76 protein-coding genes and 2 tRNA genes are annotated in these 86,909 nt (G+C 63.0%); 48 read left to right on the forward strand and 30 right to left on the reverse strand.

The genetic code is table 11. The annotated features are described in order from the left end of the window. Nucleotides 1-6 precede the first annotated feature (6 nt). Nucleotides 7-789 carry a 3'(2'),5'-bisphosphate nucleotidase CysQ gene (locus tag GRI32_RS07915; RefSeq protein WP_160590905.1) on the forward strand — a complete coding sequence of 261 codons (783 nt, stop codon included), beginning with the start codon at nt 7-9 and terminating at the stop codon, nt 787-789. A 53-nt stretch (nt 790-842) separates the two neighbouring features. On the opposite strand, the gene GRI32_RS07920 is transcribed toward GRI32_RS07915, so the two are convergent. Further along, nucleotides 843-1,523 (reverse strand): YiaD family glycine zipper/OmpA-like lipoprotein, encoded by a 681-nt coding sequence (locus tag GRI32_RS07920; RefSeq protein WP_160590907.1) that lies wholly within the window; start codon nt 1,521-1,523, stop codon nt 843-845. Nucleotides 1,524-1,670: 147 nt separating this feature from the next. Between GRI32_RS07920 and GRI32_RS07925 the strand changes: the two genes are divergently transcribed. After that, the gene (locus tag GRI32_RS07925) at nt 1,671-2,963 is read left to right on the forward strand and encodes a hemolysin family protein (protein WP_160590908.1); all 1,293 of its coding nucleotides are present in this window, start codon (nt 1,671-1,673) and stop codon (nt 2,961-2,963) included. 344 nt (nt 2,964-3,307) lie between these two features. On the opposite strand, the gene GRI32_RS07930 is transcribed toward GRI32_RS07925, so the two are convergent. The 9 genes from GRI32_RS07930 to GRI32_RS10715 all read right to left on the reverse strand — a co-directional run bounded on the left by GRI32_RS07930 (nt 3,308) and on the right by GRI32_RS10715 (nt 11,314). Then, nucleotides 3,308-3,715, reverse strand: a complete 408-nt coding sequence (locus GRI32_RS07930) for a DUF3035 domain-containing protein (protein ID WP_160591135.1) — start codon at nt 3,713-3,715, stop codon at nt 3,308-3,310. 29 nt (nt 3,716-3,744) lie between these two features. Further along, a complete protein-coding gene (gene lspA / locus GRI32_RS07935; protein ID WP_160590910.1) occupies nt 3,745-4,257 on the reverse strand; it encodes a signal peptidase II in 513 nt (170 codons plus the stop codon). Further along, on the reverse strand, nt 4,254-7,229 hold the full coding sequence (ileS, locus tag GRI32_RS07940; protein ID WP_160590912.1) for an isoleucine--tRNA ligase: 2,976 nt from the start codon (nt 7,227-7,229) through the stop codon (nt 4,254-4,256). The genes lspA and ileS overlap by 4 nt, the downstream gene beginning before the upstream one ends. Before the next feature lie 91 nt (nt 7,230-7,320). After that, nucleotides 7,321-8,244: a bifunctional riboflavin kinase/FAD synthetase gene (locus GRI32_RS07945; protein ID WP_160590914.1), complete on the reverse strand. Its 924-nt coding sequence runs from the start codon at nt 8,242-8,244 to the stop codon at nt 7,321-7,323. Then, nucleotides 8,235-8,774 carry a dihydrofolate reductase gene (locus GRI32_RS07950; RefSeq protein WP_237437443.1) on the reverse strand — a complete coding sequence of 180 codons (540 nt, stop codon included), beginning with the start codon at nt 8,772-8,774 and terminating at the stop codon, nt 8,235-8,237. The genes GRI32_RS07945 and GRI32_RS07950 overlap by 10 nt, the downstream gene beginning before the upstream one ends. A gap of 9 nt (nt 8,775-8,783) precedes the next feature. Then, nucleotides 8,784-9,848, reverse strand: coding sequence for a 5-(carboxyamino)imidazole ribonucleotide synthase (locus tag GRI32_RS07955; RefSeq protein WP_160590918.1), 1,065 nt, complete (start codon nt 9,846-9,848; stop codon nt 8,784-8,786). A gap of 12 nt (nt 9,849-9,860) precedes the next feature. Beyond that, the gene (gene purE / locus GRI32_RS07960) at nt 9,861-10,346 is read right to left on the reverse strand and encodes a 5-(carboxyamino)imidazole ribonucleotide mutase (RefSeq protein ID WP_237437444.1); all 486 of its coding nucleotides are present in this window, start codon (nt 10,344-10,346) and stop codon (nt 9,861-9,863) included. A gap of 6 nt (nt 10,347-10,352) precedes the next feature. Then, nucleotides 10,353-11,039, reverse strand: coding sequence for a 2,3-diphosphoglycerate-dependent phosphoglycerate mutase (gpmA, locus tag GRI32_RS07965; RefSeq protein WP_160590920.1), 687 nt, complete (start codon nt 11,037-11,039; stop codon nt 10,353-10,355). A gap of 98 nt (nt 11,040-11,137) precedes the next feature. Next, nucleotides 11,138-11,314, reverse strand: a complete 177-nt coding sequence (locus GRI32_RS10715) for a hypothetical protein (RefSeq protein WP_202385980.1) — start codon at nt 11,312-11,314, stop codon at nt 11,138-11,140. A gap of 183 nt (nt 11,315-11,497) precedes the next feature. Here GRI32_RS10715 and GRI32_RS07970 point away from each other — a divergent pair. From GRI32_RS07970 to GRI32_RS07990, 5 genes are all read left to right on the forward strand, one after another. After that, nucleotides 11,498-11,572: transfer RNA gene (locus GRI32_RS07970), tRNA-Thr, on the forward strand. A 91-nt stretch (nt 11,573-11,663) separates the two neighbouring features. Then, entirely contained in the window at nt 11,664-12,128 is a 465-nt protein-coding gene (locus tag GRI32_RS07975) for a PH domain-containing protein (protein ID WP_237437445.1), read from the forward strand. Further along, complete coding sequence (locus tag GRI32_RS07980) at nt 12,125-13,708, forward strand: PH domain-containing protein (protein ID WP_160590922.1); 1,584 nt, start codon at nt 12,125-12,127, stop codon at nt 13,706-13,708. Before GRI32_RS07975 ends, GRI32_RS07980 begins: the two co-directional genes overlap by 4 nt. A gap of 73 nt (nt 13,709-13,781) precedes the next feature. Then, on the forward strand, nt 13,782-14,777 hold the full coding sequence (locus GRI32_RS07985; RefSeq protein WP_160590924.1) for a threonine aldolase family protein: 996 nt from the start codon (nt 13,782-13,784) through the stop codon (nt 14,775-14,777). Continuing rightward, nucleotides 14,774-15,703 (forward strand): DMT family transporter, encoded by a 930-nt coding sequence (locus GRI32_RS07990; RefSeq protein ID WP_160590926.1) that lies wholly within the window; start codon nt 14,774-14,776, stop codon nt 15,701-15,703. Before GRI32_RS07985 ends, GRI32_RS07990 begins: the two co-directional genes overlap by 4 nt. Here the strand turns inward: GRI32_RS07990 and GRI32_RS07995 are convergent. Then, the gene (locus GRI32_RS07995; protein ID WP_160590928.1) at nt 15,681-16,496 is read right to left on the reverse strand and encodes a Rossmann-fold NAD(P)-binding domain-containing protein; all 816 of its coding nucleotides are present in this window, start codon (nt 16,494-16,496) and stop codon (nt 15,681-15,683) included. The two genes, GRI32_RS07990 and GRI32_RS07995, sit on opposite strands and share 23 nt — an antisense overlap. Before the next feature lie 53 nt (nt 16,497-16,549). Between GRI32_RS07995 and pepN the strand changes: the two genes are divergently transcribed. From pepN to GRI32_RS08040, 9 genes are all read left to right on the forward strand, one after another. Then, entirely contained in the window at nt 16,550-19,204 is a 2,655-nt protein-coding gene (gene pepN, locus GRI32_RS08000) for an aminopeptidase N (RefSeq protein WP_160590930.1), read from the forward strand. After that, nucleotides 19,176-19,970, forward strand: coding sequence for a peptidoglycan editing factor PgeF (gene pgeF / locus GRI32_RS08005; protein ID WP_160590932.1), 795 nt, complete (start codon nt 19,176-19,178; stop codon nt 19,968-19,970). The genes pepN and pgeF overlap by 29 nt, the downstream gene beginning before the upstream one ends. A 180-nt stretch (nt 19,971-20,150) precedes the next feature. Beyond that, nucleotides 20,151-20,717: a ubiquinol-cytochrome c reductase iron-sulfur subunit gene (gene petA / locus GRI32_RS08010; RefSeq protein ID WP_160590934.1), complete on the forward strand. Its 567-nt coding sequence runs from the start codon at nt 20,151-20,153 to the stop codon at nt 20,715-20,717. A gap of 16 nt (nt 20,718-20,733) precedes the next feature. Beyond that, nucleotides 20,734-22,023: a cytochrome b gene (locus GRI32_RS08015; protein WP_160590936.1), complete on the forward strand. Its 1,290-nt coding sequence runs from the start codon at nt 20,734-20,736 to the stop codon at nt 22,021-22,023. A gap of 28 nt (nt 22,024-22,051) precedes the next feature. Then, complete coding sequence (locus GRI32_RS08020) at nt 22,052-22,903, forward strand: cytochrome c1 (protein ID WP_160590938.1); 852 nt, start codon at nt 22,052-22,054, stop codon at nt 22,901-22,903. A 10-nt stretch (nt 22,904-22,913) separates the two neighbouring features. Further along, the gene (locus tag GRI32_RS08025; RefSeq protein WP_160590940.1) at nt 22,914-23,447 is read left to right on the forward strand and encodes an adenine phosphoribosyltransferase; all 534 of its coding nucleotides are present in this window, start codon (nt 22,914-22,916) and stop codon (nt 23,445-23,447) included. Nucleotides 23,448-23,526: 79 nt separating this feature from the next. Then, complete coding sequence (locus GRI32_RS08030; RefSeq protein ID WP_160590942.1) at nt 23,527-25,383, forward strand: cation:proton antiporter; 1,857 nt, start codon at nt 23,527-23,529, stop codon at nt 25,381-25,383. 23 nt (nt 25,384-25,406) lie between these two features. After that, on the forward strand, nt 25,407-26,012 hold the full coding sequence (locus GRI32_RS08035) for an OmpA family protein (RefSeq protein WP_160590944.1): 606 nt from the start codon (nt 25,407-25,409) through the stop codon (nt 26,010-26,012). Nucleotides 26,013-26,069: 57 nt separating this feature from the next. Next, nucleotides 26,070-26,143 (forward strand) — tRNA-Gly (locus tag GRI32_RS08040). A 32-nt stretch (nt 26,144-26,175) separates the two neighbouring features. On the opposite strand, the gene GRI32_RS08045 is transcribed toward GRI32_RS08040, so the two are convergent. From GRI32_RS08045 to GRI32_RS08060, 4 genes are all read right to left on the reverse strand, one after another. Beyond that, on the reverse strand, nt 26,176-27,126 hold the full coding sequence (locus tag GRI32_RS08045; RefSeq protein WP_160590946.1) for a CPBP family intramembrane glutamic endopeptidase: 951 nt from the start codon (nt 27,124-27,126) through the stop codon (nt 26,176-26,178). A 262-nt stretch (nt 27,127-27,388) separates the two neighbouring features. Next, entirely contained in the window at nt 27,389-27,853 is a 465-nt protein-coding gene (locus GRI32_RS08050; RefSeq protein ID WP_160590948.1) for a nuclear transport factor 2 family protein, read from the reverse strand. After that, nucleotides 27,853-28,470, reverse strand: a complete 618-nt coding sequence (locus GRI32_RS08055) for a pyridoxamine 5'-phosphate oxidase family protein (protein WP_160590950.1) — start codon at nt 28,468-28,470, stop codon at nt 27,853-27,855. Before GRI32_RS08055 ends, GRI32_RS08050 begins: the two co-directional genes overlap by 1 nt. Before the next feature lie 75 nt (nt 28,471-28,545). Then, entirely contained in the window at nt 28,546-28,998 is a 453-nt protein-coding gene (locus tag GRI32_RS08060) for a carboxymuconolactone decarboxylase family protein (protein ID WP_425543024.1), read from the reverse strand. A 237-nt stretch (nt 28,999-29,235) separates the two neighbouring features. Between GRI32_RS08060 and GRI32_RS08065 the strand changes: the two genes are divergently transcribed. Together GRI32_RS08065 and GRI32_RS08070 are read left to right on the forward strand one after the other, a co-directional pair. Then, nucleotides 29,236-30,147 (forward strand): LysR family transcriptional regulator, encoded by a 912-nt coding sequence (locus GRI32_RS08065; RefSeq protein ID WP_237437446.1) that lies wholly within the window; start codon nt 29,236-29,238, stop codon nt 30,145-30,147. A 101-nt stretch (nt 30,148-30,248) separates the two neighbouring features. After that, the gene (locus tag GRI32_RS08070) at nt 30,249-30,992 is read left to right on the forward strand and encodes an energy transducer TonB family protein (RefSeq protein ID WP_160590955.1); all 744 of its coding nucleotides are present in this window, start codon (nt 30,249-30,251) and stop codon (nt 30,990-30,992) included. A gap of 13 nt (nt 30,993-31,005) precedes the next feature. Here the strand turns inward: GRI32_RS08070 and GRI32_RS08075 are convergent, their stop codons facing one another. The 6 genes from GRI32_RS08075 to GRI32_RS08100 form a co-directional block, all read right to left on the reverse strand. Further along, nucleotides 31,006-32,058, reverse strand: coding sequence for a cytochrome-c peroxidase (locus tag GRI32_RS08075; protein WP_237437447.1), 1,053 nt, complete (start codon nt 32,056-32,058; stop codon nt 31,006-31,008). Between the two features lie 65 nt (nt 32,059-32,123). After that, complete coding sequence (locus GRI32_RS08080) at nt 32,124-34,670, reverse strand: TonB-dependent receptor plug domain-containing protein (RefSeq protein WP_160590957.1); 2,547 nt, start codon at nt 34,668-34,670, stop codon at nt 32,124-32,126. A gap of 297 nt (nt 34,671-34,967) precedes the next feature. Then, nucleotides 34,968-35,867 carry a transglutaminase family protein gene (locus GRI32_RS08085; protein WP_160590959.1) on the reverse strand — a complete coding sequence of 300 codons (900 nt, stop codon included), beginning with the start codon at nt 35,865-35,867 and terminating at the stop codon, nt 34,968-34,970. Next, on the reverse strand, nt 35,864-38,356 hold the full coding sequence (locus GRI32_RS08090; RefSeq protein WP_160590961.1) for a circularly permuted type 2 ATP-grasp protein: 2,493 nt from the start codon (nt 38,354-38,356) through the stop codon (nt 35,864-35,866). Before GRI32_RS08090 ends, GRI32_RS08085 begins: the two co-directional genes overlap by 4 nt. A gap of 5 nt (nt 38,357-38,361) precedes the next feature. Continuing rightward, complete coding sequence (locus GRI32_RS08095; protein WP_160590963.1) at nt 38,362-41,736, reverse strand: transglutaminase family protein; 3,375 nt, start codon at nt 41,734-41,736, stop codon at nt 38,362-38,364. Nucleotides 41,737-41,843: 107 nt separating this feature from the next. After that, nucleotides 41,844-43,364 (reverse strand): tryptophan halogenase family protein, encoded by a 1,521-nt coding sequence (locus GRI32_RS08100; RefSeq protein WP_160590965.1) that lies wholly within the window; start codon nt 43,362-43,364, stop codon nt 41,844-41,846. A gap of 270 nt (nt 43,365-43,634) precedes the next feature. Between GRI32_RS08100 and GRI32_RS08105 the strand changes: the two genes are divergently transcribed. The 6 genes from GRI32_RS08105 to GRI32_RS08130 all read left to right on the forward strand — a co-directional run bounded on the left by GRI32_RS08105 (nt 43,635) and on the right by GRI32_RS08130 (nt 54,127). After that, entirely contained in the window at nt 43,635-46,958 is a 3,324-nt protein-coding gene (locus GRI32_RS08105; protein ID WP_337190187.1) for a TonB-dependent receptor, read from the forward strand. Between the two features lie 128 nt (nt 46,959-47,086). Beyond that, a complete protein-coding gene (locus GRI32_RS08110; protein ID WP_160590967.1) occupies nt 47,087-48,055 on the forward strand; it encodes a glycoside hydrolase family 16 protein in 969 nt (322 codons plus the stop codon). 4 nt (nt 48,056-48,059) lie between these two features. Continuing rightward, nucleotides 48,060-49,127 carry a substrate-binding domain-containing protein gene (locus GRI32_RS08115; RefSeq protein ID WP_160590969.1) on the forward strand — a complete coding sequence of 356 codons (1,068 nt, stop codon included), beginning with the start codon at nt 48,060-48,062 and terminating at the stop codon, nt 49,125-49,127. Further along, nucleotides 49,120-50,322: an MFS transporter gene (locus GRI32_RS08120; RefSeq protein WP_160590971.1), complete on the forward strand. Its 1,203-nt coding sequence runs from the start codon at nt 49,120-49,122 to the stop codon at nt 50,320-50,322. The genes GRI32_RS08115 and GRI32_RS08120 overlap by 8 nt, the downstream gene beginning before the upstream one ends. 79 nt (nt 50,323-50,401) lie before the next feature. Further along, on the forward strand, nt 50,402-52,801 hold the full coding sequence (locus GRI32_RS08125; RefSeq protein WP_237437448.1) for a glycoside hydrolase family 3 protein: 2,400 nt from the start codon (nt 50,402-50,404) through the stop codon (nt 52,799-52,801). A 33-nt stretch (nt 52,802-52,834) separates the two neighbouring features. Further along, nucleotides 52,835-54,127 carry a sugar MFS transporter gene (locus tag GRI32_RS08130; RefSeq protein ID WP_160590973.1) on the forward strand — a complete coding sequence of 431 codons (1,293 nt, stop codon included), beginning with the start codon at nt 52,835-52,837 and terminating at the stop codon, nt 54,125-54,127. 16 nt (nt 54,128-54,143) lie between these two features. On the opposite strand, the gene GRI32_RS08135 is transcribed toward GRI32_RS08130, so the two are convergent. The 3 genes from GRI32_RS08135 to panC are packed head-to-tail and all read right to left on the reverse strand — an operon-like array spanning nt 54,144 to nt 56,884. Continuing rightward, the gene (locus GRI32_RS08135; protein WP_160590976.1) at nt 54,144-54,524 is read right to left on the reverse strand and encodes a nuclear transport factor 2 family protein; all 381 of its coding nucleotides are present in this window, start codon (nt 54,522-54,524) and stop codon (nt 54,144-54,146) included. Between the two features lie 9 nt (nt 54,525-54,533). Beyond that, entirely contained in the window at nt 54,534-56,024 is a 1,491-nt protein-coding gene (locus GRI32_RS08140) for a DUF4403 family protein (protein ID WP_160590978.1), read from the reverse strand. Further along, nucleotides 56,024-56,884, reverse strand: a complete 861-nt coding sequence (gene panC, locus GRI32_RS08145; protein ID WP_160590980.1) for a pantoate--beta-alanine ligase — start codon at nt 56,882-56,884, stop codon at nt 56,024-56,026. The genes GRI32_RS08140 and panC overlap by 1 nt, the downstream gene beginning before the upstream one ends. A gap of 92 nt (nt 56,885-56,976) precedes the next feature. Between panC and GRI32_RS08150 the strand changes: the two genes are divergently transcribed. Genes GRI32_RS08150 through GRI32_RS08175 form a run of 6 tightly spaced genes read left to right on the forward strand, consistent with a single transcriptional unit; the run spans nt 56,977 to nt 64,298 of the window. Further along, a complete protein-coding gene (locus GRI32_RS08150; protein WP_337190188.1) occupies nt 56,977-57,813 on the forward strand; it encodes a division plane positioning ATPase MipZ in 837 nt (278 codons plus the stop codon). A 3-nt stretch (nt 57,814-57,816) separates the two neighbouring features. Further along, complete coding sequence (locus GRI32_RS08155) at nt 57,817-58,104, forward strand: J domain-containing protein (protein WP_160590982.1); 288 nt, start codon at nt 57,817-57,819, stop codon at nt 58,102-58,104. Nucleotides 58,105-58,143: 39 nt separating this feature from the next. Next, nucleotides 58,144-59,550: a phosphoglucomutase/phosphomannomutase PgmG gene (gene pgmG / locus GRI32_RS08160; protein ID WP_160590984.1), complete on the forward strand. Its 1,407-nt coding sequence runs from the start codon at nt 58,144-58,146 to the stop codon at nt 59,548-59,550. Nucleotides 59,551-59,558: 8 nt separating this feature from the next. Beyond that, nucleotides 59,559-60,401 (forward strand): arylamine N-acetyltransferase family protein, encoded by an 843-nt coding sequence (locus GRI32_RS08165; protein ID WP_160590986.1) that lies wholly within the window; start codon nt 59,559-59,561, stop codon nt 60,399-60,401. A gap of 51 nt (nt 60,402-60,452) precedes the next feature. After that, a complete protein-coding gene (locus GRI32_RS08170; protein WP_160590988.1) occupies nt 60,453-61,808 on the forward strand; it encodes an MFS transporter in 1,356 nt (451 codons plus the stop codon). A 39-nt stretch (nt 61,809-61,847) separates the two neighbouring features. Continuing rightward, nucleotides 61,848-64,298, forward strand: coding sequence for a ligase-associated DNA damage response DEXH box helicase (locus GRI32_RS08175; protein WP_160590991.1), 2,451 nt, complete (start codon nt 61,848-61,850; stop codon nt 64,296-64,298). A 213-nt stretch (nt 64,299-64,511) separates the two neighbouring features. Here GRI32_RS08175 and GRI32_RS08180 read toward each other — a convergent pair whose 3' ends face one another. The 4 genes from GRI32_RS08180 to GRI32_RS08195 form a co-directional block, all read right to left on the reverse strand. Further along, complete coding sequence (locus GRI32_RS08180) at nt 64,512-64,946, reverse strand: ExbD/TolR family protein (RefSeq protein WP_160590993.1); 435 nt, start codon at nt 64,944-64,946, stop codon at nt 64,512-64,514. Nucleotides 64,947-64,991: 45 nt separating this feature from the next. Beyond that, nucleotides 64,992-65,531, reverse strand: coding sequence for an ExbD/TolR family protein (locus GRI32_RS08185; protein ID WP_202385982.1), 540 nt, complete (start codon nt 65,529-65,531; stop codon nt 64,992-64,994). 79 nt (nt 65,532-65,610) lie between these two features. Continuing rightward, nucleotides 65,611-66,381 carry a MotA/TolQ/ExbB proton channel family protein gene (locus GRI32_RS08190; protein WP_160590995.1) on the reverse strand — a complete coding sequence of 257 codons (771 nt, stop codon included), beginning with the start codon at nt 66,379-66,381 and terminating at the stop codon, nt 65,611-65,613. Nucleotides 66,382-66,420: 39 nt separating this feature from the next. Further along, entirely contained in the window at nt 66,421-67,086 is a 666-nt protein-coding gene (locus GRI32_RS08195; RefSeq protein WP_160590997.1) for an energy transducer TonB, read from the reverse strand. A 397-nt stretch (nt 67,087-67,483) separates the two neighbouring features. Between GRI32_RS08195 and GRI32_RS08200 the strand changes: the two genes are divergently transcribed. Both GRI32_RS08200 and GRI32_RS08205 read left to right on the forward strand, forming a co-directional pair. Continuing rightward, nucleotides 67,484-68,281, forward strand: a complete 798-nt coding sequence (locus GRI32_RS08200) for a hypothetical protein (RefSeq protein ID WP_237437449.1) — start codon at nt 67,484-67,486, stop codon at nt 68,279-68,281. 102 nt (nt 68,282-68,383) lie between these two features. Next, nucleotides 68,384-69,688: a homoserine dehydrogenase gene (locus GRI32_RS08205; protein WP_160591001.1), complete on the forward strand. Its 1,305-nt coding sequence runs from the start codon at nt 68,384-68,386 to the stop codon at nt 69,686-69,688. A gap of 37 nt (nt 69,689-69,725) precedes the next feature. Here the strand turns inward: GRI32_RS08205 and GRI32_RS08210 are convergent, their stop codons facing one another. Beyond that, complete coding sequence (locus tag GRI32_RS08210) at nt 69,726-70,229, reverse strand: hypothetical protein (RefSeq protein ID WP_160591002.1); 504 nt, start codon at nt 70,227-70,229, stop codon at nt 69,726-69,728. Nucleotides 70,230-70,332: 103 nt separating this feature from the next. On the opposite strand from GRI32_RS08210, the gene glpX reads away from it, so the two are divergent. The 6 genes from glpX to rplT all read left to right on the forward strand — a co-directional run bounded on the left by glpX (nt 70,333) and on the right by rplT (nt 74,390). Continuing rightward, complete coding sequence (gene glpX / locus GRI32_RS08215; protein ID WP_160591150.1) at nt 70,333-71,343, forward strand: class II fructose-bisphosphatase; 1,011 nt, start codon at nt 70,333-70,335, stop codon at nt 71,341-71,343. Nucleotides 71,344-71,493: 150 nt separating this feature from the next. After that, on the forward strand, nt 71,494-72,429 hold the full coding sequence (locus GRI32_RS08220) for a ribose-phosphate pyrophosphokinase (protein ID WP_160591004.1): 936 nt from the start codon (nt 71,494-71,496) through the stop codon (nt 72,427-72,429). A gap of 2 nt (nt 72,430-72,431) precedes the next feature. After that, nucleotides 72,432-72,845 carry a cupin domain-containing protein gene (locus GRI32_RS08225; RefSeq protein ID WP_160591006.1) on the forward strand — a complete coding sequence of 138 codons (414 nt, stop codon included), beginning with the start codon at nt 72,432-72,434 and terminating at the stop codon, nt 72,843-72,845. Between the two features lie 10 nt (nt 72,846-72,855). Further along, nucleotides 72,856-73,638 carry an inositol monophosphatase family protein gene (locus tag GRI32_RS08230; protein ID WP_160591008.1) on the forward strand — a complete coding sequence of 261 codons (783 nt, stop codon included), beginning with the start codon at nt 72,856-72,858 and terminating at the stop codon, nt 73,636-73,638. Between the two features lie 159 nt (nt 73,639-73,797). After that, nucleotides 73,798-74,001 (forward strand): 50S ribosomal protein L35, encoded by a 204-nt coding sequence (gene rpmI, locus GRI32_RS08235; protein ID WP_160591010.1) that lies wholly within the window; start codon nt 73,798-73,800, stop codon nt 73,999-74,001. A 29-nt stretch (nt 74,002-74,030) separates the two neighbouring features. Next, complete coding sequence (gene rplT, locus GRI32_RS08240) at nt 74,031-74,390, forward strand: 50S ribosomal protein L20 (RefSeq protein ID WP_160591012.1); 360 nt, start codon at nt 74,031-74,033, stop codon at nt 74,388-74,390. Between the two features lie 120 nt (nt 74,391-74,510). On the opposite strand, the gene GRI32_RS08245 is transcribed toward rplT, so the two are convergent. Next, nucleotides 74,511-75,392: an SH3 domain-containing protein gene (locus tag GRI32_RS08245; RefSeq protein ID WP_160591014.1), complete on the reverse strand. Its 882-nt coding sequence runs from the start codon at nt 75,390-75,392 to the stop codon at nt 74,511-74,513. A gap of 244 nt (nt 75,393-75,636) precedes the next feature. Here GRI32_RS08245 and GRI32_RS08250 point away from each other — a divergent pair, with 244 nt between their 5' ends. The 10 genes from GRI32_RS08250 (at nt 75,637) to GRI32_RS08295 (ending at nt 86,859) form a co-directional block, all read left to right on the forward strand. Further along, entirely contained in the window at nt 75,637-76,536 is a 900-nt protein-coding gene (locus GRI32_RS08250; RefSeq protein ID WP_160591016.1) for an AraC family transcriptional regulator, read from the forward strand. A gap of 97 nt (nt 76,537-76,633) precedes the next feature. Next, nucleotides 76,634-77,734, forward strand: a complete 1,101-nt coding sequence (gene pheS / locus GRI32_RS08255; protein WP_160591018.1) for a phenylalanine--tRNA ligase subunit alpha — start codon at nt 76,634-76,636, stop codon at nt 77,732-77,734. Continuing rightward, entirely contained in the window at nt 77,731-80,133 is a 2,403-nt protein-coding gene (pheT, locus tag GRI32_RS08260) for a phenylalanine--tRNA ligase subunit beta (protein ID WP_160591020.1), read from the forward strand. Before pheS ends, pheT begins: the two co-directional genes overlap by 4 nt. A 17-nt stretch (nt 80,134-80,150) precedes the next feature. After that, nucleotides 80,151-81,683 carry a peptide chain release factor 3 gene (locus GRI32_RS08265; protein WP_160591022.1) on the forward strand — a complete coding sequence of 511 codons (1,533 nt, stop codon included), beginning with the start codon at nt 80,151-80,153 and terminating at the stop codon, nt 81,681-81,683. Nucleotides 81,684-81,715: 32 nt separating this feature from the next. Next, nucleotides 81,716-82,291 carry a pyridoxamine 5'-phosphate oxidase family protein gene (locus tag GRI32_RS08270; protein ID WP_160591024.1) on the forward strand — a complete coding sequence of 192 codons (576 nt, stop codon included), beginning with the start codon at nt 81,716-81,718 and terminating at the stop codon, nt 82,289-82,291. Between the two features lie 9 nt (nt 82,292-82,300). Next, the gene (locus GRI32_RS08275) at nt 82,301-82,993 is read left to right on the forward strand and encodes an endonuclease/exonuclease/phosphatase family protein (protein ID WP_160591026.1); all 693 of its coding nucleotides are present in this window, start codon (nt 82,301-82,303) and stop codon (nt 82,991-82,993) included. 160 nt (nt 82,994-83,153) lie between these two features. Beyond that, the gene (locus tag GRI32_RS08280; RefSeq protein WP_160591028.1) at nt 83,154-83,492 is read left to right on the forward strand and encodes a P-II family nitrogen regulator; all 339 of its coding nucleotides are present in this window, start codon (nt 83,154-83,156) and stop codon (nt 83,490-83,492) included. Nucleotides 83,493-83,521: 29 nt separating this feature from the next. After that, nucleotides 83,522-84,859, forward strand: a complete 1,338-nt coding sequence (locus GRI32_RS08285; protein WP_160591030.1) for an ammonium transporter — start codon at nt 83,522-83,524, stop codon at nt 84,857-84,859. Between the two features lie 201 nt (nt 84,860-85,060). Further along, on the forward strand, nt 85,061-85,399 hold the full coding sequence (locus tag GRI32_RS08290; protein WP_160591031.1) for a P-II family nitrogen regulator: 339 nt from the start codon (nt 85,061-85,063) through the stop codon (nt 85,397-85,399). Nucleotides 85,400-85,713: 314 nt separating this feature from the next. Next, nucleotides 85,714-86,859 (forward strand): OmpA family protein, encoded by a 1,146-nt coding sequence (locus tag GRI32_RS08295; RefSeq protein WP_160591033.1) that lies wholly within the window; start codon nt 85,714-85,716, stop codon nt 86,857-86,859. The last annotated feature ends 50 nt before the right edge of the window (nt 86,860-86,909 follow it).

An 86,909-nucleotide genomic window follows, 5' to 3' on the forward strand; every position in this document is an offset into this window, starting at 1 on the left:
GGCTGCATGATAGACCGCCTACGCCTCAGAGATATCTGCGTTGAAGCAGGCAACATCGCTTTGCGGCAATGGCCGGGCCACGGGCATGAGGTAGAGACGTGGGACAAGGGCGGTGACAGCCCGGTTTGCGCCGCCGACATCGAAGTGGACGGCTTCCTCAAGCAGGAACTGGGGCGCTTGCTGCCCTCTGCCGGGTGGCTTTCGGAAGAGACGGGCGATGATCCCTCGCGGCTCAGCAAGGGGCTGATCTGGTGCGTCGATCCGATCGACGGGACGCGCGATTTCATCCACGGGCGCGATGGCTGGGCGATCTCTGTCGGGCTGGTGAGTTCGGGCAGGCCCTTGATGGGATTGCTGGTCGCCCCTGCGCGCGGAGAGGTGTGGACCGCCACGGCGGGCAAGGGAGCGCGGCTCAACGGGCAGGACCTGGTGGCCAGCAAGCGCGCGACCTTTCCCGGATCGCGCGTGCCGACGCATTCGCTGGCCGAGGAAGACAAGGACCTGACCATGGTCGACCGGCCCAATTCCATCGCCCTGCGCATCGCCATGGTCGCGGATGACCGCGCCGATCTGGTGGCCACCCTGCGCTGGGGCTTTGAATGGGACATCGCCGCCGCCACGCTGATCGCGCGCGAGGCCGGGGCCAAGGTGACGGACGCCTTCGGCCATCCGCTCAACTTCAACAAGCGCGATCCGCGCGCCTTCGGCCTGCTGGTGTGCGCACCCGGCATCCACGATGCCGCCGTCGCAAGACTGGCAGACCGCGCAGCGGAATATTCGGTGGTGTGAAAAGAAAAAGGGCGCCCCGAAGGACGCCCTTTTCCCAAGACAATGCCTGAAACCTAGTAGGCTGCGTTAACGTCAGCCTGCGTTACCGGCGTGATGCGGATTTCCACGCGGCGGTTCTGCGCACGGCCCGATTCGGTGGTGTTGTCTGCCACCGGGTACTGCTCGCCATAACCAATCGATTCGATGCGCGCACGCGATACCCCGCGTGAGACGAGGTAATTGGTGACCGAATCGGCACGGCGGCGCGACAGGTCGAGATTATACTGCTCGCTGCCGGTCGAATCGGTGTGACCCATCACGTCGATCAGCGAATTGGGATAATTGACCAGGCTCTGCGCCACGCCGTCCAGCGTGTTGCGCATGTTCGGGCTGATGGCGGTGGAATCGACGGCAAAGGTCACGTCGGGCAGGTTGACCAGGATGCCATCGCCGCCCGGTGTCTGCGTTACGTCCACGCCCGAGCCGGCGGTTGCCTCTTCCAGCTCGCGAATCTGCTCGTCCATGCGATAGCCGACATAGCCGCCAGCTGCGCCGCCGATGCCTGCGCCCACGATGCGGGCGGTCTTGCCGCCGATCAGGCCACCCAGCAGGTAGCCCAGACCGGCGCCGCCAATGCCGCCGATCGCGGTACGGGAAATCTTCTGCTCACCGGTGTTGGGATCGGTCACACAGGCGGTGACGGTTACCATCGAAAGCGCGGCGAGGCTGGAGACGACTAAGCGAGATCTTTGCATGGAGATTTTCCTCTCAAAATTCTTGTTACGGCCCGAAACTGAATAGACTGATGCCCTCAAAAACGAGCAAGTAGCCTGAGTGTTCCTGAAACCTGCGTGAACATAGTCTTAGACTCAGCCGCACAATCTGCTAGCGCAAGCTTTCTCATGTCACCTTTCCCCTGGTTCGATGTCGCCATTCTGGCCGGGCTGATATTGCTCAACGGCGTTTTCGCCATGTCAGAGCTGGCGATTGTCTCTGCCCGCACCGCACGGCTGCGCATGGCTGCCGATGATGGCAGCGCCGCCGCGAAAGTGGCGCTTTCGCTGGCCGCAGACCCGGGCAAGTTCCTTTCCACCGTACAGATCGGCATCACGCTGATCGGCATTGTCGCCGGTGCCTATTCTGGCACCACGCTGGGCGGCCCTATGGGGGAGCGGCTGGTTTACCTCGGCCTCGATCCGGAGCTGGCGGACGATTTCGGCTTTGTGCTGGTGATCGTGATGACCACCTATTTCAGCCTTGTCGTGGGAGAGCTGGTGCCCAAGCAGGTGGCCCTGCGCGCGGCCATGCCCATCGCGCTGGTCATGGCCCGGCCGATGGCGCTGCTGGCGCGCATCGCGGCGCCGTTTGTGTGGCTGCTCGATACCTCCTCCAGCCTGATGCTGCGCATCATGGGTGTGCGTAAAGGGGGCGAACACGGGCTGACGGCGGAGGAGATCCACATGATCTTCAGCGATGCCACCAGCACCGGCGTGATCGAGGAGCAGGAGCGCGCGATCCTTTCGGGCATCATGCGGCTGAATGAAAAGCCCGTGCGTGAACTGATGACCCCGCGCACCCAGCTCGACTGGATCGATGCGGAGGCCGATGTGCCGGAGATGATGAAGGTCATTGCCGAAACCCCGCATTCGCTGCTGCCCGTGGCGGAAGGTTCGCCGGACAAGGTGCTGGGCGTGATCAAGGTGCGCGAAGTGCTGGCCCTGATGGTGGCGGGCGGCGAGGTGAACATCCACGCGCTGGTGCGCAAGGCCGAAGTCGTGCCCGATCAGCTGGATGCGATGGACGCGCTGCGCGTGCTCCAGCAATCGGGCGTGGGCATGGCCATGGTGCACGATGAATACGGCCATCTGGACGGCATCGTGACCCCGGCAGACCTGCTGACGGCGATTGCCGGCAGTTTTGCCAGCCACCAGGACGAAGGCGATGAGCCGATGGTGGTGGAGCGCGACGATGGCACGTTGCTGGTGTCCGGCAACATGCCCGCCGATGCGCTGGCGGAAAAGCTCGCCATAGACCTGCCCGAACAACGCGAATTCGCCACCGCCGCAGGCTTCGTGCTGTATTTCCTCAAGAAGCTTCCGCTCGAAGGCGAAAGCTTCGTGGAACAGGGCTGGCGCTTCGAAGTCATCGACATGGATGGCCGCAAGATCGATAAATTGCTGGTGAGTAGAATCTGAGGTTGGAAGATTCGCGGGGGTGATTGGTTTCCGCGCGAGTAAGTTTGTTCTGCGCACGCGCATCCGCGCGCGCGGCTTTTTTGAGCCTCAGGCGCCGGCGGGGCCATACGGCCCCTTAGGCTTTCCTCGCGCCTTCGGCGCTGCGGGCGCGCGTTCGCGCTTGCGGGTTGCTGGACGCAGCCCGAACCATTCCCAGATCTTCACTGGAGTGCGCTGGCTCGGTCCGCGACCAGCGGACCGCAAGGCCAAAGGCCGCCCGCAGGTGCCCCGCAGCGAAGCGGAGGGATCAGCGCCGAGGACGCGCGCCCGGATGGGCGTGCGAAAAACAAAACCCTACGCTTAAATCAGGAAGGTATTACTGCCCGTGCGGCCTGGCCGTCACCTTCGGGTGCGGCGATGATGGCGCGGGTGGTGGCGCCCTTGTCGACCGTATAGGTGCCCGGATCGCCCACGGTGGAGCGAATCGCGATTTCGGCTTCTCCGGCACGATCGAGAGCGGATGTTTCCACCGCGCTGCGCTGGGCAGCGGGGAACAGCGCTTCGAGAGCCTGCTGCGCTGCAGTTCCTTCCACCGGACGCGGAGCGCCGGGGGCGGGGGGAACCAGTTCGAAATCTGGCGGGATCACCAGCGGCGCCTGGCGCTGCACGGCGAATTCGTCTGGCCGTTCACGGCTGGCGATCAGGCCGCTGCTGCAGGCCGAAAGCATGGCCGCAGTGCCGATTGCGAGAGTGATACGGGTGAAATTGCGCATGTAATCTGTCTCCGCGGGTGAATGTCCGCTCAAATTTCTTCCTGCTCTGTGGCCGGTTTCTCGCGCATGAACAAGGCGCGGGCAAGGAGAATCACCACTCCGATGGTGATTGCCGCATCTGCCAGGTTGAAAATCAGGAAGGGGCGAAAGCTGCCAATGTGGAAATCGGCAAAATCGACGACGTAGCCGAAGCGATAGCGATCGACGATATTGCCCAGCGCCCCGCCCAGGATCAGCGCCAGCGCGCTGATATCCCACATCTTGCGCTCGCGCAGCATCCACACCAGCACCACCAGTGCGATGATGCTGGTCATCACCACCAGCCCCCAGCGCATTTCCATGCTGTTCGCCGGCAACATGCCGAGCGACACACCATAATTATTGGTGCGGGTGAAATCGAAGAACGGCAGCAGGCCGTAATGATCGCCCACCTGCCGCAGACCCAGCACTTCGACCACGAAATGCTTGAGCCACTGGTCGGCGGCAAACAGAACAAGCGCCATGCCCACCCCGATCATGCGCATGCGCTTAAGGTCGGTCATGCCGACGCATCCAGTTCGGTCACCACGTCCTCGCACCGCTGGCACAGATCGCCATCCTCGGTGACTTCGGGCAGCAGGCGCCAGCAGCGGCCGCATTTGGCATCGCCGCTCTTGCTCACCGCCACCACGTCACCATCGCCGCGCGTCACCGCGCCGGTGATGAACAGTTCGGCCAAATCGCTTTCGGTAAAGCCTGCAGGCACGGCGCTGGCAGGCACGCTGACTTCGGCCTCAAGCCCGGAACGGATGGTCTTTTCGCGGCGGAAAGGCTCGATCGCTTCGGTTACGCGTTCACGCAAGGCGCGCAGATCGTCCCACCGCCGGTGGTCTGCCGATGCGGCGGGAACTTCCGGCCATTCGAGCAGATGCACGCTGTCGGCATCGGGGAAGCGCGTGCCCCACACCTCTTCGCTGGTGAACACCAGCACCGGCGCGGCATAGCGGACCAGCGCGTGGAACAGCGTGTCGAACACGGTGCGCGCGGCGCGGCGGCGCAGATCGCCTGCGCCATCGCAATAGAGGCTGTCCTTGCGGATATCGAAATAGAAGGCCGAAAGGTCCTCATTGCAGAAATCCACCAGCGTGCGGACATAGGTGTTGAAGTCGAAATCATCGACCGCCTTGCGCATGGTGGCATCCAGATCGCCCAGCAGGCTGAGCATGTAGCGCTCCAGCTCCGGCATCTGGTCCACCGGCAGCGCTTCGGCCTGCGCATCGTAATCGGCCAGGGCGCCCAGCAGATAGCGGAAGGTGTTGCGCAATTTGCGGTACTGGTCGGCCACGCCCTTGAGGATTTCCGGCCCGATGCGGTGATCTTCGGTGAAATCGACGCTCAGCGCCCACAGGCGGATGATATCCGCGCCATAATCGCGCATCGTGTCCAGCGGGCTGATGGTGTTGCCCTTGGACTTGGACATCTTCTCGCCCTTGGCATCCATGGTGAAGCCGTGGGTGAGCACCGCCTTGTAGGGCGCGCGGCCGCGCGTGGCGCAGCTTTCCAGCAGGCTGGACTGGAACCAGCCGCGGTGCTGGTCGCTGCCTTCCAGATACAGGTCCGCGGGGGATTGCAGGTCCGGCCAGCGCGCACTTTCCAGCACGAAGGCGTGGGTGCAGCCAGAATCGAACCACACGTCGAGAATGTCGGTGATGCGCTCGTAGTCGTCGACATCGTATTCGTTGCCGAGCAGCGCCTGCGCCGCCTCGTCACTCCACGCATCCACGCCCTTGGCGCGCACGGCTTCGATGATGCGGGCGTTGACCTGCGGATCGCACAGATATTCGCCGGTCTTGCGGTTCACGAACAGAGTGATCGGCACGCCCCAGGCGCGCTGGCGGGACAGCACCCAGTCCGGGCGGCCTTCGACCATCGAGCTGATGCGGTTGCGGCCCTTTTCCGGCACGAAACGGGTGGCCGCAATCGCCTTCATCGCGGTTTCGCGCAGCGTGGCGGTCTTGCCCGCATGAGTGGCCAGCGCCACCGCCCCGCCGATGGCGCCCAGCGGCGCCACTTCAAAGTCGAAGGGCGCAACAGGTTTGTCCATCGGCACGAACCATTGCGGCGTGCAGCGGAAGATGACCTTGGCCTTGGACCGCCAGCTATGTGGATAACTATGTGGATAATCTGCGGAGGCCGAGAGCAAAGCTCCCGCTTCCTTGAGGTCTGTGCAAATCGGACCATCGGGGGCGTTGAACTTGGGGTTGATGACCGAACCCTGACCGCCCAGCCACAACCAGTCCTCGCGGTACTTGCCGTCACCTTGCACCGCGAACACCGGATTTATGCCGTGGGCCTTGCACAGATCGAAATCGTCTTCGCCGTGATCGGGCGCCATATGGACAAGGCCGGTGCCGCTGTCGGTGGTGACAAAGTCGCCGGGCAGCATCGGACGCGGCTCGGCATAGAACCCGCCGAGATGGTGCATCGGGTGGCGGCAGATGGTTCCGGCTAGGTCTGCGCCTTTGAACGGCCGAAGCAAAACTGGTTCAAGGGAAATTCGGACAGAATTACCTAATGTCTGTTGTCTCGTGGATAACTGATAAGCCACCCGTTCCAAGTGGCTCTCGGCTAAAGCTGTCGCTGCGACAAAGGTGAGATCGCCAAGCAGATTCTGAATTGCATCCAGACCTTGCTGTAGATCGTCGCTCTCACTCGAAGCTTGGACATGAGGCCTGTATCCAAACAGGCCGTACTCAACCTCCGGCCCATAAGCCAAGGCCTGGTTCACCGGGATCGTCCACGGCGTCGTCGTCCAGATCACCGCATGCGCGCCGACCAGTTCCTTGATCGGGCTTTCGACAATCTCGAACGCCACGTCGATCTGGGTCGAGACGATGTCCTCATACTCGACCTCAGCCTCGGCCAGCGCGGTCTTTTCAACCGGGCTCCACATGACCGGCTTGGCGCCGCGATAGATCTGGCCGCTCTGGGCGAATTTGAGCAATTCGGTGACGATGCCCGCTTCGCTTTCGAACTGCATGGTCAGATAGGGATTGTCCCAGTCTGCCAGCGTGCCCAGGCGCTTGAGCTGTTCGCGCTGCACATCCACCCAATGCTGCGCATATTCGCGGCATTCGGCGCGGAATTCTTCCGCCGGAACCTCATCCTTGTTGAGCTTCTTCTTGCGGTATTTTTCCTCCACCTTCCATTCGATCGGCAGGCCGTGGCAATCCCAGCCCGGAACGTAGGGCGAATCCTTGCCCAGCAGGGTCTGCGTGCGCACCACCATGTCCTTCAGCACATGGTTCAGCGCATGGCCGATATGCATGTCGCCATTGGCATAGGGGGGGCCATCGTGGAGGATGAACTTCTCACGCCCCGCGCGGGCCTTGCGCACCTGCTGGTACAGGTCCGCCGATTGCCAGCGTTCGAGAATGCCCGGTTCCTTCTGCGGAAGGCCGGCTTTCATCGGGAAATCGGTTTTCGGCAGGAAGACCGTGTCCCGGTAATCCCGCTTGGGTGTGGTGTCGCTCATATGCGGGCGCGCTTAGGCGGAAACGCGGTTTGCGGCAACAGGAGAGCGCACGCCCGGTTCCTTCACCGCCGCATCACCGGTGCCCGAACGGTCATGCCAGCAGGTCCCGCGCCTCATCACAATCGTGCGCCATTTGCGCCATCAGATCGTCCAGATTGGCAAACTTTGCCTCCGGCCTCAGGAAGTGACACAGCGCCACCTCGATTTCCTGCCCGTAGAGATCGCCGCTGAAATCGAAGAAATGCGGTTCCAGCAGTTCCTTGGGCGGATCGAACATCGGGCGCACGCCGACATTGGCCGCGCCGTGCAGTTGCTGACCCGTGGCGAGCACGCGGCCGGTCACCGCATAAATGCCAAAGCGCGGGCGCAGGTAGCTGCCAAGGTCCATGTTGGCGGTGGGGTATCCGATTTCGCGGCCGCGCTTGTCCCCGTGCTGCACCACTGCGCGCAGGGCGAAGGGGCGGGTCAGCAATCTGGCCGCCACATCGCATTCCCCGGCTTTCAGCGCATCGCGAATGCGGCTGGAGGAGACGACCTGCCCGCCCGATTTGACCGGGCCAACCTGCCGCGCCTCTATGCCGCAGGTCGCGCCCACATCGCGCAATACGCCCACGTTGCCGCTGCGGGCCTTGCCGAAGGTGAAATCCTCGCCCGTCACCACCCCTGCCGCACCAATGTGCCCGGCCAGCAGTGTGGCCACGAAATCGCGCGCATCCATTGCCGCCAGTTCATCATCGAACTGGAACACCAACATGGCATCGGCCCCGGCGGCGGCGAACAATTCCTCGCGCTGATTCAGGCTGGTGAGGCGGAATGGCGGCACATGCGGCGCGAAATGGCGCACCGGATGCGGATCGAATGTGGCGACGATGGCGGGCCGCCCCTCGGCGCGCGCCCAGTCCACCGCTTCTGCCACCACCTTCTGGTGTCCCAGGTGGAAGCCGTCAAAATTGCCCAGCGCCACGATCGCGCCGCGCAAGGCTTCGGGGATCGGATCGCGATGGGTCAGCCGCATGGACCGCGCTGGCTTTCGGGGCGCAGGTAGGTGACGAAATCATAGGGCGGCCAATTGTCGCTGGCGGGATGCCGCGCGCGCGCGGTTTCCACCCATTCAACGGGCGAGAGCGCATCCATGAACACGTCGCCCTGCGTATCCTCATGCACTTCGGTGATTTCCCAGCGGGAGGCGAGGTCTGCCATCAGCGTGAATATCTCGCCCCCGCCGATGACCGAGAAATCGCCCGGTCCGGCAAGCTCCAGCGCCTGTTCCATGCTGTTGGCTGTGAGCGCCCCCTCGGCCTTCCAGTCAGGATCGCGGGTGAGCACGATATGCGCGCGGCCGGGCAGCAGGCCGGGCAGGCTGTCAAAGGTCTTGCGGCCCATCACCATCGGCATGCCGGTGCCACTGCGGCCCATCGTCAGCCTCTTGAAGCGCTTCAGGTCCTCGCTGATCGCCCACGGCACGTCGCCATCTCTGGCGATGCAGCCATTGGTCGCGCGTGCGACGATGAACAGGACTTCGCGGTCCGCCGCCTGGTCCATCATCCTGCCCTTTCAGCCGACACGCGTGACATGGCCCATCTTGCGCCCCGCGCGTGCCTCTGCCTTGCCATACAGGTGCAGATGCGCCCTGGGGTCGGACAAATGGCCGACCACGTCCAGCGCCTGTGCGCCGATCAGATTATCCATGCTGATGGTGGCGGCAACGCTGGCGGTATCGCCCAGCGGCAGGCCGCAGATCGCGCGCACGTGGTTTTCAAACTGGCTGGTGACCGCGCCCTCGATTGTCCAGTGGCCGGAATTGTGCACGCGCGGGGCCATTTCATTGAACACCGGGCCGACCGACGTGGCGAAGAATTCCATCGTCATCACGCCTACGTAATCCAGCGCCTCGGCGGCCTTCTGGGCCAGCTCGCGCGCGTCATCGATCTGCGCGGCGACGATATCGGGCGCGGGCAGTTCGCAATGCGCCAGAATGCCATTGTCATGCACGTTGCGGGTGGAATCCCAGAACCGCACCTCGCCCGTGCGGCTGCGCACCAGGATGACCGAGAATTCGCACTCGAAATGGACCAGACCTTCATAGACCAGCCCGCTTTCGGGCACGCGCACGCCGGCGCCATCGGCGGGTGAGGCGATCTTCCACTGGCCCTTGCCGTCATAGCCATCGCGCCGTGTCTTCATGATGCCCGGTGCGCCGACCCTGGCGATGCCGTCGGCCATCTCGTTATCATGATCGATGGCGGCATAGGGTGCAGGCTTGCCGCCCAACTGCTCGACAAAGCGCTTTTCGCGATAGCGATCCTGCGCCACTTCCAGCGCCAGAGTGCCGGGTGCCAGCAGGCCGCCGGACAGCGCCGACAGCGGGGCCACCGGCACATTCTCGAATTCATAGGTGACCACGTCGCAGGCCTGCGCAAAGTCCTGCATCGCTTCGCGGTCATGCCAGGCGGCACTGGTGAAGCGGGCGGAGACTTCGGCGGCCACGCTGTCCTTCTCCGGCGCATAGATGTGCACGCGGTAGCCAAGCTGGGCGGCGGCCATGGAGATCATCCGGCCAAGCTGTCCGCCGCCGAGAATCCCGATTGTCGCACCTGCGGGGAGGGCGGTGAAGCTCATGTGTGCTGTGCCCTATTTGTCCGAAGGAGTCTCGGCCACGGTGCCGGTCTGCGCCGCGCGCCAGTCCTGCAGCCGCCGGGCCAGCGCATCATCGGAAAGCGCCAGAATGGAGGCGGCGAGCAGGCCGGCATTGGTTGCCCCTGCCTCGCCAATCGCCAGCGTGCCGGTGGGAATGCCCGCGGGCATCTGCACGATCGAAAGCAGGCTATCGAGACCCGACAGCGCGCGCGACTGGATCGGCACGCCCAGCACGGGCAGGTGGGTCAGCGCGGCAATCATGCCCGGCAGATGCGCCGCGCCGCCTGCGCCGGCGATAATCACCTTGAAGCCATCATCCGCCGCGCCCTTGCCAAAGGCGTGCAGCCTGTCCGGCGTGCGGTGGGCGGAAACGATCCGGTCATCATGCTCCACGCCAAGCTGGTCCAGCACCCTGGCGGCGCATTTCATGGTCGGCCAGTCAGACTGGCTGCCCATTACGATTGCAACTGGCGGGGACATGGTCTGTTACCGATCCTTCAAGTAATGCCGTTCACCCGGCTGCATGGCGTCATCGAAGTCGTAGACGATTGGCTGGCCGGTGGGAATCTCCAGCCCGGTGATTTCATCATCTGAAATTCCCGACAGGTGCTTCACCAATGCGCGCAGAGAATTGCCATGCGCGGAAACCAGCACCGTCTCGCCGCTGGCCAGCACCGGCAGGATTTCCTCCTGCCAATAGGGCAGCACGCGCTCGATCGTCAGCTTCAGGCTTTCGGTGGCGGGGATATCGATCCCGGCATAGCGGAAATCGCCCGACAGATCGAATTGCCCGCCCGCTTCCAGCGGCGGCGGCGGAACGTCAAAGCTGCGGCGCCAGATCAGCACCTGCTCATCGCCGTGCTTCTCCGCCGTTTCGGCCTTGTTGAGGCCGGTCAGCCCGCCATAGTGCCGTTCATTCAGGCGCCAGTCCTTGGTTTCGGGAATCCACAGCCGCCCGCAGGCTTCCAGCGCCAGATGCAGCGTCTTGATCGCGCGCAGCTGCACGGAAGTGTAGGAGCGCGTGGGCAGCAGGCCCTTTTCGGCCAGCAACGCGCCCGCCGCAATGGCCTCGGCCACGCCCTGCTCGGTCAGGTCCACATCCCACCAGCCGGTGAAGCGGTTTTCCAGGTTCCACTGGCTCTGGCCGTGGCGCACAAGGATCAGGGTCGGCACGTATCGGGCTCCTTCATAGGGGAGCGCCACCCGTTAGCTTTTCGATTCGCAATTGGGAAGGGGCAGGCGGCCCCAGGCCAACCCGAAGCCATCGGGCATCACGGGGTCTTGTCGTCTGCTCCAGAGTCCCCGGTGCGGGTCCCGGCACTATCCCCGGCACTATCGAGCGCCTTCGCCTGCGCCTTGCGGCGGCGCAGATTCTCTCGCAGCTTGGCGGCAAGGCGCTCTTCGCGCGTCGGAGTTTTGCGCGGGGACGTTTTTTCGGTGCCGGTCATGGGCGCACCCTTGCCGCCAAAGCGGCCATGTCTCAAGAGTGCGTCTCAAGAGTGCGTCTCAAGAGTGCGTCTCAAGGGTGCGTCTCAAGTGGCAGCATGCAAACCCGCCTTGACTTTCACTGCCCCCGCGACAATAGCGCGCGCCTGCCTCCGAAGACGGAGTTTTCGCAGGCGAAATGGCATGCTGCTGTAGCTCAGTGGTAGAGCGCACCCTTGGTAAGGGTGAGGTCGAGAGTTCAATTCTCTCTAGCAGCACCATTTCCCCCACTCCTCCCGCATTGCCGCCCGCCGCGCCGACACCCGCTTTGGCGCCTTGCCAGAAGCAGGTGTATTGTGCTTATAGAGCACCATGCCAGAGGACAAACTCACCCAGCTCGATCCCGCCTATGTCACCGTGATGCGGATTCAGGCGGTGCTCACTGCGATTCCTTTCGTGATCGGCGCGCTTGTGGGAGAGATCGGCGGCATGCTGATGTCCGGCGCTTTTCTGGTGCCGGTGGTGCTGGTGGCCGTGTTCCTGATCCTGATGGTGCCGCTGCGCCGCTTCAACGCGCGCGGATATGACATGGCCGATGATCGCCTGCGCGTGGTGCGCGGGCTGCTGTTCCGGTCGGACACGGTGGTGCCGTTCAGCCGGGTGCAGCATATCGATGTGGAACAGGGCCCGCTGGAACGCGCCTTCGGCATTGCCCGGCTGGTGCTGCATACGGCGGGAACGCATAATGCCTCCGTCACCCTGCCCGGCCTTGCTTATGACGATGCCGCCGCCATGCGCGAGGCGATCCGCGCCCACGTCAAGCGCGAGACGATGTGAACGACACTGCAGCAGAGATTGAGGCTGCCGGCGAGGCTGCCGGCCCAGGCTGGCAGCGCACCCATCCGCTGGCGATAGTGGCCAGCGGCCTGCGCGGGCTGCAACAATCGATCCTGCCGATTGTGGCGGTGATGTTCGGATCGCGCAGCATGGACAATGCCGCATGGATTGTCCCGCTGTTTGCAGGCGGCATTATCGCCATAAACCTTGCCGTCGCATGGCTGACTTGGCGGCGCGTGCGCTACTGCGTCGGGGCCAATGACATTCGCGTGGAGAAGGGGCTGATCAGCCGCTCTGCCCGCGCGGTTCCTTATGAGCGCATTCAGGATGTGAGCCTGGAACAAAAGCCCATTCCGCGCCTGCTCGGCCTGGTGGAGGTACGATTCGAGACGGGTGCGGGCGGCAAGGACGAACTGCAGCTGGCCTATGTCAGCAAGGATGAAGGCGAGCGCCTGCGCGATGTGGTGCGCGACCTGCGCGACGGTGTGGCTGATGGTGTGGCGGCTGGCGTGGCCGATGGCGGGCAGGATATTGCAACTGGCGCAGCGGGCGAAGCGGGACCGTCCGGGCAAAGCGAACGCAGCAAGCAGCTATTCGCCATGGGTCCGCGCCGGCTGCTGTTGCTGGGCCTGTTCGAATTTTCGCTGATCGCCATTGCCGTGCTGGGCGGCGCGGCACAGCAGCTCGATTTCCTGCTGCCGTTCAACCTGTGGGACGTGGGCGAGTGGCAGCATCTGGTTTCCGGCCCCGGCGCATGGCTGATGCGACTGGGCTGGGCGGCGCAGATCGTTGGCATGGCCATCGCCATTGCGGTGCTGGGCGTGGTGGGGCTGGGCACAGGCGTGCTGCGCACCTTCCTGCGCGACTGGGATTTCCGCCTCGACCAGACGCCCAAGGGCTTCCGGCGGCGGCGCGGACTGCTGACCAAGACCGATGTGGTCATGCCTGCGCACCGCGTTCAGGCGATTACCGTGGGCACCGGCCTGCTGCGGCGCGTCTGGGGCTGGCACAGCCTGTCCTTCGTCAGCCTGGCGCAGGATGCCAAATCGGCCAATCACGTGGTTGCCCCGCTGGCCCAGCTGGAGGAGATCGCGCCGATTGCCGAGGCTGCCCATTTCACCCTGCCCGCTGCCGATGCGGACTGGCACAGACCAAGCCGCAAATACCGGCTGGACAAGGCGCTGATGGGGGCCATTCCTGCCGCATTGGCCGGCAGTGCGGCGCTGGTATTCATTCCCTCTGTTCTGCCCGGACTGGCGCTGTTCGGCCTTGCCGGTTTCATCATCGCGCAGCAGCATTTCCTGTGGCTGCATGAACGCCATGCGCTGGATGCGCGGCAGATCATTTCGCGGCGCGGCTGGCTGGTGCCAAGGCTCCAGATCGCCAATCGGGTGAAGTTGCATTCGGTGGAGATTGCGCAGGGGCCGATTTCCCGCAGGCGCGGCTATGCCGATCTCAAGTTCGGGTTGGCCGGGGGCAGTTTTGCCTTCCACGGCCTGTCGATTGCAGAGGCGCAGGCGATGCGCGCTGCGGTCCTCGATTCCATTGCCTCTGTCGATTTCTCAAGACTTCCGCGCTGATTGAACCGAGCTGACAGGGCCATCGCCATAAGGCCATCTTGCTAAGATCGCGCCCTGCGGCCATTGCACTGCGATGCAATTCCTGTCCGACAATGCAGCACGCGTGCACCCTGCGGTGTGGGAGGCCATGAAGGCCGCCGACGCTCCCGATTCGCCCTATGACGGCGATGCGTTGAGCCAGCGGCTGGATGCGGTGTTCTCCGATCTGTTCGGGCGTGAATGCGCGGTGCTGTGGGCCAGCACCGGCACGGCTGCCAATTGTCTGGCGCTGGCGACGATGGTGCAGCCGCACGGCGGGGTGATCTGTCACCGCGAATCGCATATCGAAAGCGATGAATGCGGCGCGCCTGGTTTCTACCTTCACGGGGCCAAGCTGCTGCTGGCAGACGGCACCGGGGCCAGGCTGACGCCTGACAGCATCGGCGCAGTGCTGGCGGGCATTACCCGCGGCATTCACCAGGTGCAGGCGCACGCCATCTCCATCACGCAGGTGAGCGAATACGGGCTGACCTATGCACCGCAGGAACTGACGGCGATTGGCGAGCTGGCGCGCGAACATGGCCTTGGCCTGCATATGGACGGCGCGCGCTTTGCCAATGCGGTGGCTTATCTCGGCTGCTCGCCCGCGCAGGCAGCTGGCCCGGTCGACGCGCTCAGCTTCGGCTTCACCAAGAATGGCGGCATGGACGCAGAGGCGATCGTGTTCTTCGATGGCGAACAGGCCGATCTGGCCCGCTGGCGGCGCAAGCGGGCAGGCCACCTCCATTCCAAGGGCCGCTTTCTGGCGGCGCAGATTCTGGCGCTGCTGGAAGGCGGATTGTGGCTGCAACTGGCGCGCGCGGCCAATGATGCGGCAGCGCACATCGCTTCGGGCGCAGGCGAACGCCTGCTGCACGCCCCGCAGTCGAACGAGCTGTTCATGCGCATGAATGCGGATGAGCGCGCGGCGCTGCGGGCGCAGGGTTTTGCCTTTTACGACTGGGACGATGCGAGCGTGCGGCTGGTCACCAGCTGGGATACGCGCGGCGAAGATGCGCAGGCGCTGGCCACGGCAATCGCCGCGCTATGAGCCTTTCCCCGCAGTTGCATCACCGCCGCAGGCACGCGCTGCTGCGCCCTGAAGTGGCGATACCCTTCCTGCTGGTGGCGCTGATCTGGGGATCGACCTGGCTGGTGATCAAGGATCAGCTGGGGGCGGCACCGCCCAGCTGGTCTGTCGCCTACCGGTTTGCCATCGCCACGGCGGGGATGGCCCTGCTGGCTGCGCGGCAGGGCACGGGTTTTCGCATGACGGCGAGCGGCCATCTGTTTGCACTGGGCATCGGCCTGTCGCAGTTCTTTGGCAATTTCAACTTCGTCTACCGCGCCGAACTGCACCTGACATCGGGCATAGTGGCGGTGCTGTTTGCGCTGCTGATGGTGCCCAATGCTCTGCTGGGGCGGGTGTTTCTGGGCGTGACTGTTACCGGGCGCTTCCTGATCGGCACGGTCATCGCGCTGGGCGGCATCACTCTGCTGCTGGCGCATGAGAGCATGGCGATGGACCCTGGCACCAGTATCGAGCTGGGGCTGGTGTTCACCGTGCTGGGCATTCTGGCCGCCTCCATCGCCAATGTCATGCAGGCCAGCGAGACCGCCCGCAAACAGCCGATAGTCCTGCTGCTCGCCTGGGCGATGGCGTGGGGCACCTTGTTCGATATCACGCTGGCGTGGTCGGTATCCGGGCCGCCGGTGATTCCGGTGGAGCCGCGCTATTGGGCCGGCGTTGCCTATCTGGGCCTGATCGGGTCGGTGGTCACCTTTCCGCTCTATTTCAAGCTGATCCGCGATCTGGGACCGGGCCGCGCGGCCTATAATGGCGTGCTGGTGCCGGTGGTGGCGATGGCGCTGTCCACCGTGTTCGAGAATTACCAGTGGTCGCGGCTGGCGATTGCCGGTGCGGTGTTGGCGCTGCTCGGCATGCTGGTGGCGCTCAGGGGGCGCCAGATCGACTGATCGCCGCCTGGACCTCCGCCTGAATAGCTGCCAGCCCCTCACGATATGTCGGGAATTGGAGCTTCCAGCCCAGCACGCGCTTCGCCCGGCCATTCGCCACCCGGCGGTTCTCCAGATAGAATCCGCGCGCCATCGGGGACAGATCTGCCTCCTCCAGCGATTGCAGCGGCGGCGGCTCCACCCCCATCAACCGGCAGGCATGTTCGATCACCGCATTCTGGCTGCACGGCAGGTCGTCGGACAGATTATACGCGCCCGCCGGGGCGTCGCCCGTCATCGCCGCCACAACGCCGCTGGCGATATCGGCCACGTGCACGCGGCTGAACACCTGTCCGGGAATGGCGATCCGGTGCGCCTTGCCGCTGGCGATGCGCTCAAACGCGCTGCGGCTCGGACCATAGATGCCGGGCAGGCGGAACACGCGCGCGCCAAGATCCAGCCAGCGCGCATCGGCCTGCGCCCGCGCGCTGCGCCTGCCGGTGCCGGTGGGCGCGCTTTCATCCACCCATGCGCCATCGGTATCGCCATAGACTCCGGTGGAGGACAGATAACCCAGCCATTTGCCCGGTAACTTGTCGCCATAAGCATCCAGCACCGGGTCGCTGCCCGCCGATGGCGGCACGCTGGACAGCACGTGGCTGGCCCTTGCCAAAGCCGCTGCCACCGCCGCCGGATCGGCGAAATCGACATTGCCCGCACTGCCGGTCGCATCGACATGCCAGCCGCTTTGGCGCATGGTATCGGCGATGTAGCCCGCGCTATAGCCGAGGCCAAAAATGAACAGTTGAGCCATGTTGCGCGTTCTACTCACTGGACGGCGCAGCGAAAGGACCTAAATCGCAGCTTATGGATATTGCACGCACCCCTTCGAACCCTGATGGCAACCCCGAAATGGCCGATGCTGCCACCGGGCCAAAGGCGCCGGTCACCATTCGCCGCGAGGATTACAGGCCCTTCGCCTGGCTGGTGCCCGAAGTCGCGCTGGATTTCACGCTGGGACTGGACGAGACGCTGGTGGAGGCGCGGCTGGCGGTTTCTCGCAACCCTGCGGCACAGGCCGATCCGGTGCTGCGCCTGAATGGGGACGGGCTGTCACCGATAGAAGTTCGCGTGGATGGCGAAGCGGTGAACAGCTGGGTGATGGAGGGGGCCGACCTGCTCGTCACCCTGCCCGGCAATGCGCATAACGTGCAGATCACCACCCGGCTGGCACCATCGGACAACACGCAGCTGATGGGCCTCTATGCCTCCAGCGGAATGCTGTGCACCCAGTGCGAGGCGGAGGGCTTCCGCCGCATCACCTTCTTCCCGGACCGGCCCGATGTGCTGTCCAACTACCGGGTGCGGATGACGGGCGACAAGGCGCTGTTCCCCGTGCTGCTGTCCAACGGCAACTGCACCGATACCGGCACGCATGACGACGGCACCCATTGGGCCGAGTGGCACGATCCCTGGCCCAAGCCGTCTTACCTGTTCGCGCTGGTGGCGGGCGACCTTGTGGTCAACAAGGACAGCTTCACCACCATGAGCGGGCGCAAGGTCGATCTGGGCATTTACGTGCGCGACGGGGATCTGGACCGCACCGCCCATGCGATGGAATCGCTCAAGCAGTCGATGCTGTGGGACGAGCGCGTGTTCGGCCGCGAATATGACCTCGATACGTTCAACATCGTCGCCGTGTCCGATTTCAACATGGGCGCGATGGAGAACAAGGGCCTCAACGTCTTCAACACCAAATATGTGCTGGCCGACGCAGAAACCGCCACCGATGGCGATTATGACGGCATCGAAGGCGTTATCGGCCACGAATATTTCCACAACTGGTCGGGCAACAGGGTGACCTGCCGCGACTGGTTCCAGCTGAGCCTGAAGGAAGGCTTCACCGTGCTGCGCGATCAGCTGTTCAGCCAGGACATGGGCAGCGAGCCGGTCAAGCGGATAGAGGATGTGCGGGTGTTGCGCGGGGTGCAGTTTCCCGAGGATTCAGGCCCGCTGGCGCATCCCATCCGGCCCGATTCCTATCGAGAGATCTCCAACTTCTACACCGCCACCGTCTATAACAAGGGCGCAGAAGTGATCCGCATGATGCGCTCCATGTGCGGAGAGCAGGCCTTCAGGAAGGGTTGCGACCTGTATTTCGATCGGCATGACGGGGAGGCCGCGACCTGCGAGGACTTCATCAAGGCGATGGAGGATGGCGCCGGGCTGGACCTGGCGCAGTTCCGCCTGTGGTATTCGCAGGCCGGCACGCCGCGCGTATCGATCAGGATGGAGGCGGAAGGCGATGAGGTGGTGCTCCACCTGTCGCAGGACATTCCCGCAACCCCCGACCAGCCGACCAAGCAGCCCATGCCGATCCCGCTGCGCATCGCGCTGTTCGACCGGGCAACCGGCGCACATGGCGGCGAGCAGCTGATCGTGCTGGACAAGGCGCAGGACAGCTTCCGCTTCAAGGGAGTTTCGAGTGAGCCTGTCCTGTCGGTCAACCGCGGCTTTACCGCGCCGGTGGCGATCGAGAACCAGACCTCGGCAGAGGATCTGGTGTTCCTGGCCGCGCATGACGATGATCCCTTCGCCCGCTATGAGGCGATGCAGGAACTGGTCGTCACCCACCTCAAGGATGCCGTGGGCGGAAACCTGTCGGAACAGGATCGCCAGACCGGGCGCGAAGCCATTGGCCGGGCGCTGGCAGCGGTGCTGGCAGATGACCGGCTGGATGATCTGATGCGCGGCGAACTGCTGATTTTGCCGAGCAACACCTATCTGGCCGAACAGATGCTGATCGCCGATCCGGGCGCCATCCATCATGAACGCCAGGGCCTGCGCGCATGGCTGGGTGAGCAGCTGGAGGCGGAATTCGTCGCCCTGCACGATCGCGCCAGCGCGGTTCCCTTCAGCCTTGATGCCAGGGCTCGTGGGGCTCGAAAGGTGAAGACACAGGCGCTGGTCTATATGGCCAGCGGCAATCCCGATCTCGCCGCGCAGATGGCAGCCGGGCAATATGATGCGGCGGATAACATGACCGACCGTCAGGGCGCGCTGATGGTGCTGGCGGGGCTGCAAAGCGCGCAACGCACGCACAAGCTGCTCGATTTCTACAACCGCTATCATGACAATGAACTGGTGATCGACAAGTGGTTCGCCATTCAGGCCGGTTCGCTGCATCCGCAGGTGCTGGCGCATGTGAAGGCGCTGGCGGATCACCCGCAATTCACCCTGAAGAACCCCAACCGCGTACGCTCGCTGTACATGGCCTTTGCCGCCAATCCGCACGGCTTCCATGCCGAGGATGGCGAGGGCTACCGGATGATCGCGGACCTGATCCTGGCGCTCGACCCGCTCAATCCGCAGACGGCGGCGCGCTTCGTCCCGCCGCTTGGCCGGTGGCGGCGAATCGAGCCGGGCCGCGCGGCGCTGATGCGCGGCGAGCTGGAGCGTATTGCGGCGGCGGATAATCTGTCACGCGATACGCATGAACAGGTGGCCCGCAGCCTTGGCTGATCTTGGCGTACCTCCTGTCGAGGTGATTCGCAGCGCCGCGCTGGCCGGGTTGCCGCATGGCTTTCTGGGCCGCATCGGCGGGGTCAGCCAGGGCGCGGTGGCCGGATTGCAGGTCGGCTTCAACGCGGGCGATGACGATGTGCATGTGGCGCAAAACCGCCGCCGCGCGCTCGATGCCGTCTGCCCCGGCGCGCAGCTGGTTACGGTGAAGCAGGTCCATTCCTCGCGCGCCGAGACCGCGACTGCTCCGTGGGCAGAAGACGAGCGGCCCGAGGTCGATGCCATCGTCACCAGCACGCCCGGACTGGCGCTGGCCATCGTGACGGCGGATTGCGCCCCCGTGCTGCTGGCAGACCGAGAGGCGGGCGTGATCGGCGCGGCCCATGCCGGCTGGCGCGGCGCGCATGGCGGGGTGCTGGAGGCAACCGTCAGGCGGATGGAGGAGCTGGGCGCCGTTGCCGGGCGAATCCACGCCACCATCGGTCCGTGCATTGCCCAGGCCAGTTATGAGGTGGGTTATGACCTGCGCGAGAAATTTGACGACAAGGACGCGCATTTCTTCACTCTGGGCAGGCCGGGCAAGTGGCAGTTCGACCTTGAATCCTATGTCGCCGCGCGGCTGGAATCGCGCAAACTGGGGCGCGTGGAGAAGCTTGGGCTGGACACATATGGCGATGAGCAGCGGTTCTTTTCGCACCGCCGATCGGTGCATAAGCACGAGCCGACATATGGCCGCCAGTTCTCCATCATCGCCCTGCCGGGCTAGCCACAAAGTGCCCGCCTGTCACATTAGCGCCAAAAGGCGGGTTGGCAGGGGCGATTTGCTCGTCTATCAGCCGCGCCAAGTCGCCGCCCCGGGGCCCCGTTCGGCGCGCGGCTGGTCAGAATTCTTTTCGCGTTGTCCGGCAGCTTTTTGCAGGGGCAAACGGGCAGGCAAGGCAAGGTAATGGCAACCACCACTGACACGGCGTTTACGGATGCAGCAGCCGAAGGCGGCGTGCGCCGTCGTGACTTCATCGAAATTGCTGCCGTCGCAACGGCGGGCGTTGGCGGGCTGATCGCGGTGCTGCCGCTGGTCAGCCAGATGGCACCGTCCAAGGACGTGCTGGCCGAAAGCACCACCGAACTGGATATTACCTCGCTCGAAGCGGGCCAGTCGATCAAGGCGGTGTTCCGCAAGCAGCCGGTTTTCGTGCGTCATCTGACGCCTGCGGAAATGCAGGCTGCCGATGCCGTTCCGGTTGACGATCTGCGCGATCCGCAGACGCTGGCTGAACGCACCATCGTGGGCCATGAGAACATTCTGGTGGTGATGGGCGTGTGCACCCATCTGGGCTGCGTTCCGCTGGGCGCTGCCGAGGGTGAGAACAAGGGCGAATTTGGCGGATACTTCTGCCCGTGCCATGGTTCGCACTACGACACGGCCGCCCGCATTCGCAAAGGTCCGGCCCCCAAGAATCTGGAAGTGCCGGCATACGAATTCACCTCCGATACGACACTCGTGATCGGTTGAGGCGAGAGATAGCGCAATGAGTTTTCCCTGGGCCAAGCAATACGAACCCACCAATCCGGTGATGAAGTTTCTCGATGAGAAGCTGCCTCTCCCGCGTCTGGTCTTCAATGCCGTGGGTGCCGGATATCCGGTTCCGCGCAATCTCTCCTACATGTGGAATTTCGGCGTTCTGGCCGGGTTCTGCCTCGTTCTGCAGATTGTCACCGGCGTTGTGCTGGCGATGCATTATGCCGCCAATGACGCAGTGGCCTTCAATTCGGTCGAACACATCATGCGCGACGTCAACTGGGGCTGGCTGATGCGTTATGCGCACGCCAATGGCGCCAGCTTCTTCTTCGTGGTGATCTACCTCCACCTGTTCCGCGGCTTCTTCTACTCTTCGTACAAGGCCCCGCGCGAAATGGTCTGGCTGATCGGCGTGGTCATCTTCCTGCTGATGATGGCAACCGGCTTCATGGGCTATGTGCTTCCCTGGGGGCAGATGAGCTTCTGGGGCGCCAAGGTGATTACCGGCCTGTTTGGCGCCATCCCGGTTGTGGGTGAGCCGCTGCAGATCTGGCTGCTGGGTGGCTATGCGCCGGACAATGCCGCGCTCAACCGCTTCTTCAGCCTGCACTTCCTGCTGCCCTTCGTGATCGCCGGCTGTGTGATCCTGCACATCTGGGCGCTGCATATTCCCGGATCTTCCAACCCCACGGGCGTGGAAGTGAAGAGCGAAAGCGACACGCTGCCTTTCCACCCGTATTACACGGCGAAGGACGGCTTCGGCCTGGGCGTTGCGCTGATCATCTACATGGCGTTCGTGTTCTTCATGCCGAATGCGCTGGGCCACCCGGACAACTATATCCCGGCCAACCCGCTCTCCACGCCTGCGCACATCGTGCCCGAATGGTACTTCTGGCCGTTCTACGCCATCCTGCGCGCCTTCACCTTTGACTTCATCCTGCCGGCCAAGCTGTGGGGCGTGCTCGCCATGTTCAGCGCGATCCTGGTGTGGTTCTTCCTGCCCTGGCTGGACAAGTCACCTGTTCGCAGCGGCCATTATCGCCCGTTGTTCCGCAAGTTCTTCTGGCTGCTGGTGGTCGACATGCTGATCCTGTTCTGGCTCGGCGGCGCCGCGGCGGAAGAGCCCTATGTGATGTTCAGCCAGATCGCGACCGCATATTACTTCCTGCATTTCCTTGTGATCCTGCCGATCATCTCTTCGATAGAGCGGCCGGAGCCCTTGCCCTTCTCGATTACCGAGGCTGTGCTGGGTGAGGACGACAAGGCAGTGCTGGGCGACAACGCCAAGCCGGCTGCTTGACGCGCGGGTTTAGGGGAAAGACGAGATCATGATCCGCCTTGTAGGAATTCTTGTTGGCCTGGGTTTCACCTTCGTGGTGCTGCTGGCTTTCGCGTTCGGTTTTGCGAACTGGGCTTCGGACGACACTCCGCCGACGGCAGAGAGCGTGTTCCATCTGGCCCCCAAGCATGTCGAGTTTGAGCATGACGGCCTGTTCCCCTCGTGGGACCTGGCGCAGCTTCAGCGCGGCTATCAGGTGTACAAGGAAGTGTGCAGCGCCTGCCACTCCCTCAACCAGATCGCCTTCCGCAACCTGTCGGAGCTTGGCTATAACGAGGATGAGGTCAAGGCTGAGGCTGCCAACTGGGTGGTTCCGGGCGTTGATCCCAACACCGGCGAAGCGTCCACCCGTCCGGGCACGCCGACCGATAATTTCCCGCGACCTTACGCCAATGACGTGGCGGCGCGTGCGGCCAACAACAACGCCATTCCGCCGGATCTTTCGCTGATGACCAAGGCGCGGCATCACGGCCCGGCCTATGTCTATTCGCTGCTGACCGGTTATCAGGAGCCTTCGGCGGAGCTGCTCGCCAGCTATCCCGAGGCTGCTCCGGCCACCGGCCTGCACCACAACCCGTATTTCGCCAATCTCAACCTGGCGATGGCGCCCCCGCTGACTGCCGATGGCCAGGTCACCTATGCCGATGGCACGGAAGCGAGCATCGACCAGATGGCGCAGGACGTGGCCGCTTTCCTGACATGGACCGCAGAGCCTTCGCTGGTGGAACGCAAGCGTGCCGGCTGGCCGGTTCTGGGCTTCCTGCTGTTTGCCACCATCCTGGCATGGCTGGCCAAGAAGCAGGTCTGGGCGAACGCCAAGCCGAAGCGCAAGGAAGACTGAGGTCCGGGCTTTGACCCGAGATGACCTCAAGACCCTGATCCGCACTGTCCCGGATTTTCCGGCCGCAGGTATCCAGTTTCGTGACATCACCACGCTCATCGCAGATGGGCGTGGTTTGTCCGCGACTATCGATCATCTTGCCCGGCTTGCCCCTCCCGGCACCGCCTCTGTCGCTGGCATAGAGGCGCGCGGCTTTATCTTCGGAACCGCTCTGGCAGCGCGTCTGGGCGTGGGCTTCATCCCCGTGCGCAAGGCCGGAAAGCTGCCGGTGGAGACAATCGGCCAGGACTATGCGCTGGAATATGGCGAAGCGCGGGTGGAGATCGATCCGACCCTGCTCAGCCCCGGCGAACAGGTGCTGCTGGTGGACGATCTGATCGCCACGGGCGGCACCGCCCTGGCCGCGGCGCAATTGTTGCGCCGGGCTGGCGCACGCTGCGATAACGCGCTGTTCGTGATCGATCTGCCCGAACTTGGCGGGGCCGACCGGTTGCGTGATGCCGGCATCGCTTCGCATGCGCTGATGGATTTTGCTGGCCATTAGGCAAGTTACGGGAAAGAACGTCGCGTTCGGACGTTTTGAACAACAGGCCCGTATGCGCTAGGCCTCTGACCGGAGCTTCATGGAACAACAGGCCTTCGTCATCGCCCTTGTCGGCATATTGGGAATCGGCGCGCAATGGGTTGCGTGGCGGACCGGCTGGCCCGCCATCGTGCTGATGCTGGCGGCGGGCTTCCTGGCCGGCCCAGCGCTGGGCATACTCGATCCGCAGGCAGCCTTTGGCGATATGCTGGTGCCGATGATCTCCATCGGCGTGGCGCTGATCCTGTTCGAAGGCGGGCTCAGCCTCGATTTTCGTGAATTGCGCAAATATGGCGGCGGCGTCTGGCGTCTGGTGATCATCGGCGTGCCGCTGGGCTGGCTGCTGGGATCGCTGGCGGGTTATTACGTGGCCGGGCTGGTGTGGCCGGTGGCCATCCTGTTTGCCGGCATATTGGTGGTTACCGGCCCCACGGTGGTGATGCCCTTGCTGCGGCAATCGACGGTGCAACAGCGCCCCGCCGCCTTGCTGAAATGGGAAGCCATCGTCAACGATCCCTTCGGCGCCTTGTGCGCGGTGATTGCCTACGAATATTTCCGCTATGTCGGCGATGGCGCCACGATGGTGGAAATCGTGCCGCCTCTGATCATCGCCGCGGTCATCGCCGGGCTGATCGGCTATGCGGCGGCATGGATTATCGCCTGGGCTTTCCCGCGCGGTTTCGTGCCCGAATTCCTCAAGGTGCCGGTGCTGCTGGTCGTGGTTGTCGGCGTCTTCGTGCTGTGCAACGCGATCGAGCATGAAGCTGGCTTGGTGGCGGTTACCGTCATGGGCATCGCGCTGGCCAACATGAATGTCGCCTCACTGCGCAGCATTCATCCCTTCAAGCAGAACATCGCCTTGCTGCTGGTGTCGGGCATTTTCATCCTGCTGTCCGCCAGCCTGGATTTTGCCCAGTTGCGCCAGTTTGAATGGCAGTTCGGCCTGTTCCTGCTCGCCCTGCTGTTCGTGGTGCGCCCGGCGACCGTGCTGATCAGTCTGGCATTCAGCAGCGTGCCGTGGAACGAGCGGCTGTTCCTCGCCTGGATCGCCCCGCGCGGTATCGTGCTGGTGGCCATCAGCGGCCTGTTCGCCCTGCGCCTGTCGGATCTGGGCTATGCTGATGGCTCGATCCTGATCGGCCTCAGCTTTGCGGTGGTGGTGACCACTATCGTGGCCCACGGCTTTACGATTAACATCGTCGCCAAATGGCTCAAGGTTCGTGGCGAATCGCGTCCTGGCCTGCTGATCGTCGGCGCCACGCCGTGGACCATTGCCCTGGCAAAACAGATGCACGGTATCAGCACGCCGGTAATGCTGGTCGATGCCAGCTGGCTGCGGCTCAAACCCGCACGCGCGGCGGGCATTCCCACCTATCACGGCGAAATCCTCAACGAAGCGACCGAACACAACCTCGATCTCACGCCCTTCAACGTGCTGATCGCCGCCACCGACAACGAGGCGTACAACACGCTCGTCTGTTCCGAATTCGCGCCCGAAATCGGCACCGATTCGGTGTACCAGCTGGGTGAGGGCGGCGATGATGGCGATCACCGCAAGATGCCCGCCAGCCTGCGTGGCCGCGCTCTGTTTGCATCGGGCTTCAGCGTCGCCGATGTGCACCAACGGCAGATGGAAGGCTGGGTCTTCCGCAAGACCAAGCTGTCCGATCATTTCGATATAGAAGATGCCAAGGGCGTTCTGCCCGAAGCCACCAATATGCTGCTGCTGGTAAAGCCCAACGGCCGCATGCGCTTTTTCACCCATGCCTCCGCGCCGGAGCCGCAGGCAGGAGATGTTGTCATCAGCTTCTCACCGCCAGGGAAGAAGGGCGAAGAAGAAAGTGCTGCCGCCAGAAGAGCCGCCAAGGCAGGCGCCGCAAAGGTGCAGACAGCATGATACAAAGGATGAGGAAGCAAGGCATGGATATCACCCCGGGCAAACTGATCATGATCAGCGCGGCGGCGTTGCTGGTATCGGCATGCGAACTGCGACAGGAAGGCGGCGGCGAGCCGGAACCGGCCACGAGCGGGCAGCCGGCAGACCCCGCGCCCACATCCACAGCCACCACCGTGATGGAAGAAACGCCCGCCGCATCGATCATTCGCGACGATGCCCGCCGGGAGGAACTGGCGACACCGGTGGAGGCGCTGAAAGTCACTGTTCCGCTGGGCAACAGCGGCAATGAACTGGGCGCGGATGCACAGCAGGTGCTGCGCGAAGTGCTTGAAAGCGATGCCCTGCGCGAAGGCTGGCCGGTGATCCTGCGCGGCCATACGGACAGTTCGGGCAATGACAGCGCCAATCTGCGCGCCTCACGCTCACGCGCAGAGGCCGTGGCCGCATGGCTGGTGGAACGCGGCGTGGATGATGAGCGAATCACGGTGATCGCCTTTGGCGAACAGAACCCGATTGCGCCCAATGCCCTGCCCAACGGCATGCCCGATGAAGCGGGCCGGGCGCGCAACCGCAGGGTGGAGATCGAAATTGCTCCCGAAACAGGTCCGGCACCCTCTTCTGCGCCGTAAGCCGATCAGGGCGCTTGACGAACCGCCCCTGCCGGTGGCAATCGCGGCGGCGAGCGGGCGGGTATAGCTTAGTGGTAAAGCACCAGCCTTCCAAGCTGGCTATGAGGGTTCGATTCCCTCTACCCGCTCCAGCCGCCTTTCCGCCAATGCCGCCTTCAGCCCGTCAGGCGGTGGTGTTCGGTGGCTTATGTCCGGTAGAAGGTCCCGCACAGTTCGGAGCGAACTCTCTGGACCAGGCCTCGAAGCGACCCGAACGCCACGCGAGCCACAGGACAAGGCCTCCCACGGCACTGCATACGACCAATGCCAGCAATGAGGCTTCTGGACCGAATGCGCCGCCTGTGAGCCAATCTGGAAACTGGTCGCTTGCGGTGCTGACGGCCATCGCCCCGCCAAAGTCTCCGCCTGAAACAGCGGCGCCGAAGATATAGCCCTGGGTGAAGTTCCATCCTGCGTGGACGCCAATCGAAACCCACAGGCGACCGGTCAACACGTAGAATGCGCCGAGCAGCAATCCACCTTCGATGGCGACGCAAATGCCTGGAAGAAGTGTCGCGCCCGGATTGGCAAGATGACCGGCGCCAAACAGCAGCATCGAGACTGCCAAAGCCGGCCAGGGACCGACACTGCGCCATAGCAGCCGCAGGATGACTCCCCGAATGAGGACTTCCTCCAGAATGCCGGATTCAATCGCCAGCCCGGCACCGCGCCAGGCGGGCGCGAGGCCCTGGAAGGACATGTCATAAAGGCCTGTGCCAATCAGAATGCCCATAACTGAACTGAACAGGGCCAGCCCGATGGCCAGACCCGCGAGGAGACCCATCGGCGCCGATGCCAAAGCAATTTCGCTGGGTGCGCGCGCTTCACCAATTCTCACGAGCAGGGCGTAACAGCTCAGGACAATAACCGCGCCTGCGCCATGCGCCAGGAATTGAAAGCCTGGCTGATCCGGCAGTGCATTCGATAGCCATTCTGAAGCGAGTCCGAAGGGGATCATTACGGCAAAAATCAGGATGACAATCCAGACAAGTGCCCGTGCCCAAAGCCACCTGCCCGGGCGCAGAATCCGCTGATTGCCCAAAACTGGCTGAATACCAAATTGCAGTCCAAACATTGCGGGTCCTCGACCTTTGTCCTGGCTACTTGCTTTTGTCGGCGACCTGCCGGTCACATTCAGATTGTAGGCTGGCCCTTGATCGAGGTTCAGAATCTGCAGGCAACGCCAACAAGGGCTGGTTGGCGCTGGCAATGACTGCGCCTGTTTCCCGCTTGCGTGAAGCGATATTCGACACGGGCATTGGCGTGCTGGCTGATCGCGTGTTCACGCCCGGCGCTGGCGTGCCATCCGTTGAGGTCCGAAAAGTCGACCAGCCGGATCAGAGTCCAAGGGCGGTAAGGTCAGGATAGTCGACCGGGCGCGGCCCTTCGGGCCACAGGAGTCTGCGGTCCGCCTGGTCAATGGGATGTTCGTTGATGCTGGCAATCCGGATTTCCATCAGGCCATCTGCGTCAAACTGCCAGTTCTCGTTGCCATAGGCGCGAAACCAGTTGTTGCTGTCATCGTGATATTCATAGGCGAACCGCACTGCAATCCGGTTGCCGGCATGCGCCCAAACCTGCTTGACCAGGCGATAGTCCAGTTCGCGCGCCCACTTGCGGGTGAGCAGGGCCACAATGGCATCGCGGCCCGTTACAAATTCAGCGCGGTTCCGCCACCTGCTGTCCGGCGTATAGGCCAGGGCAACGCGCGCGGGATCGCGGCTGTTCCACGCGTCTTCGGCCATACGCGCCTTCTGGGCGGCGGTTTCATCGGTGAAAGGCGGGAGTGGAGGACGGCTCATCAGGGTTTCCTTTCCAACTTTGCAATCAGGGCGGCATTTTCTGCCTCAATGGTTTCGATGCGCGCTTCCAGCCTGCTGACGGTTTCGGCCACATCTGCCGCATCGATCTTTATCGGTATATGCTGCGGGCAATTGATGTCCCATGCCTCTACCTCGAACAGGATCGCCTGTTCGGCCCTTGCGCGGTAATCTTCCGGCAGAAGCTGTTCGATCAGTACCGCATCGTCGGTGATCACCCGCGCGCGGCCCCAGATCTTGATACGGCGGCGATGCGCATAATCCATCAAGAACAGGAACGCCTTGTCGTTCTCGGCCAGATTGCCGGCTGAGATATACTGCCTGTTGCCGGTGTAATCGGCAAAGGCGAGGGTGGCTGGACCGATCAGGCGAATGAACCCCCTGGGGCCGCCCCGATGCTGCGCATAGGACTGACCTTCGGCATTGGCGGTGGCCAGATAGGCCGTATCGACGGCGGCGATAAAGTCAGCCAGCTCGTCGGTAATCCGGGTGCGAAAACCGCCCCGGTCTTCCATCCGGGCATAGCTGGCCCGCGAACCGCGCGCCGTCTGCAAGGCTTTGACGGCGGGTGTGAAGGCAATGTCGCTTGCGGGTTTCATGGGTTTCTCTCTGGCGCAGGGCAGGATGGGCGGGCACCGGTGGACGGGGACGACCGGTGCCCGCTTCCCGACAGGTCAGGCAGCCTGACGGGCGTCGACGACGGGAAAGTCGATTTCGGTCTGAAACACTTCGTTGAAATAGTTGGTCCAGGTGTTGAGCGCGACATGCTGGACGATCTCGATGATCTGCCCATCGCTGTAGCCGGCAAGGCGAACCGCGGCAAAATCGGCGTCAGTGATATGCCCACGATCCACTGCCACCCTGGCAGCGAAACGGACGGCAGCATCGGCCTTGGGATCATTCGATCCACCGGCCCGGTTGGCGGCAATCTCAGCATCGTCCAGCATGGCGAGGTTCTTGCCCAGATAGGTGTGCGCCGACAGGCAATAATTGCACCCGTTCACCTGGCCGATTGCAAGCGCGATCCGCTCACGGGTTGCGGCCGGAAGGGCGCCCTTGTTGAGCGCGCCGGACATGGCCAGATATCCTTCGAGTGCCTGGGGGCTGATCGAGCTCAGACGAAACATGTTCGGCGCGGAGCCAAGCTGCTTCGCGACCGCTTCCAGCAGAGGCTGTGACTTTGCCGGTGCATCAGCGATCGAAGCGGGTTGAGGGATACGGGACATTGAAAGGTTCCTTTCTGGTTGGCGGCTGGGGATCGGCCGGTGCAGGCTAGATAGTAGGTTGCGAAATCATGAAGTATCCCTGATGATTGGAAACAACCCTTCCGGTTTATGGAATATTGAATGGATCGATTTGAAGCCATGAGATCGCTTGTCGCGTCAGTCGACGGCGGCAGCCTGTCCGCAGCATCCCGGTCATTGGGCGTGCCACTGCCCACGGTGAGCCGGCGCGTGTCAGACCTTGAGGCTCACCTTGGTGCGCAGCTTGTCGTGCGCACCAGTCGCAAGCTTATACTGACCGATGTGGGCCACGCCTTCGTGGCCACTTGCCGGCGTGTGCTGGACGAACTCGATCAGGCCGAGCGCGCTGCCACGGGTGAATACCGCACGCCGCGCGGAGACCTGCTGATCACGGCGCCAGTCATGTTCGGGAGGCTGCACGTTGAGCCTGTCGTGCTCGACTTTCTCAATGACTTTGCCGAAATCAACGTGCGCTTGAGACTTGCGGATTACATTGTCGATCTGGTTGAAAACCAGGTGGATCTGGCCATCCGGATTGGCCAGTTGCCTGATAGCAGCCTGGTCGCAACCAGGCTGGGTGCCGTGCGCTGGATCACCTGTGCCAGTCCCGCCTACCTCGCCGAACGTGGAATCCCGCAGAGCCTTGCTGATCTGGACCAGCATGATTGCATCTCCTTCGACAGGCTCTACTCCACGGACAGCTGGACCTTTCAAAAGGGCACTGAGATCGTTGCTGTGCCCTTCAGCCCGCGCTTTGCTGTCAACACTGCAACCGGCGCGCTCGATGCCGCACTTGCAGGGGCAGGTATTGCCCGCGTCCTGTCCTATCAGGCGGCCGGCGCAATTGCCGATGGGCGGCTGGTTCCCGTGATGGAGGATTATCAACTTGAGCCGCTACCGGTGCACCTGGTGCATGCCGGTCAGACCATTGTGCCCCTGAAGCTCAGAGCCTTTACCGATTTTGCCATACCTCGGCTGAAGTCCGGCCTGAGGGCTGTTGAACAGACGCTCGACCACAAGGGGCTGGCCTGAAATCCTGTCCGCATCTATTGCGAATAGTTGTCAATAGCGATAATTGCTGTCATCACTCCCCTTCGTTTGTCAGATTGAGATGCGGGAGTTGAAGAGGCGCGATGTATCTTTCGCAATTGTCGATTGCCGAACGCTATCTTTCGGCCTCGCTGGCGGCATCGATTCCGGCGCTGCTGACGATTGCCTTTGCTCTGGCACTCAGGCCTGCGGGCGTTGTCGGCACACAGAGCGCCACGCTCACCACCTTTTCGATTACCGCCCCGGTTCCCGCTTCGCAGACTGAGGCACCGCCGCATGCTGACAAGCCAAAGCCAGCCAGAGGCGCGGCTGCGGATGGGCAGGCGGCCCCGCTCGCGGTGCATCTGCCAGAGCCTGTACCGACACCTTTTGCCATTCCACTCAGCCGGTTACCGGCCGTCAGCCTGGCCATTTCCCCGGCCCCAACGCAATCGGCGCGCGATATCCCCGCAGCCGATGCGGGCGTTCCTTCGGCATCGCCAGCCTCCGGCGAGGGGCAGGGCAATGCCCGTGGCGGCACGTCCGGCACCGCCGGGCAAGATGCTGTGGATGCCTATGCGCAGGCGGTGTTGCGCAAGATTCGCGCGAAGCAGGTCTATCCAAGCTGGCTGTCACGCCGTGGCCGCAGCGGCACAGTCCTGGTTGAGATCCGTATCGACGGCAGGGGCCATCTGGCGGGAATGACGGTGATCGACGGATCGCAAGAGGCGGATATTGACGAGCTGGCACTCAGCCATATCCGCGCGGCAGGACCATTCGGCATGCCGCCCGGCCATGCGCAGCGTATCTTTCGGATTCCGATGACCTATCGCCAGCGCCCCGCCTGACTGGCCCGCCAGCCTAGAGTGTATTGAGGAAGGCGACGAGCGCGGCGCGTTCCCCGGCGGTGAGATCGAGATCCTTCAGCAGCGGATCGGGCAGAGGCGGCGGAGCATCGGTGGTCTCGCTCTGCACCGTGCGATCGCGCCCACCTCCGCCGGCATAGGTGGCCACCACACCGCGCAGATGCGGGAATATCCCGTTATGCATGTAAGGATCGCTGCGGCTGACGCCGCGCAACGAAGGTGTGCGGAAATATCCCACATCGGCCGGATCGCCGGTAACCGCATAGCGACCGACATCCTCCAGCGTGCGGCCATAGAAGCTGATGCCCAGATTGTGGAACCTGCCATCAGTCAGGTAGGTGCCGCTGTGACAATTGGCGCAGCGCGCCCGGGTGCGAAACAGGTGCAATCCCAGCAGCTCGTCGTCCGCCAGAACCTCTGTTCCATCGCGGAAAACGCGGTCCCACTTGCTCGACCGCGGGCGCAGGGTCCGCTCAAAATCGGCCAGCGCCAGGGCAATATCGCCTATGGCGATCCGGGGGGTGCCATAGGCAGCGGCAAACTCCTGGCGATAGTCTTCGCGCGTGTTGATCCATGCCTCTATCTGCGCCGGGTCCGCCGCCATCTCAATCGGATTGATGATCGGCTCGATTGCCTGCGCTTCCAGTGAGGGGCTGCGCCCATCCCAGAACAGGCTGTCCATCTGCGACGCGGCATAAAGGCTCAACGCATTGCGCTGGCCGCGCTGCCGATCATGACCGATCGACGTCTTGATCCCGTCTGAAAAGCCAAGCTCAACATTATGGCAAGATGCACAGGCGAGCTGGCCGGAACCTGAAAGATGCCGTTCCTCGAACAGCCGCGCACCAAGCTGCGCGCGCAATGCGGCATTGCCTTCCAGCGCCACACGCGGCGGCAGCGGGCCGAATTCGCTGAACACCGCGCCCTCGTCAACCTGCGCCGCCGGCCAGCTCTCGACAGGGCCGGCATAGGCCTGCCGCAACTGGGCAATCCGCCCCGCCGGTTCCTCCCGCTGCGTGGCCGCGACAACGAAAATCAGCGCGGCCAAGGCCAGGGCAATCCGGCCAGTCCTTGCGAGCGGAAAGCCCATGTCGGTCTTCCGGTCCCCGCGCATCAGAAGTTGTACCTCAGCCCCAGCCAAGCCTGACGGCCATACTGATAGGGATAGCTGATGCTGACATGCTCCTTTGACGGGATGCGGTTCAGCATGTTCTCCAGCCGCAGGTCAGCCGTCAGGCTGCCAAACTGGCTGCGGATCACCTCGACCTGGACGTTCAGGTTCACATCGAAATTGTCGCGATAGCGGACATCGTCATAGACATCGTAACGCACACCATCGACCGTCTGATTGACCGTCGTATCTTCAATCTGGTCAAAGCCGGTGCGGTAGCGGAAGTTGAGATTGGTGGTCACGCGGTCGTCCAGCCACAAGGCCGTCCATGTCGCGTTGGCGATGAAGGGCGCGGCATAGTCCAGTCGGCGGTTCATCTGCTTGATTTCGAGTCCGGAGATGAGATCGCCATGATAAAGGAAGATGTCCTCCCCGAATTCCTCATCATCCGATGTCTCGAAGTAGTCGGCATTATTGCTTCTGGTGGTGCTGTAATTCATGTTCAGCGCCAGTGAGTGGCGGGTCCCCAGACTGCGCAGCCATTCGAGGGAGATACCCTTGTAAGTGCTCCTGCCGTCATTGGTGATTGTGTAGGAACGATAGAGGCTGGTGCCGGTCGCTGTATCCACCGTCACCAGCTCGGAGGGGGAACTGGCGAATTCGTCCTTGCCCCGGCGATAGATGCCTTTCAGCCGCACCTGTCCGCCCAGCACGGTGCCGGTCAGCGCTGCGGTCAGCTCGTCCGAATAGGGCGTGTCGAGATCGGCCTGTCCGTAGCTGGCGGGCTGGGTCTCGCGATAGAGCGTCCAGTCGCTGTCGGCAAAGACCACATCATTGCCGACAACGGTGCCCTCGCGCCGGTACAGGATCGTGCGCGGATAGGCCTCGCGAATGGCATAGGCGAGCATGCTCTTGCCATAATACCGGTTCGCGCCGGCAGTCAGGACCCAGCCTTCCAGCGGCAGGTTCCAGCTTGCGGCAAGGCGCGGCGCGAAATCGTGATTGCCGAGGAAGCTTTCGTAGTCATAACGCAAGCCGCCGCGCAGGTCGAACGCCCCGGCGCTCAGACTATACTCGGCCCAGGCAAACAGCTTATCCAGCCCGACGGCGACATCATACTGCTTGCCGAAATTATACTGGCCAAGCGCATATTCGCCATCCGCGCAGGTGTTGGCAGTGGTGTCCTGACAGATGATCGTTCCGGTAACGCCATAACTGCCCGGCAGGTCCGCCACCGTATCACCGCGTGAGTAGGAGTACTGGTCTTCCGGCCGGCTGCGAAAGGCATCGACACGCTCATAGCCAAAGCCGCCGCGCAATGTTCCCGCACCGATCTGGCTGGAGGCGTTGAAGCTGAGCGCGTAATTGTCCTGCGTCTGGTCCAGATTGCCATTGCCGCCCAATGAGCAGGTGGAACTGCTGCAGACGCCGCCGAAGGTCGTGTTGGACGGGATGGAATAGCCTGGCGTGGATGATTCCCGGCCGCTGTTGGAATGGGTGTAGGCTGCGACAACTTCCCAGTTCAGATCGCCCCTGTTCGCCAGCTCGATCTCGCCAGTGAAGCCACCACCCTTGGTCAGGACATCAAGACCAAGCGCATTGTTTCGCGAATTCATCGTTTCATACGGTGAATAGGCGGCCTTGGCGCGCAGCGTCATGTCATCCGACAGATCGGCAACGATGCTGGCCAGGTAATTGTCGCTGGTGCTGCTCTCGGTGTAGCTGCCGCCGCCGTAATTCGGGTGGCGGTAACTGGTCACCTCGGCAATCTTGCGTCCTGCGGCGAGCAGGATCGCCACGTCTTGGGACAGCGGCATATCCACGCTGCCGCCAAAGCGCCATTGGTGGAACTGCGGCGAGACCGGCAATGGATCGTCGCCAAAGGCCGCCAGCGTGGCATCGGATACGTTGAAACCGGTGATGCCGTCACCGGTGTAAAAACCGTAGGCTTCGGCAGCGAGATAGCGCCGGGGCGTGCGCGTGGTGATTTCCAGCGCGCCGCCGGTGAAGCTGCCATATTCGGCCGATATGTTGGAATCGCGCAGGATGATCTCGCCGATCAGGCTGGAATCAAGCCAGATTGTCTGCGCCGAATTTCCGGCAGGTTCGTTGGCATTGTAGACGTTGTCATTGGTGATATCGAGCCGGCTGTTCACGTCCATGCCGTCTATCGTGATCAGGTTCTCATAAATCCGCCCGCCTGAAATCGAGATGTTCGCCGGACGCAGATCAATGATGTCATCGGGTGAGGCCAGGCCCTCTTCGCGCGTGAACTGGACGGTCGGCAGGATCTTGAGCAGCTGGTTCACATCGCCCGAGCCGGGGGTGCGGTCCTCGATCTCATCCTCGCCGATTATCGACGTGCCTGAATCCACACCCGTATCGTCCGCGCCCGAATTGATGGTGTAGCTTTCGCCGACACCGTCCCCCTCGGCAATGATCTCCGGAAGCGTGACGGCCTGCACGTCCTGCGCCTGAACTGCTGGCGCAAGCAGCAGGCCCTGGCTGGCGACAAGGGCAAGAATGGATGTGTGGGATCTGGTGAACATGAATACCTCCGGTTGGCGCGACGGGCCGGCAGGTAACAATGCACAACAGCTAATGCAAGCGATTCGCATTAGCATAAAATGACCTAGTCCTGGCTCAATGGCCCTTGCGGGATCGGCAGGCTGAAGGGGAGATTGCGCCAATGCGGGCGCTACGCAGAGGTAACACCGGGAAAAGCGTGCCAGGTCGGGCCGCAATGCAGGGCGATTACCTGCGAGTGGGTGGAGTTGCCTTCAATCCCGGCAAAACGGCATCATGCCAGCGCCGCCGCCGGTGAAGTGATCCGCGCTTTCGGAACGTCAATCGATGGACGTAACGGACGATTCGATCGGCAGCACGTCCACGGAAACCTGCAGGGTCTGGCCGGCGTTGCCGTGAAACACCCCGTCCACCGGCGCGACATCAGCATAATCGCGGCCCATCGCCACGATGATATGATCGCCGCCGACCACCAGATCATTGGTCGGGTCAAAGCCGACCCAGCCCAGTTCCTCTCCGCACCAGATGTTGACCCAGGCGTGCATCGCATCGCAGCCCACCAGACGCTCGCGGCCCGGTGGCGGGATGGTTCGCAGATAGCCGCTGACATAGCCTGCCGGAATGCCGTGGGACCGCAGCGCCGCGATCATGATGTGGGCGAAATCCTGGCATACGCCGCGCCGCTGGCGGAATGCCTCCTTCGGCGGAGTCTCCGTCTTGGTGGCATCGCTGTCATAGGAAAACTGCGAGTAGATGGCGTGCATCAGCAGCTTGCCCGCCTGCAGCACGCTGTCCGCCGGGTTCAGGAAGGAATGCGCCCAGTCACCGATCTCCGCATCGATCTTCACAATCGGGGAATTGAACAGATAGAGCGCAGGCCCGGATTCCGACAGATCGCGGCTGCGCCAGCCCGCGCGGCGGATCTCAGCCACGCTGGGGCAGGGCACGGTCAGATCCAGCACCCGCGGCGCAACCTCGATCGAGAAGGCGCTCTCAATCCGCAGCGAGGAAATCGGCTCGCTCAGAAGCAGGCGACTGGAATTGACGACGTAAGGCCCATGCGCGCTGACCACGGAATTGGCGTGGGGCGTAACGGTGAGGCGATAGTCGAACAGGCGCTGGCCCGCCCAGGCGGTGGGTTCCAGCCGAACGTTGAAGCGGGCCAGCCGCACCAGTGCGGCATAGCGGATATCGGTCACATGCAGGACGCGGAAAATCATCCCAGCAGACTGCCCTGCGTGTTGCGATCAGGCCGCTCCACTTGCAGGAAATAGCGCTGCGAGAGCGCTTCCGACAGAGACAGCAGGCGCACTTCAACTTCCTGCACGGCCTCTTCAGTCACGCCCGCAGCCTCAAGGCTGAGGAGATCGGCCAGCATGGCGCGGGTTTCGCGCAGTGGCCGTTCCGGCACGCCATCCTCCACCAGCAGCGGCAGATTGGCGAGGTGCTCCTCAATATGGTTCAGCTGAAACAGCAGCGAGCGCGGATTGTTCGGGTCCAGCAGTACCAGATCGATAACCGGCACCTGCATCGGCCCGGTAAGATAGCGCGTGCGATAGACGATCTGGCTGTCACACAGATCCAGCAGCGCGCCCAGATCATCCACCCTGCTGTCCCCGAAGGCGAACTGGCGGGTCAGGCGGCAGCAATTGAGCGCGCGTTCAAGCCGCCTGCCAAGCTCCAGAAAGCGCCATGCAGGGCTTCGCACCATGTTCTCGGCAGTAAGACCAGAAAGCGTGCTCAGCCGTTCAATCAGCATGTTCGATGCGTTGAGCAGCGATTCGGAGTGATCCGCGTCGAACGAAGGCACTGGCCGATTGGCAACGCGCCAGAAATCGGTCGACATGCGATCGCGCAGTCCGCGACCGATCTCGCGCGTCCGACCGATCAGCGCGGCAACCCCGCCCGGCGATCCTTTTTCTGCGAATGCGCTGCCGCAAATCCTGATGACCGGAGACCTGGCCTGCTCTGCCTTGATCGCGCCCCACTGGACGAGGATATCGACCAGCCTTGCGATGGTGTCGGGGCCTCTGCCCGCGCCGCCATCCACATCGATCGGGCTGCCGGCCAGGCTGCGGATGACGCGGACGGTCATCTCCGCGCGCTCGGCATAGCGGCTGAACCAGAACAGATTGTCTGCCGCCTGACTGGCCAGAATGCCGCCGCTGCGCAGGATCGGCGGGGATTCGCCGGCACCCAGCAGGCTTTCCTGCTGGATCGGAACATCATCGACAACGCACACATCAGCGGACAGGTCTCCATCGCCCATCAATGACGTGCGCAGATCACCAGATGATGACAGCCGGGCAAAGCCGCCGGGCATCACCTGCCAGTTGCCGTCTCCATCGCGGGCGACAAAGGCACGCAGCGTGAAGGGGCGGGGGACGAACTGGTCATCGACCAGCACCGGGCTGGTGGAAAGGTGGACGATCTCCTGCCCGCAATAATCAATCGGGCGCAGTTGCATGGCGGCCAGCAACGTGTCCTTCTCCGCCTCGCTGAACTGCGCACCGGCGCGCGTCCGGCCTGCCGGAAGGCCTTTGACATGGCCTCCGAAGGCGGAACTGATCACCAGATCCTCGAACCGCGCCTTGACCGTGCTGGCCTCGGTCTCCTGCCCGCACCACCATGTGGCGACATTGGGCAGCTTGAGCGGCGATCCCAGCAGCTTGGTTGCCAGCCGGGGCATGAAGGCGGAGAATGCATGCGATTCGACCACGCCGACACCGGGCCAGTTGGCCACCGTCAGCCCGCCATTCGACCACGCCTGAAACAGGTCGGGAATGCCGATCTGCGAATGGGAATCGAAAGCCAGCGGATCGATTTGCCGGGCGTTGATCCAGCGCCAGATGGCATCGATGCGCTTTGGCCCGGCAATGGTGCGCACGAACAGCTGATCGCTGATGACCGTCAGGTCCCGCCCTTCGACCAGCGGCAGGCCCAGATAACGCGCCAGATGCGCCTGTTCGGGATAGCTCTGGTTGTAAGGCCCGGCGGTCAGCAGGGCGATGCGCGGTTCATCTCGGTGGTTGTCAGCAGCAATCCCGCGCCGCAGATCGCCATAGAAACCGGCATGCCTGCGGGTGTTGATATCCGACAATAGCGAACCGGTGCTGCGCGACAGGGCGAGCCGGTTTTCCAGCGCATAGCCGATCCCGGTGGCAAAGCGCGTGCGGTCTGCCAGCACCCGCCATTCGCCATTGGGGCCGCGTGCCAGATCGGCGGCGTAAACGTGCAGGTAATGGCCGCCGCTGGGCTTGATGCCCACCATCTTGGGGACGAACTGCGAACTGCCCGAGATCACGGCGGCGGGCAGATGGCCTTCTGCCACCAGCCTTTGCGGCCCGTAGATATCGGCCACGATGCTTTCCAGCAGGCTGGCGCGCTGGATCAAACCCTGGGCGACCTGATCCCATTCTTCCGTACCAATCAGCAAGGGCATGGGGCTGAGCGGCCAGGGACGCTCATCCTCATCGCCGATCAGGCGGAAGGTGAGGCCCAGTTCCTGGCTTTCACGCGCCACCTGTTCCTGAATATTGCCGTGCGCCCCTTGTGAAAGCGACAGCAGGCGACGTGCAGTGGTTTCCCATTTGGCCGCGACGTTGGGCTGGGCGCCTGCATAAAGATCGCCGCGCTGCGAACTGGGCGCATAGGCGCCAAGGGCATTGTCAGGGGTGGGATCACCCCTTGTCACGGCAGTTTTTTCCATTGCGCTTATGATCCGGCACGCGCCGGGCGTCGCAGGTCAAGAGTCATGGGAAATTCTCCAGGCAATTCTTCGGGCGGCATGGCAACGGTTCCGGGGGAATGGCCATGATCCTGAAACCGCGCCTTGCGCCGCGATTCAGCTTCATAGCTGTTGACCGGGACATCATCATACGACCGCCCGCCCGGATGTGCCACATGATAGACGCATCCGCCCAGCGACCGCCCGTTCCAGCTGTCGAGAATGTCGAACGTCAGCGGGGCGTGCGCCTTCATCGTGGGATGCAGGCAATTGGCCGTGGCCCATGCCTTGTAACGCACCCCGCCAACGCCTTCACCCGGCACGCCGGTGGCCGTCATCGGCACCCGCCGTCCGTTGCAGGCGATGATGTGGCGACCGGGGGTGAGGCCCTTGGCCCGCACCTGCAAGCGCTCTGTCGAACTGTCGACATAGCGCACCGTGCCGCCGATCGCGCCGGTCTCGCCCAGCACGTTCCACGGTTCCAGCGCGTGGCTGATTTCCAGCGTGACGCCGCCGCCTTCCACTTCGCCGTGGACCGGGAAGCGGAACTGGCGCTGCGCTTCGAACCAGTTGGGATCGAAGTCGTATCCGGCCCCGCGCAGGTCCTCCAGCACGGTCATGAAATCCGCCCATACCGGGTGCGGCAACAGGAAACGATCGTGCAGCGCCGTGCCCCAGCGCACCAGTCCGCCATCCTGCGGCTCACGCCAGAACCATGCTGTCAGCGCCCGCAGCAGCAATTGCTGCGCCAGCGACATCTGCGGGTCTGGCGGCATCTCGAACCCGCGGAATTCGACCAGTCCCAGCCGCCCGGTCGGGCCGTCTGGCGAAAACAGCTTGTCGATGCAGATTTCGGTGCGGTGGGTATTGCCGGTCACGTCCACCAGCAGGTTGCGGAACAGCCGGTCGACCAGCCACGGGCGCTGATCCTCCTCATCGCGCGAGGGGACCTGCGCCAGGGCGATTTCCAGCTCATAGATACTGTCATGGCGCGCCTCGTCGATGCGCGGGGCCTGGCTGGTCGGGCCGATGAACATTCCCGAAAACAGATAGCTGAGCGAGGGATGGCGCTGCCAGTAGAGGACAAAGCTCTTGAGCAGGTCGGCCCGGCGGATGAACGGCGAATCCAGCAGGCTTGGTCCACCCAGCACCAGATGGTTGCCACCGCCCGTCCCGATGGACCGCCCGTCCACCATGAACTTGTCGGCGGTCAGCCCGCACTCGCGCGCGGCGGTATAAAGCGTTTCGGTAATGAACACCGCTTCATCCCAGCTGGCCGCTGGCTGGACGTTCACCTCGATCACGCCGGGATCGGGGGTGATCTTCATCACCCGCAGGCGCGGATCGGGCGGCGGCGGATAGCCTTCGATGCGCACCGGCATGCGCTGCGCCTCGGCCACAGCTTCGATGCGGGCGACGATTTCCAGATAGTCTTCCAGCGCCTCCACCGGCGGGATGAACACTGACAGGTGATCGCCGCGCGGCTCTATCGTCAGCGCGGTGCGGACCGCGCCTTCGATGATCTTCTGTTCCGAACGCTCCTGCTGGTCATCGCCGCCACTGGCCACGCGCTCCTTGCGTTGTGCCGGTGCGGGCCTTGCTTCGGGGGCAGCGTCGGCATGTTCGACACCCTGCACCCGGTAATCGGCCAGCGGCTCACGCGGTTCGGCGGTGTCGCGCGGGTGGATATAGGGATAGTCGGACGGCGGCACATAGGGCAGCGATCCCAGCGGCAGGCGGTATCCCAGCGCGCTGTCTCCCGGCACTGCGAACAGCGCGCCGCGCCGCACTTTCCACTTTTCGCTCTTCCAGCGGGATTGGCGCGAGGGTTCACTGTTCCAGCGCTGGATCGGCAGCACATAGCCAACCGGCCTGGACAGTCCGCGCTGGAACGTGCGCATGATGCGGCTGCGTTCCTCCGGATCGTCGATCTTGGGATCGTCCGGGCTGGTGTTATCGGGCAGCTGGGCTTCCTTGACGATCCAGCTGGCGGCGTCTTCGAACACCGGATTGATGAAGTCCTGATCCAGCCCGAAACCGTCGGCGACTTCCTGCAGGAACGGCAGCGCGCCTTCCTGGATCGCTTCATCCTGCTTGCGTGCAGCCTCGCCCTCGATCGGTTCACCCGCAATCAGGCTGGGATCGCGCCACACCGGCACGCCATCGGCGCGCCAGTACAGCGAATAGCCCCAGCGCGGCAGGCTCTCTCCGGGATACCATTTGCCCTGTCCGTGATGCAGCAGTGCAGTGGGCGCAAATTGCTGGCGCAGCTTGCGGATCAGCCGGTCGGCATAGGCCGCCTTGGTCGGGCCCACGGCATCGGCATTCCATTCCGGCGCTTCGAAATCATCGTCGGCAATGAAGGTCGGCTCACCACCTGTGGTCAGGCGAACGTCCTGCGCCACAAGATCGGCATCGACCTGCTGGCCCAGTTCCAGCAGCGCCTGCCAGCGCGCCGGGGTAAACGGCTTGGTGATGCGCACGGCCTCGGCAATGCGGGCAATGCTCATCTCGAAGTGGAAATCGACCTCGGCCGGCTCTGCCGCGCCGCTGATGGGGGCGGCGGTGTTGAAATGGGGCGTGGCGGCCAGCGGGATATGCCCTTCGCCGGCAAACAGCCCCGATGTCGCATCAAGCCCGACCCAGCCGGCACCGGGAAGATAGATCTCTGTCCAGGCATGCAGATCGGTGAAGTCTTCTTCCGGCCCCCTGGGACCTTCGACAGCCTCCACATCGGCCTTCATCTGGATCAGATAGCCGGAGACGAAGCGCGCGGCATAGCCCAGCCGGCGCAATATCTGGATTTGCAGCCAGGCGCTGTCCCGGCACGATCCGGTGCCCAGGCTCAGCGTTTCTTCGGGTGACTGCACGCCCGGCTCCATGCGGATGACATAGCCAATGCGGTTGGCCAGTTCCTGGTTCAGCGTGACCAGGAAATCGATCGTGCGACCTTTCCAGCCGGAGAACTGCGCCACCAGCGCATCAAACAGCGGCCCGTGCTGCTCGGCCCCGAAATAGGCCGAAAGATCCTCACTCAGCGAGGGATCGTAGGAGAACGGCACGCTTTCGGCATAGGGATCGATGAAGAAGTCCAGCGGGTTGATTACCGCCAGTTCGGCCAGCAGATCCACCTCCACGGTGAAGTGGTCGACAGGCTCCGGAAAGACGATCCGCGCCTGCCAGTTGCCGTGCGGGTCCTGCTGCCAGTTGAGGAAATGGTTGGGCGGACTGATCTTGAGCGAATAATTGGGCACAGCGGTGCGGCTGTGCGGCGCGGGCCTGAGGCGCACGACCTGCGGCCCCAATCGGATCGGACGGTTGTAGCGATAGCGGGTGAGGTGATGCAGGGCTGCTTTGATCATGGAGCAGTAGTCCAGCCATTTGTGTTGCGGCGCAACAGAAATCGCAGGTTCCCGCTCCGGGGCATTGATCTCTCCGACATATCAAGAGTTCAGATCAAGAACCCGGATCATAGAGGCGGCGCAGGGCAGTACTTCTGCAGATACTGGGCGTGGCTGGGCATGTGTTTGACAAGGTGGGCGATCGACCGTTCGATCTCGTCAAATTCGTGCTTCAGGTCTGGACCGGCCATTGCGTCGGCTATGGGATTGTGTCCGGCCATGGCGATACCCTGCCCCATCATCACCGCAGCCCAGCTGGTTTCGGTGAACAGCTCGTCATCCTCCCTGAAGATCAGCCCGTTCGACCGGAACAGCTGCATCTTTTCCGTCAGGCTGGGGGGCACATCCATCGTCCGGCAGTAATTCCAGAATTCGGAATCGTCGCGCGATGTGGCCTTGTAATGCAGGATCAGGAAATCGCGGATGCCGTTATATTCCTTGCCCGTTAGGCGGTTGAAGGCATCCTCCTGCGCCTGCGTGATGCCGTCCAGCGACAGGACTGCCACTAGCTTGTTGATCCCGGTGTTGATGAGGTGGATGGACGTGGATTCGAGCGGCTCCATGAATCCTGCCGACAGACCCAGCGCGACGACATTCTTGTTCCAGAACTTCTTCCTGCGGCCGGTGACGAAGCGCAGGAAGTTCGGCTCTGCACCCGGCTTGCCGTCCAGATTGTTCACCAGGATGTCATGCGCTTCATCGTCGCCCATGAACTCGCTGCAATAGACATGGCCGTTGCCGTTGCGATGCTGCAACGGCACGCGCCACTGCCAGCCGGCGGAATGGGCGGTGGCCCTTGTATAGGGCGCGGGCGGGCTGCCGTCTTCGCGCATGCAGGGCAAGGCCACGGCGCGATTGCAGGGCAGGTAATGGGACCAGTCTTCATATCCGGTCTTGAGCGCCTGTTCGATCAGCAGGCCGCGAAAGCCGGAGCAATCGATGAACAGGTCGCCCGAAACAGCCTGCCCGTCATCCATCGTGACACTGGTGACAAAGCCGGTTTCGCCGTCCAGTGTCACATCGCAGACCTTGCCTTCGCGCCGGATGATGCCGCGATCCTCGGCATAGGACCGCAGGAAGCGGGCATAGCGCGTGGCGTCGAGATGATAGGCGTAGTTCATCGGCGGAAGGTCATCGCGCTGATAATCCTGTGTGCGTGCGAACTTGCCGAAATGGGCGGCCATGGTTTCCAGGTTGAACGCCTGGATCGGGCGTCTGTCCCCATCCTGGCGGAAACGGTGCCACACCTGATGGAACGAAATGCCGCCCATCTCATAGCCATAATTGCCGAACGGATGGATGTAGCTGTCGCCCTGCTTGCCCCAGTTGACGAACTGGATGCCCACCTTGAACGTGCCTTGCGTTGCGGCGAGCATCTCCCGCTCGTCAATTTCAAGCAGCTGATTGAAACCGACGAATGGCGGAATGGTCGCCTCGCCAACGCCCACCGTGCCGATCTGTTCGGATTCGATCAGGACGATATCGATGTTGTGACCATTCTTCAGTCGCGAAAGGGCCGCGGCCGCCATCCATCCCGCCGTCCCGCCGCCAACGATTACAATTCGTTCGATTGCCTTTGGTGCGGTCATCTATCCATTTCCCATTCGTTGTCAGCATCAACTTCATGCCACGAAGCTGCGGACAAATCGCGCCCGTAAATCAGCCTGCTTCGCGTATGGTGTTACCATATTGCGACAATCAGATAGCATCGCGGGCAAAATTTGTGAACGTTCATTTTGATGGTTGTGAACGCTCACAATTGCCGCTAACCAGACTGCAATCAAAAGGTCAAATCACGTATTTTCGACTTGGAAAGCGCGAATCGATAACGCGCCAGGTCATGAGAGGGGATAATCACCGTGCGCAAGTCCATGATCCATAACCTGTCGGCCAATCGCGTTCGCGCGCTTGGAACCGCGTCCACCATTGCCCTCAGCTTCGTGCTCGCCGGAAATGCGGCCGCGCAGGAAGTCGGCGATGCGCAGGCTGATGCAACCGAGGTTGCCGCGCCCGAAGCGGCACCAGATGACGGTGATCTTATCGTCGTTACCGGCTACCGCGCCGCGCTGGAAAGCGCGCAGGGCATCAAGCGTAATGCGGATACTTTTGTCGATGTCATTTCAGCTGAAGACATAGGCGCCTTGCCTGATCGCTCTGTCGCCGAGGCGTTGCAGCGCGTACCGGGCGTCAACATCGGCCGTTTCGAGAAGACCACCGATCCTGACCGTTTCTCGGTCGAGGGCACGGGCGTCATCATTCGCGGCCTGCCCTTCGTTCGCTCCGAACTGAACGGCCGTGACATCTTCTCCGCCACCGGTGGCCGCGTGCTCAGCTTCAACGACGTGTCGCCCGAACTGCTGGGCCGCGTGGAAGTGTTCAAGAACGTCACGGCGGACATGATCGACGGCGGCATTGCCGGCACGGTCAACCTGGTGACCCGCAGGCCGCTGGACAATGCCGGCCTGAATATCGCCGGCACGATAGAGGCAACCGTGGGCGATCTGGCAGACAAATGGTCGCCCGGCTTCTCCGTGCTTGCGTCCAACACCTGGGAAACCGGAGCGGGCTCCTTCGGCCTGCAGTTCGGCTATGCCCAGTCGGAACTGATCAGCCGCACTGACGCCTCGCAGATCACCGATCCGTGCTATCGCTCCGGCCTGACCGGCGACGATGGCTGTATCCGCGCGCTGACCGTGATCGACGGCGGTTTCGATGGCGATCCGCAGTTTGATGCGAGCAACTTCCCGCCCTCTGGCTCATTGGTTGTGCCCAAGGGTGCCGGTGTCCGCACGACCGAGCTGGAGCGTGACCGCCAGGCCTATTCGGGCGTGGCCCAGTGGGAAAGCAACGATGGCCGCTTCCTGGCAACGGTGGAATATCTGCGCGCTGAAACGCAGTTCTTCACTGACGAAAACGCGATACTGGCGCAGGTCAACAATGATGGCGAGACGCCTGAGCAAGCTCCGGGCAGCACCTGGACGTTCGACGAAAACGGGATATTCCAGACCGGCGTCCTGACGCTGAGCAACTTTGGCGGCTATGCCAGCCCGTTCGGCGGCATTCGCACCGAGACGGTGCGCTTCCAGCGCGCCACCAAGGCCAACACGGAAGACGTGTCGCTCGATCTCGACTTCGAGGCGACCGATCGCCTGCGCTTCAACTTCGAAGCCCAGCACATCAGTTCCAACCTGTCGCGCGATTCCATCATCGGCGCGATGAATACCTGGGCCGATATTGCCCTGGATACCTCGCGCGGAACTCCGCAGGTGCAGTTCCTCAAGCCCACCGGCGCTCCGGACGATTATTTCACCAGCGGCGATTATTCCTATTACTGGTTCGTGCTCGACAGCGCCGAGCAGAATGACGGCCAGCTCGACAGCCTGCGCTTCGATGCGGAATATGACCTGAGCGACGATGGTTTCTTCAAGGCGGCACGCTTCGGCGCGCGCTGGTCGGACCGCACGCGCACGACGCGCAACACCGATTTCAGCACCTGGGGCAACCTGTCCGCGCCTTGGGCTGGCCGCGCCGGCTGCGCCCCGTGGGGCCAGACCTCGACCGGTGCGGATTGTACGTTCGAGCCTGGCCGACTCTATACCGGCCTGGACGGACAGGAATTCGCCACGGGTGGCGGTGCCTTCACCGACGACTTCCCCAACTACTCGCAGACCCGCAATCCGTTTGCCGACGGCTTCCAGCGCGGCACTTCTCCCGCACCAATCGCGGACAATTCGGCATGGTTCTTCGGCGGTGACGATCTGCTGGGCGAATATCTGGCCGGTGATACACTTGCACAGGCGCAGGAAATCAACGCCTTCTCGGTTACGCCCAACCCCTTCTTCGGGGTGCAGGGTCGCCAGTTCACCAATGCCGTGAGCGGCGAAACGGTGGCCTGCGATCCCTTCTGCCCGTCCGAGATCTCCGACGTTACCGAAGTGACCAATGCCGCCTATGGCCGGATCGATTTTGGCCATGATTTCGACAGCGGCATGACGCTGGAGGGCAATTTCGGCATGCGCTATGTCAGGACCAAGGTGAAAACCGGCGGCCTGATCGGCTTCCCCAACCCGTTCTTCTTTGACAGCGGACCGGGCGGCGATGGCGATGGCGTGGTGCAGGTCTCTGAAATCCAGCAAGCCTGTACACTGCCTGCCCCTGGCGGCGCGGCGCGCGGCTATTGCGAGCTTTCGCCTGAGCGTCTGGCCGAATTTGCCGCTGCGCACACGGGCGAAATCCTGGTGGATGATCGCAACATCACCTTCGAACACTGGCTGCCAAGCTTCAATGCCAAGCTCGACGTGGGCGGTGGCCTGCTGTTCCGTGCTGCGGTTTCCAAGAACATCGCCCGCCCGGATCTGCAACTGTTCCGCGCTGGCGGCGGACTTGGTGACAACACCAATGATCTGCTGGCTGGCGGTACGCTGGAAACCGGGCCGCTGTTCCAGCTGTCCACCGGCAACCGCAATCTTCGTCCGGTCGAATCGTGGAACTATGACATCTCGGCCGAATGGTACTTCGATGCCCTGGGTTCGCTGACCTTTTCCGCCTTCCTCAAGGACATCAGCGGATTTGTGAACACGGGTGCCACCCTGGTGAACTATACCAGCGACAGCGGCGTGTCCCTGGATGTGGAGGTCAACGGACCGGCCAATGATCAGGGCGGCAAGCTGACCGGCTTTGAAATGACCTATCAGCAGACCTATGACTTCCTGCCGGGACTGCTCAGCGGGCTGGGTTCGCAGTTCACCTATACCTATGTCGATGGCGGCAACTTCTCACCGGCCAATCTCGACAGCGATACCGGCGGCACGCTGGGCGGGGGCACATTCGTCTCGCTCCAGCCGCTGGCCGGAATTTCCGAGCATACTTTCAATGCGACGATCTTCTACGAGAAGGGACCGCTGTCTGCCCGTGCTGCCTATAACTGGCGGTCGGACTTCCTGATTACGCCGCGTGATGACATCTGGCCTTATTCGCCGATCTGGCAGGAATCGACCGGCCAGCTCGATGCCTCGATCTTCTATGAGGTGTCGGAAGGCATCAAGGTCGGCGTTCAGGGTGTGAACCTGCTCGATGCCGTCACCCGCACTTCGCAGGTCATTGATTTTGACGGGACGCGCGTGACGCGTTCGGCATTCCGCAATGACCGCCGCTTCACCTTCCTCGCGCGCTTCGCTCTCTGACGAAGCTCTCTCCCCCGGGGTTGGACGGGAACGGGCTCTTGCTTCGGCAAGAGCCTGTTTTTCGTGATAGTCAGGCAGAATACAAACGAACCGGATAGCGGGACATGATGATCAGGCGCTGTATTTCGATGTCCGCACTTGGCGCCTGCCTGCTGGGCCTGACGGGCTGCGCAAGTGTCGGCGCTGACCCCGGTGCCCGTGAAAATGCGCCAGCGACTGAACCCACCGCGCAGTGGCAGCTCGTGTGGTCCGATGAGTTTGCGGGTAGCCAGATCGACACAGGCAAATGGGCATTCGATGTCGATTGCTGGGGCGGCGGCAATGACGAACAGCAGTGCTACACCGATAATCCGCGCAATGCCGCGGTCCGCGATGGCAGGCTGGTCATCACCGCCCGCGACGAACAGGCGAGCGGCCCGGCATGGCCCATCCACATGCGCGGCGACGTTGCCGATCCCGATGTAACTGCCACCAGGCCCTTCACCTCCGCCAGGCTGACCACGCGCGGCAATGCATCGTGGCTCTATGGCAAGATCGAGATACGCGCCCGCCTGCCGCAGGGTCAGGGCACCTGGCCGGCCATCTGGATGCTTCCCGAAGACGACCTGTATGGGGGCTGGGCACGGTCGGGAGAGATCGACATTCTGGAAGCGGTCAATCTGGGCGTGGCGTGCCCGCAATGTCCCACGGGCCGCGAAGACACGATTCTGGGGACGCTGCATTTTGGCGGCGCCTGGCCGGACAATGAGCTGGCCAGCACCGAGATTCATTATCCGCAGGTGCTGGAAGGTTTCCACACGTTCGGCGTGGTATGGAGCCGCGGGCAGTTCACCTGGACAGTGGATGGCGAGGTCTATGCCACACGGGATGCGCGCGAATGGTTCACCACCTCATCGGACGAACCCGGTGCCCCCTTTGACCAGCGTTTCCACCTGATCCTGAACCTGGCCATCGGTGGCGGACTGCCCGAACGGCGCGGTCTGGGCGGCGTGTCCCGGGAAAATTTCCCCAAGGCCATGGAAATAGACTGGGTTCGCGTCTGGCAATGCGGTTCCGATCCGGCTAGTCCGGATACCTGCGCCATCGAGGGGAGCTAAGGCCGTGGCAAGGCGTCGGCAGGCGGTCACCATCAAACATGTTGCAGCTGATGCGGGGGTCTCCCTGCAAACGGTCAGCCGCGTCATCAATAATGAACCCAATGTCCGCCCGGAAATGCAGCAGCGGGTGCAGGCCTCGATCGACAAGCTGGGCTATGTGCCCTCGATCGCCGCCCAGCGCATGAGCGGATCGCGGTCCTACCTGATCCTGGCGCTGAATGACCGTGAGCGGACGATCAAGGACTGGCGCGCACGCGAAGGCAGCGACTGGGTGGACCAGATGCTGCTGGGCGGAATGCTCAAATGCGCAGAGCACGGCTATCGCCTGATTTTCGAACTGGTCGACACGCATAACGATCATGTCGAGCGCGAACTGGGCAATGCCATCGCCGCCCTGCTGCCTGACGGTGTGATCCTCACCCCGCCGCATTCGGACAACCCGCTGATCATCGGCCTGCTGGAACGGCAGAATATTCCGTTCGCGCGCATCGGTTCAAAGGGCGGAGGGCCTGGCCTGGCCCTGACGATGGACGATGAAGGATCGGCCCGGCTGGCCACACGGCACCTGATCGACAAGGGCCACAAGCGCATCGGCTTTATTGCCGGCTCGCCCGAATACAGCCTCAGCGCCTGGCGGGTGGACGGCTGGCGACAGGAAATGGAAGACGCCGGTTTGCCGGTCGAAGGTCTGCTGGCACAGGGGGACTTCAGCTATCAGTCCGGGGTGAAGGCGGCGCGCGAACTGCTGGGCAAGTCTGCCCGGCCAACGGCAATCATCGCCAGTAACGACCAGATGGCGCTGGCGACCCGCGCCGTGGCGGCGGAGATGGGCTTGCGCGTCCCGTCCGATCTCTCGCTGATCAGCTTCGACAACACGCCCGTGGTGCGCTTCATCCAGCCGCCGCTGACCGCTATCGACCAGCCGATTGCGCAAACCGTGTCGCGCGCGGTGGAACTGATCATAGAGGCCAAGAACGGCGAAGCTGCACCGGATGGGCCGGTCAACATCGCGGGAAGTCTGGTGGAGCGCAAATCGGTTGCCGCCCCGGGCGACCAGAGCCGATATGAATAACGCTGGCCGGGACACGCGCCAATCGACCCGCTTCATGTTGCTCTATGCCCTGGCCGCTGCCGGCGGGGCCACTGCCTATGTTCCCTTCCTCACCGTGCTGCTGCCTGTCCGGGTTGCCGATCTTGCCGGGGCGCAGGACATTGCCTGGCTGGCCTATGTCGCCTTTTTCGGCGCCATAGCATCCAGCCTTTCCAATATCGGCTTCGGCTGGCTCAGCGATATCACCGGCAACCGGCGCGGATGGATTGCGTGCGGCATGGTCCTGTCCTGCGCCCTGCTGCTGTGCGTCACGCAGGTACAGGACCTGACCGGACTGATCGCGGTGATCGTGGTCTGGCAATTGTGCCTCAACATGATGCTTGCGCCTTTGACCGCATGGGCCGGCGATTGCGTTCCTGACCGGCAGAAGGGCCTGCTTGGCGGCTTGTTGTCCTTCTCTCCGGCATTGGGTGCACTGGCGGGCGTGGTCGTCACCCATCCGGGAATGGCGTCCGATGACGTGCGGCTGATGCTGGTTGCCGCCATGGTGGTGGGCTGTGTCTCGCCCGTGTTGATAATGGGGGCGCCGCGCCGCTTCCCCGAACTCAACCAGCCTTCCGCCATCGACCAAACACCGCGCAAGGCGAGAGACTGGGCGGCACTGACACCTGCCATCCGCATGTGGATCGCCCGCCTGCTGATGCAGATATCCGAAGCCGCCCTGTTTGCGTATCTGTACTTCTGGTTCCGCTCCATCTCCCCCGGCTTTGGCGACAATGACGTGGCCCGCGTATTTGGGCTGGTGCTGCTGGTCTCCGTGCCGTTTTCCCTGCTGTGCGGGCGCTGGGTGGACCGGCACAACCGGCCCAATTTGCCGCTGGTGGTGGGGGCAGCGCTGTCCGCCGTCGGCCTGCTGACCATGGCCGCAGCTCAGGATCTGGTGCTGGCGATTGCCGGCTATGTGTTGTTCGGTATCGCCTCGGCGATCTTCCTGGCGCTCCATTCGGCCCAGACATTGCGCGTGCTGCCCAGGCCCGAACACCGCGGGCGGGACCTGGGCATCTTCAACCTGACCAACACGGTGCCCTCGCTCATCATGCCCGGCCTCACGCTGGCGATGGTGCCCTTGTTCGGCTTTTCGGGCCTGTTTGTCCTGCTGACGGCGCTGGCTGTTGTGGCAGGCCTGCTGCTGGTGGCGCTTCCCCGTCCAAAATAGCTTTCGCTACCCCCTTGTGAAGATGACCCGGGCGGGTTATTGAGAACGTTCACATAGAAGCAATAAAGAGAATTCGGGGATGATGTCCACAAAGCGCCGCATGGGCTTTGCAATCGCGTTTGTTCTGGGCCTTTCGGGCTGTGCACAGGCGCCGCTGGAGCAAGGCCCCAATCCGGCAGAGATGAGCGTCGAGGAAATTCTCGAGGCGATGACGCTGGAGCACAAGATCGGCCAGCTGATCATGCCCGACATCTCCACCATCACGATGGAGGATGTCGAACAATACCGCTTCGGCATGATCCTGAACGGCGGAAACAGCGGGCCGGGCGGCGATGATCTGGCTGCCGCTCCCCTGTGGCTGGACCTGGCCGATGCAGTGTGGGAAGCGTCGAGCGCTCCGCTGGGCGCGGAGGAGCCGTCCATTCCGGCCTTGTGGGCCACCGATGCGGTGCACGGTCACAGCAACATCCCCGGTGCCACGCTGTTCCCGCACAATATCGCCCTTGGCGCGGCGGGTGACGAGGACCTGATGGTCCGCATCGGCGAGGCCACGGCTGCGGAAATCGCCGCGACCGGCATCGACTGGACCTTTGCCCCCACCATTGCGGTTGCCCGCGATGATCGCTGGGGCCGGACCTATGAGAGCTTCTCCGAAGATACCGATCTGGTCGCCCGGCTGGGTGCGGCCAACATTATCGGCCTGCAGGGCGATCCGGCCAGCGACAGCTTTCTGGATGAGCGCCACGTTATCGCCACGGCCAAGCACTTCTTTGCCGATGGCGGCACCAACGGGCTGGATCAGGGCGATGCCGCAGGTGATCTGGACGAACTGATCGCCGTGCACGGCACGCCCTATATCCCGGCCATCGCCGCCGGTGTGCAGACGGTCATGGTCTCCTTTTCCAGCATCAACGGCGTCAAGATGCACGGCAATGAGCCGCTGCTCAAAGGCCTGCTGCGCGATCAATATGGCTTTGAGGGGCTGACCGTGGGTGACTGGAACGGCCATGGGCAATTGCCCGGCTGCACGGCTTCCAACTGCCCCGATGCGCTGCTGGCGGGACTGGATGTCTATATGGTGCCCGAAGACTGGCGCGATCTGTATGACAGCCTGCTGGAGCAGGCGCGTGCCGGCACCATTCCGATGGAGCGCATAGACGAGGCCGTTGGCCGCATGTTGCGCCTGAAGATGGCCTATGGCCTGTTCACCAAGCCACGCCCGTCGGAGCGCGCCGTGGGCGGCGACTGGGATATCATCGGATCACCCCAGCACCGCGAAATCGCCCGCGAGGCCGTTCGCAAATCGCTGGTCCTGCTGGAGAACGACGGCGTCCTGCCGATCCGCTCCTCCGCGCGCATCGTGGTGGCGGGCGCGGCTGCCGATGACGTGGTGCGCCAGTCGGGCGGCTGGACGGTCACCTGGCAGGGCGGCGGTGAGCTGACCGAGGACAATCTGCCGGGCGCAACCTCCGTCTATGACGGTATCGCCGCAGCCATGAGCGAGGGCGGGGGTGAGGCCATCCTTGCCAGCGATGGTACATTCACTGGCCGCGCCGATGCCGCAATCGTGGTGTTTGGCGAACAGCCCTATGCCGAATTCGAAGGCGACAGGGCCGATCTCGCCTTCCGGGATGAGGAAGGTCTGGGACTGCTGCGCCGCTTCAAGCGCGCGGGCATACCCACGGTCGCCGTGTTCCTTTCCGGCCGCCCGCTGTGGGTTAACCGGGAGCTGGCGGAGGCGGATGCCTTTGTGGCGGCATGGTTGCCGGGCAGCGAGGGGCAGGGCGTGGCCGATGTGCTGATCGGCACCGCCGATGGAGCTGCGCGGCATGATTTCACCGGCAAACTGTCATTCGGCTGGCCTTCGGGCTGCCTGGCGCAATCCGATCTGTTGTTCCCGCTTGGCTTTGGCGGCTCCTACGCCCGTCCGCCTGCTGCGCGCAATTATGCGACCCAGTGCAGCGCCCTGAATGCCACACAGGCAGGCAGGATCGCACTTTTCGACCGGGGTCTCGCCCAGAATGTGACGGCCCGAGTATCGGCAGGTGCGGCCAGCAGCGATCTGCCACGGTTGCGCGGCACATCTGCCAGCGGCACGTTCACCGCATCGGGTGTCGATCTGGACGCACAGGAAGATGCCCGCCTGCTCAGCTGGACTGGTCCGGCCCGCCTGGAATTGGTGCTGGCGGAAGGGGCGCAGCTGCCCCCCAATGCAGCGATCGCCATCGAATATATCGCCGCCGAGAGGCCGGGCAGTTCGCTCTCGCTGATCAGTGACAGCGGCACGCTGGACATAACCGACACCATCGAACTGGCAGTGGGCAAGGGCCGCCGCCGGGCCACGATTGCGCTTGCCTGTCTTGGCAACAAGGCACCTGCCATTCTTGGCCTTGCGGCCGATGGCGCTGCTGAAATCACCATAGCATCGCTCGCCATCGTTCCGGGGCAAGCAACGCATTCATGTAACGGACCGTTCTAGCCCGATCTAGAAGGCCGCCGGAGGGGAATTATCATGGCATTGGCACCCAATATCGCGACCAGCACAGACCCTAATCCGATCGAGGATAGCGGCGAGCACATCAACGCCCCCGGGCTGCAATATTTCGTGTTCGCGCTGTTCTTCATCTTTGGCGGCATCACCTCGCTCAACGATGTGATCATCCCCAAGTTGAAGGAGCTGTTCACGCTCAATTACACGCAGGCCATGCTGGTGCAGTTCTGCTTCTTTGCCGCCTATGCGATTGTCGGCATTCCGGGCGCACGGCTGGTCAAGAAACTGGGCTACATGCGCGGGGCGGTGGCCGGGCTGGTGATCATGATGGCGGGCTGCCTGCTGTTCATTCCTGCCTCGCAGACGGCCACCTATGCGCTGTTCCTGTTCGCGCTGTTCATTCTCGCCAGCGGCGTGGTGATCGTGCAGGTGGTGGCCAATCCGCTGATCAGCCTGCTTGGCCCATCGCGTACGGCGCACAGCCGCCTGACTTTTGCGCAGGCGTTCAATTCGCTGGGCACCACCGTGTTTCCCATCGTCGGCTCGATCATCATTCTGGGCAGCCTTGCCACCATCAGCGCAGACCAGCTTTCGGGCGCGGAACTGACCGCTTACCGGCAGGCCGAAAGCGAAGCGATCTGGCAGGGCTATCTGGGCCTTGCCGTGCTGATCGGCCTGGTTGCCGCCGTGGTGTGGCTGTTCCGCAACCGCCTGCAGGGTGAAAAGCATGAGGCATCGGGCGGACTGGCCGGACTGGACCTGCTGAAGCGCGGGCGGTTCGGTTACGGCGCCTTGTGCATCTTCCTGTATGTGGGGGCCGAGGTTTCCATCGGTTCGATCATCGTCAGCTATCTGATGCAGGCGCACGTGCTCAACGTGGCGGAGAATGTCGCCGGGCCGATGATCGGGCTTTACTGGGGCGGCGCCATGGTTGGCCGGTTCATCGGATCGGCGCTGTTGCGCATGCTCAGTCCGGGCAAGATTCTTGCCTTCGTGGCGGCGGGCGCGATCACGCTGATCGCCATCTCGGCCAATTCAACCGGCGAAGTGGCGGCCTATACGCTGCTGGCAGTGGGCCTGATGAATTCGATCATGTTCCCGACCATCTTCTCGCTCGCCTGTGAGAAGCTGGGTCCGCGTGCGGCGGATGGATCGGGCATCATCAATGTGGCGATCTGCGGCGGGGCGATCGTGCCGCTGCTGTTCGGAGTGATTGCCGATACCAGCGGCAGCCTGACATTCGCGCTGATGCTGCCGGTGATCTGCTATGCCATCATCGCCGGCTTCGGGATTTTCGCCCGGCGCCCCGCCTGACGGGAACTCCCGCACCTCACGGTTTGAAACGCGCGCCTCTGATGTGGGTGAACTGATCGCCTGCAAGCTCATACATGGCGATGGTTTCAACCGTGCGGTGATCGCCTGCCCTGGTTGGCCAGATTTCAAAGTCCGGCCAGTCCTTGAAGGTATCGAAAGTGGTGCGGCAGTGCATGGCGATGCGGGTGGGGGTGACGATCACGTCCAGCGGGGTGACCACCTCGGTGATATGCGCCTTCACCTCGCGGTAGAAGGACAGGATGTTCTCACGCCCGACGATTGTCTTCGATCCGCCCAGCTCGAACACCACGTCATCGGCATAGAAACGGCCGAACCCGTCAAAATCATTGCCGTTGAACGCCGCCACATAGGACCGGAAATCCTCTTCAGTCATCATGCCTTCTCCCTAATTGATGCTTGCCGATAGCCGCGCCGTGCCCACTGCGGCCACCGGCAGGAACAGGCCCCGTCCGGTCACCTGGATCGGACCGTGACCAACGCTGGTGATGGAGGCATTTATCTGCACGCCTTCTGCGGCAAGATTGGCCAGCGCTTCGCGGGCATCGGCAATAACGCCTTCATATTCGCGGGTGAAATCGCCCACCAGCGCCTGTTCAATCCCGGCGCGCAGCTCTTCGCCTGCAACCATGCGGGTGAGCAGGTCCACTGCGGGCCGGTCACTGTCGCCATAAATGGTCAGGTCGCGGATTGCGATCACGGCGCTGTCAGGTTCATTGAAGGGGATGCCGGTGAGCCAGACCTTGCCCTGCGCGCTGCCATAGCGCGAGGCGATGCCTTCGCTTGGCGCCACCTGCGCATCCACGCCCACGGCGATGCGGCCATTCTCGGTCGCGTAGATTTCCACTGAGCGGAAATCCGCAGTGATCGCGCCCACCTGCGGCAGGGACAGGCCCTTTTCGTTGAGCTTTCGCAAGGCCCGCAGCAGCACCGGTTCCAGATGGGCATATTGCGCCAGCACGGGCACCGCCAGATGCAGCCCGTCGCGGCTGATGTTCTGAGCGCGCGGCGGCAGCGCGGTGGGTGTGGGCGCGGGCGGGCGGTCGCCAATCACCGTTTCCGTGCGCGCGGCCAGCGCGATGTCGACCAGCATCTGCCGTCCTTCGAAGTGGTACCCATCCACGCCCAGCGCCTGCGGGGTGATGCGCATCCATGCAGGCGGGTTCTCGCCATTGAGGGAGATCACGGCAAAGCCCTTCTCCCAGGCATTATCGACAAAGGGATGCAGCTGGATACGGGCAAATTCGCGCTCCAGCTCTCGTTCCAGACTGGTGACCAGGCCCTGCAACTCGCGGTCTGCGTGGCTGGTCAGGCGGATGCGCTGTCCCAGGAAATCAATCCCCGGCTCCTCGCTCCAGTCATAGGATACGTCGATATTGGCGCGCAGCCGCCAGTCCGGCGTGACCGAAAGCCGCGCGCGAAGCGTGGCCATGACAGAGCCGGTGGCGGTTTCGCCTTCCAGTATGCCGCCGATATCCTCTGCCCGCAGGCTGGCATTGACCGGCAGGCGGATCAGCAGGTCACGCCCGCGGCCCGACAAGGTGATGCGCCCGCGCGTCGCCTCTCCCAATATGCGGCAGGCGATATCGGGGGTGAGCGCAATATCCAGCCCAAGGCGGCGCACGCGCTGGGCCGGGATGCAATTGCTGCGCTGCTCGTCAATCGACCACAGGCGGCGCGGGATGCGATCCTGCAACGCGGATTGCAACTGATCGAGCGAGATCGCCAGCGGCACGCGCATGGTCGAACTGGCGGTATCGATGACCGGCGCGGTTTCCACGCGCGCTGGCGGCTCGACCTCGATTTCATTGCTGCATGCCGTTAGACCCAGAGCCATCATCGCGGCCGCCGTCATGGCCCTGATGGCGGCGAAGCGCATCAGATGCGCGCCTCTACGGCCATATTGTCGATCAGGCGGGTCTGGCCGATCCGTGCCGCCACCAGCAGGCGGGCGGGCCTTTGCGGTGTGCCCGGCAGCAGCGCCAGGCTTTCGGCATCGGCCAGGCTGGCATAATCGACTGAGGCAAAACCGGCGGCGAGCAATTGCTGCTCCAGCCATGCCAGCGTGGCGGCAACATCCTCGCCCCGCTCGATCCGCGCAATCGCCTCGCGCATGGCCTGATTCAGCCGTGCTGCCGCCTGCCGGTTTGCCGGTGAGAGATAGGCATTGCGGCTGCTCATCGCCAGCCCGTCGGACTCACGCACGGTCGGTATGCCGATGATATTGCCCGCATGGGGCAGGATCAGGTCCAGATCGCGCGCCATGCGGCGGATCACCGCCAGCTGCTGCCAGTCCTTCTCCCCGAACAGAGCGACATCGGGGCGCACCTGATTGAACAATTTGCACACCACCGTGGCCACACCGTCGAAATGGCCGGGACGCGAGGCGCCGCACAAGCCCTCGCTCACGCCTGCCACGGTGATCGATGTGGCAAAGCCGCCGGGATACATCTCGGCTCCATCCGGCGCCCATAACAGTGCCACGCCTTCGCTCTCCAGCAAGGCCTTGTCCCGCTCCAGCTGGCGCGGATAGGCGTCCAGATCCTCATTCGGGCCGAACTGGGTGGGATTGACGAAGATCGAAACCACCACGTGGGGCGCATATTTCTTCGCCTCGCGCACCAGAGTCAGATGGCCGTCATGCAAGGCGCCCATGGTGGGGACCAGGGCAATCTTGCCCTGTTCGCGCAAGTCATCCACAGCTTCACGCAAATGTGTGATGTGGTTGATGGTTTGCACGGGCTCTCCCCTCCGATAAGGTCTCCTCAACAGACCTGGCCTCAGCTGCCTGCCTAGCCTCAGCTGCCTGATAGAGAAAGCCTGCCCTTATCGTGAGCGCAAATACAGCCCATCGCCCCGCCCACCGGATCGTCTTCGCCAATGAGAAGGGCGGGACCGGCAAATCCACCACCGCCGTGCATGTGGCGGTGGCGCTTGCCTATCAGGGCGCGAAGGTCGCCGCGATCGATCTCGATACCCGCCAGCGCACCATGCACCGCTATTGCGAAAACCGCGCCGAAACGCGTGAGCGCCGCCAGATCGATCTGCCCGGCCCGCAGTGTGCCGTGTTCGAAGGCGAGGATATTGCCCAGCTGGAGCAACAGGTCGCGCGGCTGGGTGAAGGCATGGACTTCATCATCTTCGATACGCCGGGACGCGATGATCCCTTTGCCCGCCATGTCGCCACCGAGGCCGATACGCTGGTCACGCCGATGAACGACAGCTTCGTCGATTTCGACCTGATCGGGCAGGTCGATGCGGAAACCTTCAAGGTCCGCCGCCTGAGCTTTTATGCAGAGCTGATCTGGGAAGCACGTCTGAAGCGCAGCCGCGCCACGGTGGAGCAGCAGCGCCGGGAAATGGACTGGGTGGTGGTGCGCAACCGCACCGGCCACACCGATGCCCGCAACCAGCGCCGCATCGATCAGGCGCTGACAGAACTTTCCAAGCGCGTGGGCTTTCGCATTTCGCACGGCCTGTCGGAGCGCGTGGTGTACCGCGAGCTGTTTCCGTCCGGCCTGACACTGCTGGACAAGGGGCATCTGGGCGAACTGGGCACCAGCCATCTGGTTGCGCGGCAGGAATTGCGCGCGCTGGTCGCCAATCTCAAACTGCCCATGCCGGCCCGCCCCTCCGAACTGGCGCTGCAACCCAGCGAGGCGGCCTGAGCCATGACGCGCCTGATCGTCCTTGCCGCTCTTGGCTGTATCGCCTTCAAGATGATCACCGGGCGCTGGCCATGGGAAAAGAAAATATCCACGCGCGGCCTTGCGATCTATCGGGCGCGCAGGTTGCTGGGGGTTGAAGCAGGCGCCGGCAGGGAAGAAATTGTTGCAGCGCACAAGCGATTGGTCACTATGGTGCATCCAGACAAGGGCGGCACCAATGAACAGGTGCACGAAGCCAATGCTGCGCGTGATTTGTTGTTTGATGAACTTCCCGGCCGATCGGTCAATTAGCATCGATCAATTAGCATCGGTCAATTAGCAGGAGCCAAAATGACCCACACATTCAATCCCACGGTTCTTCGTGAATACGATATTCGCGGTATTGTCGGCGAGACGCTGGGCGTGGAAGATGCCCGCGCGATCGGGCGCGGCTTCGGCACGCTGTTGCAGCGCGATGGCGGCAAGAAGGTGGCGGTTGGCTATGATGGCCGGGTCAGCTCACCCATGCTGGAAGCGGCGCTGATCGAAGGGCTTACGGCCACCGGCTGCGATGTCCGGCGGATCGGCATGGCCGCCACGCCCATGCTCTATTACGCAGAAGCCTCAGCCGAAGAGGTGGATGGCGGCATTCAGATAACTGGCAGCCACAATCCCGCCAATTACAATGGCTTCAAGATGGTATTTCGCGGGCGTCCGTTCTTCGGCGCCGATATCCTCCTGCTGGGCAAGATGGCCGCGGCCGGAGACTGGATCGATGCCGCGCCGGGCAGCGTCGAGAGCGTCGATATCATGGACGCCTATATCGATCGCCTGCTCCAGGGTCTCGATGGAATCGATCCCCAGGTCCTGGCCGGTCTCAAGGTCGGCTGGGATGCCGGCAACGGTGCTGCCGGACCCGCGCTGGAAAAGCTCGCCGCGCGCCTGCCCGGGGAGCATCATCTGCTGTTTACCGAAGTCGATGGCGAATTTCCCAATCATCATCCTGATCCTACTGTTGAGGAAAATCTTGAGGATTTGCGGAAGCTTGTCTCCGTAAAATCCCTCGATTTCGGAGTGGCATTCGACGGGGATGGCGACAGGATCGGCGCAATCGATGGCCAGGGACGGGTGATCTGGGGCGATCAGCTGCTGATGATCTATGCCGAAGATCTGCTCAAGACGCGCAAGGGCGCGACGATTATCGCCGATGTGAAGGCCAGCCGCGCGCTGTTCGATCATATTGCGGAGTGCGGCGGCAAGCCGCTGATGTGGAAGACCGGCCACTCGCTGATTAAATCCAAAATGAAGGAAACTCATTCGCCGCTGGCCGGGGAAATGAGCGGACACGTGTTTTTCGCCGACACATATTATGGTTTTGACGATGCGCTTTATGCCGGAATCAGGCTGATCGCGGCGTCTGCACGGCTGGGCAAATCGGTGACCCAGCTTCGCAGCGACATGCCGCAGATGCTCAACACGCCGGAAATGCGCTTCCAGGTGGATGAAAGCCGCAAGTTCGCCGCCATCGATGAAGTGAAGGAGCGGCTGGCCAGGACCACCGCGGACGTCAACGATACCGATGGCGTGCGCGTCACCAATGACGATGGCTGGTGGCTGCTGCGCGCATCCAACACGCAGGACGTGCTGGTGGCCCGTGCCGAGAGCAACAGTGAGGAAGGGCTCGCCCGCCTGATGGCGCAGATCGACGAGCAGCTCAGCCTGTCCGGCCTCAAGCGCGGCCCGCAAGCCGGGCACTAACCCGTCCGATGGGTGATCGGCTGGGCGCCTATTGCGCCAGACTGGCGCTGGACGAAGTACCGGGGGCCGATGCGGCGGGACTTGCCCTGCTGCAATCGGCCCACCGGCAGGCGATCACGTTCGAGAATCTGGACGTGCTGCTGGGCTGTCCGATCCTGATCGGCAGTGACGATGTCTTTGCCAAGCTGGTGACGGCGGGCCGTGGCGGGTACTGTTTTGAACAGAACCGGCTTTATGCAGATATGCTGGCGCTGATGGGGATTGCCAGCCGCCCGCTGCTGGCGCGTCCCCGGCTGGCCATTCCCGATAATGTGATCCCGCCGCGAACGCATGTGCTGTTGCTGGCCGATCTTGGCGGTGAAAAGTGGCTTGCCGATGCCGGATTTGGCGGCTCCTACGTCCCGCCACTGCCGCTGACGGACGGTGCAGAAACGCGCACGCCGGATGGTGCGCGCCACCGCCTGCGCCATATCGGCCGGGCGGACGGCGACTGGCTACTCGAACGATCAGGCCCGCGCGCCACCACCGATGGCCGCGCGCAGCCACATGGCGACTGGCAGGCGCAATACAGCTTCGATCTGGCACCGGTCGCGCAGGCGGATATGGATCAGGCCAATCACTGGACCGCCACCTGGCCGCAATCGCGCTTTGTGCTGGGGCCTATTGTCAGCCGGGTGCTGCCGGGGGGCTTCATGGCGCTGTCCGGCACATCGCTCAGCATCGCACAGGGCGACCAGTCCGAGCGGCGCGAGTTGCAGGACGCGCAAGAATGGCGCGCCGCCCTGGCCGATCTGTTCGCCATCGATCTGGACCTGGCGCAGGTCAGCCAGCTGCGCCTGTTTGACAGTTAGACAAATCCGCAAGTTGCGGCATACTCGCCCGTTCACAGGGGGGTTCAAGACATGGCCAGCATTCCGGCGGAGCAATCCGCGCTTATCCTGACACGCAGCAAGCCGCTGCGATTGCTGACGCTGCTGCTGTTCTATTTCACCCAGGGCTTCCCCATCGGCCTGTTCTTCTATGCCGTTCCCACATGGATGGCGGCCAATGGCGCGGGCACGGGGGAAATCGGCGCGGTTGTGGCCACGGCGTCGCTGCCGTGGTCGCTCAAGCTGATCAACGGCTTCCTGATTGACCGCTATACCTTCCTGCCGATGGGGCGGCGGCGCGTGTGGATCATCGGCGCGCAGGCGCTGATCGTGCTGATTCTGCTGGCAGGCGCGGTCATTGCACCCGAACATTCCGATATCGCGATGCTATCGGCCATTGGCTTTGTCGCCAATATGGCGGTCACCTTCCAGGACGTGGGGATAGACAGCCTTGCCGTCGATATCATGGAGGAGGATGAGCGGGCAAAGGCCGGCGGCATCATGTTCGGCGCGCAATTGCTGGGCATTGCCGCCACCACCGCTGGCGGCGGGGCGCTGCTGGCAGCTTCCGGCATATCCGCCTGCCTGATGGTGGGCGCGGTCGTGCCGGGCGTGGTCATGCTTTATGGCATCATCATCCGCGAACGCAGCGGGGAGCGCCGCCTGCCGTGGACCCACGGGCAAAGCCACAGGCGCAATCTGGATATCCAGGTAGAGGCATGGTGGCCGCTGCTGGTGAATGCGGTGAAGGCGATCATCGTCCCGCTCAGCCTGATGCTGATCCCGGTGCTGCTGTTCCGGTCCCTGCCGTGGGGCGGGTTTGAGAGCTTCCACCCGATCCTGTTCCAGGACGTGGGCGGCTGGAAGCTGACCGAATATACCAATTTCACCTCCACCCTTGGGCTGGCCACCGGCGTTGTCGGGCTGGTGGTGGGCGGCTGGCTGATCGATGCGATTGGCGCGCAGCGATCCATGCTGATCGCGGTGATCATCGGCATCGCCCTGCTGATCATCATGGGCGCGAGCCAATCCTTGTGGAGCGAGAGCTGGTTCCTGATGGGGTTTGCCGGCGCCATCGAATTTGTCGGCCTGTTCTATGCCATCGCCATGATCCCCATCTGCATGCGCATGTGCTCGCCCGCCGTCGCCGCCACGCAGTTCACCATCTATATGGCGGTCGGCAATTTCGGCAGGCCTCTGGGGGCCAGCCTTGCCGCGATGACGGCCGGGCAGGGCCATCCGCAATTGTTCTATTACACGCTGGCCGGAATCTGGACGCTGGTTGCCGTCGTGATCTACTTCGCGCGCTTTCCGGAAGAGAATGTGGCCGAGCATGAGGCGGCGCATGAACTGCCGCAGGCAGAAGGGATTGCGCCGATCCGGGATTAGGGCACTGGAAATGCGCTGGCGGCCTGCCATCTTGTAACGATGGTGGAGATTGCGGCGCAGGTCCCTGAAGAAATTGCCGACTGGTTCGCCGGGCGCGGCTGGCGGGTCCGCCAGCATCAGGCCGATATGCTGGCCGCATCGCAGGCCGGCAAGCATGCCATGCTGGTGGCCGATACCGGCGCCGGCAAGACGCTTGCTGGCTTCCTGCCCACGCTGGCGGCGTTCTGCCCATCGGTGCTGAATGGCGCGGCGCCGCCCGATGGCCTGCACACGCTCTATGTCTCGCCGCTCAAGGCGCTGGCGCATGATGTGCAGCGCAATCTGCTCACCCCGGTGGCCGATATGGGGCTGGATATCAGGATAGAGACGCGCAGCGGGGATACGCCATCGGACCGCAAGCGCCGCCAGCGCTCCCGCCCGCCTCAGATCCTCTTGACCACTCCTGAGAGCCTCTCTCTGCTTCTCAGCTTCCCTGAGAGTTTTGCGTTGTTTGCCGGGCTGAAGCGGGTGGTGGTGGACGAAATCCACGCCTTCGCCACGCAGAAACGCGGGGATCTGCTGGCGCTCGCACTGTCGCGCTTACAGGCGATTGCGCCCGATATGCAGCGCGTGGGACTTTCCGCCACCGTTGCCGATCCGGAGGCCTTTCGCGAATGGCTGGCGCCGTGGGGCGATGTGGATTCGGTCGCGCTGGTGGCGGGTGAGCGGGGCGCTGCGGCACAGGTGGAAATCCTTCTGCCAGAAGAGGAGCGCGTGCCCTGGGGCGGGCATGCGGCGATCTGGGCCATTCCCCAATTGTACCGCCGCGTGTGCGAATGTCGTACCACTCTGATCTTCACCAACACGCGGTTTCTGGCCGAATATATCTTCCAGAAACTGTGGGAGGCGAATGAGCAGAACCTGCCCATCGGCATCCACCACGGCTCGCTATCCACCGAGGCGCGGCGCAAGGTGGAAGCGGCTATGGCGCGCGGGGAATTGCGCGCGCTGGTGTGTACCGCCAGCCTCGACCTGGGGGTCGACTGGGGTGACATAGATCTGGTGGTGCAAATGGGCGCGCCCAAGGGATCATCGCGTCTGCTCCAGCGGATCGGGCGTGCCAATCACAGGCTCGATCAGGCCAGCCGCGCGCTATTGGTGCCGGGCAACCGCTTTGAATTTCTCGAGGCGTGGGCGGCCAAGGACGCGGTGGATGAAGGCCAGCGCGACGGCGAGGATTTCCGCCCTGGCAGCCTTGATGTGCTGGCGCAGCACGTGATGGCCTGCGCCTGTGCCGCGCCATTCGATGAACAGCAATTGCTGGCGGACGTGCGCGCCTGTCTGTCCTATTCCTGGGTGGATCAAAGCGTGTGGGAGCGGGTGCTCAGCTTCATCGCTACCGGCGGATATGCCCTGCGCGCCTATGACAAGTTCAAGCGGATCACGCGCGACGGGCACGGCGTGTGGCGGCTGACTCACCCAGACCAGGCGCAGCGCCACCGGATGAACGCGGGCATCATCGTCGATAGTGAAATGCTCAGCGTGCGCTTTCGCAATGGCCGGTCGCTAGGCAAGGTGGAGGAGCGCTTTGCCGCATCGCTCACGCCGGGGGACACCTTCCAGTTTGCCGGGCTCAACCTTGAGGTCGAGCAGCTGCGGGACATGGAGCTGGTGGTGCGGGCCTGCAGGAAGGCGGCGATGATCCCGTCCTATGGCGGTCTGCGCCTGCCGCTCACCACCCATCTGGCCAGCCGCGTTCGCGCCTTGCTGGTGGACCGGGCGGGCTGGGCACGTTTCCCCGACGATGTGCGCGAATGGCTGGAGGTACAGGACTGGCGATCGCAGCTTCCCGGACCGGACAATCTGCTGGTGGAAAGCTTCCCGCACGGGGGCCGTGAATACAGCGTCTATTACACCTTCACCGGGTGGAATGCGAACCAGTCGCTGGGCATGCTGGTCACCAAGCGGATGGAGGACATGGGGCTGATGCCAGGTGGCTTCGTGGCCAATGACTACTCGCTGGCGGTGTGGGGCCTGAAGCCGGTGGAGGACCCTGCTGCACTGCTTTCACCCACGATCCTGCAGGAGGAATTCATCGACTGGGTGCAGGATTCCTACCTGCTGCGGCGCGCGTTTCGCGAAGTGGCGGTGATTGCGGGACTGGTGGAGCGGCAGCATCCCGGCAAGCGCAAGACCGGCCGCCAGGTCACCTTCTCGACCGATCTGATCTATGACGTATTGCGCAAATATGAGCCCGGCCATGTGCTGATCGAAGCGGCCTGGGCCGATGCCCGATCACGCATGACCGACATAGAGCGGCTGGGCGATCTGCTGGACCATGCGGCAGAGCGGCTTGAGCATGTGCAGCTTGAGCGTGTCAGCCCGCTGGCCGTTCCGGTGATGGTGATGATCGGCCGCGAAGCCGTTCCGCAAGGGGCAGCGGACGATGAACTGCTGCTGGAGGCCGAGGCATTGGCCAGCGCGGCGATGGAACGGGATATGCCGCTTTAATCCCGTCCGAAGCTGCGAAACTGCTCATTGCCGATAAAGGCGAATTTCCTCAGGCCAGCGCCGCCCACCATCGCGATGATCTGCACCGATATGTCATAGCTGGCCTGCGGGTCTGGCTGGCACCGGGCCGGCTGACGACCACCGTATGGATTGCGGGCAAAGAAAAAGGGGCGGGAAAACCCGCCCCTTGATCTGTTTCACTGGCTTGGGCCGTTACTTGCCGAAGCTGCGATATTTTTCGTTTCCGACGAAGCCGAACTTGGTGACGCCAGAACCCTTGATGATGTTCAGCACGCGTGCCGAAAGTTCGTAGCTGGCGTTTGCTTCCGGCTCGAACTGCAGTTCCGGCTCAACCTGAAAGTTGAGCGTTTCCTGCAGATTGCGAACCAGTTCGTTCGAATTGATCGGTGTTGCGTTCCACAGAATCTCACCACCGGGGGTGAGAACGATCTTGTTCGTGACCGGATCGATCATGTCCTCTGGCGGAGGATTCGGATCCGGCGAGGGAAGATCGATGTTGATCGCGTGGGTCGCAACCGGGATCGTGATGATGAACATGATGAGGAGAACGAGCATGACGTCGATCAACGGCGTCGTGTTCATTTCCATCATCGGCTCGCCATCGTCGCTTCCGCCTGACATTGCCATGAGTGTTTACTCCTCGTGTTCTATCTAATCCGGGATCGACGGCGATTAGCCGTTGGGATCGACCGGATTGGAAATGAAGCCGACAGTTGGATAACCCGCCGCCTGCACATTAAAGATCGTGCCGGCAACACAGCGCCAGGGTGCATTCACGTCGCCGCGAATGTGAACCTGCGGAATGAGCTCCGGTTGTGCACGAATGGCTTCAGGGCCGCCCGCACGCTGTACGATGTTGTCCAGCTTTTCGAACGCCTGGTCATACAGCTCGCCCGAATCGACCAGCGTTGTGTTGTTGATGTACACGCGGCATTCGCCATTACGGGTTGCACCGGAATAATCAGTCCTGATTGTGCCCGGCGTCCGACCCGCTTCATCCGTCGTGGTGACGGTAAGCAGCAGGTTCTCGACCTTGTCGTCCGAAGGTATGGAAACCATAATCGGAACTTCAAGTTTCTCGACCGTCTGAATGGCGACCGGGACTGCAATCAGGAAGATGATCAGCAGCACCAGCATGACGTCCACCAGCGGGGTGGTATTGATGTCAGACATCGGCTTGTCGCCGCCGTCTCCACCAGTCGCTATGGCCATGTTTCTCGTCCTATCTCAAATTAAGCTGCAAGGGGCAGGCGGGCGCTGGTTTGCGCCCGCCCCCATTTGAGTATCAGCTTCAGGCCTTCGGTGCGCCAGCCGGCTTTGCAGCGGCAGGAGCTGCCTTTGCAGCCGGAGCAGCCGCCATCGCAGGCTTCACAGTGCCATTCGAAGAAATGTTGGCCAGCAGTTCGGTCGAGAAACCGGAGAGCATCGCAGCGATCTTCTTGTTGCGGCTCTGCAGGAAGTTGTAGGCGAACACGGCAGGCACAGCCACGAGCAGACCGATGGCGGTCATGATCAGGGCTTCACCAACCGGACCGGCAACCTTGTCGATCGATGCCGAACCGGCGATGCCGATGTTGATCAGAGCGCGGTAGATACCGATAACCGTACCCAGCAGACCAACGAACGGTGCGGTTGCACCCGTGGTTGCCAAGAAGGGAAGGCCGCCGGCAAGCTTGCCGTTGATGGCGGACTCGGAACGAGCCAGCGATCCGTGCAGCCAGTCATGCGATTCCAGATTGTCGGTCATCTTTGCACTCTGCGCCTGAGCGGCGTGTGCATCGTCAACCAGCTGGCGCCATGCGCTGTTCTTGTCGAACTTGGTGGCGCCTTCGGTCAGCGTGCTTGCACGCCAGAATGCAGGACGGCCAGCGCGGTACTGCTTCATCACCTTATTCTGCTCGAGCCACTTGGTGATCAGGATGTAGAACGAACCAACCGACTGGATGACAAGAACGGTAAGAATGGACCAGGCGACGGGGCCGCCCTGTTCCATCGCTTCCATGAAGCCGAACTGGTTCTGCGGGGCCTCTGCAGCACCAGCTGCCAGGAGTTCAATAAGCATGCGAAAGTCCTCTCTTGAGAATAACTGAAATTCTGAAAATTAGCTGAGACGGTAAACGATGGTGAGTGAATCGCGACCGGAGGTCGGATTGCCACTGGCATCGAGCGCCGGCTCGTAACGCGCGTAACGTTCCATGCCCTCGCAGGCGGCTTCATCGAGGATCGATTCACCACTTGAGGAAGTCACGGAGCAAGACTGCACGCGGCCATCGGGTCCGATCGTCACACTCACACCCACGTTGCCTTCAATCTCACGGCGTACGGCGCGCGAGGGATAGGCTTCCTGGATACGTGAAGACCAGCGATTGAAATTGTCGCGCTGCGCAGCCCGGGCCTGCGAAGGCGCCGGAGGCGGCGGGGGCGCAACCACTGGTGCGGGCGGCGGAACCGTCCGAATCACAGGTGCAGGAGGCGGAATATTCGTTTGCGTCCGGATTGGCGGAGGCGCGACCGACACGTTGATCGGTGGCGCCGGCGCAACCGGCGGCGGCGGCGAAACATCTTGTTCCGGCGGCGGCGGCGGTGGTTCCTCCGGCTCTGGTTCAGGCTCCTCAATATCCACGGTGGTCACGCGCTGAACAACTTCCTTCATCGCCGAAATGGCGAGTCCGCTTATCAGTCCGTAACCGATCACTACGTGGATCAGGGCAACGATGATAATCGATACAACTCGACTACCGCTCATCTCTTGGTCAGCGTAAGCCATCCAGTCCCATCACTCCATTTTCATCCACCAGGGCAAGCCCGGCCATAACAGCATAAAACAGGCCCAACCCTGTTTGCCGCATCGAAGATTTTCCGTCCCGATTTATCGGGAGCGGATATTGGAAAGACTATCCCAAGCCCTTCCAGACGCCAGACCCCCGCTATTATTTTGTCGGTAGGTCCGTTCCCGGCGGGTCTTAACGGCACACTTCCGCATGGGCAAACGCTTTATCGGTTAAGCACTGATTCACCGGATAAACGCAGGCTAAACCATGTATCTGGCGATCAAATGTGCCATTTCCGATTCTCCGTTTCAGGAGCTTGCGATGCCGATTTTGTACCGATTCCCCAATTTGGCGAATCTTTCGACTGCCCTTTTTGCTTCCCTTATGGCCTTGATGCCACTGGCAAATCCGGCACAGGCGCAGGTCGTTGCAGGTCCGGCTGCGCCAATTGAGCCAAGCTATGTGGAACTGGTGGAACTGGCGCTGGCGGCGGATATCGTGGCGCGTGTGCAAATCGATGATCAGGCAACATTGAGAGCCGAACGCGCGCCAGATGTCGCTCCCGGCAAAGTTCGCATCTATGCTGAATCGATAACTCAGGCCCTGTTGGGCGGGCGCATTGCAATTGGCGAATCGCTTGCCTTTCTGGTCGATCTGCCGGCTGATGCCAGGGGCCGGGCGCCCAAGCTCAAGAAACAGGTGTTCCTGATATTTGCCCGCTCGGTGGAGGGGCGGCCGGGACAGGTCTATCTTGCCGGACAGGGCGCCATGCAGCCTGCCACGCCTGCGCTGGAACAGCGCGTGCGCCAGGTGCTGACCCAGCTGGCGGAGAGTGCTCGCCCGCCCGTGATCACCGGCGTGCGCGAGGCCATGTCCGTGCCCGGCAATCTGGTGGGGGAATCGGAAACGCAGATATTCCTTGAGACGCGCAGCGGCGATCCGGTGTCGCTTTCGGTAATCCGCCGTCCCGGCATGACGGCCCAATGGGGTGTTTCGTGGACCGACATTGTCGATCAGGCAGCGCGCCCGCCGCAGGCGCAGACGCTGGAATGGTATGCGCTGGCCTGTTTCCTGCCGGCAGACCTGCCCGAAGACGCGTTCATCCAGCGCGACCGCGAATCACGCGATCGGGCACGTGAGGATTATCGCATGGTGCTGGGCCAGCTCGGTCCCTGCGTGCGCAATAACTGAAGCTGGCGCGCGCATCCCCCTAGCCAAGCGCAATCGCGCGCTTTAACGCGGCGCGCCTGAGATCAGGCTCATTGCAGTACACGCACTCTTCCGGGGGAATTTATGACAGCACCTCTTCGCATCGCTCTGGCGGGCCTTGGCACGGTTGGGGCGGGCGTTATCCGCCTGCTGGAAGCCAATGGCGACATTATCGCCGCGCGTGCAGGCCGCGCCTTGCAGGTGGTGGCCGTGTGCGCCCGTGATCGCACCAAGGATCGCGGGATCGATCTGTCACCCTATGCCTGGGAAGATGACATGACCGCGCTGGCCGCGCGCGACGACGTGGACGCGGTGGTCGAACTGGTCGGCGGGTCTGATGGCCCGGCGCTGGCGCTGGCCCGCAATGCGCTCAACAGCGGCAAGCAGGTGGTCACCGCCAACAAGGCGATGATCGCCCATCACGGCATGGAACTGGCCGCATTGGCCGAGGGCAAGGGCGTGGCGCTGAAATATGAAGCAGCCGTGGCCGGCGGCATTCCGGTGATCAAGGGGCTGGGCGAAGGTGCCGCGGCCAACCGGATCGACGGAATTTACGGCATCCTCAACGGCACCTGCAATTACATCCTCTCCCAGATGGAGAGCACCGGCGCCGATTTTGGCGATGTGCTGAAGGACGCGCAAGACCTTGGCTATGCCGAGGCCGATCCCGCCTTTGACATTGAAGGCGTGGACGCCGCGCACAAGCTGGCCATCCTGGCCGCGCTGGCGTTCGGCACGCAGCTGGATTTTGCCGCAGTCGACATTTCCGGCATCACCAAGATCCGCGCCGCCGATATCGCCCAGGCCGATGCGCTGGGTTATGTGATTCGCCTGATCGGTGTGGCCGACTGCGAGGACAAGGGCGGCGAGCGCTTCCTGTTCCAGCGCGTGCAGCCCTATCTCGTCTCCAAGCAGCATCCGCTCGCCTCTGTCGACGGGCCGACCAACGCGGTGGTGGCCGAATGCAACTTCGCCGGCCGCCTGCTGTTCGAAGGTGCCGGTGCGGGCGATGGCCCCACAGCCAGCGCCGTGGTTGCAGACCTGATCGATATCGCCCGCGACCGCGTCGCCCCGCCGTTCTCCCTGCCGGTATCGGCCCTGCAAAGCGCCGCGCCGGCCGATCCGGGCCACCGGGTCAGCCGCGCCTATATGCGCTTCGTGGTGGCAGATCGCCCCGGCGTTCTGGCAGAGATCACCGCTGCCATGCGCGATGCGGGTGTTTCCATCGAAAGCATGATCCAGCACGGCCATCCCGAGGAGGGCGGCGATGTGCTGGTGGCAATCGTCAGCCATGAAGGGCCTGAAAGCGCGGTGAGCGCTGCCCTGGACCTGCTTGACGGATCGCCCAGCCTGTCTGAACCGCCGCTGGTGATGCGCCTGCTGGGCTAGGTCGCGGGCCTTTATGGGGCCAGCTCAGGGCCTGCGTTCAAGGTCCATAGACATCATCCTCCAGCCCGGCCTTGGTCTGGGCACCGGTATCAACCGGCTCCGGCACCGGCTGAGCGGCGCGCGTGGCAGCGGCGATGTCGTCGGCGTCGGTCGGCCCGCCATACAGCCGCGCCGCTTCCGATCCGGCTGGCGTTTCCGGCAGGGCATCGAAATCGGTCACCACGGCAGGCGGCGGAACCCTGCCCAGCTTGCCGACGCACAAGGTGTAGGCACTGCAAGGCATCAGCATTCCGCCCGGGTCCTGCGCCCGCGGAGCGCCGCTGCCGGTCACTTCGACATCCGCCCGTGGAGGGCGTTCGAACGTGTAGCGTTCCGGATCGGCGACATCGCGGCAGACCACGATGACATCGGGATCTTCCGCCTGAGCATCGGCACAATCGTCGGTATCTTCCGGTTCGACAGACCAGTATTCGCGCGAATTCTCGATCGCCTGCTCCGCGGTCAGGACCTCCGCCTCCTGCCCGCGCGCCGCCGCGCTCAAGGAAGTGGCCAGTCCTGCAAGCAATATCCGTCCTGCCACGCTCGACATCGCGCACCCCCCAGCCTAACGGATGCGCAACATCGGTTTCGAGGGTGAATTGCGTATGAACACCGCATCTTCCGGCAAGGCTTCACCGGCAGCTGAAAGCCCGCTTGACCGTGTGCTGGCGCTCGAAATGGTCCGCGTGACCGAGGCCGCCGCCATTGCCGCCTCCGGCCAGTCTGGCAGGGGTGACGAGAAGGCGGCAGACCAGGCAGCGGTTGAGGCGATGCGCGCCGCATTCGATCTGGTGCCCATCAACGGCACGGTCGTTATCGGCGAGGGGGAGCGTGACAATGCGCCCATGCTGTTCATCGGCGAAAAAGTGGGTGCCGCCGCTCCGGGTGCGCCGCAAGTCGATATCGCCGTCGATCCGCTGGAGGGCACCACCATTACCGCCAAGGCCGGGGCCAATGCGCTGGCGGTGCTGGCGATTGCCGGCAAGGGCTGCCTTCTTAACGCGCCTGACATCTATATGGAAAAGCTGGCCGTGGGGCCGGGCTATCCCGCAGGCGTGATCGACCTGGACAAGAGCGCGGAGGAAAATGTCGCCGCCGTGGCCGCGGCCAAGGGCGTTGCGCCGGACCAGCTGATGGTCTGCGTGCTCGACCGTCCGCGCCATGGCGAACTGATCGGCCAATTGCGGGCGATCGGCTGCGGCATCCAGCTGATCCCCGATGGCGACATTGCCGGGGTGATCGCCACCACCGATCCTGACACCACGATTGACCTGTACATGGGGTCTGGCGGCGCACCTGAAGGCGTGCTGGCCGCCGCCGCGCTGCGCTGTGTGGGCGGTCAGTTCCAGGGGCGGCTGATCTATCGCAATGATGACGAGCGCCGCCGCGCCGTGGCATGCGGGATAGAGCAGCTCGATCGCATCTATTCGCTGGAGGACCTGGCCAGCGGGGATTGCATCTTTGCCGCCACCGGCGTGACCGACGGATCGCTGCTGAACGGGGTCAAGCGCGTGCGCCGCCCCGATGGAGAGCCGATCATCACGACGCAGAGCGTGGTCATGCGCGCCTCATCGGGAACGGTGCGCTGGGTAGAGGGCGAGCACCGGGCCAGATGATGGGGCCAAATGATCGGGCGAAATGATCTTGCATGGGGCCAAGTTTGTCGCATTTCCCCATCTAGCCCCAAGCTGCAGGTTGCAATCATATGACGCTGGGCTAGAGCCTGCCCCAGCGAATCCGAACGCGCGCCAGGAGAAGGCCAGTCCATGAAAATCATGTCCGGCAATGCCAACCTGCCGCTTGCCCGCGCCATTGCGGCCTATCTCGAAGTGCCGCTCACCGATGCCAGCGTGCGCCGCTTTGCGGATGAGGAAATCTTCGTTGAGATCCATGAGAACGTGCGCGGCGAGGATGTCTTCATCCTGCAGTCGACCAGTTTTCCGGCCAATGACAATCTGATGGAACTGCTGATCTGCATCGATGCGCTGAGGCGCGCATCGGCCAGCCGGATCACCGCCGTGGTGCCCTATTTCGGCTATGGCCGACAGGACCGCAAGCCCGGCCCGCGCACGCCGATCTCGGCCAAGCTGGTGGCGAACCTGATTACCGAGGCGGGCGCAGACCGCGTGCTGTCGGTCGATTTGCACGCCGGACAGATCCAGGGCTTCTTCGATATTCCGACGGACAATCTCTATGCCGCGCCGGTGATGGCAGCCGATATCCAGGCGCGATATGGGGAGAATGACCTGATGGTCGTGTCCCCCGATGTGGGCGGCGTGGTCCGCGCCCGCGCGCTGGCCAAGCGGCTCGACAATGCGCCGCTGGCCATCGTCGACAAGCGCCGTGAGCGGCCCGGCGAATCCGAAGTGATGAACATCATCGGCGATGTGAAGGGCCGCAACTGCATCCTGATCGACGATATCATCGATTCGGGCGGCACGCTGTGCAATGCGGCCGAAGCCCTGCTGGCGGCGGGCGCCAAAAGCGTGGCCGCCTATATCACCCACGGCGTGCTTTCGGGCGGCGCTGTGGCGCGGATTGACGGCTCCTGCATGAAGGAACTGGTGATCACGGACACCATCATGCCGACCGATGCCGCCAGGGATTCTGCCAAGGTCCGCGTCCTCACCATCGCCCCGCTGGTGGGCGAGGCCGTGCGCCGCATCGCCGACGAAAGCTCGGTCTCCAGCCTGTTTGACTGACGATGCGCACGATCTTCCTGGCGGCAATGGCACTCACCGCCTGTTCGCAGGAACAGGCACCGGTGCCGCAGCCAGAAGCAAGCGGATATCGCCCGCCCATCGGCTCCAACGAGATTTTCCGCGGTGAACCCGGCGCTGCGCCGGGGCATGAGCTGATCGTGACGGATCTGCTGCTGGGGCCGGACGCTGTAGGCGCCACCCATTATCATCCGTGGGAGGAATATCTCTACGTGATCGAAGGCAGCGCGAAGGTGGATGTTGCCGATCTTGGCGAAGGGACGCTGGTGGCTGGCCAGTCCTTCATCATCCCCGCGCAGGCGGTGCACACGCCGCGCGCTGGCCCCGATGGCGTGCGCGCCATCATCATTCGCGTCCACAATGAGGGCGAGCCGACCATGGTGCCGGTAGATCAGTGAAATCCCCGCAATGAACCTCAAAGCCGAAATCGCACTTGCCCACCGCCTCGCCGATGCCGCGCGGGCGGAGATATTGCCGCTGTTCCGCACGCAGGTGGACAGTGAGGCGAAGGACGATGCCACGCCTGTCACCATTGCCGATCGCAATGCCGAAGAAGCGATGCGCCGTATCCTCAAGGCGGAAGCGGGGCAGGACGGCGTGCATGGCGAGGAGTTCGGCATCGAGCCGGGCAAGTCGGGCCGCCAGTGGGTGCTCGATCCGATCGACGGCACCACTGCCTTCCTGGCTGGCCGCGCCACCTTCGGCACGCTGATCGCGCTGCTGGTGGAAGGCTTTCCGGTGCTGGGCATGATCGACCAGCCGGTGCTGGGGGAGCGCTGGCTGGGAGTGATGGGGCAGGCCACCACGCTCAATGGCCAGGTCGTCTCCACCCGCCGCTGCCGCGAACTGGCCAGCGCCACGCTGGCCACCACCGGCCCGCATTATTTCGATGAGCATCAGGGCCACACCTTCATGACGCTGGCCAGCCGCACCGATCACAAGCGCATGGTGATGGGCGGCGACTGCTATAATTACGCCTGCCTCGCCTCCGGCCATATCGACATCGTGTGCGAGGCGGGCCTGAAGATTCACGACTATGCCGCGCTTGTCCCGGTGGTGGAGGGTGCCGGCGGTGTGATGAGCGACTGGCGGGGCGAGCCGCTCCACGCAGGATCGGACGGGCAGGTGCTGGCGCTGGGCGATCCCGCGCGGCTGGAAGATGTGCTGGAGGCGATGGCCGCAGCGCATTGATCCGCCGGCCAATGGCGAAACTCCCGCTTGCCTTTCGCGCGCATTGGCTCTAGTTGCGCGCGCTTCACTGACACGTGATTATCTTCCGGTCTGGCTGTAAGGGCTGCCAGGGCTGGTTGGACGTGTTCTCGAACCCATATCCTTTTAGGGGAGACGAAAATGCCCAAGCTGAAGACGAAGAGCGGCGTTAAGAAGCGCTTCAAGCTCACCGCCACCGGCAAGCTCAAGCATGGTGTCGCTGGCAAGCGCCACCGCCTGATCAGCCACAATGCGAAGTATATCCGCCAGCAACGCGGGACCAAGGTTCTTTCCAAGGCCGATACGGCTGCGGTGAAGAAATGGGCCCCCTACGGTCTCGGTTGAGATCGCTGCGCATTATCAGGAGATAAGATATGCCTCGCATTAAACGCGGCGTGACCACGCGCCAGAAGCACAAGCGGATACTGGACCAGGCCAAGGGCTTTCGCGGTCGCCGCAAGAATACCATTCGCGTTGCTCGTCAGGCCGTCGAAAAGGCCGGCCAGTACGCCTATCGCGACCGCAAGGTTAAGAAGCGCAATTTCCGCGCCCTGTGGATCCAGCGTATCAACGCTGCGGTGCGCGCCGAAGGCCTCACCTATTCGCAGTTCATGCACGGCGTGAAGCTGGCCGGGATTGAGCTGGACCGCAAGGTCATGGCCGACCTGGCGATGAATGAGGGCGAAGCATTCGGCCTCATCATCAAGCAGGCCAAGGGTGCACTTCCGGCCTGATCCTGCGGGATAGATTCGGAACGCAAAAAAGGGCGCGGATGATTTGGGTCATCCGCGCCCTTCCTTTTCCCGCAAACACCCGGCGAAGGGTCGTGTACGCCGGGTGCTTTCGGGGGACCTTTACTGCAGGTCTTCTACAGAGACCCAGCCTTTGGTGCCGAAATTGTCCTCGGCCTCGATCCACAGCCCTTCGCGCTTGCCTGTCGGGGCCAGCTCTGTGCCTGCCCGCAGGGTGCGGACCTCGGCTGCACTGGCGAGGGGACCTGAGCGCATGACCGTGTCAACTGCGGCGATGGCAGCAGGAGACGCATCGGCTGCGGCGCTGGCACCCGGCGCCGGCGCCGCTTCCAGCGCGGCACGCTGCGCCACGATCTGGTTGAAGGCGATGATATAGGCCTCGGTCAGCTTCTGTCCGTCCCGACTTTCGGCATAGCCCGCGCCCTCGGCGAGGCCGCGTGCCCATGATCCGCCAGAGCGGCCAAAGCTGAGCGATGAGGAACTGACGGAGCCACTGCCCACGGCAAGCGGCTGGCCATTGGACGGGCTCACCACTGTGAGGCCCGCAGCCACTGTGCGCCGGCGACCGCCAAGACCGCCCAGCAGGCCGGCAGCCGCGCCACCAAAGGGTACGCGCGAAAGGACGCTGGAAGCAGCACCGCTGCGAATCAGCGCTTCTCTGGCCGCTGCCCCGGCCAGGTTAAGGCCCTGGTCCACTTCCTCCTCGGTTCCGGCCACTGCGGTGACCAGGTAGCGAGCCGGCTCATTGCCGCCGCCATGCGGCGTGAAACAGCCCGACTCGGTCGCCAGCTTGGTGATCAGAGCGCGCGGAGAACCAAGGTTCCATTGGCTCCAGCCCGCGCCTGCGCCATCGACCAGCGCGATCGAACCGAGGCTTTCATCGCAGCGGGCCAGCTCCACTTCGTCTTCCGCTGCGGCGGGCTGGGCAGCCAGCGCGATCAGGCTTGCGGCCATTACTGTCAGTGTGATGTTGTTCTTGCTCATGGTGTCCCCCAATTACGGCGGCGCCGCCAAAAAGGCGCGCCAGCAGCATTTCGATGAACGCGGGCATCAATGGCAATGGTCCGGAACCGACCTAACAGGACTTGTCATAACCAAAACGATATTGTCATATGCATAGAGCAAGTTTTTGGACTTCAAGGGCTCTCACTGTTACAAAGCAGCGCAATCGAATTACAAGACAGCGTCAGTCTGCGGATTCGATGATAGTTTGGGGCTGGGTCGCAAAATGCCGGATCAATTCGCAATAGACGTGCAGTTTTTCCGCTTGTCGGAGGAGTTGCAGCCGTATTTTACCGCGCTCTACTCGTTTACCATCACCTGCGCTGACGATGTGCTGATCGAAGACCGGCTGCATCCTGAATGGGCGACCATGCGCTTCACCGAAAGCGGCGTGGAGCCTGTCGCATCTGTCTGCCCTGACGAAGTCCAGCCGACCTGGCCGTTTGTTGCCAGCGGACCAACCAGCAGGGCCATCAAGTTCGGCCTGCGCGAGTCACGCATCTGGGGGCTGGGTCTGCAACCCGTTGGCTGGGCAAAATATGTGCCGGTGCCCGCCGCAGACCTGGCTGACCGGATAGTTGATGCGCGCACGAGTGCGGCGTTTGAGGTGTTTGCTCCCATCCTTGAGGTGGTCCGCACCGCATCGCCCGATTCCGATGATACCGCGCGGCGCATCAACAACCACCTGCTGGAGCAGGATCATCGCCCGGTTCCCGGTCAGGACAAGATTCTGGCTTGCCAGCACGCCCTGCGCGATCCCGAAATTGCCGATGTCACGATGCTGGCGGACAGGCTGGAGACGGGGCGCCGCACGCTGGAGAGGATGTGCAGCCGCTACTTCGGATTTCCACCCAAGCTGCTGCTGCGCCGCCAGCGCTTCCTGCGCAGTCTGGCGCGCTACATGCTGGAACCGAAAGGCAACTGGAGCAATGCGCTGGACGGGCAATATTTCGATCAGGCCCATTTCGTGCGCGACTTTCGCAGCTTCATGGGCATGACGCCCAGCGAATATGCCGATACACCGCACCCCATCCTTGACCGCATCATGGCACAGCGCATGGCCGATCAGGGCGTGGTGCCCCAGACGGACATGCCCACGGTGCTGCGCTACTCCACGAAGACCTGATGGTCAGATTAGGGCTTGGGCGTCAGGGCTGGGGCCGCTAACAGGCGCGCCAGCCCAATTTTCACGAATTCCGCCCTTTCACGAATAATCGAAGATCATGTCCGAACTCGAAACCATCCATAATGACGCCCAGGCGCGCATCGCTGCCGCGCAAGACCTGACAACGCTTGAGGCCTTGCGGGTCGAATTCCTTGGCAAGCAGGGGAGCGTTTCTGCCCTGCTCAAGACGCTTGGCAAGATGAGCCCGGACGAACGACAGGCGCAGGCTCCGGCCATTCAGGCCCTGCGCCAGTCCGTCACCGATGCGCTGGCGCAGCGCAAATCCGTGCTGGAAGCGGCGGAGCTTGAGGTGCGGCTGGCTTCGGAACGGCTCGACCTGACCCTGCCTGCACCCGATGCGCCGCGTGGCTCTGTCCACCCGGTCAGCCAGGTGATGGATGAGCTGGCGGAGATTTTCGCCGATCTGGGCTTCGCCGTCGCCACCGGCCCGGAGGTTGAGGACGACTGGTACAACTTCACCGCGCTCAACATGCCTGAAAGCCATCCGGCGCGGGCGATGCATGACACATTCTATTTCCCCGACACCGCCCCCAAAGGGGGCAGAATGCTGCTGAGGACGCACACAAGCCCGGTTCAGGTGCGCACGATGCTGGCCGAAGGTGCGCCCGTGCGCATCATCGCGCCGGGCCGCGTCTATCGCAGCGACAGCGACGCCACGCACACGCCGATGTTCCATCAGGTGGAAGGTCTGGTGATCGACAAGGGCATCCATCTTGGCCACCTCAAATGGACGCTGGAGACCTTCCTCAAGGCCTTTTTCGAAACCGACGATATCGTGCTGCGGCTGCGCCCGTCCTATTTCCCCTTCACCGAACCATCGGTGGAAGTCGACGTCGGCTTTGCCATCGTTGACGGCAAGCGGGTGCTGGGCGGTAGCGGCGATGCGGCAGGTCATGGCTGGATGGAGCTGCTCGGCAGCGGCATGGTCAACGCCCGCGTGCTGGAAATGAGCGGGCTGGACCCCAACGAATGGCAGGGCTTTGCCTTTGGCGTGGGCGTGGACCGGCTGGCCATGCTGAAATACGGCATGGACGATCTGCGCGCCTTCTTTGATGGCGATGTCCGCTGGTTGCAGCATTACGGCTTCTCCGCCTTTGACCAGCCGACGCTCTCGGGCGGTGTGGGAGCGCGCTCATGAAGTTCTCTTTCGAATGGCTGAAATACTTCCTCGAAACCCAGGCTTCGGTGGCGGAGATCTCTGCCCGGCTGAACGCCATCGGCATTGAGGTGGAAGGTCTTGAGGACCCGGCTGAAAAGCTGGCAGGCTTCCGCGTGGCCGAAGTGCTGACCGCAGGGCCGCATCCCGATGCGGACAAGCTGCAGGTGCTCACCGTCGATACCGGCGAAGGCGATCCGGTGCAGGTCGTCTGCGGTGCGCCCAATGCGCGCGCGGGGATGAAGGGCGTGCTCGGCCTGGCCGGCGCGGTGGTGCCTGCCAATGGCATGCAGTTGCGCAAGAACGCCATCCGCGGCGTGGAGAGCAACGGCATGATGTGCTCCACGCGGGAGCTGGAACTGGGCGACGATCACGAGGGGATCATCGAGCTGCCCGCCGATGCTCCGGTGGGACAGGACTTTGCCACCTATCACGGCGCCAGCCCGATCTTCGACGTGGCGATCACTCCCAATCGTCCGGACTGCATGGGCGTTTACGGCGTTGCGCGCGATCTGGCGGCAGCTGGGCTGGGAACGCTCAAGCCGCTGCGGGACGATGTGACGCCCGGCAGCTTTCCCTGTCCGGTAGAAATCCGCACCGATGACGCTGAGGGCTGTCCGGCATTCTATGGCCGCGTCATTCGCGGAGTGACCAATGGTGCCAGCCCCGAGTGGATGCAGCAGCGGCTGATTTCGGCGGGACAGCGACCGATCAGCGCGCTGGTCGACATTACCAATTACATGATGCTGGCCTTCGGGCGTCCGGCGCACGTCTATGATCTGGCCAGGCTGACCGGCGCCGTCGTCGCGCGGCGAGCCAGGGATGGCGAACAGGTTCTGGCGCTGAACGAGAAGACCTACACGCTCGATCCCAGCATGACCGTGATCGCCGATGACAATGGCGTGCACGATATTGCCGGCATCATGGGCGGTGAGCATTCCAGCGTGACCGATGGCACCACGGACGTGCTGCTGGAGATCGCCTATTTCAACCCGGAGCAGATCGGCGTTACCGGTCGCAAGCTGGGCCTTGCCACCGATGCGCGCACGCGGTTTGAGCGCGGCGTGGACCCGGCATGGCTGGATGGCGGGCTGGAAGGCCTGACCTCGCTGATCCTGCGCCTGTGCGGCGGTGAGGCGTCCGATGTGGTGCGGGCAGGCTCTGCCCCCAGCGCGCCGAAAATCATCGCCTATGATCCCGCGCTCAGCGCCCGGCTGGGCGGTGTGCAGGTGGATGAGGCGGAGCAGCGCCAGATCCTTGCCGCGCTGGATTTCACCGTGTCCGATGACTGGCAGGTCACAGTGCCGCTGCGCCGCCACGATGTGGAAGGCGCTGCCGATATCGTGGAAGAAGTGGTCCGCATCCACGGGCTGGAGCATGTCCAAAGCGTGCCACTGACAGGCAATGTCGGCGTGGCCCGGCCAACCGCCACTCCGGCACAGGTGCTGGAACGCAAATTGCGCCGCGCCGCTGCCGGGCGCGGCCTCAACGAAGCGATCACCTGGTCCTTCCTCCCGCCAGCCGAGGCCGAGCATTTCGCCAGCGGCAACGGTGGCCTGTGGATTCTCGACAATCCGATCAGCGAGGACATGAAGGCCATGCGCCCCTCGCTCATTCCCGGATTGCTGTCCGCCGCAAAGCGCAACCTCGATCGCGGAGCCACCAGCCTGCGCCTGTTCGAGATTGGCCGGTCCTATCTGCGCGGCGAGGGCGGGATGAGCGGTGAACGCCCGACGCTGGGCGTGGTGCTGGCGGGCGAGAAGACGCCGCGCGGCTGGGCCGCTGGCAAGGCCGCGAATTTCGATGCCTTCGATGCCAAGGCAGAGGCGCTGGCCCTGCTGGAAGAGGCCGGAGCCCCCGTCGCCAATCTGATGGTAATGGATGGTTCAGGCGACCAGTTCCATCCCGGCCAGTCCGCCACCTTGCGGCTTGGCCCCAAGAAGGTGCTGGCGCGGTTCGGCACGCTGCATCCCGCCACTCTGGCCGCCTTCGATGTGGATGGCCCGGTGGTGGCAGTGGAGATTTTCCTCGATGCGATCCCGGCCAGGAAGGCTGCGGCATTTGCCCGCACCCATTATGCGCCGCCAGCCCTGCAGGCCGTGACGCGCGATTTCGCCTTCCTGGTGCCTCAGGCTCTTCCGGCGGGCGATCTGCTGCGCGCGGTCAAGGGCGCCGGGCGGGATTTGCCCTGGGCCAATATCGTCGATGCGCGGATCTTCGACCTGTTCGCAGGCCAGGGCGTGCCCGAGGGACAGAAGTCGCTCGCCGTGGAAGTGACCCTCCAGCCGGGTGAGAAAAGCTACAAGGATGAGGAGATCAAGGCGATCTCCGAGAAAATAGTGGCTGCTGCTGCCAAGCTGGGCGGGGAGCTGCGCGGCTGATCGCCGCCTGACCAGACATGTCCAGTCCGCATAACTCCCGGCGTACCTTCGCCATTATCTCGCACCCTGACGCGGGTAAGACCACGCTGACCGAAAAGCTGCTGCTGCAAGGCGGCGCGATCCATCTTGCCGGTGAGGTCAAGGCGCGCGGGCAGGCGCGGCGTGCGCGCTCTGACTGGATGAAGATCGAGCAGCAGCGCGGCATCTCGGTCACCAGTTCGGTCATGACGTTCGAGCGCGACGGCATCACCTTCAATCTGCTCGATACGCCGGGCCATGAAGACTTTTCCGAAGACACCTATCGCACGCTGACCGCAGTCGATTCGGCGATCATGGTGATCGATGCGGCCAAGGGTATTGAGCCGCAGACGCGCAAATTGTTCGAGGTCTGCCGACTGCGCAGCGTGCCGATCATCACCTTCGTCAACAAGGTGGACCGCGAGGGCCGCCCGGTGTTCGAACTGCTGGACGAGATTGCCGAGATGCTGGCGCTGGATGTCAGCCCGCAAACCTTCCCCGTGGGCATGGGCGGGCAGTTTGAAGGCATTCTGGACTTCGCCACCGGCAATGTCGCGCGCCCGGAAGGGCCGAGCAAGGAATTCCTCGGCACAATCGATGAAAAGCCGGTGCTTCCCGAACAATGGGCCGAAGAGGCCGAGCTGGCGCAGATCGGCTATCCCGCATTTGACCTGGAAGCCTATCGCAACGGCGATCTGACCCCGGTCTATTTCGGATCGGCGCTGAAGAACTTCGGCGTGGTCGATCTGATTGACGCGATTGCCAGATATGCGCCGCCGCCGCGCCCGCAGCCAGCCGGGGAGGAACAGATCAGCCCTGACCGGGACGAGGTGACCGGCTTCATCTTCAAGGTGCAGGCGAACATGGACCCCAACCACCGCGACCGCATCGCTTTCATGCGGCAGGTGTCGGGCACGTTCAAACGCGGCATGAAGCTGATCCCTTCGGGGCTGGGCAAGCCGATCGCCATCCATTCGCCGATCCTGTTTTTCGCGCAGGACCGCGAGATTGCCGACACGGCTGAGGCGGGCGACATCATCGGCATCCCCAACCATGGCACCTTGCGTGTGGGCGATACGCTGAGCGAGAAGAACGACATCCGCTTCACCGGCCTGCCCAATTTCGCGCCGGAAATCCTGCGCCGGGTGCAACTGGTGGATCCGACCAAGACCAAGCAGCTGCGCAAGGCGCTGGACGATCTTTCCGAAGAAGGCGTGATTCAGGTGTTCTATCCTGAAATCGGCGCGCAGTGGATTGTCGGCGTGGTCGGGCAATTGCAGCTGGAAGTGTTGATCTCGCGCCTGTCCGCCGAATATAAGGTGGAAGCGATGCTGGAAGCCTCTCCCTTTGCCACCGCGCGCTGGATCAAGGGCAGCGATGCGGCGCTCAAGACTTTCGAGGAATTCAACCGTCCGAACCTGGCGAAGGACCGCGACGGGGACCTCGTGTTCATGGCCAGATCGCCGTGGGACGTTAACTACCAGCAGGAAAAGAACCCCGATCTGGTATTTTCCGCCACCAAGGAGAGGTGACATCGTGACCCATCGCCAATAGACTTTGTGCGATGGCCGAATTCACCGACACATTACTGCCCCCGCACATGGCGATGATTGCCCGGCAGCCGGTGTTCTTCGTGGCCACCGCTGCGCAGGGCGCGCGGATCAACCTCAGCCCCAAGGGCTATGACGCCTTCCGCATCCTGTCGCCCGACCGCGTGGCATGGCTCGACCTTGGCGGATCGGGGAATGAGACCAACGCCCACCTGCTGGCCGACGGGCGCATCACCATCATGTTCTGCAATTTCCAGCAGCCGGCGCAGATCCTGCGCATCTATGGCCACGGCGAACCTGTGCTGCCGTGGGAGCGCAACTGGGATGAGCTTGCCGCCCATTTCACCCTGCTTCCCGGAACGCGGCAGATCTTCGATATCAAGGTGCAGAGCGTGCAGACCTCCTGCGGGTACGGCGTGCCGCTGATGGCGCTGGAGAAGGAGCGCGATACGCTGGTGAAATATCACGCCCGCTCCGATCCGCGCGAATGGGCGGGCAAGCACAAGCGCCGCCGCGAAAGCATAGACGGCCTGCCGACCAGGCCGACGGATCGCTATATCGCCGGGGACACGGCGGAAACCTCGGACTAAGCCAAACGAATGCGCCTGAAATTCGCCAGCTATAATATTCACAAGGCCGTCGGGCTGGATCGCAGGCGCGATGCCGATCGCATCCTGCGCGTGCTGCATGAGCTTGATGCCGATGTGGTCGCCTTGCAGGAGGTTGACCTGCGCTTCGGCACCCGTGCGGCGGTGCTGCCGCGCCGGATGGTTGAGGAACAGCACTGGCAGATCGTCCCGCTGCGCATGCGTCCACGCAGCATGGGCTGGCACGGCAACACCATTCTGGCGCGCCGGGGCATTGATATCGTCGATGCCGCGCCGATCCATCTTCCTTCGCTGGAACCGCGCGGGGCGGTGCATGCCCGGCTTTCACTGGAAGGACGGGAATTCGATGTGGTAGGCATGCACCTGGACCTTTCCGGCGTGCTGCGCCGCAAGCAGATTGAAACCGTGTGCGAGGCTATGGCGCTGGACGATACGCCGAGCGTGATCCTGGGTGACCTGAACGAATGGTCTGCCCGCGGGGGAGCTTTACGATCGTTTGGCGATTCCTGGTCGGTGCTGGCACCCGGTCGCAGTTTCCCCGGCAGCAACCCGCTCGCCCCGCTCGACCGGATCGTCCATTCACCCCACTGGCACTGCCACGAAACACATGTTTACCACAGCGCCCTGGCAGTCAGCGCATCAGACCACCTGCCCGTCCGCGCCGAGCTGGAACTGACTGCCTAAAAATCAGGCAGCTGCACAAGATTCGGGCTTGCTGGCGGGGGCTGGGGTGCTGTCATAATCGTTAACGGCATGTAAACAGTCCGAAACTTGCAACTGGCACGGCCTTTGCATTGGTGACCCTTGGCCGGGTTTTTGACCGGTAAAGCAATAGGGGTCAGTGATGAAATTCATCATCGCCATAATCAAACCATTCAAGCTTGACGAAGTGCGTGAGGCGCTCGGCGGGCTCGGCGTGGCGGGCATGACAGTGTCCGAAGTCAAGGGCTTCGGCCGGCAAAAGGGACAGACCGAGATTTATCGCGGTGCCGAATATTCGGTGAACATGCTCCCCAAGGTTAAGCTCGAAATCGCCGTGAGCGACGAACTTATGCCCAAGGTCGTCGAATGCATCCAGCAAACCGCCAGCACGGAAAGCATCGGTGACGGCAAGATCTTCGTTCTCGACCTCGCGTCGACCACGCGGATCCGCACCGGCGAAACCGATGAGACCGCGCTGTGATAAGCGAATCTGGACAAAGGGGTAATACAATGATCCGCAAACTGATTTGCGGCGTCGGTGCCTTCGGCGCTTCCACGTTGGTGGCAACCGCCGCCTTCGCACAGGAAGCTGCAGAGGCTGCACCTGCCGTCGCCAACCCGGGCAATAATGCCTGGATGATGACCGCCACCGTGTTGGTCATGATGATGATCCTGCCCGGCCTGGCCCTGTTCTATGGCGGTCTGACCCGTTCCAAGAACATGCTTTCCACCATGACCCAGATCGGCGCCACCGCCGCTCTGGCGATGCTGGTGTGGATCATGTGGGGTTACTCGCTGGCATTCGGTCCGACTGCGATCGAAGGCTTCATGGGCCAGTTCTTCAGCACTGGCGCCTACTTCCTCTCCTCAGTTACGCCGGACTCGACCGCTGCGACCTTCTCTGACGAAGTGATCAGCGAATATGTGTTCGTCAGCTTCCAGATGACCTTTGCTGCAATCACTGCCGCGCTGGTTCTGGGTGCAACGGCCGAACGCATGAAGTTCAGCGCCACCATGCTGTTCACGGTGCTGTGGCTTACGGTTGTCTACTTCCCGATCGCTCACATGGTGTGGGCCGGCGGCGGTCTGCTGTTCGAAATGGGCGCCCTGGACTTTGCCGGTGGTACGGTGGTTCACATCAACGCCGGTGTATCCGGCCTGGTGCTCGCCTACCTGCTGGGCAAGCGCAAGGGCTATCCCGATGAGCAGATGCCTCCGCACTCGATGGTCATGACGATGATCGGCACGGGCCTGCTGTGGGTTGGCTGGTTCGGCTTCAACGCCGGTTCCGAGCTGGAAGCCGACGGTTTTGCTGGCCTCGCCATGATCAACACCTTCGTCGCAACTGCGGCCGGTGGTCTGGCGTGGATGGTCACTGAAAAGCTGGCTGGCCACAAGGGTTCGGCACTGGGCTTCTGCTCGGGCATCATCGCCGGTCTGGTTGCGGTGACGCCTGCTGCCGGCAACTCGGGCCCGTTCGGCGCCGTTGTGCTGGGCATCGTGGCTTCGGTGATCTGCTACTTCGCAGTTGCCAAGCTCAAGCCTGCACTGGGGTATGATGACTCGCTCGACGCCTTCGGCATCCACGGCATCGGCGGCATCGTCGGCGCCATCGGCACCGGCTTCGTCAACACGCTGTGGGGCGGTCCGGGTAACGGATCTGCTGAAAGCATGATGGCTCAGGTCGGTATCCAGGTTGTTGCGGTGGTTGTTGCCATTGCATGGGCAGCCATCGGTACGCTGATTGTCGGCCTGATCGTCAAGGCAGTCATCGGTCTCAGGGTTTCGGAAGAAGCCGAGGTCGAAGGCCTCGACATCTCCGAGCACGGAGAGCGCGCCTACAACTGATCACAAGTTTGGCGGGGGCAGGACTTCTCCTCCTCTCCCCCTGACCCCGCCTCCCCACGTTCCTCCTGCGAACGTACAAACTTTGGGCCGGAGCCAGTCGCTCCGGCCCTTTTTTGTTGCCAGCAGAGCAGGCAGGTCCATTATACAGGTGTGAAGCAAGAGGGCCGCGCGGCCTGTTTCTGATCTTAAGGGGAAGTTGCAATGAAGCTGGTGATTGCGGTGATCAAGCCGTTCAAGCTGGAAGTGGTTCGCGAAGCCCTCTCCGCTATAGGCGTCGCCGGACTGACCGCTACAGAGGCGAAGGGATTTGGCCGGCAGAAGGGCCAGACGGAAATCTATCGCGGCGCAGAATATGCAGTGAACATGCTGCCCAAGGTCCGGCTGGAAATTGCCACCAGCGATGAGATGGCACCGCGGATCGTGGAGACCATTCGCCAGGCGGCCGGCACCGGGTCCATCGGAGATGGCAAGATCTTCGTTCTCGACCTTCCCGAAGTGGTCAGGATTCGCACCGGCGAAACGGGCGAATTGGCGCTTTGAGAGGCTGCAGTCCGACCGCAAGTTGACGAGACAGCTGATTCTGAAGCCAGAATTGTGCGAACAGGCCTTCTGGCAGCTAAGTCCTTCGGCCTGTTACATATTTACCACAAGGCGCATGCAAATCGGTCAGTTTATTGGGAAAACCGGCGGAAAAGGCCGTTTCTCGGGAACCACAGAGGAGTTCAACCTTTCGACAGGAGTTGATTGCGGACATACCGCATCACAAAATGATAAGGCTTCTAACGTTTCTTGCGGTTGCCAGAGAATGCGGCTGCAATTATGACGTGTTCAGTAGGTTCAAAGGGGAAGTAAATATGAGAAAGTTTGCGCTCTGCCTCGGCGTTGCGGCTACCGCACTTGCGGCGCCTGCAATGGCACGAGACGGCCAGGGATATTTCGGCGTCGATGGTGGCGCTGTTTTCCCTAACAGCTATAATATCGACATCAACGGCACACCTGACGCAGTTCTGGTTGAAAGCGACACTGGCTGGGAAGCCGCTGGCGTTCTTGGCTATGACTTCGGCCCGGTCCGCACGGAAATTGAAGGTTCCTACAAGGAATTCAATCCTGAGCAGCTGTCTTCGACGGTTGTCGGCGTAACCGGTGGCGAAATTGCCAACCGTGCCGGCGTTCTTCGCACTGGTGTATTCGCTGCCGGTGGTGAGACCCGTCTCACCTCCGTGATGGCAAATGCCCTGGTCGACTTTGGTGGCGATGACAGCATCGGCTTCTCTGTAGGTGGCGGTTTCGGCCACACCTGGATGAGCGGCGAAACCTCTATCGCTTCCACCGGCCCTGGTTTCATTGATTCGCAGGACCACGCATGGTCATGGCAGGGCATTGCTGCTCTGCGTATTCCGGCCTCCAAGAACTTCGACGTTGGCATCAAGTACAAGTATCTCAACACCGGCAATTTCACGGTTACCGATACTGCTGGCCGTTCGGCGAAGTTTGATCTGGCAACGCACTCTGCGCTGGTAAGCCTGATCTACAACTTCGGTGGTTCCGAGCCGGTGGCACCGCCGCCTCCGCCTCCTCCGCCGCCGCCGCCGCCGCCTCCTCCGCCCCCGCCGCCTCCGCCTCCGCCGCCTCCGCCGCCGGTCGTGCAGTGCAACCAGGGCCCGTACATCGTGTTCTTCGACTGGGATCAGTCGGATATCACGCCTGAGGCTGCTACCGTTCTCAACAGTGCTGTCACTGCCTATGGCAACTGCGGCACCGCTGCGATCATGCTGGCCGGTCACGCTGACCGCTCCGGCTCGGCAACCTACAACGTCGGCCTGTCCGAACGTCGTAACGCCAGCGTCCAGGCTTACCTGACGGGCCGCGGCATTCCGGCAGCGCGCATCTCCAGCGAAGCATTCGGCGAAAGCATGCCGCGTGTTGCTACCGCTGACGGTGTTCGCGAACTGCAGAACCGCCGCGTGGAAATCACTTACGGTCCGGGTTCGGGTCGCTAAGCGAAGACCGCAAGGTCACAAAAAAGGGGCCGGAGGGAAACCTCCGGCCC

Source organism: Alteraurantiacibacter aestuarii, from assembly GCF_009827405.1.
Taxonomy (GTDB): domain Bacteria; phylum Pseudomonadota; class Alphaproteobacteria; order Sphingomonadales; family Sphingomonadaceae; genus Alteraurantiacibacter; species Alteraurantiacibacter aestuarii.

Bases quoted from the DNA above. Each gene is read 5' to 3' on its own strand.
- pheS (WP_160591018.1), top strand. From the start codon at position 76,634: ATGTCCGAACTCGAAACCATCCATAATGACGCCCAGGCGCGCATCGCT.
- GRI32_RS08230 (WP_160591008.1), top strand. From the start codon at position 72,856: ATGAACCTCAAAGCCGAAATCGCACTTGCCCACCGCCTCGCCGATGCC.
- GRI32_RS08155 (WP_160590982.1), top strand. From the start codon at position 57,817: ATGACGCGCCTGATCGTCCTTGCCGCTCTTGGCTGTATCGCCTTCAAG.
- GRI32_RS08055 (WP_160590950.1), bottom strand. From the start codon at position 28,470: ATGAAACCCGCAAGCGACATTGCCTTCACACCCGCCGTCAAAGCCTTG.
- pheT (WP_160591020.1), top strand. From the start codon at position 77,731: ATGAAGTTCTCTTTCGAATGGCTGAAATACTTCCTCGAAACCCAGGCT.
- GRI32_RS08205 (WP_160591001.1), top strand. From the start codon at position 68,384: ATGACAGCACCTCTTCGCATCGCTCTGGCGGGCCTTGGCACGGTTGGG.
- GRI32_RS08095 (WP_160590963.1), bottom strand. From the start codon at position 41,736: ATGATCAAAGCAGCCCTGCATCACCTCACCCGCTATCGCTACAACCGT.
- GRI32_RS07925 (WP_160590908.1), top strand. From the start codon at position 1,671: ATGTCACCTTTCCCCTGGTTCGATGTCGCCATTCTGGCCGGGCTGATA.
- GRI32_RS08085 (WP_160590959.1), bottom strand. From the start codon at position 35,867: ATGATTTTCCGCGTCCTGCATGTGACCGATATCCGCTATGCCGCACTG.
- GRI32_RS08295 (WP_160591033.1), top strand. From the start codon at position 85,714: ATGAGAAAGTTTGCGCTCTGCCTCGGCGTTGCGGCTACCGCACTTGCG.
- GRI32_RS07950 (WP_237437443.1), bottom strand. From the start codon at position 8,774: ATGATGGACCAGGCGGCGGACCGCGAAGTCCTGTTCATCGTCGCACGC.
- GRI32_RS08280 (WP_160591028.1), top strand. From the start codon at position 83,154: ATGAAATTCATCATCGCCATAATCAAACCATTCAAGCTTGACGAAGTG.
- GRI32_RS08120 (WP_160590971.1), top strand. From the start codon at position 49,120: ATGAATAACGCTGGCCGGGACACGCGCCAATCGACCCGCTTCATGTTG.
- GRI32_RS08110 (WP_160590967.1), top strand. From the start codon at position 47,087: ATGTCCGCACTTGGCGCCTGCCTGCTGGGCCTGACGGGCTGCGCAAGT.
- GRI32_RS08140 (WP_160590978.1), bottom strand. From the start codon at position 56,024: ATGCGCTTCGCCGCCATCAGGGCCATGACGGCGGCCGCGATGATGGCT.
- GRI32_RS08070 (WP_160590955.1), top strand. From the start codon at position 30,249: ATGTATCTTTCGCAATTGTCGATTGCCGAACGCTATCTTTCGGCCTCG.
- GRI32_RS08195 (WP_160590997.1), bottom strand. From the start codon at position 67,086: ATGGCTTACGCTGACCAAGAGATGAGCGGTAGTCGAGTTGTATCGATT.
- GRI32_RS08225 (WP_160591006.1), top strand. From the start codon at position 72,432: ATGCGCACGATCTTCCTGGCGGCAATGGCACTCACCGCCTGTTCGCAG.
- pgeF (WP_160590932.1), top strand. From the start codon at position 19,176: ATGAACAGGTGGCCCGCAGCCTTGGCTGATCTTGGCGTACCTCCTGTC.
- GRI32_RS08125 (WP_237437448.1), top strand. From the start codon at position 50,402: ATGATGTCCACAAAGCGCCGCATGGGCTTTGCAATCGCGTTTGTTCTG.
- GRI32_RS08080 (WP_160590957.1), bottom strand. From the start codon at position 34,670: ATGTTCACCAGATCCCACACATCCATTCTTGCCCTTGTCGCCAGCCAG.
- GRI32_RS08050 (WP_160590948.1), bottom strand. From the start codon at position 27,853: ATGAGCCGTCCTCCACTCCCGCCTTTCACCGATGAAACCGCCGCCCAG.
- GRI32_RS08100 (WP_160590965.1), bottom strand. From the start codon at position 43,364: ATGACCGCACCAAAGGCAATCGAACGAATTGTAATCGTTGGCGGCGGG.
- GRI32_RS08065 (WP_237437446.1), top strand. From the start codon at position 29,236: ATGAGATCGCTTGTCGCGTCAGTCGACGGCGGCAGCCTGTCCGCAGCA.
- GRI32_RS08035 (WP_160590944.1), top strand. From the start codon at position 25,407: ATGGATATCACCCCGGGCAAACTGATCATGATCAGCGCGGCGGCGTTG.
- GRI32_RS08045 (WP_160590946.1), bottom strand. From the start codon at position 27,126: ATGTTTGGACTGCAATTTGGTATTCAGCCAGTTTTGGGCAATCAGCGG.
- pgmG (WP_160590984.1), top strand. From the start codon at position 58,144: ATGACCCACACATTCAATCCCACGGTTCTTCGTGAATACGATATTCGC.
- GRI32_RS08290 (WP_160591031.1), top strand. From the start codon at position 85,061: ATGAAGCTGGTGATTGCGGTGATCAAGCCGTTCAAGCTGGAAGTGGTT.
- GRI32_RS07930 (WP_160591135.1), bottom strand. From the start codon at position 3,715: ATGCGCAATTTCACCCGTATCACTCTCGCAATCGGCACTGCGGCCATG.
- GRI32_RS08190 (WP_160590995.1), bottom strand. From the start codon at position 66,381: ATGCTTATTGAACTCCTGGCAGCTGGTGCTGCAGAGGCCCCGCAGAAC.
- petA (WP_160590934.1), top strand. From the start codon at position 20,151: ATGGCAACCACCACTGACACGGCGTTTACGGATGCAGCAGCCGAAGGC.
- GRI32_RS08020 (WP_160590938.1), top strand. From the start codon at position 22,052: ATGATCCGCCTTGTAGGAATTCTTGTTGGCCTGGGTTTCACCTTCGTG.
- purE (WP_237437444.1), bottom strand. From the start codon at position 10,346: ATGTCCCCGCCAGTTGCAATCGTAATGGGCAGCCAGTCTGACTGGCCG.
- GRI32_RS08135 (WP_160590976.1), bottom strand. From the start codon at position 54,524: ATGATGACTGAAGAGGATTTCCGGTCCTATGTGGCGGCGTTCAACGGC.
- GRI32_RS08285 (WP_160591030.1), top strand. From the start codon at position 83,522: ATGATCCGCAAACTGATTTGCGGCGTCGGTGCCTTCGGCGCTTCCACG.
- GRI32_RS07920 (WP_160590907.1), bottom strand. From the start codon at position 1,523: ATGCAAAGATCTCGCTTAGTCGTCTCCAGCCTCGCCGCGCTTTCGATG.
- GRI32_RS08090 (WP_160590961.1), bottom strand. From the start codon at position 38,356: ATGGAAAAAACTGCCGTGACAAGGGGTGATCCCACCCCTGACAATGCC.
- GRI32_RS08275 (WP_160591026.1), top strand. From the start codon at position 82,301: ATGCGCCTGAAATTCGCCAGCTATAATATTCACAAGGCCGTCGGGCTG.
- glpX (WP_160591150.1), top strand. From the start codon at position 70,333: ATGAACACCGCATCTTCCGGCAAGGCTTCACCGGCAGCTGAAAGCCCG.
- GRI32_RS08175 (WP_160590991.1), top strand. From the start codon at position 61,848: ATGGTGGAGATTGCGGCGCAGGTCCCTGAAGAAATTGCCGACTGGTTC.
- GRI32_RS08060 (WP_425543024.1), bottom strand. From the start codon at position 28,998: ATGTTTCGTCTGAGCTCGATCAGCCCCCAGGCACTCGAAGGATATCTG.
- GRI32_RS08245 (WP_160591014.1), bottom strand. From the start codon at position 75,392: ATGAGCAAGAACAACATCACACTGACAGTAATGGCCGCAAGCCTGATC.
- pepN (WP_160590930.1), top strand. From the start codon at position 16,550: ATGGATATTGCACGCACCCCTTCGAACCCTGATGGCAACCCCGAAATG.
- GRI32_RS08130 (WP_160590973.1), top strand. From the start codon at position 52,835: ATGGCATTGGCACCCAATATCGCGACCAGCACAGACCCTAATCCGATC.
- GRI32_RS08185 (WP_202385982.1), bottom strand. From the start codon at position 65,531: ATGGCCATAGCGACTGGTGGAGACGGCGGCGACAAGCCGATGTCTGAC.
- GRI32_RS07915 (WP_160590905.1), top strand. From the start codon at position 7: ATGATAGACCGCCTACGCCTCAGAGATATCTGCGTTGAAGCAGGCAAC.
- GRI32_RS08180 (WP_160590993.1), bottom strand. From the start codon at position 64,946: ATGGCAATGTCAGGCGGAAGCGACGATGGCGAGCCGATGATGGAAATG.
- GRI32_RS08165 (WP_160590986.1), top strand. From the start codon at position 59,559: ATGGGTGATCGGCTGGGCGCCTATTGCGCCAGACTGGCGCTGGACGAA.
- GRI32_RS08200 (WP_237437449.1), top strand. From the start codon at position 67,484: ATGCCACTGGCAAATCCGGCACAGGCGCAGGTCGTTGCAGGTCCGGCT.
- GRI32_RS07975 (WP_237437445.1), top strand. From the start codon at position 11,664: ATGCCAGAGGACAAACTCACCCAGCTCGATCCCGCCTATGTCACCGTG.
- rplT (WP_160591012.1), top strand. From the start codon at position 74,031: ATGCCTCGCATTAAACGCGGCGTGACCACGCGCCAGAAGCACAAGCGG.
- GRI32_RS07995 (WP_160590928.1), bottom strand. From the start codon at position 16,496: ATGGCTCAACTGTTCATTTTTGGCCTCGGCTATAGCGCGGGCTACATC.
- GRI32_RS08170 (WP_160590988.1), top strand. From the start codon at position 60,453: ATGGCCAGCATTCCGGCGGAGCAATCCGCGCTTATCCTGACACGCAGC.
- GRI32_RS10715 (WP_202385980.1), bottom strand. From the start codon at position 11,314: ATGACCGGCACCGAAAAAACGTCCCCGCGCAAAACTCCGACGCGCGAA.
- lspA (WP_160590910.1), bottom strand. From the start codon at position 4,257: ATGACCGACCTTAAGCGCATGCGCATGATCGGGGTGGGCATGGCGCTT.
- GRI32_RS07990 (WP_160590926.1), top strand. From the start codon at position 14,774: ATGAGCCTTTCCCCGCAGTTGCATCACCGCCGCAGGCACGCGCTGCTG.
- GRI32_RS08250 (WP_160591016.1), top strand. From the start codon at position 75,637: ATGCCGGATCAATTCGCAATAGACGTGCAGTTTTTCCGCTTGTCGGAG.
- GRI32_RS08270 (WP_160591024.1), top strand. From the start codon at position 81,716: ATGGCCGAATTCACCGACACATTACTGCCCCCGCACATGGCGATGATT.
- rpmI (WP_160591010.1), top strand. From the start codon at position 73,798: ATGCCCAAGCTGAAGACGAAGAGCGGCGTTAAGAAGCGCTTCAAGCTC.
- GRI32_RS08030 (WP_160590942.1), top strand. From the start codon at position 23,527: ATGGAACAACAGGCCTTCGTCATCGCCCTTGTCGGCATATTGGGAATC.
- GRI32_RS08015 (WP_160590936.1), top strand. From the start codon at position 20,734: ATGAGTTTTCCCTGGGCCAAGCAATACGAACCCACCAATCCGGTGATG.
- GRI32_RS08220 (WP_160591004.1), top strand. From the start codon at position 71,494: ATGAAAATCATGTCCGGCAATGCCAACCTGCCGCTTGCCCGCGCCATT.
- GRI32_RS07945 (WP_160590914.1), bottom strand. From the start codon at position 8,244: ATGCGGCTGACCCATCGCGATCCGATCCCCGAAGCCTTGCGCGGCGCG.
- GRI32_RS07955 (WP_160590918.1), bottom strand. From the start codon at position 9,848: ATGAGCTTCACCGCCCTCCCCGCAGGTGCGACAATCGGGATTCTCGGC.
- GRI32_RS07985 (WP_160590924.1), top strand. From the start codon at position 13,782: ATGCAATTCCTGTCCGACAATGCAGCACGCGTGCACCCTGCGGTGTGG.
- GRI32_RS08265 (WP_160591022.1), top strand. From the start codon at position 80,151: ATGTCCAGTCCGCATAACTCCCGGCGTACCTTCGCCATTATCTCGCAC.
- ileS (WP_160590912.1), bottom strand. From the start codon at position 7,229: ATGAGCGACACCACACCCAAGCGGGATTACCGGGACACGGTCTTCCTG.